This is a genomic window from Marinomonas lutimaris (assembly GCF_019426345.1).
GTDB lineage: Bacteria > Pseudomonadota > Gammaproteobacteria > Pseudomonadales > Marinomonadaceae > Marinomonas > Marinomonas lutimaris.
Map to the genome: position 1 here is coordinate 113358 of NZ_JAHLLW010000008.1, position 82656 is coordinate 196013.

Below are 82656 nucleotides of genomic sequence, written 5' to 3' on the forward strand. Positions count from 1 at the left end.
GTTCTTTATGCCAGCGGATTATCGGGTGGAGCGTAGTGTTGTTATTAACGCTCCTCGCGATGTGGTTTATCAAGATATCCTTCAAGGAGATCGTTTACCAGATTGGATGTTTGTGCAAGATGGTAAAGTTGCTTCATTTGGTGGTGTTTTGGGGAAGGGTGATTCCGTAGCTTTGGTTTATGATAAAACAGCCGACCAAGGGCTTTTGTCTGTGATTGAGTCATCAGAATCTGTTATTCGGTTTGATGTTCGTCCTAAGCCAAAGGTAAATCTAGTTCATAATGAAATTGTATTGCAAGAAAATGAAGGTAGTACAGTGGTTAAATGGACTATTGAAGGGAATCTTAGTGCTGGTTTGTTGAGCCCTTACCTTGCTATGTTTGCAAACAATATTGCGGGTAGTAATTTTGAGCGCAGTTTGCAGAAGCTAAAAGAGCAAGTTGAGCTTCTGCACTAGCAATTATAAATGATGTGTTAATAGTTGATGCGCTGCATAGTGGGTTGTTTTTCTAGCATGATATTGGTCTGATAGGATTGCTGCCCACGAATACCGACTAGAGAGATATTTGTTCCAGGTTTTAGAGATGCGATTAAGTGTCTTATCTGAAATGGATCTTCACTTGGCGTATTGTTAATTTCAAGAATAATATCTCCCACTTCTATGCCAGCTTTCTCTGCTGGGCTTTCTTTTGTTATATCGCTTACTAGTAGTCCATGTTCTGATGGTAGTAGTAAGTTTTCTGCTAGTGTCTTAGTGATTTTTTGAGCATCCATTCCTAAATATCCTCTTACTACTTCGCCGTGTTTTATAATGTCAGTCATCACATCAAGAGCGTCGTCAATCGGTGTTGCAAAGCCTATTCCCTGAGAGCCTCCAGTGCTTGAGTAAATTGCAGAGCTGATGCCAATGAGTTCGCCTCTCAGGTTAACTAAAGCGCCACCTGAATTTCCAGGGTTTATTGCTGCGTCAGTTTGTAGGAAGTTCTCATAAGTGTTAAGACCTATGCTGTTTCGGCCTTTTGCGCTAATGATGCCAGCGGTGACTGTTTGGCCGATCCCGAATGGATTTCCTATGGCGAGGATTTGATCTCCAATAGATATCTCGTCACTGTTACCCATTTTTATGTTGGGCAGGTTGGGCAGATCTATTTTTAAAACGGCTAAGTCGGTTGATGGGTCTGAGCCAATTAGCTTTGCTTCAACGCGTCTGTCATCGTTAAGAGCGATAACAATGCTTTGTGCATTTTGAATGACATGGTGATTGGTCAGGATGAAGCCATCTTTTGTGGCAATTACGCCGGAGCCTAAGTTGATGCTGTGTTTTGCGGTATTTAAGTCGTTTAGGCCTTTTTGTTGTAGGACTTGGGTATAGATATTAACAACAGAAGGGGTGGCGATTTTGACTGGTGTTGAGTAGCTTGAAAGTGAGGTTTTTTGTTTCTCCTGTATAAGTAATACGGCTAGGCCTATACAAGTGCCAGCGAGAATAGCGATAATGATTGGTATCCAGTAATTTTTTTGATTCATAAGGTATAAGGAGTTGTTTTGCTACGCAGTGAATTTGAGTTATTGCTTAATAAGACATTAAGTCCAAGTCGTTTCAAGGATTATGCGCCCAATGGTTTGCAGGTGGAAGGAAAAAAAGAGATTAACCGCGTGGTGACTGGGGTAACTGCTAGTCAGGCGTTAATTGATGCTGCCATCGAGTATAAAGCGGACGCTATCTTTGTGCATCATGGCTATTTCTGGAAGAATGAGGATCCACGGATTGTTGGTATGAAATATCGACGCATTTCTTCTTTGATTAAAAATGACATCAATTTATATGGCTACCATTTGCCTTTGGATGCCCATCCTGTGTTGGGCAACAATGCTGGATTGGCTGATGCAATAGGGCTTTTAAATCGTTCCAGTTTACAATTTGGTGTGCCTATAGAAGAGTCTATTGGTGTTGTTGGGGAATTGAGTGAGCCGGTTTCGGCGGTTGTATTTCAAAAGATGGTCGAAGCTGCGGTAGAGCGAGATATACTTTTTGAACGCGTGAATGATCAACCTATTTGTCGTGTTGCATTGTGTACGGGTGGCGCGCAGAGTTATATAGAGCAAGCGGTAGCCGTTGGTGCAGATGTGTTTATCACTGGTGAAGTTTCTGAGCAGACAATTCACATTGCGCGTGAGATGGATATTCATTTCATTGCCGCGGGGCATCATGCAACTGAGCGCTTTGGTGCTAGATCTATGGCTGCGTATTTATCAGATGAGTGTGGTCTTGATGCGGTTTTTATTGATGTGGACAATCCAGCTTAGTGGTGGCGCTGACTAGATATAAAAACGGGCTTTTAAAAAGCCCGTTTTTATTAATTTGTTTTCTTGTTAGATGGTTCGTTTAGGCTCGATATCGATATTTCTTTCATCAAAACCAAATGTTTCACTTAGCATGCCTGGCTCTTTATCTTTTTTTAGAGCGTAATCTCGCGGTGGTTCTGTGAAAGTGTGTTCTTCAGTTGTGTCTGCGTTGTTTGTTGTGCTTTTTTCGACTTTTATGTTGCTTAATTGACTTGCGTTATCGGCAAGAGAGTTTCTTAAGTCGGCCAAGCGTTTTTCGACGGACATTAGTTGTTCATTACTGTCTGTGAAGAAGTTGTCGATAATGACTTGTTTGCTGTCTAATTCCTGCTGTAGCGATTTCATAGTGATGATGTTTGAGCTTGAATCAGCTTTCTTGCTGTTATTTTTTGCACTGTAGCTTTTAAGAGCAAGTGTAGCGACACAGCCAATAATAATGCCGGTAATAAAGATAATAATATTGAATTCTTCTAAGTTCATGACTTTCTCCAAAAAACAGATAATCCATTATAGCGAAACCACCCCTACGATAACAGCTTGATAGGTGTTGTTTAAGATGCAATTTGCTAGAATACTCATAATTTACTAATCGAACGAAAGAGCGGCGATGACACCCATTACACGTTACAAGCAAGATTTAACAAGAGCAGACTTTAATTATGATCCCGCTCAGGAAGAAGCAGTGGAAGCGCTGCAGGATTTATTTGACCGCTTAATTGCAAATCAGACTGATAAATCTTCCAGTGGTTTTTTGGGGCGCTTTCTGAAAAAGAAAGCTCCTTCTGTTGAGCAGGGCTTGTATTTCTGGGGTGGTGTAGGGCGAGGAAAGACCTATCTGATGGATACCTTTTTCGACTGTTTGCCAACGGAAAGAAAAATGCGCCTGCATTTTCATCGTTTTATGCAGATGGTGCATCAAGAGCTTCGTAAGCTTCATGATGTGAAAAATCCGCTGGAGATAGTCGGGAAAGAAATTGCATCTAAAGCGCAGGTGTTATGTTTCGATGAATTTTTTGTAACGGACATAACGGATGCGATGATTTTGGCGGGGCTGCTTGAGGTGTTGTTTGAGAACGGTACGACTCTGGTGGCAACCTCTAACATAGAGCCTGATGGTTTATATAAAAATGGTTTGCAGCGTGCGCGTTTCTTGCCGGCAATCGATCTTGTGAAGAAGCACACTAAGGTGATGAATGTTGATGGTGGTGTAGATTATCGATTGCGTACTTTGAAGCAGGCTAAGCTTTATCACTTCCCATTGAGTGAGGAGGCAGATGAGGCGTTGAATGAGCGTTTCATGAGTCTAATCTCTGATGCTTCTCATATCGTTGAAGGTGGAGCTGCAGAAATTGAAGGTCGTAATATTCCTCTGCTACGAAGCTGTGAAGGACTTGCTTGGTTTGATATTAAGGCGTTATGTGATGGGCCGAGAAGTCAGGTTGATTACATTGAGTTGGCGCGTTTATACAGCACAGTTATTATCTCGAATCTACCTCAAATGGATGCCTCGCGAGATGATCTAGCGAGGCGTTTTATTAACTTGGTTGATGAGTTTTATGATCGTCATGTTAAGGTGATTTTTTCTGCTGAGGTCGCTATTCCAGATATTTACACTGGTACGCGCTTGGCCTTTGAATATGATCGTACGGTGAGTCGATTATTAGAGATGCAATCGGAAGAGTATTTGTCTTTAGAGCACCGTCCTTAGGTGTATTTCGACTTTCATATTTAATTCTGTTGGTATATACTTCGCTCGCCTTTTTAAAGGTAAGTGTACGTTGATCGAATATTTATATTTGGCCAACCAATAATAATAGGTATAGCGTGTCATTGAGCACGCGTATTGAAAGGGTTTTTTGATGAAAACTTTTACAGCTAAACCTGCTGAAGTTCGCCGCGACTGGTTCGTGGTTGATGCTGAAGGCAAAACTCTAGGCCGCTTGGCTACCGAAATTGCTCGTCGTCTACGTGGCAAGCATAAAGCTGAATTCACTCCGCACGTTGATACTGGCGATTATATCGTTGTTGTTAATGCTGAGAAAATTCACGTTACTGGTAACAAAGCAGCAGCTAAACAATACTACCGCCATACTGGTTATCCAGGCGGCTTGCGTTCTATGAATTTCGAGAAGTTGATTGATCACGCTCCTGAGCGCGTTCTTGAAATCGCCGTAAAAGGTATGTTGCCAAAAGGTCCATTGGGCCGTGCAATGCACAAGAAAATGAAAGTGTACGCTGGTACTGAGCATCCACATGCTGCTCAACAGCCTCAAGCCCTTAACATTTAATACGGAAGATCATTATGTCAGCTACTCAATACTACGGTACAGGTCGTCGTAAAACGTCTACCGCTCGTGTGTTCCTTAAAGCGGGTTCTGGTAACCTAGTTATCAATAACCGTACTCTTTCTCAGTACTTCGGTCGTGAAACAGCTCAGATGGTTGTTCGTCAACCTCTTGAACTTGTTGGCGCTACTGAAAAATTTGACGTTTACATCACTGTTAAAGGTGGTGGTATCTCTGGTCAAGCTGGTGCGATCCGTCACGGTATCACACGCGCTTTGATGCAATACGATGAGACTCTACGTCGTACTCTACGTTCTGCAGGATTCGTTACACGCGACTCTCGTGAAGTTGAACGTAAGAAAGTTGGTCTACGCAAAGCACGTCGTCGTCCTCAGTTCTCTAAGCGTTAATTTTCGCTTTGGAATTATTATTAAAACGCTTGGTGTTTTCGCCAAGCGTTTTTTTTGCTTGAAATAAAGTTGGTTACAGAATTCTTGCAACAAAATGTTTTTTCTAAGAAAAATTGTTTGAAAATAATGCTAGAATAGCCGAGCTTTAAAGTTCATGGTTTCGCAAGTGTGTTTTTTTGTTTGCTGCGTATTGCCTGCCATCTAGGTTTGAGATATCTCTCTGCTTAGAGTCGAGTGCTAAGTTAAAGCCTTGTTTTATAAAAGGTATGCAAGCGAGCATTCCATGAAAGATTTTCTGTGTTGACGATATCGTGTAATATTTTTGTTACTTCGTCACCATATTATAGTTTGTCCCCTCCTTTGAAGGGGATGTAGATGTTTTCAATATAGGGGTTAGACATGGGTGTTATTGCAAAGCGCTCCTCAATGACGTTCTTCTCTGATGGAGAAGATCATTACAGCCATCGAGTTCGTATTGTATTGGCTGAGAAAGCCGTCACAGTGGACATCATAGATGTAGACCCGTTTAACAAGCCAGACGAGTTGGCGGATGTTAATCCATACAATGAGCTACCAGCTTTAGTTGATCGCGACTTGGTTCTTTATGAGCCAAATGTGATGATGGAATACTTGGATGAGCGTTTTCCACATCCACCGTTGCTGCCTGTATATCCTGTTGCTCGTGCTGAAAGTCGTTTGTTTATGTACCGTATTCAGCGTGACTGGGCCAAGTTGGTTGATTTGATTCTTACTAGTAAAGACAAAGAAGCTGTCGCTAAAGCTCAGAAAGAGTTACGTGAAGGTTTATTAAACGTTACTCCGATCTTTGAAGAAAAACCTTACTTCATGAGTGATGAGTTTACTATTGTAGATTGCTGCTTAGCTCCAATCTTGTGGCGTTTGCCTATACTTGGTGTAGAGATTCCAAAAGATCAAGCAAGAGCGTTATACAAATATATGGATCTTGTCTTTGCTCGTGAGTCTTTCCAAGAAAGTCTTTCTGAGGCTGAACAAGAGATGCGTTTAGACTAACTGAGGCTTTGTCTCGGTTTTGTTAAGTAGCAAAAGAGGAGCTTATGGCTCCTTTTTTTTACGAAATATTTATTAGGTAGGGGATAAAATGTTACCGAAAAGATCTTATTTATTAAATGCCGCTTATTCTTGGGTTGCTGATAACGATATGACGCCTTATTTGCTGGTAGACGCTCAGCAAAAAGATGTCGTGGTGCCTACCGAGTTTGTTAAAGATGGTCAAATAGTTTTAAACATTGGTATGTCTGCTGTTCGCCATTTGATTATGGATAAAGAGGCGGTTTCGTTTGAGGCGCGTTTTAGTGGAAAACCTATGCAGGTTTATGTGCCAATGCGAGCGGCGCTGGCTTTGTACGCGAAAGAAAATGGTGATGGATTTGTTTTTCCAGATGAAGAGTTCTTTGATGAGCCAACTCCAACACCGCCAGAACCTAAAAAAGGTTTTCAGCTGAAAGTTGTGAAATAAAGAATATCGTTATATTTTTCTAAAAAAAGAGCCACTTCAAAATGGCTCTTTTTTTGTCTCAAATATTTTTAATTTAATCTGCTTAGTCTTCGTAGCCAAATAGTTGGCGCTCAAGTAGGTCAACTAGAATGTGAATGACGCTAAGTTGGCACTCATGAACTCTTGCTGTTCCAAGAAGGTTGATCTTTATCTCTGTATCATCCTGAGAGGTGAGTGACGAGACGTTTTTAGCTTCTGGGCTAGTGAGCGCAACTATACTCATTTTGCGTTCATGGGCGGCTTGAATGGCTTGTATTATTGGCGAGGTGTTGCCTCGGTTGGCAATGACAAACAAAATGTCGCCTTGGTTACCTAACGCGGTAATTTGCTTCGAAAAAACATCGTGGTAGCTATCGTTGTGAGTGATGGCTAAAAGAGCTGAGCCTTCACCGCTCAGGTTTATTGCGGGTAAGCCTGGGCGTTCTCTATCCATTCTGTCCAACAGGAGTGTGCTGAAATACTGTGATAGGTGAGAGCCGGTACTGTTGCCGATGCAGATAACTTTCCCACCAGAAGCAATGCTTGAAAAAATCACTTTTGCAGCATGTTCAATATAAGGCGGTAAACTTTCCAGAGCTTGTTGTTGTGCTTCAAAACTCTGGGCAAATTGTGTGTAGATTGCTTCTTGAAAATCCATAGTGATTAAAATACTGCTTTAAGCCAAGTTAAATGTTGTGTGTCTATTTTTTCGTCAAATAGTATCGCATCGAAGCGACTTGCATTGTTTACTTTATTATTCTTTTGTAGCCATAAAGCCGCGCTGTTGCGTACTTTCTTAAGCTTAGATTGCCCAAGGCTTTCAGCGGCACTTCCATGGGCGCTGTTTGCTCGGAAGCGAACCTCTACAAAAACATAGGTGTTTTGATCTAAAAAAATTAAATCAATTTCCCCGATACGGCAGAAAAAGTTTCTTTCTACAAACCGAAGCCCTTGCTTTAGAAGAAAGGCTTCGGCTGCTTGTTCTGCTTTCTCTCCGTTATTTTTCGGTACTTTCCTTTTGTTCAAAAAACTGATGGCTGGTCGCATATACCAAATTTCCTTTTCGGTAAGTCATGATCTCTGGTCTTTTATGAAATATGCCATTTTCATCCATGGTGATAATGCCAGTATTTGCAGAAATTTTGGTGCTAGGAAGTAGGGTGAATAGTTGGTATTTGTTTGCTAGTAAATACGAATCAGCGCCTAGGGCTTGTAGTCTGCGCAAAATATTTGAGCTTTGATTTTTAGGTAAAGCATCTAGCGACGTGTTGTTTGGTGTAAGGGCAGGGACTTCAGTGAACAGTATGCGCTCAATGTCTTCAGGCTTGGTTGATCTTTCTGGTGCGCTATCGTTCAGCGTGCTGCTGGCCAGCATAGGTATCTTGTCGGCAAAATAGAAATCTAGCAGAGGTCTGATTTGTTTAGCATCATTAAGTTTGCCAATGTAATAGACATAATCTAGGTCTTCGCGAGATCTTGCAATGCTATCTACACTTGTACCTATCCATTTTTCAACGGATCTTTTACGGGCATAACTTTCATTAATCAGTAGCAATTTCTGAATCGCATCCTGTCTGCCTTTTGGAGTGTTGGCATAAGACTGATTGGAAGTGATTGTGACATTTTCTTTCGCAGCTGCAGCGCGGAATTCATCGCTCTGTTTTAGTGCCCACGTGTCTTGCGTACTTAGGATTGCGGCTTTTGTTGCGCCTTCTTGTTTCGCGAAGGTGATTAGCTCATGTATCTCGTCTTCAGCACTTAAAGAGAAGTGGTAAAGATTTTTTGGATGTTGATTAACATCAAGCTGATTTAGCGCGATTACAGGGTAAGGAAGATCTAAGTGGCTAACTTGAGCAACATTGTTTTTTTGCAATGGCCCAATAATAACATCCGGTTGCTGTTCATTGGCGGCGGCAATTGCTTCATTAATGCTTGGGTAATCGTCTATGTTGACGATACTAACTTGTGGTCTTGCTTCTTTCTGGTTGTAAAAAGAAGCAAAAAATCCATCTACAATAGCTTGAGATGCACGTTCTAATCTGCCGCTCATTGGTAGCATCAAGACAATTTTTTTCGGTGCCATCTGTTCAACGGATGACATGACTTTGAAGTCTTGTGGCGGTGAAATTGCAGCTGGGTGACTTGGGTTTTCAGCTTGCCAGTTTTTGAACATAGTTAATTGTTGTTCGATAGAAAGAGATTGGTCTCTTAATATATTACTGATAGTTAACCAGCCATTAAGTAAAGGCTTCTGCTGCTGATATAATTCATCAATTTCATTCTGTGTTAAATTCTGGATAGCCATCCATAGTTTTGCTTGATTACCTTCGCCTTCGTTAAGTGGAAGGTTATAAGTCAAATCCATTCGCAGATTCACGACTTCTAGCCAATTGCCGAAATACTCAAGAATAGACGCTTTTGTTTCTTTCCATCTATTCTGGTTGTCTGGATGGTTTGCTGCTGGCAACTTGTTGGCTTGCTCCAAGTAGCTCAAAGCATCGGTAGAATTATCTAAGTTTGATGCTGCTAAAGCGGCGAGTAAGTAAGCTTCAAATTGAATAGAAGAAGAGGTAATCAGTACCTTGTTCTCTAGTACGTCAATAGTTTGTTGGAACTCGCTTTGCTCATAGAAGTTTTTTGCTGCGTTATAAGCATCGGCTAGCTCCTTTGAAACATCAGACGCTTTCTTTGGATGATAAATGCTAGGTGGCAGAGTTCTTTCCAATGCACCGTTATTGTTGGCGTTCTGAAGTCTGTTTTGAGACTGATCCATATTTAAATTCATGGAATTACAGGCGCTTAGCAGAAAAGTGCAAAGAGTTAATGATATGATGCGGTAATTAATTAGGCTCATAAGCTTATAAAATGACAAATAAAAGAGGCAACATGGTACCACATAGTTCTGATGATGCGAGAGGGTCGCTGTACATAGTTGCTACTCCAATTGGCAATCTAGACGATTTTAGTAAGAGAGCGGAGCAAACTTTACGTGATGTAGATTATATCGCTGCTGAAGACACTCGACACACTCGACGGTTACTCAATCATTTTGCGATTGAAGCGAAGCTATTTTCCATTCATGACCACAATGAGAAAGACAAAGCTGACTATGTAGCTAGCTTATTGGACGAAGGCAAAAATGTCGCCTTGGTATCTGATGCAGGAACCCCACTTATTTCCGATCCTGGTTATCATGTTGTCCATGCATTACGCGAAAAAGGTCATAAGGTTGTACCAATTCCAGGTGCTTGTGCTTTGGTTGCAGCTTTGTGTGCTTCCGGCTTGCCAACGGATCAGTTCTTTTTTGCGGGTTTTGTGCCAGCCAAATCCAAAGGGCGTTGTGACTTATTTGAATCTTGGAAGAAGCAAGCTGGTACTGTGATTTTTTACGAATCCACTCACCGTGTTTATGACTCCATTGCTGATGTGCAAAAAGTCTACGGTGACGATGCTCAGCTTGTATTAGCTCGCGAAGTAACGAAAACCTTTGAAACTTTTTTATCTGGTACAGCAACTGAAATTCTTGCCAAGTTCGATGCAGATGCTAACCAAATGCGCGGTGAGTTTGTTGTTATGCTGAGTTTTACGCAAGAAAGCGGTAACGAAGCTGAATTAGAAGCGAAGCGTATACTTACGATTTTGTTGGAAGATTTACCGGTTAAACAAGCAGCCGCTATGGCAGCAAAATTAACAGGTGAGAAGAAAAACTACCTCTATAAAATGGCATTGGAAATGCAGGGCGAATAGATTTTCGCCTCTTGCCTTTGGTAAACATCCATAGAAAAGGTGGGTGTTTACATTCCGATAAGACTGAGTATACTCAGCTCTACTTGTCGGAGTGCCATTTGGCTGAGATCGCATAATTAAGTGCGGGATCCGCAGAACCTGATCGGGCTAATACCCGCGTAGGAAACAAGAAAGTCTCCATTTTTCTTTTCTGCATCGAATGAACTCCTGATTTTTATGGAATCGATGCAGTCATATCATCTAAAGCATCCTTTCTAATAAAATTCAGGGTTCACGTTTTGCAATTAACGCCAGTAGTGCGTTTGCCTGTGAAACAGCACCCCAGACAAGCAATTCTCCATTTTTATAATAAGGGAAGTGCTCATGTCGACTATCAATAAATCCAATCAACAAGCAAAAAAACCTAACAAACAATCTCGTGAAGAATCACGTCAAGCGGCAAAGTCTTTTATTGAGTCATTGCAAGCCAAACCTTTCCCAGCGTCTGAACGCATATATTTAACGGGTTCAGATGATACGATTCGCGTACCAATGCGTAAAATCAATTTGACTGATACACCGATTGGTTCTGATCCGGACAACCTGACTTTTGAACCCAATGAAGCGATTTATATTTACGATTGTTCCGGTCCTTATGCCGATCCGCACGAAAACATTGATGTGTATCGCGGCTTGGCACCAATGCGTGCGCCCTGGATTGAAAAGCGTGATGATACAGAAATATTGCCAGGTGTGTCGTCAGAATTTGCTCAGTCACGTCTAGAAAACTCTGCACTAGATGACCTGCGCTTTAAAGAGCTACCTAAAGTGCGCAAAGCTCGTCAAGGCAAATGCGTGACGCAAATGCATTACGCTCGTCAAGGCATCGTCACGCCAGAAATGGAATACATCGCACTGCGTGAAAATCAAAATATCGACGCCATCAAGAGTGAGTTGTTATTAAAACAACATCCTGGGCAAAGTTTTGGGGCTAATCTGCAGACTCGTATTACGCCAGAGTTTGTTCGTGACGAAGTGGCAAGAGGACGCGCCATCATTCCAAACAACATCAATCATCCAGAATCTGAGCCAATGATTATTGGCCGTAACTTCTTGGTGAAAGTAAACGCCAATATCGGTAATTCAGCGGTGACGTCTTCTATTGAAGAAGAAGTGGAGAAATTGGTTTGGTCGACGCGCTGGGGCGCAGATACGGTAATGGATTTGTCGACGGGTAAAAACATTCATGAAACTCGTGAATGGATTTTACGAAACTCGCCAGTGCCAATTGGCACAGTGCCGATTTATCAGGCCTTAGAAAAGGTCGATGGTGTGGCGGAAGATCTTAACTGGGAAGTTTTCCGCGATACCTTGATCGAGCAAGCGGAACAGGGCGTAGATTACTTCACCATTCATGCTGGTGTTTTGCTGCGCTATGTACCAATGACGGCGAAACGTCTTACTGGCATCGTGTCACGCGGTGGTTCCATCATGGCAAAATGGTGTTTGGCGCACCACGAAGAAAGCTTTCTATATGAGCGTTTCCGTGAAATTTGTGAATTGTGTGCGCAATACGATGTGGCTTTGTCGCTTGGTGATGGATTGCGTCCTGGTTCTATCATGGATGCCAATGATGAAGCGCAAATGTCGGAGCTTCGCACCTTAGGTGAGTTGACGAAAATTGCTTGGGAATACGATGTGCAAGTGATGATCGAAGGTCCTGGTCATGTGCCAATGCAGCTGATCGAAGAGAATATGACCGAGCAGTTGAAGCATTGTCATGAGGCACCGTTTTACACCTTAGGGCCATTAACACAAGACATCGCACCTGGTTACGATCACATTACGTCTGGCATTGGTGCGGCACAAATTGGTTGGTACGGCTGTGCCATGTTGTGTTACGTGACACCAAAAGAACACCTTGGTTTGCCTAACAAGGAAGACGTTAAGCAGGGATTAATCACTTATAAAATTGCGGCCCATGCGGCGGATTTGGCAAAAGGCCATCCGGGTGCACAAATTCGTGACAACGCCTTATCGAAAGCGCGTTTTGAGTTTCGCTGGGAAGATCAGTTTAACTTGTCCTTAGACCCTGAAACCGCTCGTTCTTATCATGATGAAACCTTGCCACAAGCTTCCGGCAAAGTGGCGCATTTCTGCTCTATGTGTGGGCCAAAATTCTGCTCGATGAAAATCACCCAAGAAGTGCGTGACTATGCCAAAGGGCTTGAAGAGGCCCAAGCCATTGATGTGAGTGCTTTAGAAGCAAGTGATGCGGAAGCAGGTATGCAGCAAATGTCTGAGCAATTTCGTGAACTAGGCAGTGATGTCTACTTAACCACGGATAAGTTAACCACAGACAAGCACACCTCAGATAAATCAAAAGAAAAATCGCTGTAAGTAAAAGGAGGATTTATGATTATAAAGCCTCCTGTTGTCTGGTGCGTGGGTGGATCGGATTCTTCTGCCCACGCTGGACTTCAAGCGGATTTGCGCACAGGGCAAGATTTAAACTGCCACGTACAAACCATTGTTACTTGCATCACGGCGCAAAACTCGAAAGAAGTACGCTTAGTCGAACCTGTATCTTTGGGCATGTTTAATGAGCAATGGCAAACCTTGCTCGATGACGTGCCGCCAGATGCTATTAAAGTGAGTTTGCTTCCTTCTATCGAGATAGTGAAAGCGTGCTCGATTTGGTTAAAGCGTATCAAAACGAACGCACCCAATGTGATGGTCGTCTTTGACCCTGTTATGGCAGCGAGCAGCGAATCTGGAAATCAATTGCAGCAGACCGATGCGGGTGCGAGTTTGCTGGATTATATCTTGCCGTACGTAGATGTGATTACACCAAATCTAATGGAGTTTGCGTCTTTGACAGGCTTGTCAGCTGAGCTTGCCATTGAGGAATTACGGGCGCAAATGGCGCCGTACTTTGGTGCTTCTGATAGCCGTTGGTTGCTTAAAGGCGGCCATTGCAGTCATTTAGAAGGGGTAACGGACTGGTTGCTAGATAGTGATTCTATCGTTGGTTTCGCATATGAAAGACTTTCTGCCCACAATACGCGTGGCACAGGTTGTACCTTGTCGACGGCGCTCGCCAGCTTTATTGCTCATGGCTACGATCTTTTAGATGCTACAACCATGGCGAAAGCCTACATCACGGGCGCATTAAAAAGCGGTGTGCAAATTGGTGAAGGGGCAGGGCCATTGGGTCGACCTGGCTGGCCGTTACAGATTGAAAACCTGCCGACAATTGTTACGCCGAACGAACTAAAAATACCGATGAACCAGCCTTTCGCCAAGATGAATCTTGATAAAATGGGCTTGTACCCTGTGGTTGATTCGGTTGCTTGGTTAGAATTAGTCCTAAAGCAAGGCGTGAAACTCGCCCAGCTGCGAATCAAAGACCCTGACGATTCAGATCTAGAAAGCAAAATCCAACAGGCGATTGTCTTAGGAAAAGAATACGACGCTCAAGTCTTTATCAATGACTATTGGCAGCAGGCCATCGTTTTTGGTGCTTATGGTGTTCATCTCGGTCAAGAAGATTTAGATGTGGCGGATTTAGCGCAAATCCAAGCGGCTGGCTTGCGACTTGGCATCAGTACCCATGGTTACTATGAAATTGCTCGGGCTCAATCAATTCAACCCAGCTATATCGCTTTGGGTCATATTTTCCCAACACAGACGAAAGACATGCCATCTCAACCGCAAGGTTTAACGCGTCTCGCTCATTATGCCACGCTATTAAAAGGTACCTTTCCCACTGTGGCGATTGGCGGCATCAATGCGGAACGCTTGCCTGCTGTTGCTCAAACGGGGGTTAATAGTGTTGCTTTGGTGACAGCTATTACTAAAGCGGTTGAACCTGAAGAAACAACTCGATCACTTATTCGTTTGCTTAAAGGAAATATAGGGGGCAGGCAATGAAGATTGTGTTGAACGATGCGCCTTATGAATTTGCTGGAGAAACGCTTAAAGACTTGCTGACTCAGTTAGACAAAAGTGAGCAAGGCATCGCTATTGCAATTAATCAGCAAGTGGTGCCAAAGAGCTTGTGGCGTAGTACTGAGTTGAATGAGCTTAGTCAGGTGTTTATTTTTGAATCTATTGCTGGGGGCTAGCATGTCATCTTTATTTATAGCAGGGCACGAATTTCATTCTCGATTGTTTACTGGTACGGGCAAATACGCCAGTGCGGACGCCATGATGGCATCTTTGGCTGCTAGTGGCAGTGAGCTGGTGACCTTGTCCTTGCGCCGTATGGATCTAAAAAATCAAACTGACAATATTCTTCTACCCTTGCAACAGCATGGCATGAAATTATTGCCGAATACCTCTGGTGCTCGTACCGCAAAAGAAGCTGTATTTGCCGCCGAACTTGCTCGTGAAGCATTGGAGACCAGCTGGGTGAAGTTAGAGATTCATCCCGATCCGCGTTACTTGATGCCAGATGGTATGGAAACCTTGTTGGCCGCGGAAGAATTGATCAAAAAAGGCTTTGTGGTGATGCCTTATGTTCATGCCGATCCTGTGCTTTGCAAACGGTTAGAAGAAGTGGGGTGTCAGTGTGTGATGCCGCTTGGTTCGCCCATTGGTTCCAATATGGGCTTGGCGAGTCGTCCATTTTTGGAAATTATCATTGAGCAAAGCACGGTACCTGTGATTATTGATGCAGGCATTGGTGCACCGTCGGATGCAGCACTCGCGATGGAAATCGGTGCTGATGCCGTGTTGGTGAATACCGCCATGGCCGTTGCGAAGCAGCCCGCACAAATGGGTAAAGCCTTTCGGCTCGCGGTGGAGGCAGGGCGAATGGCGTATGAATCTGGTTTGGGGGAGCGACGCGTACAAGCGCAAGCAACGAGCCCGTTGACAGATTTCCTCGGGGCATTGTCATGATGGACGGAGCCAGCCATAACATTCGCCTGTTAGAACAAAGCTCAGCTATAGAAGGTCAGTTTAGCCATTTTGTTGAAAACACAGATTGGCAAGCAGTGACGCAATGCCATCAAGAAAAAACCGAACAAGATGTTTTGCGAGCCTTGAATAAGAGCAAACTCGACGTGGAGGATTTTACGGCCTTGATTTCGCCTGCGGCAGAGCCTTATTTGTTAGAAATGGTAGCGAAAAGCGAACGGCTTACTTTGCAGCGCTTTGGTAATACTTTGAGTTTATTTGCGCCCTTGTACTTATCTAACACTTGTGCGAACGAATGCACTTATTGTGGCTTTTCTATGAGTAATGCTATTAAGCGTCTTACCTTAAATGAAATTCAGGTGGGAAAAGAAGTCGCAGCGATTAAGAGTAAAGGTTTTGATCATATCCTCTTGGTGACTGGGGAAACCAATAAAGTTTCCATGCCGTACTTTGAACGCATGATTCCCTTGGTCAAGCCGCATTTCAGCCAGCTCTCCATGGAGGTTCAGCCATTAGATGCTAGCGAATACAAACAGCTACAGGGTATCGGTCTGGATGGCGTGTTGGTTTATCAAGAAACTTATCGTCGTAAGACCTATCTTGAGCATCATTTAAGGGGCAATAAATCCAACTTTAATTATCGTTTGGATGCTCCAGATAGAATCGGACAGGCTGGCATTCATAAAATTGGTTTAGGCGTGTTACTCGGGCTGGAGGACTGGCGTACGGATTCGGTGATGATGGCGCATCATCTGCGACACTTGCAAAAGCGTTATTGGCGAAGTCGTTTTAGTGTGGCGTTTCCGCGTATTCGTCCTTGTGAAGGTGGTATTGTTCCTAAGTCGGTGATTTCGGATCGGCAGTTAGTACAGCTTATTGCTGCGTGGCGTTTGTTTGATCGAGATTTAGAAATGAGTCTGTCTACTCGTGAATCACCTGAATTCCGTCATCATGCGGTGCGAATGGGTTTTACTACTATGAGTGCGGAATCAAAAACTCAGCCTGGTGGTTATGCGGACGATTCGCAAGAGGCTCTGGAACAATTTGAGATCAGTGACGAGCGACCTGTGGCTGAAATTATGGCGATGATTCGTGAGCAAGGGCGCGAAGTGGTTTGGAAAGATTGGGATCCGGCGCTTTCACATACCTAAAACGTGGATGGAGCGTAAAGCCATTCACCACCATTCCTAAGAATATGTTCATACTTACTCGGTTAACAGGGAAAATTCGTGAATGCGCATTTTCCCTTACGCTCTCATGACAAGTTGTGCATCTCGATTCACTCTCTTTGACACTGTTTGACAAATAAATAGACATAATAGATTTCATCCAAACAGGAAACAGAGCTTAAGGAGCCAACTATGTTTAATCGTAAAAAAGCAGGAATGATGGGCGTTATCGGTTTGAGTGCAGCGATTATAACCGGTGTAGCAGTGAGTGCTTTTGCAGAAACAGGATCACCTAAAGGTGAGGCTGTACAAGGCCAAGCGACTCAAGAAGCTCCAATGAATGCCGTCCCAACGCATGAGCAACTAGCAAGCCGTATAGCTCAACAGCTTGGCTTGGATGAGAAAACACAATCGAAAGTGTCTGATCTTTTTGAAAAAGATGGTAAGGCGATTCGTAAAATTCAAGAGCAGTTACAAACAACTCAAATGGAGCTAAGTAGCTTGTCACCGAGTTCAAAAGATTACATGGACAAAGTTGATGATCTTGCAGAAAAAAGTGGTGAGCTAACCGAAGATCTTACCGTTGCCTATGCAAAAAACCGAGCAGGCTTGTATGCGTTACTAACACCAGAGCAAATTGAAAAGCTAGAAACGCCAGCACAACCGCAGTCTTAATTTTTCAGTAAATCTTTTCCCTTTTTACTGAGATCTATTACTGATAATCCCCTTTATTAGTAATCCTGTACTGAGAGCCTTGCCCCAGCCGTCAAAAAGCTGGGGCTTTTTTTTGTTTGAAAAACAATTTATTAGAAGGCGGTTTAGCTTAAAGGGGTTTGATCCCTTTAAGCTGGTTATATCAGTTAACTCGCTATAGAGTTAAACAGTTCAAAATACGTCGGGAAGGTTTTTGATGTGCAACCTGGATCGTTGATGGTGACTGGTGTGTCTGAGAAGGCAACGAGTGAGAAGCACATTGCGATGCGATGATCGTTATAGGTGTCGATGGCTGCATGTTGCAGATTATCAACGGGTGTGACGGTAATGAAATCTTCGCCTTCAATAACGTCAGCTCCGAGCTTTTTCAATTCAGTTGCCATGGCGTATAAACGGTCGGTTTCTTTTACGCGCCAGTTGTAGATGTTGCGGATTGTGGTTGGGCCTTTTGCAAATAGTGCAGTTGTTGCTATGGTCATGGCAGCATCAGGAATGTGGTTCATGTCCATATCTATGCCGTTAAGCTCGTTACGTTCTGCTTCGATCCAAGTTGGACCGTAGGTAATTTTCGCGCCCATTTTAGCCAGTACATCGGCGAATTTCACGTCACCTTGTACGCTGTCTGTGCCAACGCCGTGGACTTTAATTTTCCCACCCGCAATAGCAGCAGCTGCCAAGAAGTAAGATGCAGAAGAGGCATCGCCTTCTACCATTATTTCACCAGGGCTTTGGTAAGTTTGCTGACCTTTTACAACAAATGCTTGGTAATTCTGGTTTTCCACTTCCACACCAAATTGCTTCATGGCATGTAGTGTGATGTCTATGTAAGGCTTAGAAACCAATTCGCCATCAACTTTGATGATTAAATCATCTTTTGCCAATGGGGCGCTCATCAATATAGCGGTTAGAAATTGGCTTGAGATGTTGCCTTTAATAGACACTTCGCCGCCAGATAAGCCATTTGCTTTAATGCGCAAAGGTGGGTAATTTTTCTCGCCTTCGTAAGCGATGTCGACACCAAGTGCTTGTAAAGCATCTACAAGGTCGCCAATTGGGCGTTCGTGCATGCGGGGCTCACCATGTAGATGAAATTCACCTTTACCAAGACAAAGCGCAGCTGTTAAAGGGCGCATTGCTGTACCAGCGTTGCCAAGGAATAAATCACCGAAATCTGCCTGGATTGGGCCAGCAAGTCCCTCTAGTACACAGGTTGTACCGTTATCTTCTAGAGAATAGTTAACGCCTAATTTTGTTAGGCTTTCTAGCATGCGGCGAATATCGTCGCTGTCTAGTAGATTGGTGATTTTAGTGGTGCCTTTTGCTAGCGTTGCTAACAATAAAATACGGTTTGAAAGGCTTTTGGAGCCCGGGATTTGGATCTCTCCATTGGCTTTGGAAAGAGGGCCTAGCGTAATTGAATTCATTATTAAGTCCATCACAGTGGTGTTTATTGTTTCGACTTTGCGGTTCGTTATGTGTCGCTGCGTGTGAATTATAAGTGTTCGATATTGGCCGTAATTTATTCGTTATAGTGTGTCCATTGTTAAGTGGTCGCGTCGCTCTTTTGTTAGAGGTCGGTCTTGAATGTGCAATAGTATACCTTCGATGATGTTTCCTGTCAGTTATGCCGATTCACTCAGTCTGCTGTTTTTTATAACAAAGTATCTTTAGAATACTGATAAATAAAATAATGAAGTTGAGGAAAATATCCATGAGACACCAATATCATCCCCTTGGTTTTGAAGGGTCACGTATCGCTCAAGGTTTTTGGCGGCTAGAAGAATGGAATATGACTGCTTCAGAAACACTCAGCTTTATTGAAGCATGTTTAGACCTTGGTGTGACGACGTTTGATCATGCGGATATTTATGGTGGTTATCAGTGTGAAGCTTTGTTTGGCGAGGCGTTAAAGCTTAAACCAGCTTTGCGAGATAAGATGGAAATCATCACTAAGTGTGGGATTTTGTTGCCGTCAGAGAATCGCCCAGACATTCAGGTGCATCGTTACGATTATCGCGCTGAGCACATTTTGGCTAGTGTTGACTGTTCTTTGGCGAATATGCAGTGTGAATACATTGATACTTTGTTATTGCATCGTCCAAGTCCTTTGATGGATGCCGATGAAGTTGCACAGGCATTTGATTTGCTGTTTACGCTTGGCAAGGTTAAGCATTTTGGTGTGTCTAATTTTACAACTCGTCAATTTGATTTGTTGCAGTCGCGCCTTGATGCGCCGTTAATTATTAATCAAGTAGAGTTGTCGCCTTTGGCGCTGCAACATTTTGAAGATGGCACATTAGATCATGTGCAGCAACACGCTGTGACGCCTATGGCATGGTCGCCTTTTGCTGGTGGTGAACTCTTCTCAGGGGTAAGCGAGCAAGCAAAGAGCGTTCAAGCTATATTGAGTGATTTGGCGCAGGAAAAAAACTGTGAGATTGATCAGATTGTTGTAGCTTGGTTATTACGTCATCCAGCTGGCATTTGTCCTGTCATGGGGTCTGGGAAAATTGCTCGTTTAGCGGCAGCAGTTGAGGCGATGTCAATTCTGCTTAGTGATGATGATTGGTTTCGTATTTGGGTGGCGTCTCAGGGGCAGCCGGTACCTTAATTACTTACATATTTTGTTGTTCACCTCTTATAAAAGGGCCGCTTCTGCGGCTCTTTTTGTATCTACTGTTTTGCCTTTGTTTTGCTTGGTGTAGAAAGCGTGTCGTTTCGTAAATCAGTAACGAAAACTAGAAATTTATTCACTATACTGCGGCAATATTAATCCGTCTTGAGGTGATTTGAATGAAGCAAAATTTTGTCGCGGGAATAATGTTATTAGGTGTGTTCGCTTTTACTGGTTTGCACGCGCAGACTTTATCTAAGCCAACAGGTCCGGTTATTTTAACGATCACAGGAAACATCGAAAATACCAATACAGACGGAAAAACGGCCGAATTTGACCGCAACATGCTGATGAACCTTGAAGTGGTAAACCAAAAAACCATGACCCCTTGGAGTGAAGGTGTTGATGTTTATCGAGGGCCTTTGTTACGTTCTGTGATGTCCGCAGTGGGTGCTAAAACAGACGAACTATCTGTAACTGCTTTAAATGATTACAGTGCAAAAGTGCCAAAAAAAGATGCTGAAGACTACGATGTGATTCTTGCAATGGATATGAACGGTAAAGCTATGAGCGTAAGGGATAAAGGGCCTCTTTTTCTGCTTTATCCTTTTAGTAGTACCCCAAGTTTGAATAATGAAGTTATACATAATCGCTCTGTTTGGCAAATCAAATCGATAAACGTTGAGTAATATTTAGTATGCAATTTCGCTTCTCTTCAATCGCTAAAATGCTCGGAGCAAAGAGGTCATCGCCTTTCGTTTTGCTGGCTGCAACTGCACTTATATTTATGGGAGCAGCTATGTTAATTTTTACTGAATTGGTTGATCGACAGAAAATAATGTTATCAGCGGTTGAAGAAGATGCATTGTGGGCCGCATATCAACTAGATAGAGAAACTTTGAAGTTAAGGAACTCACTAAAGTTATTGGAAGATGATTTTAGTGAGGAGCGACTAAATGATTCACGTGTTCGATTTGATATTCTTTATAGTCGCGTGAATGTATTAGCCAAAGGGCAATTAAGGATTTTATTTAACCGTTTAGACAATGCCGACGAGCTAATGGCGACCCTTCAGAGCGAAGTATCTGAAATTGATCATCGTCTTTTTGTTGATAAATCACTAATCAATGTTGAGGAGCTTTTAGAAAAAAGCAATTTTCTTCTTAAAGAAACCGAAGGTGTTGTTTTAAGTACATTGGCTTCTAGGTCAAAGAATAAGGTTGAACAGAGGAATGATAGTTTAGGTTTATTTCTTTACTTGGGGTCTTTAATTGCATTGTTAACTATTACTATGGTTTTTATTATAGTAATGCTTTTCAAACAATTAAAAGTCGCAAAGCAGTCTTTTGAAAGGTCTCAGAAATTGGCTAGAGAGCTTGAGGTTTCTGTTCTTTCAGCAGAACAGGCTTTAAAAGTTAAATCTGAATTTTTAGCCACAATGAGTCATGAAATTCGTACGCCGATGAATGCAATTGTTGGCTTTAGTTACCTATTGTTGAATGGGGATCTGGATAAGGAACACCGTGAAAAAGTGGTAAAAATCCAGCAGTCGGCAGACGGATTATTGTCAATTATTAACAGTATTTTAGATTATTCAAAGATAGAATCAGGAAAAATAGATTTAGAAAAATTATCTTTCAGTTTAGACGATGTTTTGAAGTATGTTTATCAGACTAGCGAAGGTCAGGCTAAATCTAAATGTTTGGATTTTACGGTTAGTCGAGATTTCACATTACACGATACTTTGGTTGGAGATAAGACGCGATTACAGCAAATCTTGATTAATGTTGTTGGTAATGCCATTAAGTTTACAGATTCTGGTTCAGTAACTCTCACTGTATACCAATCAGGTTTAGAAGAATTAGCTATTGATATAAAAGACACTGGCGTAGGCATTCCTGATGGTGTTGATGTTTTTGATGTCTTTAAGCAAGCCGATAGCAGTACGACAAGATTGTATGGCGGAACCGGCTTAGGTTTAAGTATAACTCAGAAGTTAGTGATTTTGTTACGTGGCAAAATCTCCTATAAAAGCGAGATTGGGAAAGGTAGTGTGTTTTCTATTAGACTCCCTTATTGCCCTGATTTTAAAGAGCCAGTCCCCGCATTTAAAAAAATAGCTGTATTAAAAGATGATGCGGAAATGATCTCTTTATTTGATGAATTAAAAGTAGATTATTTTTCTCAGTTATCGATGTTAGATTTATTAAAAAGTAATGCTTCAGTTGTCGTAAGTAGCCACTGCTTAGGAGTTAATAGTAGGCTTTCTGATGAGTTAAGGGAATATTTGATAAAAAATGCTCTCTTTTTAAGTGGTTCTTCTCTGGATGAAATTGATTGTTTAGTGTCTGGGCTAGTAACGCCTACAAATATAGATAAGCAATTAGCGGTGATAGAATTAGATAAAAATGGCCTTGAAAGTAATAAGTCTGTTCGCTTTACTCTTGATAATCGAGATTTTTTCAAAGATAAGGTTATATTGTTAGCAGAAGATAATAAAATAAACGCCAATATTGTTAAGGCAATTATAGAAAAAGTGGGTGCGTCTGTTGATTGGGTTGAAAATGGGCAAGAGGCTCTCGATAAGGCAACTTCTCAATCTTATGATCTGATTATTATGGATATTAGAATGCCTATAATGGATGGTTATGAGGCAAGTGAGAAGATATTTAAAGCCTTAAAAAATTATAAGCCCCCGGTTATTGTGTTGACAGCTGATGCATTGAATTTGATGGAAGATAACCTCTCTTTACTTGGTATTGATGACGTTTTATTTAAGCCTTTAGATCCTCATCTTTTAATAGAAAAGCTTGAAGTGTGGATGATTAAATATAATTTAGAAAATAAACAGAAGATTGATGACTCGTCGGATGATAAGGGATTTCAGTATTATTTCTCAAAAATAGAGGAGCTGGATCGTTTGTTAATCGATGGGGACTCGGATTCTGAGGGGTTGCTTGAGCATATTATTGAGAAAAGTGGCAAGTACAAAGGTATTGGATTTCTCAAGTCTGCCTTGGTGGATGTTTCCTCATATGATTATCAAGATGCAATAATTAAGGTTAAGGCTTTTAAGCGTAGCCTAGTTTCGGACGGTTATGAGATGAGGGTTAATAAAATTGATAACTGAAAATAAAGAAAAAAAACAAGCTGTGTCCAAAAGCAAGCGAGTACTTATTGTTGATGATATGCCGAGAAATATTGATCTACTGAAAGATATTTTATCTGAAAGGTATCATGTTCAGGTGGCTAAAAGTGGTAAAATAGCATTGGAAATCATAGGCCGATGTCTTCCAGATATAATATTGCTTGATATTATGATGCCAGACATGAATGGTTTTGAAGTATGTAGTAAGTTGAAGGCTAATCCAAAAACCGCAGATATCCCAGTTATTTTCTTGACCGCCGTAACTGATCCCTTGCATGAGCAGCAAGGTTTTGATGTTGGTTGCGTGGATTTTATTACTAAGCCAATAACGCCTTTAACGACTCTGGCGAGAGTGTCTACTCATTTAAAATTAGCAGAAGAAAATTTGCGTAATAAGCAAACTATCGAGAGTAGAACCAGAGAACTTGATGATGCTCTACAGTCCGCAATTGGTATGCTTGGTGAAGTAGGGCAGCTTAATGATACGGATACTGGCGTTCACATGTGGAGGATGGCTGACTATAGTGCTGCGCTAGCAAAGGCTGTTGGCTGGCAAGACTCTCAGGTTGAGTTGTTAAAATTAGCTGCACCTATGCATGATACAGGTAAGTTAGGCATTCCTCACAGCATCTTAAAATCTCCTAATAAGTTAACAGATGATGAATGGGTCATCATGCGTCAGCACACGGTAATAGGTCATCAAATACTTATTAAAGGTGATGCACCACTTTTCAAATTGGCTGCGGAGGTTGCATTAGGGCATCATGAAAGGTGGGATGGGACAGGATATCCTCAAGGTCTATCTGGTGCTGATATTCCTCAATCTGCTCGTATTGTCGCTTTGGCAGATGTATTTGATGCACTCACTATGAAGCGTTCTTATAAAAAGAGCTGGACCATAGAGGAGTCATTTGAGCATATTCAACAAGCAGCTAATACGCACTTTGATCCAGAACTTGTGCGTATTTTCTTGTCTATTGAAGATGAGGTGAGAGTGATAAAAGAAAAATGGGACGCTGTTGAGTAAACTAGATTTAGATTAAGCCACAGCGCAGCATTTTTTGAATTTTTTCCCTGACCCGCATAAGCATGGATCATTGCGGCCAATTTTCATGGCTTCAGAATTGATTAGAGTGGTGTTTTTTTGAATGTCGTGCTCGCCAGAAATGTAGAACCATTTTCCCTTTTCTTTCTTAAATATAGAGCGCTCGCTTAGTCGACCGATATGTTTGCCTTCTTTGAAATGAGCGGAGAAGGCGACAACCCCTGTCTTGTCTTTTTCTAGCCCATCTTCTGTGGCGTTGATTTCCAGCTTTATCCATTTTGTGTGTTCGTTGCTTTCTTGGATATCTTCGCCATTTTGATTTGGCTCATCTTTTAATTTTTGCGTGGCCGCTATGTAATTAAAATCACCGATAGCAAAAGCTGAATAGCGTGAACGCATCAAGGTTTCTGCAGTAGGGGCTGTGCCTGGATTGTTATGATACATACCACAACACATCTCATAAGGGCTTCCAGTTCCGCACGGACAAATTACTGGGATTGGCATAGATCAACTCCTCTCATCGCCAAATGCACTTTAAGATGCGTATAATACCTTTTTATTCAACGGCTAACAGGAATTATTTGTGACCTCATCGGGCCCAACTTCATTTTTTTGGTTTGATTTTGAAACAACCGGAACGGACCCTGCACGAGATCGTCCTATGCAATTTGCAGGAATTAGAACCGATCTTGATTTTAATCCGATCGGCGAGCCAATTATGTTTTATTGCCGCTTAGCAGAAGATGTTCTACCTCAGCCAGACGCATGTTTGTTGACAGGGATTAGCCCTCAAGATGCGAACCGTGAAGGCTTGTGCGAAGCAGAATTTATGCAGGCTGTAGAGGCTGAACTTTCGCAGCCTGGTACTTGCGCTTTAGGTTATAACACCATTCGCTTTGATGACGAAGTTGTGCGTTATGGTTTTTATCGTAACTTTATTGATCCTTATGCGAGAGAGTGGCAGAGCAACTGTTCTCGCTGGGACATGATCGACTTAGTGCGTATGACGTACGCCATGCGTCCGGAAGGCATTGTTTGGCCAAAAGGCGAAGATGGTCAGGTTTCTATGAAGTTAGAAGCGCTAACGAAAGCCAATGGTATTGCTCATGAGCAAGCCCACGATGCGTTATCTGATGTTTATGGAACCATTGAAATAGCGAAACTAATTCGTAGCAAGCAGCCTAAATTGTTTGCCTACTATTTTAAAATGCGCCAGAAGCACGAACTACAACAATTTATTGATGTGGCGAGGTTAAAGCCTTTTTTACATATCTCAGGTATGTTTGGTCAGGCTAGAAATTATTCCGCTTTTGTTGTCCCAATAGCGCCACATCCAACCAACAAAAACGGTGTGATTGTGTATGATCTCATGGCGGATGCTCAGCCATTGATTGATTTAAGTGTGGAAGAGATTCGCTATCGAGTTTTTACTCGTCAAGAAGAGCTTGGGGATCTAGAGCGGTTGCCTTTAAAAGTGATTCACTACAATAAATCTCCAGCTGTCGCACCGGCAACATTTTTGAAAGATGCTGACGTAGTTAAGCGTCTTGCCTTGGATGGTTCGGTATGTCGTCATAATCTTGCCATCATAAAAGGGCATGCTGGTTTGGCGGCTAAGCTTAGTGATGTATTTGTGCAAGAAGACCGACCAATACACAAAGACCCTGATGTTATGCTGTATTCTGGTGGTTTTTTCTCTCGTGAAGATAAGGTAAGGATGGAAAAAATTCGAACGACGCCCGCTGATAGTTTATCAGAATTGGCTATGTCGTTTGATGATCGTCGTTTGCCAGAAATGTTGATGCGTTATATCGGTCGAAATTACCCTGATCAACTAAATGAATCTCAGCGTGTTGAATGGGAAGAGTATCGTCAGGTGCGCTTGCTTGAAAAAGATGGTGGTGGCTCTATTAATATGGAACAGTATTTTGATCGACTGAACCAAATAGCTCAAACGCCAGATTTACCTGCTGCAAAACAAATTATGCTACAAGATCTGGCTGACTACGCTCAAAGCATTTATCCGCTGGCTATATAAGGAATTTATATGACTGAACAACATAAAGGCATCCATTGGCTGGTAGGTTTTGCTGCCTTCGTTATTATTATTGCAGCTCTTAAGGCGGCCTCCCAAATAGTGGTGCCCTTCATGTTGTCGGTTTTTATCGCCATTATTTGCGCCCCTGCGATGTCTAGTTTGCGACGTCGAAAAGTGCCAACTTGGCTTTCCATTTTATTGGTTGTGTTGGTTATATTAGTTGGAATTAGCTCCATTGCAGTTCTTGTCGGAGCGTCTTTGGATGACTTTTCTAATCAGTTGCCAAATTACAAGAAACGTTTTGCTGAAGAGGCGTCCAGTATCATTCAGGTCCTGAATGGTTTTGGCTTACATGTCTCCTACGATCAAGTGAAAGGTTATATTGATCCTTCTGCTCTGATGCAGATGGTAGCGAATGCATTGAGAGGTCTTGGAAGTGCGCTGACAAATTTCATCTTAGTGGTGATGATTGTTATCTTTATCCTCTTCGAAGCCGTTGAGTTGCCAAAGAAGCTGTCTTTGGCATTTAACGATGCTTCCAAATCAATGGGTAAACTGGAGTCTTTTACTAAATCGGTTAACCGATACTTAGTGATAAAGACCTTAGTTAGTATGCTAACAGGGGTATTAATTACTTTCTTTATGTGGGTGCTTGGTGTTGATTTTCCCATTTTGTGGGGTGTCTGCGCGTTTCTTTTAAATTTTGTGCCAAATATCGGATCTATTATTGCCGCAGTTCCAGCTGTATTGCTTGCTTTTGTTCAATTAGGCAGCTTATCTGCAGGGTTGGTTGCTGGTGTGTTTTTAATGGTGAACCTAATTGTGGGGAATGTGATTGAGCCTCGTTATATGGGCCGTGGGTTAGGGCTTTCTACATTGGTGGTGTTTCTTTCCTTACTATTATGGGGTTGGGTGTTTGGTCCGGTTGGTATGCTGCTTTCGATACCATTAACCATTATTTTGAAGTTGGCCTTTGAGGCAAACCCAAGAATGCATTGGTTGGCGGTACTGATTGACTCGGAAGTGGATGACTCTAAGCGTTAATAAATGCGTTTTATTACGAAGTCGCTAATCTTATTTTTAATGTGGCCTAGCTTATTTCTCATTTATTGTATATACTTCGCCATCAGTTTTTCCTCCGAGAATTTCTAGAGAATTTCATTAAGGCATGTAAATGATTACAGGCCTTATCCTCACCAAAAAAAGGTACTAATTTACATGTCTGACGCTGATACTCAGCCTACATTTGATTCGTTGGGCCTAATCGCCCCTGTTCTTAAAGCGGTTGCTGACCTAGGTTACGAGCAACCATCTGCTATCCAAGCGCAAAGTATTCCATATCTATTAGAAGGTCGAGACCTTTTGGGGCAAGCGCAGACGGGTACTGGTAAGACAGCAGCGTTCGCGCTTCCGTTACTGTCTCGCATTGATGTTACAGATAAAACGACACAATTACTTGTACTGGCTCCAACCCGTGAACTTGCTATTCAGGTTTCTGAAGCATTTCAAAGTTATGCTCGTAATCTTCCAGATTTTCATGTTTTGCCAATTTACGGCGGCATGTCATACGACACACAACTTCGCCAGCTAAAGCGTGGCGTTCAAGTCGTTGTTGGTACACCTGGTCGTGTTATGGATCACATTCGTCGTAAAACATTGAAACTAGATGGCCTTAAAGCCTTAGTTCTTGATGAAGCGGATGAGATGTTACGCATGGGATTCATTGACGATGTCGAATGGATTCTTGAGCAAACACCACCAACTCGCCAAATCGCTTTGTTCTCTGCGACTATGCCTGCTGTGATTCGTCAGGTGGCTAACCGTCATTTGAACAATCCTAAAGAAGTTAAAATCGTTACTAAAACTTCTACGGCGATGACGATTACTCAAAAATACTGGCCAGTAAGCGGTCTGCATAAGCTAGACGCTTTGACTCGTATTCTTGAAATGAACGAACACGATGGCATGATCATCTTTGTTCGTACAAAAGCGGCTACAGTAGAGTTGGCTGAAAAGTTAACGGCTCGTGGTCACGCTTGTGAAGCCTTAAATGGTGACATTAGCCAGAATTTGCGTGAACGTACTGTTGATCGTATTAAGAAAGGTCAAATTGACATTCTTGTTGCGACTGACGTTGTAGCTCGTGGTTTGGATGTAGAGCGCGTAAGTCACGTTGTTAACTACGATATTCCATACGATACAGAATCTTACGTTCACCGTATTGGTCGTACTGGCCGTGCTGGTCGTCTTGGTACAGCAATCTTGTTTGTTGCTCATCGTGAGCGTCGTATGTTGCAAGCGATTGAGCGTGCCACTCGTCAGCCAATCGAAAGTATGACATTGCCTACAGCTTCAGATATTAATGCGCATCGCGTTAATCGCTTCAAGCAAAGCATTTCAGATACGATGGATAATGAAAATCTTGATTTCTTCCTAGAACTTGTTCAAAGCTACCAGAAAGAAAACGAAGTTGATCCATTGAAAATGGCGGCTGCTTTGGCTCATATGGCTCAAGGTAAAACACCATTATTGTTATCTGAAATGGAAGTTCGTCAAGAGCGCAGAGAGCGTCGTGAAGATCGTGACAGCTCTCGTGGTGAGCGCGGAGACCGTGGTGATCGCGGAGACCGTGGTGATCGCGGAGATCGTGCGCCACGTGAACGTAAGGTTCGTCCAGTTACCGCTGAAGCTATGCCATTAAAGGATGATCCTGATACGTCTATGACGCGTTATGTTGTCCAAGTTGGCTACAGTGATGGCGTTAAACCTGGCAACATCGTTGGCGCAATCGCTAACGAAGCTGACATTGAAAGCCGTTATATTGGTCATATCGAAATCTATGAAGATTTTGCGACAGTTGATTTGCCTTCGAACCTAAGTGCTGATGCATTGGGTAAATTGGGTAAAACTCGCATCTGTGGACAGCGTACTGATATTGCTAAGCTAGACAATGCTGATGAGTTGAATAAGCGTGCAGCAGCACCTTCTACTCGTAAGCGTCCGGCTGGTGGCGGTGATCGTCGTCCATCTAATGGTGGTGAGCGTCGTCGTCCAAGCGCTGGCGCTGGTGGCGGTCGTGATCGCGATGCAAATCGCAGCGGCGAACGTCGTCCAAGAGCACCACGTAAAAACGCTTAATATGTTTTATTTGTTGTAGCTTTTAAAAAACCGAGTCTATTTATAGATTCGGTTTTTTTATGTCAGAAAGTTGGGTATTGTCGAATAACCACTTCTGTTAACATTCTTTTGTTGTTATCTCACTATCTAATACGTTATCTAAAAAGGCCGCTAATGAACGAAATTACTATTATCAAGCCAGATGATTGGCACTTACACTTTCGTGATCAAGACATGTTGCATGAAACGGTTCCTGCGACAGCTCGTTGTTTCGAGCGTGCCGTCGTTATGCCAAATTTGGTACCGCCGGTTACGACTGCTGAGCTAGCGTTAAGCTATAAAGAGCGTATTTTAGCGGCTCGTCCTGCAGGTAGTACTTTTATGCCTATCATGACTATTTACCTAACTGACAAAACCAGCGTTCAAGATATTCAAGATGCGAAAAAAGCCGGTGTGTTAGCGGCCAAAATGTATCCTGCTGGTGCGACAACCAACTCTGATTCTGGTGTAAATTCCTTGGAGTCTTTGTATCCAGTATTTGAGGCTTTGGCAGACAACGACATGTTGTTGCTGATTCATGGTGAAGTGACGCAAAAGCACATTGATATTTTTGATCGAGAAAAAGAATTCATTGATCAGCATATGGTAAATATCGTTGATCGAGTGCCAAATCTAAAGGTTGTGTTTGAGCACATCACCACGAAAGATGCCGTTGATTTTGTCTTGGCGGCCCGTGATGGTGTTGCAGCGACAATCACTCCTCAACATTTGTTATTGAATAGAAATGACATGCTAGATGGTGGTGTTCGTCCGCATAATTATTGTTTGCCAGTACTTAAACGCAGTACTCACCAGCAAGCTTTGCGTGAAGTGGTTAAATCTGGATCGCCTAAGTTTTTCTTGGGGACGGATTCGGCGCCACATGCTAAACACCGCAAAGAGTCAGATTGCGGTTGTGCGGGCTGTTATAGTGCTTGGTCTGCGCTTGAGTTGTATACGCAGGTATTTGATGAGCTAGGTGCGCTTGATAAGCTAGAAGGCTTTGCGAGTCTGTATGGTGCGGACTTCTATGGTTTGCCACGTAATACAGAGAAAGTGACCTTGGTTCGCGAATCTTGGGAAGTGCCTAGCAGTATTACTTTGCCAAGCGGTGAGCCAATTGTGCCGTTCTTCGCTGGCAAGCAAGTATCTTGGAAGTTAAAATAAAGTATTTTACTTAGTAGTAAGTAGTTGAAACTCAATAAAGCCGAATTCAGAAATGGGTTTGGCTTTTTGTTGTGCTTTGGTATTTTTTAAATAAATAATTCGAAAGGTAAGGAGGCAGACTTATAATTTGATTTGAGGATTTTATACAAAGAAAAGAAATAAGATGGTGCGGATGGAGAGACTCGAACTCTCACGCCGTGAAGCACTGGAACCTAAATCCAGCGTGTCTACCAATTCCACCACATCCGCATGTCGTGTTGACGGGCGAGATCTTACCGATATTTTCTACGGATGCAAGTGTTTTTCGATGAAGTATTTATATTTATTTTTTTAGANATCCGCATGTCGTGTTGACGGGCGAGATCTTACCGATATTTTCTACGGATGCAAGTGTTTTTCGATGAAGTATTTATATTTATTTTTTTAGAAGGATTTACTGGATTTTCTAAGCGGAAATTGGGACATGTAAAGGGAAAAATGGTCTAATATTGTCACCCTAAAATGTTCCTTCAGCAGAGTTAAAATATGGAAAAGCATTCTGTTTCATTAATGTTAAACCCCCTTGATATAGCGACACTTTTTGTCTTTTTTGCTTGTTGGTGGGGATATGCTTTTTATGCTCAGTATAATTCTAAACGTCGCTCTTGTTTGGTAAGTGTATTACACCAATTTCGATTGGCTTGGATGTCACGGCTACTGAGACGAGATAACCGCATTGCTGATGCATCTGTGATGGCGAATTTAGAAAGAAGCAGTTTGTTTTTTGCTTCGAGTAGCCTGTTGATTATTGCTGGTCTTTTTACGGCGTTTAATTATTCTGAAAAAGCGCTTGGTATTTTATCGGACTTTTATCTTTTATCTCCCATGAGTCAGCAAGAGTGGGAATTGAAAATTATCGTTCTAGTGGCGATTTTTTCATACGCATTTTTCACTTTTACTTGGTCCGTTAGACAATATAACTTTTGTTCTGTGTTGGTTGGCAGTGCGCCACTAGCAACAGAGCGTGGTATCGAAGACAGTGAGCGCGAATTATACGCCATGCATATGGCGCAAATCTGTAGTTTAGCTGCGAACCAATTTAACTACGGATTACGCGCGTTCTACTTTGCGATGGCATTTTGTGGTTGGTTCCTTGGTCCATATTTCTGTATGGCGGCTAGTGTTATGGTGGTGGCGGTACTTTATCGTCGCGAATTCCGTTCTAAAACATTCAAAACATTGAGCCGCGGACTCGTGATGAAATCTCATGCTTCCTAATTTCCCCAAACCTTTGCCTGAAGATGATAAGCCTGTTAATCGAACTGTAAATGTCGATGACAGGCTTTATCAGTATTTAGTTGATGTCTCTGTTCGTGAAGATGATCTCTTGAGAGCTCTGCGTAGAGAGACTGCTCAGTATCATATGGCTCGCATGCAGCTGTCGCCAGAAGTGGGGCAGTTGTTAGCCTTGTTAGTTAAGCTACAAGCACCAAAGAAACTACTAGAAATTGGTGTGTTTACTGGTTACAGCACCTTGTCTATGGCAATGGCAATGCCAAAAGAAGCAAGACTAGTCGCCATAGAGAAAAAGCGGATGTGGTTAGATATCGCGACACGCTATTTAGAGCAAGCTGGCGTGATGGATCGTGTTACAACATATTGCGATAAGGCATTACCAGTAATGGAATCCTTTCTAGAAGCTGAGCGCGGAACGTTCGACTTCATCTTTATCGACGCGGACAAACAAAATCTATTGGCCTATTATCAATTGGCGAAACAATTATTACGTCCGGGTGGTTGTTTGTTAATTGATAATACTCTTTGGTGGGGCAATGTCGCGGATGAGGCGTTTAACGATAAAGACACCAAGATTGTTCGTGAGTTAAACAAAACCATTCATGACGATATGGATGTTGAATTATCATTAATTCCTATTGGTGATGGTCTAACCTTGGTTCGAAAAAATACCTAAAGCCTGATTGTAAAATAATCAGGTATCTTCTTTTCTCCTTTAATAATTCATCTAACTTGTTTATATCCATAAATTCATTGTGACTTTTTGCTTCTTTTAGCGAGTTGGCCTCTTGAAATTGCTCTAAGAGGCTTTATCTATGAGTCACAAGTGAAACGAAATACGCCTTTGGATTTTGTCCGAAGGTTCATTCAAATAGGAGCAAGCTACAACATGGCAACTGATACTCAAAAAGAAACGTTAGGGTTTCAAACAGAAGTTAAACAACTACTGCATTTGATGATCCACTCTTTGTACTCCAACAAAGAGATCTTTCTACGAGAGCTTATTTCTAACGCATCCGATGCAGTAGATAAGCTTCGTTTTGAGTCTGTCGCTAACGCAGACCTTCTCGCAGAAGATCCAAACCTACGTGTCCGTATCGAATTTGATAAAGAGACGAATACGGTTGTTATTGACGATAACGGCGTTGGTATGTCCCGTGAAGAGGCGATTACCAACCTTGGTACGATTGCAAAATCCGGTACTTCTTCTTTTCTAGAGCAATTGAGCGGCGATCAGAAAAAAGACAGCCAGCTAATTGGTCAATTTGGTGTGGGTTTTTATTCCGCTTTCATTGTTGCCGATAAAGTGACTGTTGAAACGCGTCGTGCAGGCGTTGCTGCTGACCAGGCTGTGCGTTGGGTATCTGATGGTTCCGGTGAATTCACTATCGAAAACATCGATAAAGAAACTCGCGGCACGCGTATCACACTTCACCTTAAAGCAGATGAAAAAGATTTTGCTGATAACTTCCGCCTACGTCATTTGGTAACCAAATATTCTGACCATATTTCTATTCCTGTAGAAATGGAAAAGCCTGTTTATCCAGAAATGGACGAAGAGGGCAATCCTAAACCAGTTGATGAAAACAAAGCGCCAGAATATGAAGCAGTTAACTCTGCAAAAGCACTTTGGACTCGTCCACGTAATGAAGTCACGGACGAAGAATACCAAGAGTTCTATAAGCACATTTCTCATGATTACCAAGAGCCTTTGAAGTGGTCACACAATAAAGTTGAAGGTAAGTTGGAATACTCAAGCTTGTTGTATATTCCTTCTAAGGCACCGTACGATCTTTGGAATCGTGATATGCAACGCGGCCTGAAATTATATGTTCAGCGTGTATTTATTATGGATGAAGCAGAAGCTTTCCTACCGCCTTACATGCGTTTCGTAAAAGGTGTCGTGGATTCTAACGACTTGTCTTTGAACGTGTCTCGTGAAATTTTGCAAAACGATAATGCGGTTGACTCTATGCGTTCCGCGTTGACGAAACGTGTGTTGGACATGTTAGCTAAGATGGCGAAAAACGAGCCAGAAGATTACCAAAAATTCTGGGATGAATTCGGTAACGTCATCAAAGAAGGTCCAGCTGATGACATGGGCAATAAAGACAAGATTGCAAGCTTGTTGCGTTTCAGTTCGACTCACACTGATGCAGCAGCGCAAACTGTGTCTTTGGCTGACTACATCGAGCGTATGACTGAAGGCCAAGATAAGATCTACTACATTTATGCCGAGAGCCACAACACAGCGAAAAACAGTCCGCACTTAGAAATCTTGCGTAAAAAAGGCTTTGAAGTCTTGTTGTTGAGTGATCGTATCGACGAATGGATGATGTCTTCTTTACAAGAGTTTGAAGGCAAATCTTTCCAGGACGTTACCAAAGGCAAGTTAGACTTAGCTGATCAAGAGAACGAAGAAGAGAAGAAAGAGAAAGAAGAAAAGGCTGAGCAAATGAAGCCACTTCTTGATCGTATGAAAGCAGTGTTAAATGAAAAAGTTGCTGGTGTGAATTCAACTGACCGTTTGACTAACTCTCCTGCGTGCTTGGTGGTTGGTGAATACGATATGGGTCTGCAGATGCGCCGTTTGCTTGAGCAAGCAGGTCAGAAGCTTCCTGAGTCTAAACCAACATTGGAAGTGAACCCAGATCACCCAATCGTTGCTAAGATGGATTCTGAAACAGATGAAGAGCGCTTTGCAGATATGGCTTGGTTGTTGTTCGAACAAGCTACCTTGTCTGAAGGTGGTCAACTAGAAGATCCGGCAACATTTGTTAGTCGCATGAACAAGTTGATCGTTCAGCTAAGCAAATAATAGCGTTTTATAGTAGTAAGACCTAAGCCCATATTTGGTGACAAATATGGGCTTTTTCGTTTTCTACGGTCGAACTGTGTCGTACGAAGACCGTAGCGCGAAGGGTTTGATTCTTGGTATAAAATCGTTTAGCGTAATCAAGTGCTATGGAATAGCGCTTTTATTATCAAAGGAGTGAATCATGTTTCAGAAAAGATGTTTGGTTTTATGGCTATTCTTGTTTCCCTTAGTTCTTTTTGCGCAACCTGATGTGCAATTGGCGACTGTATTTTCTGAAGATGCTCATGTGGAAGAGTATCTTGTGAGTGAAAAATACGATGGCATCCGCGCTATCTGGACGGGAGAAAAACTCATTACTCGGCAAGGGAATCCAATTTTTGCCCCTAAATGGTTTACCGATAAATTGCCACGTGTTTGGTTGGATGGGGAGCTTTGGTCTAAGCATAATGATTTTGAATTTATTATGTCGACTGTTAGGAAGCAAATTCCAGTAGACAGCGAATGGCGTAAGATTTATTACATGGTGTTTGATGCGCCTGACCGAGAACGAAATATGACGTTTGAGGAAAGATACAAACGTTATTCGCGTCTGCTGACTATTCTAGACCTACCTCATGTTCTCCCTGTTGAACAGTTCTCTGTGAGTAATAACGAAGTGCTTCATAATATGCTGACTGCTTATGTAAACAAAGGCTCAGAAGGTTTGATGTTACATAGGAAATTAGCTCGTTTCGAAACAGGTCGCACGGATAACTTGCTCAAGTTAAAGCCACATATGGAGGCTGATGCTAAGGTTATTGCAATCTTAAATGGCACAGGTAAGTACGATGGCATGATGGGGTCTGTGTTAGTGGAAATGCCATCTGGTGTGCGCTTTAAAATAGGCAGCGGTTTTTCAGATAAAGAACGTAACACTCCTCCCAATATAGGGGATTATATTGTTTATAAATATCATGGTTTTACTGAGCGAGGCATTCCTAGGTTTGCTAGCTTTCAACGATTGCGAGATACAGAATATTAATCTTTAGGTTCAAGGGGATTGGACTTGTTAACGAATATTTACTGCTTGCCCGGTACTATGTGTGATGAGCAGCTTTGGAATTTAACACAAGGTGAGGTTAGGGCATCGTTAACTTTACGGCATGTTCCTATTCCTATGAAAGACACAATCGAAGCCATAATCGATGCTTTGGCTGAGACCTTGCCTGCAGAGCCTATTAATCTGTTGGGCTTTTCTATGGGAGGATATTTAGCTTGTGCCTTTGTACTTAAATATCCCGAACGTGTGAATCGATTGATGGTCTTGTCTAATACGGCAAGTGGCTTGTTAGAGTCAGAACGACAGCAACGTGAAGTCGCGCTTAACTGGGTGACAAGGCAAGGTTATAACGGCATACCAAAGAAAAAGGCCACCGCCATGCTTGGGGCGTCTAACAAAGACAAAAGTGAGCTTTTGGAAATTATTTTTACCATGGATAAGGTGCTTGGTGAGGCTGTTTTTATTCAGCAATTGAAAAGTAGCTTAGTTCGTCCAGATTTATTGTCGGCGCTTGAAAAAGTTAAGTGTCCGTTGTTTTTTGCGGTAGGCAGTGATGATTCGTTATTGTCGAGAGTGGTAATAGACAAGATAAAAGAGTCAAAGAATCTTAATATTCGCACAGTCGATGATTGCGGGCACATGTTGCCTTTAGAGCAGCCTGTCTTACTGGCGGATTTACTGAAAGAGTTTTACTTATAAAATTCTTATCTGTTTTAAAGTGTAGGGCAAAATAGGTTATGCAGTGTTTTGATTAGTTCTTTTACGCGGTGGTCGCCAATGCTGTAAAAAATAGTTTGGGACTCGCGACGAGTGTTAACGAGCCCATCTTTTCGCAACACAGCTAAATGTTGAGATAGGGCAGATTGGCTTAAAGGTAGCTTTTCATTTAAAGCCGTCACAGACAATTCTTGATCCAGTATGTGACATAAAATCATCAGACGGTTTTCGTTGCTCAATGCTTTTAAAAATGTAGCCGCTTGTGATGATTGTTGCAGCATATCTTCCATTGTAAGTGTTTCATTGTTCATGGTTGTTTCTCGTTTCTAATGCGGCAAATGACACGCTGAGCTTTGTGTTAAAAATAAAACCATCCACATTGTCTGTGGATAAGACTGGGACTAGTGGTGTTGAGTAGCAGCTCTTATCAAGTAAGACGGTCATTATATGGTTTTGTATGATATTTGCACAATGACCGCCTTGATGACTTTTATTTGCTCAGATTGAAGCTAGTCCAGATTGGAGCGTGATCGGAAGGCTTTTCTAACGATCGTAAATCATAATCCACATCGGAATCTTCTAAGTAAGGTGTTAGTCCATTTGAGGCCATGATAACGTCAATTCTTAAGCCGCGCTTTGGCGTGTCTTCAAAGCCTTTTGAGCGATAGTCAAACCAGCTAAAGCGATCATTCTTTGTCGGATTAAGTTGGCGATAGGTATCTGTTAATCCCCAGTTTGCCAACGTCGCAAACCACTCTCTTTCTTCTGGTAAGAAGCTACATTTACCTGTTTTTAACCAACGCTTTGCATTTGGCTCGCCAATGCCGATATCTAAATCCGTTGGGGAGATATTAATGTCTCCCATCACAATGATTTTTTCATTAGGGGAGTGTGCTGCAAGGTATTCCATTAAGTCAGCATAAAATTTTCGTTTCGCTGGAAACTTGGTTTCATGGTCACGACTTTCACCTTGGGGAAAATAACCATTCAGTACTTTTACTGGGCCTTGTGGCGTATCAAATGTCGCAATGATCATACGACGCTGAGCATCTTCATCATCACCAGGGAAGCCATACTCAACGCTAGTGGCTTCTTGTTTACTAAAAATAGCAACGCCGTAGTGAGATTTCTGTCCGTAATAGTAAGCGTGATAGCCAATAGACTTAGGAATTTCGTGAGGGAAAGCGTCGTCGTGTACCTTGATTTCTTGCAAGCCAATGACATCTGGCGCGTGTTTTTCTACTAATGCTTCTATTTGATGTGGTCGTGCACGTAGACCATTGATATTAAAAGAGACAAATTTCATCTGAATGATTCCATAGCGAATTTTCTTAATGATACCCAGTTGCGTAGGAGTCATAAAGGGATTTACAGGTCATTGCTATAGATTCTTTTGTCTCTTATAAAGTGGAGCCTATGATCCGTTAATGACAACATCGATAATTTAAAAAAAGGCGACCATGATTCCTTTTAGAAGAAAACTTCCAGGAATGATGCCTAGTGTGGTGTAGGCAAAAAGGAAACGTTGTTCTGGATTTATTTTTCTGATTATGGAGAGTAAAAACAATATAGCAAATAGGCCTAAACTTAATACCATACCATAGAGGAATGACCCGCAAAAATGCGGTAGAGCGGCAAAGGCAAAGGCAGAAATATGGATGTGTGTTAACTCTAAACTTTCCTTATTACTGCGAAAAATAGTTACAAGAGAAAGAGCAACAGCAAGTCCATACAGGGCAATCACATAAGTTGGCCATTCATAACTAAGTGGATTATTTAAATGAAAAGTCGAAAAGCTGAAGTCCGAAAGGAATGTCCATGCTGTCTTGATAATGATGCTTACAACAAAGGCACCAACAGAGAAAAAGAAAAAAGCAACCACAGCACCGCCAGCGGTCGGGCCTGCTTTGTACCCCTCAATAATTAAGAGCATGACACTTAATGCCGCACTTAGTTGTAGCCAAAGCCAATAATCGTCATTAAAGAGCGGAATAAATGGTAACGCCATTATAATAAAGAAGGACTTACCATCGTCTTTTTGGAAAAAGTAAAACGCCATGATGGCGATGTAAACTAGGATAATGAAATCGGGCATGTAACTTCCTTGTAGTATGATCTTTTGGTGAGATTTGTTGGTAAAATTATCGTTTGTTTAATGATACCGTAGTCGCCTTTGACGATACATTTTTTAAGTTCGTTATGTGCATCTAAAGAGAAATGAATATCTACAGCATCGCTATTTCTGGTTCAGCCTTCTTCTAAGGGGTTGGGGCTGTTAAACTGCCCTCATATTACATCATGAATGATTTTGGAGACTAAGAATGTCTTATCAGTACGACTTATTTGTTATTGGCGCCGGTTCAGGTGGCGTTCGTGCTAGCCGTGTTGCGGCATCCAAAGGTTATAAAGTTGCGGTTGCCGAAGGCAGCGCATTAGGTGGAACTTGCGTTAACATTGGTTGTGTGCCTAAAAAGCTATTTGTTTATGGTTCTGAATATGGTCATGGCTTTGAAGAAGCGGCAGGCTTTGGTTGGTCTCATCAAGGTGTAGAATTTAACTGGTCTGTTTTACGTGATAACAAAACCAAAGAAATTCAGCGTCTAAACGGCATTTATGGCAATTTGCTTGGTAATGCTGGTGTTGAACTTATAACGGGTTATGCGAGCTTTGTAGATGAGCACACCGTCATGGTGGATGGAAAAACCTACACAGCGGAACGTATCTTGATCGCCGTTGGTGCTAAGCCTTTTATTCCTGAATTCAAAGGCAGCGATTTAGTTGTTAGCTCTAACGAAATGTTCTTCCTAGAAGAGCTGCCTAAAAAAGCCCTTGTTGTTGGCGGTGGTTATATTGCCGTTGAATTCGCGGGGATTTTGAATGGTCTGGGGGTTGATACTAGCCTTGCTTATCGTGGTGATCAGCTACTTCGTGGCTTTGACCAAGATGTCCGCGATTTTGCCAGTGAAGAATACAAAAAGTCTGGTATTGATGTGCGTTTGAATACGGACGTTGAAAGTATTGAGCTTGCCGATACGACTAATCCAAACGGTGCTCGAACGGTGCATTTTAAAGATGGTCACTCGGAAGAATTTGGTCTCATTCTTTATGCAACCGGTCGCGTACCAAATGTTGCTTCGTTGGAGCTTGAAAAAGCGGGTGTTAAAACCGGCAAAAATGGCGCAGTGATTATTGATAAGAATTTCACCACGTCTGCGAAAAGTGTTTTTGCCCTTGGGGACGTGACCGACAATATTCAGCTAACGCCTGTTGCTATCAAAGAAGCCATGGCGCTTATCGCTTATTGGTTCGATGGCAAAGAAGTGGACTTTGATTACGACAATATTCCAACCGCTGTCTTCAGCCAGCCAGCTATCGGTACTGTCGGATTAACCGAACAAGAAGCTGAAAAACGTGGTCTAGACTTCCGAGTTTATCAAACGGATTTTCGTCCTATGAAGCACACATTAAGCGGCGGCACATCACGTTCTTTGATGAAGCTATTGGTGAACAATGTGGACGACAAAGTCATTGGCGCACACATGGTGGGAGATTACTCTGGTGAGATCATTCAAGGCTTAGGTATTGCGATCAAAGCTGGAGCAACCAAAGCGGACTTCGACGATACCGTGGGTGTTCACCCAACAAGCGCTGAAGAATTTGTTACCTTCTCTGCTGCGTCTTTAAAGAAAAAATAAGACGAAAACACAAGCTCGGCCTTACTGGCTCAACGGCATCGGCTCAGTTAATGACCTTAACAAAGACGCCTCGGTAAATTTTATCGGGGCGTCTTTTTTGTTTTGGTTATCGCGTGTTTTCTTAATATTGCTTATCTTAATTCTGTTTATAGAGTGCAAGAGTAAATCGATTTAACATCCATGGTATTTTTGATGCTGCCATCGGGCATCATCATGTCTCCATGAATGTATCCACCTCGGCTGCGATAAATCGGCACCAATTCACGTTGACCTTGTTTTGCCGCAATGAGGCTGAGTAGGGCGAGCGGTTCGATATCGTCGAATCGGCAGTTAATGTGATCATGACTAGTGGTAAAAAAATCTCGATTGGCACTACGTTGAAAGATATTTCCCCCCAGCTTTTCAGCAAGCGCTAAATAACTCGCCTTTTTGGTCGCTTGATGCATTTCTAAGGCTGCGAACAAGAAAAGCGGTTCGTCTGCCTGGGTTTCCAGATTGACGTTTGGTTCATCGCTTACCCAGTTGCCAAGATCAAAATGTTTTGCCATAGCACAGACGGTAGCCCAAATGATATTGCTCTGGTTCCCAACCGAACAGTTTTCTATCCAGTTAGTGACGTAAGCAAGAAAAACATGAGAAGGAACAGGGCGACGAATAATTTCTACGCCCTTTTTACCATAATAACCGTAACGAGGAATTTGTTGTCCTGTTAGGTCTTTGCCATCGGCGAACATGGGCTTGATTTCATTTGTATTGGCATCGTAGGCGTAATACGCCCAGGCCTCCAAGCCTTCCGTCGTCCAATCTAATAGCTGTTTGCCATCCTTACCAAGCTCTCTTGCGAGCAGGGTTTGCGCTAGACCGCAGTCCCCATAAATTCCTTCTGGCCCATTAAGAGCCTCTTCATCCATCTTGAACAATACCCAAGCTTCTTTCGCCACATCGCCGTATTCTGGACCAAATTGACGTTGGGCTCTGTCGCCCCAAAATGAGAAGGTGTATTGTGGGTCTTTTTCGTCTTCTGGCGCGTCGCCTGTTTTTAATGGGCGATTGTATTGGTAGCAACCAAGCTTGGTGTCTGGGTGACGGCTGTTGACGTATTGACTCATTAAAAACTCTGCCCAAGAAAGGGCTTTTTCATCGCGATCTAGCTTAGAGAGCATTCCTGCGCTGAACACGAGATCGTTACCGATATTCACAAAAGACAAACCTTTCATTTCGCGGAGTGGCTCTAGGTGTTTATTTTGTGGTCTATCCCAAAAAATTGCTTCATCGAATTCTAATCCGTAGCTGCCGTGGCGAGACATTTCCATGTTATCCCAGTTTGTCACATGACAGTTCCAAATCGCCTTGATCATTCGGCTGGTGGCGGTTGGATTGGTTTCATACATGAGTTCATAAAACGGGCAATGATGTTTAAGTTCGTGCACCATATTTTTGTTTTCTGGCCCTACGGTATTGAGCGTTTTCAAATCCAGAAAAGAGTGACCGCCCCAACGAATAAGGCCACTTGAATCGGCATTGTCAAAGTGCCACTGAATAGCATCTTGTGCAGCTTGTTTGTATTTTTGCTGATTAGTTAACGCACTCAATCCACAAAAAAAGCGGAACAAATTTTGTTGGCTGGCAATGTTGGAGGGTTCCCACTCGGCGCCGTCCGTATTTTTCCACGTCACCGGTTTGCCATTAAATGTGTTGCAGCCATCAAAGAAAAGCGGTGTTCCGTGGTACGGGTCACGATAGTTTTGAAGAATGGTGTCAGCGTAGTGGGTTAAATAGTCCAGCATTTTTTGCATTGTGTTTATCCGTTTTTTATTCTTTCTATCATACTAAAGGAGATTATTGTTAGTCTCCATAAAAAATTAAAACATTGTTTTATTTTTGTTTTGAAAGGTCGATATAGCGGCACATACGTTTTCTCTATCGGCGTAGTCTTAATTTCGATTGCCTCTACTCATGCTCTTCTTTAATGTTCCTAACACAATTAGGTACTAATGAAAAAATACTAAGAGAGCAGTATGAACGACGTTTTAGCCACACTAGAGCCAAAAGCCATTTGGCGTCATTTCCAAACATTATGTAATACACCGCGTCCGTCATATCACGAAGCAGCATTAAGAGAGCATCTAATTCAATGGGCGACGGATTTAGGCCATGAAACCTATGTTGACCCAGTGGGAAACCTGCTAATTCGCAAAGCCGCGAGCAAAGGCATGGAAGACAGAGAAACCGTCGTCTTACAAGGCCACTTGGACATGGTGGCGCAAAAGAACGCTGATATTGACCACGACTTCACCAAAGACTCGATTATCACTCAAGTGATCGATGGCTGGGTTCAAGCCACCGGAACAACGCTTGGTGCTGATAATGGCATTGGTGTGGCTGCTGCGATGGCTGTATTGGAATCGACTGATTTAGCTCACGGGCCAATTGAAGCCTTATTTACCATCGAAGAAGAAACCAGCTTACGTGGTGCATTGCAGCTTGAAGAGGGCATTCTGAAAGGCAAAATCTTATTGAACTTGGATTCAGAGGATCGCGGTGATGTGTACATCGGCTGTGCTGGTGGCATGGACATCAATGTGGCAAAACAATATCCCATTGTGGCGACTGGCAGTGATAAGAAAGCGTTCAAAATAACTGTGTCGGGCTTACGTGGCGGACATTCAGGTTTGGATATTCATAAAGGCCGCGCCAGTGCGAACGTGCTTATTGTGCGCTTGTTAAACCTTCTCAAAGAGCGCTGTGACTTTGGTTTAAGCTCGTTTACTGGTGGAACACTGCGCAACGCTATTTCTCGAGACGCCGTAGCGACGATTAATATAAGTGACAAAGACCAAGCCAAGTTATTTGCTTTTATCGAAGAGTTCGAAAAAGCCACTAAGGCAGAATTTATTACCACGGAAGCGAATTTGATGGTGACGTTAGAAACCGCTGAATTGGATACTGAACTGGAAGCAAACGATAAAGACGCCTTGTTAAATGCCATGTACTGCGCGCCTCACGGTGTTCATCGCATGAGCGCTGACTTGGAAGGCGTAACAGAAACCTCCTGCAACTTTGGCGTGATCAACCTGCGTAACACGGCAGATGGCAAAAAAGTCTTTGATGCCTGTTTGTTAGTGCGCTCCCTTGTGGATTCAGCCGTAGAGCACCTTGCTTACGTGGCAAAATCTGCCTTCTCCTTGATCCAAGCAGACGTGAAGCTAGAAAACGGTTACCCAGGCTGGCGTCCAGATACAAAAGCAGGCTTGCTCAAGCATTTCTTAACAGTGCACACTGAGGTTATGGGTCATGAAGCCAATGTGAAAGTGATTCACGCTGGTCTTGAATGCGGTATCATCGGCGCAAAATACCCAGGCATGGAAATGGTCTCCTTTGGCCCGAATATCCGTGGTGCCCATTCACCAACTGAGCGCATGGAGATAGACTCCGTTGGGGATTTTTGGCGACTACTTGTGGCTCTTTTAGAATCTGTGCCACAGCACTAGTTCTTTGGGCTTACGCACATGGTAGCCAGCAGAGTTAATCGCAGGTTATTCAAATTAAGGCTAGATGTCTTTGCATAATTTTGCCACAATACTTTTCATTTAGGCCAATACCTCATTTTCGAACAGAGGCTCAACACGTATCATGTCAAGCATTGCCATCACTGATCTGACAGTGGTCAGGGACGTTGATAACGTCCCTCGGCCTGTTGTCGCCCTGAGTGCCACGTCGGTAACAAAGGGCTGGGAACATGCGAGGCATCAGCACCATAAGGCGCAGCTGCTTTACTCCGTTCGCGGCATCCTCAACTGCGAAGTCGATGACGGCATCTGGATAGTGCCGCCGCAGTGCGCTGTATGGATACCGGGAAACTTGTCCCACTCGGCCAGAGGATCGGGTGAAACGGAGTGTTATTGCCTGTTTGTTGAGCCCGATGCCACACTGGAGCTTCCAAAAAACTGTTGCACGATTTCGGTATCGCCGCTGCTACATGAGTTGCTCCTGAAGGTGGTGGGTTTTCCTGAGCTGTATGCGCTGGGGGGACGGGAAGACCGACTGATCGCCACATTACTGGATGAATTGGCGGCGGCTCCAGTAGAAGATCTCCATCTGCCGATGCCACGCGATCCTCGATTGCGTCGGCTCGCGGAAATGCTGCTGTCCGACCCCACAGACAAAACATTGAAGGGCGATTTGGCTACCCGCATAGGCATGAGCGAACGTAACATGAGTCGTCTTCTGATGCACGAAATCGGCATGAGTTTCGGTCGCTGGCGTCGGCAACTGCATGTGATCCTTTCACTTCAACGCCTGACCAAAGGCGAAAGCGTGCAGACGGTGGCGTTGGAATTGGGTTATGAGAATGCTAGCGGCTTCGTCACCATGTTCCGCAAGGCGGTTGGTAAGCCTCCGGCTCGATACCTCTCTGATCGAACAATTGGCACAGAGCCTGTTTCCGTGCCCGGTATCATACTCACCGAGCAAATTTCCTCCTGATTGGATCGACGGCGATCCAATCCACAAGATTGTCTGAATTGAGCAATGCTTTGACACGGCATCGCTGTCAGCATTTCTGATGAAGCCGATAGATTGAAAAATTCGGGCAGCTACCCGCGAAAACACACTTCCATATTACGAAATTAAGACAATTTATTTTTCAATACAGCTAAAAGCATTGGAGCAAGTACATTTGGCCGTATTGAACAATAATCTGTCCGGATTTCGCAATGACTCCCCTTTGTCTTCATTGTTAAATAAGGTATCTAAATGCAAATGAGTATTGTTTATGAAAAAACTCACAACTACTTGGAAGTCACGTTGGTCAATTAACAGGTGCGCAGACCGAGCCGTCTATCCCCAATTTGATGAAGCGAACAAAGGTACTGCAAAGAGTACACCTCGCCTTGTGTTAGGCTCGGCACTTTCGGCAGCTGTTCTCATTAACACGCAGAGCGCATTCGCTGCTGAATCAGAGCAGAATCAAACCAAATCGGGAAAAAATTCTCAAGAGGAAGCAGCTTTACCAACCACCAACGTAACGGAGCGCATGGAGGTCATCAGCGTAACGGGGCGCATGGAGACGCCGACCACCGAAGGTACAGGATCTTATACCACGGACGAAACGGCGGCTGCGACCCGCCTGCCTCTATCATTGCGCGAGACGCCGCAATCAGTGGTGATTATCACCCGCCAGCGCATGGAGGACCAGAAACTGAACTCAGTCAAAGATGTGCTGGAAAACAGTACTGGAATATCCTCAAGCACAAACGACACCGAAAGGGTGAGTTTCTATTCGCGGGGCTTCCAGATCGACAGCTTCCAGTTTGACGGCATCCCGACGGCCTATTTTGAGGGAACCAGCTTCTTGGATACTGAATTTTACGATCGCATCGAGATCGTACGCGGCGCTACTGGTTTACTGACTGGCGCAGGCAATCCATCGGCTTCAGTGAACTTGGTGCGTAAACGCCCAACGCGCGAGTTATCAACTTCTGCATCGGTCAGCGCCGGCTCTTGGGACAACTATCGCGGTATGGTCGATGTATCGACACCGCTGACCGAGGACGGTCGCATCCGAGCACGACTAGTGGGAGTTTATCAGGATCGAGACTCTTTCATCGACCGTTATCAGCAAAATAAAGATGCGTTTTATGGTGTTATCGAGGCGGATCTTACACCTAATACGATCTTTAGTTTGGGCTACGACAATCAGGACATCCGAGCCGACGGCACGACATGGGGAGGCATGCCAATCTGGTTCAGCGACGGTACAAAAGCCAACTGGCCGCGTTCTAAGTCCTTGGCTGCTGACTGGAGCGGCTGGGACAACTCACTGCAGACAATTTTTTCGAGTATCGAGCACCATTTTGACAATGACTGGACAGCGCGTGCTGTGTTTACACATCAGGAGACCGACTCCAATGCAAAGCTGTTCAGCGGCTCTGGATATCCAGATCGCGTAACTGGCCAGGGCTTATTTCCGGTTGGTCTGGCGAGTAAGACCTCTACACGTCAGAACAGTTTTGATGCAATGGCATCTGGCCCCTTCCAGCTTTTCAGTCGCCAACACGAACTGGTGGTGGGTGTCATGGGATCGAAGCGAACATCTAATCAGGATAGCACTGATTTTGTTTTTGGGAGTACTTCAATGGGTAGTATCTACGACTGGAATGGCAACTACCCTGAGCTAGATTTCGCCGCAGCCGGCTACACGCCCACCGACATCACCACCAAACAAAGTGGTATCTATAGTGCAGCGCGTTTCTCGCTGGCCGAACCATTGAAGCTCATAATCGGAGGACGGTTTAGCAACTACGAGGTTGATCAGGACACCAACGGCGCCCGATTCCACTACAAAAAAACAGGCGAGTTTACGCCCTATACAGGGCTGATTTACGACATCAATGACACCTACTCGGCTTATGTCAGCTATACGGAGACTTTTAATCCACAGACCTACCGCGATAGCGATGGCAACGTGCTCAAACCCACGACGGGCAAGAACAAGGAGATTGGCCTGAAGGGCGAATATCTTGACGGGCGCCTGAACGCGTCGGTTTCCCTGTTTGAAGTACGATTGGATAACCTAGGTCAAATCGATGCGGGACAGATCCTCTCCGATGGCACCCAGGCTTATTACGGTGCTAGCGGCACCAAGTCTCGCGGGATCGACGTTGACGTGCAGGGTGAGTTAATGCAGGACTGGAATCTCTACGCTGGGGTGTCGCACTTCACCGGATCCGATTCATCAGATGTGAGATTAAGTAGCCAATTGCCGCGTACCACAGCGCGGCTGTTCACTACCTACCGGCTTCCGGCGGCATGGAACAAACTGACAGTGGGTGGTGGGATTTCTTGGCAAAGCCGCTTTTACCAGTCGGCCACCAGCCCAAGCGGAGCGGTCACTGCAGAGCAGAAGCCCTATGCGTTGACGTCACTGATGGCGCGCTATGCTGCCACAGATAAAGTTGAGTTGACCTTTAACGTTAACAACCTATTCGACAAAAAATACACCGTTATGAATGGTTTTTTTAACCAGATGCTTTATGGAGAGTCACGTAATGTAATGGCAACGGTCAGTGTAAAGTACTAGCGCAGCCATCGTATTCGCTCTCCACATATTAGCAATATATAAGGATCTTATATGAACTATACCCCACCAAACCTGAAATATTCTGCACAAGACTCGGTTATGAGCCACCAGCAGAACAAGCTCGCATTATTTTGGTTGACGACTGCCGTTGGTGCTGTGCTGTTTGTGACGCTCCAGTCTTTCTCCTACGTGAACGACTATGTGAAGGCGAACGGCACGACGCCCGCGATCACCTTCGACGCCGGCGCACTGTGGATGTTTTCTATCTTCTACGGTGCCTGGATCGTCACGGTCTTGCTTGCGTTGATCGGAACCGTCCGCTCCCTGTGGACTGTACTGATCCTTGGTGGCCTTCTGGTCTTCGTGAACAGTTTTACTGGCGTGTTCGACGGGTTGCGCGATGGCGGGCACATCGCTTTCTCGGCACTTTTCTTCATTACCCTTCCCGGTATGTGCGCCATCGTGGTCACTTGGCGCCAACTCAAGCTAAAAGGAACACCTCATGTCGATGAATAGTTCACAATTTCCTTTCGTCTGGATAAGTATTGGGCAAGCCCACGGGCAGGATTCGCAGAAGGACTTCGATGAATTTGAGGCCAATCTGAAGCGCGGGGAGCCGTTCGTGCTCTTGAGCGAGACCGCACCGATGGAAGGCTATGAGCACTCGCCAGAAGAGAAGAGGCGCACTGCGCTCTGGATGAAAAGGCACAAAGCCGAACTTCGCAAGCTGGTTCAGGCGATGATTATGGTGGAACCCAACATCGCAAAACGTCTGGGGTTCAAGGCGTTTGCCCTCGTGTTCTCCAAGTTCTGGGGCTACCCCTTGCTACTGGCCGCTTCACGTGAAGAGGCCATGGACATCGCAAGAGAACTGCTAGCTGGACAAACCGCCTCAGCCAATGCCCGCAACACTTTTGATCATTGAGCAGGCGCGTATCAAATTTTTTCGATCCCGCTTGTGCTCACGCTTCTGTCAGGCCCCTCATTCTTCCTGACATGTTTGTGATCCAAGTGGGATTTTGGCTGTAATGAATAATAATATGTCCGAATTTCACAATGATTTTTATATGCTTTCATTGTTATAAGAGGTGCCTAAATATAAATAAAAGAGAGGAGTCAATCCATGAAAGCAATGGTCTATTACGGTGCCGAAGACATTCGCGTCGAAGAACGCACTAAGCCGAGCATTATCGATGCTACTGATGCTGTCATCCGCATGACAAGGACGACGATCTGTGGCACCGACCTCGGCATCTGGAAAGGCAAAAACCCCGAGATCGAGCAGACGGCCAAGGACCGCGACGGTGCGTTCAACGGCCGTATTCTCGGCCACGAGGGAATTGGCATCATTGAGTCTGTCGGTGATTCGGTCAAGAACTTCAAGCCGGGCGACAAGGTTATTATTTCCTGCGTCAGCCGATGCGGGACCTGTGAGAACTGCCAGAAGCAGCTCTATTCCCATTGCCGCAATGACGGTGGCTGGATCATGGGTTATATGATTGACGGCACTCAGGCCGAGTACGTGCGCACGCCTTTTGCCGACAACTCGCTATACCTGCTGCCCGAAGGGCTCAACGAAGACGCGGCGGTGCTACTGTCCGATGCACTGCCGACCGCCCACGAGATCGGTGTGCAGAACGGCGGTGTCAAGCCGGGCGACACCGTGGCGATCGTAGGTGCTGGGCCAGTCGGCATGGGCTGCCTATTGACGGCACAGCTTTACTCGCCCAGCCAGATAATCATGATTGATATGGACGAAAACCGCTTGGCACTGGCCAGGGAGTTGGGGGCCACCCACATCATCAATTCCGCCAAGGAAGATGCTATCGAGAAAATCTTGGCGCTGACCGATGGCCGTGGTGTAGACTGCGCGATCGAAGCGGTGGGTATCGAGCCGACCTGGAATATCTGCCAGCACGTGGTCAAGGAAGGTGGCCATCTGGCCAACGTCGGTGTGCATGGTAAGCCGGTGAGCTTCGCCATCGAAAAACTCTGGATTCGCAACCTGACTATCACGACCGGGCTGGTGAACGCCAACACCACCAGCATGCTACTGAAGTCGTGTTGCTCCGGCAAGCTAGCTGTCGAGAAGATGGCGACACATCGCTTCAACTTCGACGAGATCGAGAAAGCCTACGACGTCTTCAAACATGCGGCCGACGAAAAGGCACTGAAGATCATCATCGACTATTGAGCCCAGCAAGTGCGCACCGTGCCCAGCACGGTGTCGTTACCCGAGGATGAAAACCTCTGGAAATTGGTATCTACACCTTTGCCGACGCCAGCGTCGTGCAAAATCTCGGAGGGTTTGAACACCATCGTGCTTCCAGAGGTATCTCGGCGGTGATCAGCATCAACGGCCAGTTCCACTGTGTGATCTGGACGGGGCAAGGTCGGCGTCATACATCATTGCGATCGTCCGCAGCCTGGGGAAAGCGCGGGAACTGGGTGTAACCGCTTGGGCCGCTGACTATTCTGACCCCTCGCCGTTTCGGTCGCCGACGCGTTTCAACAGACCTGCGCCTTCTCAAGGCTACCCGCAGTATCCTTTGGCCTACTAGCGCGACTTAAGGTGCCTAATTGACACTAGGTTTACAATATATACTATAGATTCGACATCAATAATGGAGCTTTTCTGATGCATAATAATCTTCAGTTTTATATCGACGGATCTTGGGTAGAGCCGTCAAGCGATGCGGTGCTCGAAGTCATCAACCCTGCCGACGGATCCGTCGCTGGCCAAGTCGCCCTTGGCAACGCGGATGACGTGGACAACGCCGTCTCCGCGGCGCGCAAGGCGTTCGAGAGCTACTCACAGACGTCGGTAGCAGAACGTATAGCGCTCTTTGATCGCATCATCGCCGCGTATGAAAGGAGAATGGGCGACTTAGCTGTCGCAATCACCGAAGAAATGGGCGCGCCACAATGGCTTGCAGAACAGCTGCAGGCGACGGTCGGCGTGGCTCATTTCCAGATCGCACGGGCTGCTTTGGCGGATTATCGTTTCGATGAACCGCTGGGTGCCACTGCAATTGTGCGGGAGGCTGTCGGTGTGTGCGCCCTGATCACGCCGTGGAACTGGCCGATGATGCTGATCGCCTCGAAAGTTGCCCCTGCGCTGGCCGCCGGATGCACCATGGTGTTAAAGCCATCTGAAATCGCGCCGTTCTCCGCTACGGTCTTTGCCGAGATTCTCGACGAGGCCGGTGTTCCCAAGGGGGTGTTCAACCTCATTCATGGCAATGGCCCAGGCGTCGGCAATGCTTTGACAAGCCACCCGGAGGTCGACCTTGTGTCCTTCACCGGCTCGACGGCGGCGGGTGTTCAGGTCGCACGCAGCGCCGCCGGAACTATCAAGCGGGTGCATCAGGAACTGGGGGGCAAATCGCCGAATATCATCCTGCCCAGCGCTGATCTGGCATCGGCTGTCGAGGGTGGAGTGGCGCAGATCATGCTGAATTGCGGCCAATCCTGCAATGCCCCATCGCGTATGCTTGTCCATGTCGATCAGATCGAAGAAGCGATCAGATACGCCCGAACGGCCGCGGAGACCTGGTCGGTCGGCCATCCTTCATCCAATGCAAAGATGGGGCCGGTGGCTTCCGAAGCGCAGTGGAACAAGATTCAGGGACTGATCCAGACTGGCATCGATGAAGGGGCTAGGCTCGTGACCGGTGGGCTCGGTCGCCCGGACGGACTTGAGACCGGCTTCTACGTCAAACCGACGGTCTTTGCCGATGTGCGCAACGACATGACCATTGCTCGGGAAGAGATTTTCGGCCCAGTCCTGGTCATCATTGCCTATTCCGACGAAGAGGAAGCCGTGCGGATTGCCAATGACACGGTCTATGGGCTTTCGGCCTATGTTCAGGGCGAACGCGACGCGGCCAACGCCACGGCACGCCGCCTGCGAGCCGGTCAGGTTCTCTTGAACAATGCCAATCTCGATCTTGCCGCGCCCTTCGGCGGGTACAAGCAGTCCGGCAACGGCCGCGAATGGGGCCCGATGGCTATCGCTGATTTCCTTGAAATCAAAGCCATCGTGGGCCTCAACGAGGCGGACTGATACCTGAAACTAGCGTAACGTGATTGCCCCTGGACCGGTTACGCGGGTTCCGGGGGCAACCGGTGCGACGAATGTCAGCCGCTTAATGATGGTGCCGCTGCTTCGCATGCGGCCGTTTCGAAACAAATCAAAGAAAAGGATGTAATTACCATGTCACTCAGAAAGACCGCCGTCATCTTTGGCGTGGGCCCCGGTATCGGCATAGCTGCCGCCCGTGAGTTCGCAGCACTGGGCTACCGGCTCGCCCTCGTCGCCCGCACCAGCTCGAAGCTTGAGCGGCTTGTCGCGCAGTTCGAGGCAGCCGGAACGACCGCGAAAGGATTTGTGGCCGATGGCGGAGACGGCGCGTCGATCGACGCCGTCGTACCCGAGATCCGCAAGTGGGCAGAGGGCGACCCGAGTGTCGTGCTGTTCAACGCATTCACGTCTCAGCCGGCGGGGCCGACACACAGGGTTTCCCCAGCGGGATTCGCGCGAAGCCTGCTGGTGAACGCTGCTGCGGCGCAGCATCTGGCCTATCACTTCGCACCCGCGTTGGTGGCGGCAGGCGAAGGCTCGTTGCTATTTACCGGAAATTCGATGCCGCTCCATCCGATGGGCAACGGCTTCGGCACGTTAAGCGCTGGCAAGTCTGCAATGCGGTCGGTGGCCCTGACTTTGGCCGAGGATCTTGCCGGGAGTGGTGTGCGGGTTGGCCTCCTCACTGTAGACGGCCCAACGGCCCGGGGTAGCGCCCTTGATCCCGACGTGATCGCGGCCGAGTTCGTGAAGATGCACGAAGGCTCCGTCACCGACACGGAGATCATCTACAGTGGGCCATATGCTACGGCCTGAATGTTGGCTCCATGCGCGCCGTCATCGGAATTGAATTTAGGGGCAGATGAAAAATAGTATTTTTTAACATTTGCCCCTAAGTTGCTTTCAACGGAGAAGAAATGAACCCCAAGGACGTTGTTCTATCATTCTGGAATGTTATGTAAACAAATGACTTTGCCAAAGCAAGCAAGTGGCTTAGTGCTGATTTTGAAGGTTTCTGGCCTCAGTCTGGTGAACTCATTGTTGGCAGGGATGGGTTTACAGCCATTAATTGCTATTATCCTACTAACGGTATTTGGCAGTTTACACTTCATTCGATTGTCTGTGATGGTGCAACGGTTGTAACCGATGTTTCGATTACCGATGGTATTCAAAAAGCCCGTGCTATAACTTTTCACACAGTGGAAGATGATTTAATTATCAAGCAAAAAGGGTTTTGGCCTGAGCCTATGGAGCGCAAGCGTGGCGATCAAAATGGGTAAAGGTTGTACAAGAGTAATTAATACACTTAGGAAGAAATTAAGTTCACATTTCTATCGCTTGGCGTTGCGATCAATCTGCAGAATTCTTGATTGAGGTATAGGAAAATTGTTATTTCACGACGTTTTAACACAATGAGCCAAGCTTAGGGTAAACCACCTTCCAACTTAATCCTCATAGAATTTGCTAATTATATAAAATTTTATATAATTGGGATGTTATCAAATATTGGAGATGCATCATGACGCTTAAGTTTTACGATAGTCCATTTCATGTCACTCATGACAATGACGTTGCTAGCAAAATGGCAATGAAAATGGATTTATCAATAATGCTATCAAACCTAATTAAAGAACAGGGTTGGACTCAGGTTGAAGCTGCGGAAAAGCTCAACATTAAGCAATCCAGAGTATCCGATCTGAAAAATGCAAAAATCGAAAAGTTTACCATTGATGCCATGTTCGACATGCTCGATGCCTTAGGTTTTAAAACCCAGATGTCAATGCCATCATTACATGAGGCTTCAATAGCGATATCGAAAGCACAGGTGGCTTAAGTAAGTTGGGTTTTTAAGTCTTTTAGGCGTTGCTCGGCGATTTTCATTGCTTTCCGGTCAACACCATTTGTCGTTTTGGTGAAAGAGTGCAGAACAATTATAGTATCCAAATACTTAGCCACGTATACGCATCGAAACGCAGGGCTGCCGTTGATTTTGAGCTCCACAACACCTGCTCCAATATTATTTAAATGCTCAATTGTCAGTTCTGGGTTCTGTCCAAATTGGAGTCTTCTTAGATCTTTCCCAAATTCATCTTGAATAGTAACTGGCAAGTCTTTGTATTCGCGTTAAGCTGCATCGCTGACGAAGGCAAATCTTTTCATCATGAGTCCCTTGCATAAATGAAAAGAGCAATTGTACATTGAAAGATTGCATATTTTAATAAGCGGTATTTTGTTGTGTTTGTAGGGTGGTATGACGTGATGAGCAATCGTAATTTATTTGCAGAATTAATATTAGCCCTTGATGAAGTCAAACAGCATTCTGAAGACAAATTGCCACTCAAACAAAGAGAAATGATATTCCGACGAGGTAGGCGATAGTTTCGAGTGAGGAATGTCATTTCACTTTGTTGTTACTAAAAATTCCTAATTTTACCTTGATAGCCAAGGCAATGCTTTTTCCCAAGTATTGCCTTTTCTTTTTTTAAGTGGGGGCAAGGTCTGTGGGTGAGAATATGCCATAATAGCCCAATCGAAGATGAGGTTAGATGATGGATTCACAGGTGCTGACGATAGAATTGGATGATGAGCAGTTTGAGGCGGTTTTGGGTGACAATTTGTTGTCGTCGTTGCTTTCTCAGGGTGCGGATGTTCGTTACGGTTGTCGCGCTGGGGCTTGTGGTGCGTGTCGTCTTTATGATGCGAGCAATTGCGAGTCTATCCTTTCTTGTCAAACCTCAGTTGCTTCGGCTATGTCTTTAACTCGACAAACGCCAGCCGTGTCTTCTTCTTTTTCTGTTTTAAATCCTATTTGTTTGAATGAATCAGCTATCGAGTTAACGCTTTTGGGGCCAAGTGATGATTCTTTCGGAGATCGTGTTTCGGTTGGCTTTCCTGCTAGCAAATCATCGTCTGTTTTTATTGATGAGCATGCTCATTTTCATGAATGTATGGCGTTAAATCCTGCTGGAGCGCCTTTAAAAGTAGTGTTGCATAAAGCGCAGTTATGCGACAAGGACTGGCTGCGTGCCTTAGCGCTTTCGTCTGATGATAAGGTGGATATTAAGTTATCTACTGGAATGCGCAAAGGTCGTTTGTTGTTTGAGATGGATATTGCTGATGCGCCTGTTGTAGTCATTTCTTCTCCTGATAATGCTATTTATGCATCTTATTGGCGTGAGACTTTGTTGGATTACACGCCGATGTTTCTCGGACATTTTGCTTTGTATGCGAATAATGATCTGACGCTTAGTTTGGCGGATGATGCATTGATTACTTTTCTTCAAGAGGCGCTGGCGAGTTCTGGCGGTGCTTCCTTACAACTTATTTATCATGGCCAAAACGTGTCGGCGAAGGATTGGAGTTTATTGCTGCGTCCTTTGCGGATTCATCCGAATCAGTTGCATTTTGTTCGGTAACTTGGCTTTTTATTTTTACGTATATTTTGATATTCAACGGATTCTATAAATGAAAATTCTACACACCTCTGATTGGCATCTTGGTCAGCATTTTATGGGGAAATCCCGACGCAATGAGCACAAAGCTTTTATAGATTGGCTGTTGGCGCTGGTGGACAAAGAGTCTATCGATGCGGTGATCATTGCTGGGGATGTGTTCGATACTGGTTCGCCACCAAGCTACGCGCGCGAAATGTATCACCAATTAGTTTTGGACATGAAGGCGCGTAAATGTCAGCTGCTGATTGTTGCAGGCAATCACGATTCGGTCAGTATGTTAAACGAATCTAAGAGTTTGCTGACGTATCTTGATACGCAAGTGTCTAGTCAGGCGAATCTTGAAGACATTGACTCTCATGTTATTCCTCTTAAAGACAAAAAAGGCGAGGTGGCCGCATGGGTTTGTGCTGTGCCGTATTTGCGTCCAAAAGATGTGATGCAAAGCGTTGCTGGGCAATCTGAGCAAGATAAGAAGCTCAGTTTGTTGCAGATGATCGGCGATTTTTATCAGCGAGTTTATGAAGCTGCTTGTGAGAAAAACAAAGCGTTGAAAACGCCAGTGCCTATTATTGGCACTGGGCATTTGACGGCAGTGGGCGGGCAAGTGAGTGAGTCCGTTCGTGATCTTTATGTGGGAACATTAGAAGCCTTGCCGACGTCGGTGTTTCCAGCGTTTGATTACCTTGCCCTTGGGCATATTCATCGAGCTCAGCCGATTAGTAAAAGTGGTCGGTTCCGTTACAGTGGTTCGCCGATTCCACTGAGCTTTGATGAGCTGGGTCGTGATAAGACTTTGGTTATGTTCGATACCGATTTATTAGGTGAAGACACTTTTGTTGAAGACTTGTTTGCTGAGCCGACCGATCCTGTTCAATTAGTGACGATTCCTAATTTTCAGCCAATGGCGAGTTTGAAGGGCAACTTGAAAGAGGTGATTAAACAGATTTCGGCGTTGGAATTGGCGGAAGACCAAATCCTTTGGTTAGAAGTGACCGTGGTTGCCGACGAGTATCTGAGCGATGTGCATAAGCGTTTGTTAGAAGTCATTGACGGTAAGCCAATTGAGTTACTTAGGGTTATGCGTCGCAGCGCGGTAGAAAAAAAGAATGAAGGCTTTGAAGCGCGTAAAACCTTGTCGGAATTAACTGTTGGTGATGTATTCCAGCAGAGTCTTAAATCAAATTTAGAACTGGATGAAGACGAGTCTAATATTCTGACAGAGCTTTTTAATACTTGTTTGGTAGAGCTGGAAGCGCATCAACAAGAAGGCGAGGAGAAGCAATCATGAAAATTTGCAAACTGCGCCTGAAGAATTTGAATTCCCTGAAAGGCGAATGGGAAATTGATTTTACCGAAGCGCCTTTTGATGATGCTGGTGTGTTTGCCATTGTCGGGCCAACGGGCGCGGGTAAATCCACCTTGTTGGATGCGATTTGTTTGGCTTTGTACCATGAAACGCCACGTCTAAAGGTTTCACCTAGCCAGAACGATGTGATGACGCGCCACACGTCTGAATGTTTGGCGGAAGTGGAATTTGAAATAAAAGGCAAAGGCTATCGCGCTTTCTGGGGCCAACGTCGTGCCCGCGGCCAAAGTGATGGTAAGTTGCAACCCATGACCTGTGAGCTGTGCGAACGCGACGGCACTATTATCACTACTAAGATTAACGAAAAAATAGACAAAATTGCTGAAATTACTGGTTTGGATTTTTCCCGTTTTACCAAGTCTATGTTGCTTGCTCAAGGTGGCTTTTCAGCGTTTCTCAATGCGACGGCCAATGATAGGGCGGAACTGTTAGAAGAGCTGACCGGGACAGAAATCTATGGTGACGTGTCTAAGTGGGTGTTTGATAAACACAAGCTAGAGAAGCAATCTATTGCAGCGCTTGAAAGCTTCAATGAGCAGACTCAATTATTAACGGACGAGGCTTTTGCAGAACTAAAGCAAACTGAATCGAGTTTTGAAGCCAACGAAAAAGCCAATGAGCAGGCGTTAAAGGCGCAGCAAACTGTACTTGAATGGCGACGCACTGAGCAGAAGTTGCAAGAGCAAGTGGCTCAGTATCAGCAACAGGTAGAAAAAGCGAATAAGGCGTTGGCTGATTTTGTGCCTCAACAGCAGCAGCTTGAGCAGGCGCTGACCGCGCAAGTTCTTCAGGCTGATTATGAAAAGCAGCAAGGTTTGAAGTCTCGCTTGGATCAGAATCAAGCAGATATTGCTCAATACACTGAAACGCAGCAAGCACAGCTTATACAAAGTCAGGCTCTTACTGAATCGGTTGAGCAGGCGAAAGCGAAATTAGCGAATGCTCGCACTGAGTTGGACGCTTTGAATAACAAGATTAATGATGAAATTCAGCCTATCTTGTCCCGCCAAGAAAGTGTGAAGGCGCAATATCAAGATGCTTCTGCTCGGTTAAAACAGGCTGCGGAGAAGGTCGAAAATCAGCAATCGCAATTAAAAGCCACAACAGAGAAACAAGCCGACATTGATAAAGCGAGTGAAGACAGTAGAGCCATTTTGAGCCGCTGGACATCGCCAGAAAAAATCGAAAATCAGTTGGCGAGTTGGCTGCATCAAACGCAAAGTATGGCGGCAAATGCTCAAGCTATTACTGAACTTGAGAACAATGTAGCCTCTACTACAAGATCCTATAATGCAGCTCGATCTTCACATGAGGCGAATCAAGCCAAGTTAGAACAAGGTCAAGCGGTCATGCTTGAGCGTCAACAAACCTTGCAGAACACCCTTGATACTTTTATGCAGTTATCGTCGCAACGTGATTATGCTGATTGGCAGAAAGCTTATCATCAGACTGAACGTGCTCAGTATAATGCGCAATCCCTCTGGAAGCAGTTCCATCAGTATCAAGAACAACAAACTCAGCTTGCTAATATAGACGTTAACCTGAATGCGATGACAAACAGCATCCAACAACAGCTGAGCCAATTGGAGCAACAAAGACAAACTTATAAAGATAAGCTTCGTCATCAAAAATCGGTTGAAAAGCTCGCCGAGGCAGAACGACATATTGTCGCGCTCACGCAGTTGCGTGATGAACTTGGCGAACATGATGCTTGTCCGCTGTGTGGTTCGGCGGAACATGATCTTGCTAATGCTTTGTACCAAGCTGATTCTGGCAGCCAGGAAGAATTTACTCGTTTAGGCAAAGAATTGGATAGCCTTAAGGGGCAAGGCATGCAATTGGCTGCGGATTTAGAATCCCTGCAGCGAGAGTTAACCTCTGGTCAAACTAGACGTCAGCAATTAATTGAAGGTTTGCTCACCACAGAAAATGAGTTGAAAGAATGGATAACACCACTAACTCACTATGTGAATAGCCAAGATGCCAGCTTTAATTTGTTTGATAAAGAACAAGTGTCGGTTCTGGTTCAGCGCGTCGATCAAGACTGGCGTGCCTTGCAAGAAATAGCGCCTAAGCTAGAAGAACTTCAACAATCTCGTTTGGCATTAGAAGCAGAATTGCAGAACTTGAATGTTCAGCATCAAACGACGCAACAGCAAGTGGTGAAAGATGAGTCGCAATGTCAGTTATTATGGCAAACGTTAGAAGCGCATCAGCAAAATTTAGCAAGTAAGCAAGGCGAGCAAGAGCAGACAATTAGGCACTTGCAAAAAGAAATGCTGCAATCAGGTGTTCCTGAAAGTTACCTTGATTTGTCTTTGACAGAGGCTTTGGAGCAGTTACAGGGGGCGATGACGCAATGGCGTGACAGCAAGGCGGGGTATGATGCTTTATTGCAGCAAGGCGAACAGCTTGCATATGAACACCAAAGGCTGCAAGGGGCGTTACAAGAAAGCCAGCAGCTGCATGATCAAGCCCGCGAGACAGTTGCTGAATTTAATGAGAGCTTAAAAGCCATGGCAGAACAGTTACATGAGCTGTTAGGTGGCAAGAGTATTAGTGAGCTTCGTCAAGAGATGCAAACCCTTAATGATCATGCTCATCAAATGCTAGAAAAGGTAGAATCTGAGCGACAGCAAATCGCTCAGGCGTTGGCGTCTAGCAGTGCGACATTAGAAACGCTTAATAAATCTCATCTATCGTTAAGTAAAGAATATAAGCTTGTCTTGTCCGATTGGCAAAAACGTCTAGCTGAGAAAGGTTTTGAAAACGAGGCTGCGTGGCTGCAAGCGAACTTATCCACAGAAGAAATAAGCCAACGCCAAGAAGTGCTGAAGAAGTTACAAGAAGCCGGTTCTCGATTACAAACATTACTTAATCAATCTGAAGAATCCTTGCTGAAACATATTGAAAGCAAGTCCGAGCTTGCTGCTTTTGACGGTTCAGTCTTTGAAAAGTCTTCTCTTGAAGAGCTGGAAAAAAAACACGCCGAGCTTGATTCGGAACGCCAAGCTCTGCATCGTCAATGGGGTGTAGTGGCTCAGCAGATTCAAGAAGAGGTTCAACGCAGAGAGCAGATAGCGAAATCCAAAGAAGCGTTGGAAGCTCGTCGAGAGGCATTTATTCATCTTGAGCGTTTGAATCATTTGATTGGTTCTGCTGACGGCGCGAAATTCCGCCGCTTTGCGCAAAGTTTGACGCTGGATCATTTAGTATACTTGGCTAATCAGCATTTGGATATTTTGCATCGTCGCTATCAATTAATGCGTAACGAAGATGCTTTGTCTTTGCTTGTGGTTGATACTTGGCAAGCGAATGCGTCGCGCGATACGAAAACTCTCTCAGGTGGCGAATCTTTCCTAGTGAGTTTGGCGCTGGCTTTGGCTTTATCTGATTTGGTGTCTCATAAGACCAGTATTGATTCCTTGTTCTTGGACGAAGGTTTTGGCACCTTGGATAGTGAGACATTGGAGTCTGCATTAGATGCCTTGGATAACTTGCATTCATCTGGCAAAACCATCGGTATTATTAGCCATATTAGTGCTCTGAAAGAACGTATTCCTGTGCAAATTAAGCTGACTAAACAGAGTGGTTTGGGGGTAAGTCGCCTTTCGGCTGAATTTGCTGTGCATTCGACTGAGGAGTGATGTATTTATTTGCTTATTTGTTGGCTGTTCATGGTGCATAAAATGGTGCAAAAGTTTTCCCCAGATTTATGGGAACAAGTATGTAAGTAAGTTGTAAAATATTAATTAAATCAAATGCTTAATCTAGCGTTCATTATTGCTCATTTTGCGTTATTCTTAGCACTACAAGAGAGCAACATGAGTTTTTTTGTGAATGTAAAGACATTGTAGTGGTGGCTTTCTTTAATCATTCAGCTTGATAGAATAGATTTTTAACGCTGATAGTGAAAGTTCAGTGCGGCTTTTCAACATTTAAGGCCATTTAAGTTATTAAAAAAGGACAGTTTGCATGACAGACTCAGGCTTCCGACTTAAAGGAAGTGTCGTTACGACGGTTTTATTAGAAATTCAAACCTTTTCATTAGATGACATTGTGTTTCATTTAAAAGAGAAGATTGATCAGGTTCCGCATTTCTTTAATCAAGCCCCGATCATTATTGATATTTCGAAAATGAAACGTGGTATTAGGTTAGAAGAATTTGAAGTGTTGATTCAATCGGTGAGCGCTCTTGGTCTTGGTGTGATTGGCTGGCGTTGTGATCCTGATGCGTTGCCTGTGTGGAATGCTTCAGTGACTATTCCTCTTTTGCCGGCAAGTAAAGCAAGACCTATTAATATGTCTCCTGCAGTAAAAGAAGAGGCGAGCCCTGATGTCGTTGTGAAAACTGTGGTTGAGGAGCGATTGGTGCCTCAGGCTACGAAAGTTATTACTAAACCGATTCGTTCTGGGCAGCAAGTTTATGCAGAAGGGGATTTAATTATTCTTAATCAGGTCAGTGCTGGTGCGGAAGTGCTAGCGGATGGCAATATCCACGTTTATGGAGCTTTACGAGGTCGCGCTTTAGCGGGTGTTAAAGGTGATGTGGAGGCGCGAATTTTTTGTAAAAGCATGGAGGCCGAACTGGTTTCTATTGCTGGTAATTTTATGTTGAGTGATGCGCTGCGAAATATCGTTTGGAAAGACAGCGCGCAAGTGTTATTAGTTGACGATAGCTTAGAAATCGTACCGCTTTAAGATTTATTATTCATTTTTACTGTATAGATAAACTCATTTGAGGTTATCGGGGGATAAAGCATTGGCAAAAATTATAGTAGTCACCTCAGGCAAGGGTGGCGTCGGAAAGACAACATCCAGTGCTGCTATTGGGACTGGTATTGCGTTAAAGGGACATAAGACGGTTATTATCGATTTCGATGTGGGCTTACGTAATCTAGACTTGATTATGGGTTGTGAGCGTCGAGTGGTTTATGACTTTGTAAATGTCATAAACAAAGAGGCAACGCTATCTCAGGCGTTGATTAAAGATAAGCGCACGAAAGATTTGTTTATTTTGCCGGCTTCTCAGACGCGCGACAAAGATGCGTTGACTATAGAAGGTGTTCAGGAAGTTCTTGAAGAGCTTGCTAAGGAATTTGAATACATTATATGTGATTCGCCTGCAGGTATTGAAAAGGGCGCTCAGATGGCGCTGTACTTTGCTGATGCTGCAATTGTTGTGACTAACCCAGAAGTTTCTTCTGTACGCGATTCAGATCGTATTTTGGGGATCCTGCAAAGTAAGTCTAAACGAGCTGAGGATGGTAAAGCGCCGATTGAGGAGCACCTTCTTTTAACTCGTTATCATCCTGGGCGTGTTGCATTGGGTGAAATGTTAAGTGTGTCCGATGTTGAGGATATCTTGGCAATTCCATTGCTTGGTGTTATTCCTGAGTCTGAGGCGGTATTGAAAGCTTCGAACCAAGGTACGCCAGTTATTTTGGATACAGCTTCAGAAGCTGGTTTAGCCTATATGGATGCCGTTGATCGTTTGATGGGTGAAGAGCGTCCTTTACGCTTTTTAGAAGTTCAGAAGAAAGGCTTTATCAAGCGTTTATTAGGGGGTTAGAGTGGGAATTTTTGACTATTTTAAAAGCAAAAGCGCGCCTAGCTCCGCTTCTGTTGCCAAGGATCGATTGCAAATTATCGTTGCTCATGAGCGCAGTAAGCGCCATCAGCCAGATTATTTGCCACAGATGCAGCAAGAAATCATCGATGTTATTCGTAAGTATGTGAATATCGGCAGTGAAGATGTGCAGATCCAGCTGGATAATACTGATGATTGCTCAATATTAGAGTTGAATGTGACCTTGCCAGAGCAAAACTAGCTTCGAAGTAAGTGATCGTATCGATAGGAAAGCACTAAATGAGACAATTGATATGTGTCTTGTTTGGTGTTTTTTTATGTCTAATTGACGGAGTTTGGGTGTCATTGTTTTACTCACGTTTTCATGGGTGTATGATTCGTGCCATTCATTTTTGATTGTTAGAGTAAGATAACATGCTGCGTTTTTCTCTAGGTGTGATGGCTGTTTCTGTGCTTCTTTCTGCTTGTAGTGAGCCTAAGCAAGCCGTTTCACAAATAAAGTCTACAAACTCATCTCATGAGCTCCCTATTGCAATGAAAGATCCTAAGGCGATGCTGGGTGCGCAGTTGTTTTTTGATACCAATTTATCTAAAGAGCGCAATCAGTCTTGTGGAACTTGCCACGATATAGCCAATGGCTTTGTTGATAAAAGGTCAGATGCATTATTTGGTGCTGTTTCATTGGGAAGTGATCGAGTGTCCATGGGTAGTCGTAATACACCAACAGCTGCTTACGCCGCCTTCGCGCCGGCTTTTCATCGTATGGCTAATGGCGAGTATCGTGGTGGCCAGTTTTTAGATGGTCGCGCTTCTGGTTTGGCTCAACAGGCCGAAGGGCCTTTTGTTAATCCTTTAGAAATGGCTATGCCTGACGGTGCAGCGGTTGTTAGTCGAGTAAAAGAAAATGCGCGCTATGAAGGCTTGTTTAACTCAATTTATGGGCAAGATATTTTAAATGACCCTATAAAGGGGTATGCGGCGATTACTGATTCAATTGCGACGTTTGAAAAAACGGCTATGTTTATGCCTTTCGACTCTAGATACGATCGTGCTTTGCGTGGCGAAATAAAACTAACTCAGCAAGAGGAGTTGGGTAAGACCTTATTTTTCTCTCAGCAATTTACTAACTGTAATGCATGTCATCAACTAAATACGTCACCGCTTAATGCTCAAGAAACATTTACTAATTACGAATATCGTAATATTGGTGTTCCAGCTAATGCTGATTTGATGGCCTATAATGGCAATAAAAAAGATCTTGGATTGTTGGATAATCCGTCTATAGATGATCTTAAGCAAGCAGGTAAATTTAAAGTGCCGTCTTTGCGTAATGTTGCAGTGACTGGGCCATATATGCATAACGGTGTTTTTAAAGATCTTCGAACTGTTGTGCTTTTTTATGATAAGTACAACAACCCTCAGCGTACGATAAACCCTGAAACAGGCAAGCCTTGGGCTGAGCCAGAAGTAGCGGAAAATATAGACTTGGTGAATTTACAAAAAGGCCCTGCATTGCCAGATCAAAGGGTGGACGCCATTGTTGCTTTTTTGAAGACATTAACGGACCAGCGATATGAGTCATTGCTTGATAAATAGAAATCTTTGTTGCTGAGGTCTTCGTTAGTAGCTTAAATTAACTCCTTATTGTTTTCATTGATAAAACTGGCTAGTGGAGGAAAAATTTATTACATTGATTGTTTGGTTATTTTCTTTCGCATCTTGTATGTGTCGCTTGAATTTAAAAGGTTAATACAATGAAATATGTTCCACTTGGCCGAACTGGCTTAGAAGTTTCTCGAGTGTGTTTGGGTACTATGACTTGGGGGACTCAAAACAACCAAGCTGATGCTGATGTTCAAATTGAATACGCCTTAGCAAATGGTGTGAATTTTATTGATACGGCTGAAATGTATTCTATCCCGCCAACTGCTGAGTCTTATGGCAAAACAGAAACTATTATTGGTGATTGGCTTTCTCGTAACCCATCTCGTCGTAAAGAGTTTATTCTTGCTACTAAAATTGCTGGTCCTGGTATGAAATACGTTCGCGACGGCAGTAATATTTCTGGCAAAACAGTGATTGAAGCGGTGGATGCTTCTTTAAAGCGTTTGCAGACAGACTATATTGATCTTTATCAGCTTCATTGGCCAAATCGTTCTACGCCGCATTTTGCAAAACATTTTCCAGGTGTGATTAGTTTTACGGATGTTGACCGTGATGAGCAGTCTGCTCAAATTCTAGATATTCTTCAAGGTTTGGATGCGTGTATTAAGGCCGGTAAGATTCGTCATTTTGGTTTGTCTGACGATACGACTTGGGGGATTAATGAATTTATTCGTCTCAGTGAAAAGCATGGCTTGCCGCGTGTTGCTTCTATTCAAAACGAATTTAGTTTGTTGCATACAAAAGATTGGCCTTATCTAGTCGAAAACTGTGTTCATGAAGATGTGGCGTATTTGCCATGGTCGCCTTTGGCTGCTGGTGCTTTAACGGGAAAATATCTTGGTGGTGCTCGCCCTGAAGGCAGTCGTTGGACTTATTCTCAGCGTAACGGTATTTTCCGCGATACACCTTTGGTTGAGAAGGCGGTTGCCGCTTATATGAAGGTCGCTAAAAAGCATGGTTTCACTGCAGCTCAACTTGCCTTGGCATGGTGTGATCAAGTTGACGGTGTAAGTTCGACTATCATTGGAGCGACGTCTTTGGAGCAGCTAAAAGAAGATATGGCGGCGTTTGATATGACCCTGTCTGAAGAGGCTTTAAAGGATATCATGGCCGTCTTTAAAGAGTATCCTGTTCCGTTTTAATAGGCAGCTGATTAGCTCTGATATGAATTTAAAAAGCGCTTCGGCGCTTTTTTTGTGTCTGTAAAATTAGAGTTATGAAAGATGAGTGTTTAGTTTGCTTTGTTTTGTTCAATAAAAAACCCGATACACATTGTGTATCGGGTTTTTTCAGAGATTAGAAAAAACTATGAATTAGTTCTTTTCTCTTTCTTTTTTGTCTTTAACAGCAGCGATAACAGTTTCAGCTACGTTAGAAGGACATGGTAGGTAGTGAGAGAACTCCATAGAGAACTGACCACGACCAGAAGTCATTGTACGAAGAGTACTGATGTAACCAAACATTTCAGATAGAGGAACGTCTGCTTTGATGCGAACACCAGTCAAACCTTTCTCTTGGTCTTTGATCATGCCACGACGACGGTTCAAGTCACCGATAACATCACCAACGTGGTCATCTGGAGTGAACACGTCAACTTTCATGATTGGTTCGATTAGCTGTGGACCAGCTTTTGGAATTGACTGACGGAAAGCGCCTTTAGCTGCGATTTCGAAGGCAATTGCAGAAGAGTCAACTGCGTGGAATCCACCGTCGAACAATTCAACTTCAATGTCTAGTACAGGGAAGCCTGCTAGAACACCTTGGTTCATCATGGACTTGAAGCCTTTTTCTACAGCTGGGAAGAACTCTTTTGGTACGTTACCACCAACAACTGAAGAAGAGAACTTGAAGCCAGAGCCCACTTCGCCTGGTTTGATGCGGTAGTCGATTTTACCGAACTGACCAGAACCACCAGACTGTTTCTTGTGAGTATAAGTATCTTCTACAGACTTAGTGATAGTCTCACGGTAAGCTACCTGTGGCTGACCAACAATTAGATCAACGCCGTAAGTACGTTTCAAGATATCTACTTTGATGTCTAGGTGAAGTTCACCCATGCCTTTAAGGATGGTTTCGCCAGAGTCAATATCAGTTTCAACGCGGAACGTTGGATCTTCTGCAACCATTTTACCAATTGCAATACCCATCTTCTCGTTACCACCTTTATCTTTAGGCGTAACAGAGATAGAGATAACTGGCTCAGGGAAAACCATTGCTTCAAGAGTACAAGGGTGCTTAGGATCACAAAGCGTGTGGCCTGTTTGTACGTTTTTCATACCAACGATTGCTAGGATATCACCAGCTTGTGCTGTGCTGATTTCTTTACGATCGTTTGCTTGCATTTCTACCATGCGGCCTACACGTTCAGTTTTGCCCGTGAAGCTGTTAAGGATAGTATCACCTTTGTTTAGTACGCCTGAGTAGATACGTACGAAAGTAAGGGCGCCGAAACGGTCATCCATGATTTTAAATGCAAGTGCTTTCAATGGCTCTTTAGCATCAACGATTGCTTTTTCGCCATTTGGATTACCTTCTTCATCCGTAAGATCCTGAGGAATTACGTCAGTTGGGCTTGGTAGGTAATCAACAACAGCATCAAGAAGAAGCTGCATGCCTTTGTTTTTGAAGGCAGAACCACAGTAAGTTGGGAAGAACGCAAGGTCACGAGTACCTTTACGGATACAACGTTTTAGGTCATCCATAGAAGGCTCTTCGCCGTCCATGTAGGCCATCATAACGTCGTCGTCTTGCTCAACTGCTGTTTCTAGAAGCTTTTCACGGTACTCTTCAACAATCTCTTCCATGTCAGCAGGAACGTCTTCGATGCTGTAGTTTTCTGGCTGGCCAGAATCATCCCAGATGTAAGCTTTGCGAGACAGTAGGTCAACAACACCAGAGAACTCGTCTTCAGTACCAATTGGTAGAACCATGATAAGAGGAGTTGCGCCTAGTACTTTTTTAACTTGTTCAGTTACACGGTAAAAGCTTGCACCTAGACGGTCTAGCTTGTTTACGAAGATCAAACGTGCAACTTCAGAATCGTTGGCATAACGCCAGTTAGTTTCTGATTGTGGTTCAACACCACCAGAACCACAGAATACACCGATACCGCCGTCAAGAACTTTTAGTGAACGGTATACTTCTACTGTGAAGTCAACGTGTCCAGGTGTGTCGATAACGTTAAAACGGTGATCTTTCCAGAAACAAGTTACAGCCGCAGACTGGATGGTAATACCACGCTCAGCTTCCTGTTCCATGAAGTCAGTTGTAGATTCACCTTCATGCACTTCACCAAGCTTGTGGATCATACCGGTAAGTTTAAGAATACGTTCTGTAGTAGTCGTTTTGCCCGCGTCAACGTGAGCAAAAATACCGATGTTTCTGTATTTTGATAAGTCAGCCATTACATTACTCTAAATAAGTGAGGACGAAATTTGCGCGTTAGTATACAAGACTTTTTGCATTTGTAGTCAGGTATTTCGCGCTATTCTATTATATTTTATGTGCCTAAAGAAAGAGGCAATAGGAAAGCATTTTATAAATGTAGTCTAAGGTCTCTCTGTAGCTTTTGAATTTGCCCCTAAATCGCTAATCTCGACGTAATTTATCTGAAATTGCAATTGGGTTGGGGAAGTTCAAAATGACGATATAGGTTGATAAAGCAAAGCTAAGAATAGCAGTGGCTTGTATGACATGAGAGGCTTCTGTGCCTATTAGACCTATATTGGCTGCCAAATAGGCTATTAGTAGTGAAAATTCACTTACTTGACCAAGACGAAAGCCGACTTCCCAAGATGTACTGGCATCTTCTTTTATGCCTTTCAATAGATGGCGAAAAACCACGGGCTTAATAAGCATTGAGCTAATTGCCAGAATTAAGGCAGGGACAATGACTAGACTAAGTAGATCAAGATTAAAGCTTGCACCTATGGTAAAGAAAAACAGAATTAAGAAAAAATCTCGCAATGGCTTGAGGTGAGTGGCTATGTATTGGGATATCGGGCTGGTTGCTAGTGCCACGCCTGCTATGAAAGCGCCCATTTCCGCTGACAAGCCTGCTGTCTCTGCAAGTACTGCCATGGATAAGCACCATCCTATAGAGACTAAGAAAATATATTCATGAAAACGATCAAATCGAGTGATTAGTTTTAGCAGAATGTATTTTACGAATATAAAGGCGCCAGCCACCAATAGTGGCAAACCTATCAGAGGTTTAAGGTATTGCATTGCGCCGTTGTCTTCTGTGCCGGAAATACTATACAAAACCAGCAATACACCGATTGCAATCATGTCTTGTAATAACAATAAGCCAACCACTAGCTCGCCTGTGTGTTTGTGGTGTAACACAGTAGTCGGAAGTAATTTAATGCAGACAATTGTGCTGGAAAACATCATGGCAATACCGATTATTAGGCTTTCGACGCTGCTATAACCGCAAAGTATTGCAACTCCATATCCTAGAGCTGCAAAAATGGCTGAGCTGAGGAGGGCGATCCATGAGGCTTTTTTAAGCATGTTTATTAGGTGGCTTGGCTGCATGTCTAGGCCAAGTAAGAAAAGCAAAAAGATGATGCCGATGTGGCTCATCTCATCCATGAGTCTGGGTTCGTTAATAAGAGATAATGCAGAAGGGCCAAATAATACGCCAAGGACAATGTAGGCGATTATCATAGGTTGCCTTGTGTATAAGGCGATGGAAGCAACGACGGCCGCTCCTGCAAATATTAAAAAGAAGGAGTGTACTATCGATGCTTCCATTGATTATCCTTTATAGAGCTAAGAGCTTCTATGAAGCGAAAGGCTTCTACTTAAGACCAGGAACCTGTGCTGCTTTTCTTGCGTCGTAGCATAGGTAATAGTATGCCAAGTAGTAAGCCACCTAAAAGAGTTGCTCCACCAATCATAAACCATTTTTGCTCGGTCGTGTCTTGTAGTTTTTCAGCTTGCGCTATCGCTGTGCTTGCTTGCTGCTTGAGTGTTTCTATCTGATAGCTCACATCTTCATTTTGGGTAACAATCGCCTGCGCTTTTTGAGTTAGTTCGGCGGTATCTTGTAGTTGCTGTTTTAGTGAGTCATTTTCGTCTTTAAGGCTGGCGTTGGTGTTATTTAGCTCTTGAATCTTTTGTTGGCTAGCTTTAAGTGTTTCAGTAACTTCTGTTTTGCTATTTGTGCTTCTCTCAAGTCTGGTCTGTAAGGTATCTAGTTGATCCCTTGTTACCATATCTTCGCTAAGGAAATAATCGGCAACCCAGCCTTCGTTCCCGCTCGGAGTTCGAACTTTGGTGTAGCCATCATTTTGTTCCAGAACGGTTAATGGCGTCCCGCTTTTTAAGCCTCTTTCTACTGCTCTTGTGTTGTTGTCTAGTCCTTCTCGGATAGCAACAAATTGGATGTCGGAAATGTATACTGTCGCAGAGTGCGCAGTGGCAGAGAGTAGTGCGCCAACAATTAGGCTGGTAATACGTATTTTAGACACGTCAAGTTCCTTTAACAATCAATCACTTTATCTGTTTAGTACGATAATGATGAGGCGCCCAATACGCAATAGAAAAGGCCATCGTAATGGCCTTTTCTTGTTAGTTTATTGAAAATGTTTTGTTTAGCGACGCAGGAATAGCGGTCTAGGGTCTGATACGTCACCTTGATAGGCGATTGAAAAGGGCTTATGCAACGCAAGTGCCTTTTCTAAATCTACTTCTTCGTTGAACTGGAAACTGTTAAATCCAACTCGTAAAAGGTAGCCTAATTGATCCGGAATGAAGTTGCCAAGCGCTCTGATTTCGCCTTGGTAGTTCAGTCTTTCTCTTAGTAGGCGAGCGTAACTAAATCCGCGGCCATCAGTAAAGGCTGGGAAGTTTACGCCAATCACTTCAAACTGACTTAAGTCGATATCGTTTAGAAATTCAACTCCGTCGCCTGCTTCTAACCAGATTCCAGCCACTTTGCCAATGCTATCTTTTTCAGAAAGCCATTTCTGTGCTGCTACAATGCTGTCTGGTGTTACTGCTTGCTCAGCATCTTGTAACCAGTTGTAAGTGTTGTCGATAATCTCGCCGTTTTTAATTAGCTTTGGCATAAGCAGCCTCTTTAAATGGTGTGATGCCAACGCGGCGATAAGTGTCGATAAAACGTTCTTCTTCAGAACGATTTGCAACGTATACATTCATTAGTTTTTGAATAACGCCGCTGATTTCTTCTTGAGCGAATGATGGGCCAAGGATTTTACCAATGCTTGCATCGTGACCTGAAGCGCCACCGATAGAGATTTGGTAAAACTCTTCACCTTTCTTGTCTACACCTAGAATGCCAATATTACCAACGTGATGGTGACCACATGCATTCATACAGCCTGAAATATTCAAATCGATATTCCCAAGGTCATAGAGGTAGTCAAGATCATTAAAGGTTTCTTGGATTTGCGCAGCAATCGGAATGGATTTTGCGTTAGCTAACGCACAGAAATCACCGCCAGGGCAGCAAATCATGTCGGTTAATAGGCCTAGAGTTGGTGTGGCAAAGCCCGCTTCTTTTGCTGCCTCCCAAAGGTCGACTAGCTGTTCTTGACGAACATCGGCAAGCACTAAGTTTTGCTCGTGGCTGACGCGTAATTCACCGAAACTGAACTTGTCGGCAAGGTCCGCGGCTTTATGCATTTGCTCAGCTGTGGCGTCACCAGGTGCTTGTCCTGCTTTTTTAAGTGTTAGCGTTACTATACGGTAACCTGATTTTTTGTGTTCAAATGTATTGCGTTCAAACCAGCGTGCAAAGCCAGCACTGTCTGCTAGTTTGCTTGTTAGGCTAGCTGGCTGGTTTTCTAGCGTGTCATAGTTTGGTTCGCTAAAGAAACCTTGTAGGCGCTCGAACTCGCTCATTGGAACTGTGCTTTCTTTGCCCTTTAGGTGCTGCCATTCGGCTTCAACGCGACTGCGGAATTCTTCGATACCCAGTGCTTTGACTAGTATTTTAATACGAGCCTTATACTTGTTATCGCGACGGCCTTGTTGGTTATAAACGCGAATAATAGCATCTAGGTAGGTTAGTAGATCCACGCGAGGAATAAACTCACTGATGGTAACGCCAACCATTGGAGTTCGACCTAGGCCACCGCCAACAATAACTTTAAAGCCGATTTCGCCAGCTTCGTTTTTCTTAATGTGTAAGCCAATATCGTGCACTTGAGTTGCTGCGCGGTCAGCAGACTCGGTAGCGTTTACGGCAATCTTGAATTTACGCGGAAGGAAGGCAAATTCAGGATGGAAGGTAGACCACTGACGAATCAATTCACAGTAAGGACGGGGATCAACGATTTCATCTGAGATGACGCCAGCGTATTGGTCTGTCGTTGTATTGCGAATACAGTTGCCACTTGTTTGTACGGCATGCATTTGCACTTCAGCAAGCTCAGCCAAGATGTCTGGAACATCTTCTATTTTTGGCCAATTCAGCTGTAAATTCTGGCGAGTACTAAAGTGCCCGTATGATCTGTCATAGCGGCAGCTTATGTCGGCCAATTTGCGTAATTGCGCGCTAGAAAGCATTCCATACGGAATCGCAATACGCAGCATTGGTGCGTAACGTTGTACGTAAAGGCCGTTTTGAAGGCGCAATGGTAGGAATTCTTGCTCGCTCAATTCTTGGTTTAAATAGCGGCGTGTCTGGTCGCGAAATTGTGCTACACGCTCTTCAACAAGCTGTTGGTCAATGGCGTCGTATTGATACATAGTGAAATGAACCGTGGTTAATAAATGTTAGTTAAGCCATGTTAGCAAATATCCTTTATTCTAAAAATGAATATTTATCTATATCTTTAGGGGTTTTGCTAATAAGGCTTATTTGGAATCTGTTTATCGAAAAAGGGTATAAACAGAAAGAGGAAAAATACCCTACTTTTTTACTTGGTCTTTGGCTTTGTTCTTCATCTCCTGTAATATAACTCTTATTGATCGTTATATAGATTTTGAAAGGGTTATTATGAATATTACAATTACCGATGGTGCCCAAGAATATCTTTCTTCTTTGCTAGAAAAACAAGGAGTTGAAGGTATTGCTGTACGAATTTTTATCCAGCAACCGGGCACGCCTTATGCTGAAACCTGCTTGGCTTATTGTCGTCCAGACGAAGTAAATGAGACGGATGAAATTTTAAATCTGCCAAAGCTCAAAGTGTACATTGAAAAGAATTCTGTTAACTTTTTGGATGAAGCTTTTGTTGATTACGCTACCGAGAAAATGGGTGGCCAGTTAACAATTAAGGCGCCAAATGCCAAAATGCCGAAAGTAACGGCCGACAGCCCAATTGAAGATCAGATTAATTATGTGCTTTATTCTGATATCAATCCAGGTTTGGCAGCTCATGGTGGTGAAGTAAGTTTGCTTGAAGTGATCGATGGTCAAGTTGCTGTGTTGAAATTCGGTGGCGGTTGTCAGGGTTGCAGTGCGGTTGATCTGACTCTTAAAGAAGGTGTTGAAAAAACTTTGATGGAGAAAGTGCCAGGTCTTACTGCTGTTAAAGACTCTACAGATCATACTGTTACAGATAATGCTTTCATGTAAGTGTATCTTACAAAAAACATTTAATAAAAAAGGGGAGTCGCTTAATTGCGATTCCCCTTTTTTTGCTGAACGGCTTTCTGGTTAGTAAAGCTTATCCACGTTTACGTTTTGGCAGTACGTCACGTAGTGCGTCAGCCATTTCTGTAAGCGCTTTTTCTGTTGTTTCCCAGTCAATGCAGGCATCGGTAATGGATACGCCGTATTCTAGGTCGCTTAAATTAGCAGGCACTTTCTGGTTGCCCCAGCCAATGTTGCTTTCGATCATAAGTCCCATGATAGATTGGTTGCCATCAAGGATCTGTTGGGTGGAGTCTTCTGCAACTGTTATTTGGCGTTCAGGTTTTTTGCTGGAGTTCTCATGGGAAGTATCTACCATGATGTTCACTTTTAGATTAGCTTTTGCTAATTCTTGTTCTGCTTCAGCAACAAATTTTGTTTCGTAGTTAGGCTTGCCGCCACCGCCGCGAAGAACGATGTGGCCGTAATCATTGCCTTTTGTGTTCACAACGGTAACTTGACCTTCTTCATTGATGCCTAAGAAGGAGTGTGGGTGTGAAACGGATTGCATTGCATTGATTGCAACAGTCAAGCCGCCATCTGTACCGTTTTTGAATCCTACAGGGCCAGATAGACCTGATGCCATTTCTCGGTGAGTTTGTGACTCAGTGGTTCTTGCTCCGATAGCAGACCAGCTAATAAGATCCTGAATATACTGCGGTGAAATAGGATCTAGCGCTTCAGTAGCAAGAGGAAGGCCAAGTTCTGCTAAGTCAATAAGTAGCTTGCGACCAATGCGAATGCCTTTGTTTATATCAAATGTACCATCTAGATTAGGGTCATTGATCAAGCCTTTCCAACCAACGGTTGTGCGTGGCTTTTCAAAATAAGCACGCATGATGATATACAAAGTATCATCTAATTTTTCGGCAAGTGCTTTTAAGCGGTTTGCATAATCTAATGCTGCTTTTGGGTCATGAATAGAGCATGGCCCAATTACGATAGCTAGGCGGTGGTCTTTACCGTCCATAATATTTTTGATTATGTCGCGGGATTCCGCTACGTGGCTGCTAACGCTTTCGCTTACTGGCAGCTCTTTCTTTAATTGACTCGGTGTTACCAGGGGGGTAAATGAGGCAATATTTAAGTCTTCAAGACGTTTGTTACTCATTGCGGGGTTTCCTGCTTTTTTGCTTTTAATTATAGCCGCTAACAATATCGTGTTTTTCTCTTTGAATGAACCGCTAGGGCATCTATTTTTTATTTTTTAGAAGAAAAGATACTTCACGCCAAAAGAGAGTAGGGCTGTTGCTAGTACAGGTTGCAAAACATGGTTAGGTACATGGCTTGCTATGCGTGTGCCAATATATATTGTCGGGATAGAGCCTATTAAAAGCGCGGCTAATAACGTGTAGTCGACATTGCCTAAGAAAATATGCCCCGTGCCTGCAACTAGTGTGAGTGGGACAGCATGAGCGAGATCGGTACCAACAATATTTTTAGCTCTCATGATGGGGAATAATATCATCATGATAGCGGTTCCTAAGGCGCCAGCACCTACGGAAGTAAGGGTGACGAGCACGCCTAGGATAAACCCACAGATAAAAACGATTTTAGTGCTTTGGTCTTCTGATATGTTGAAACTTAACGCTCTGGTCAACTTGGCTCTAAATAGTATTACCACAGCGGTGATGACAAGCATCATGCCCAATGTACTAGTTAAAATTTCTTGGTAGTGGTCGGGTTTTTCAAACTGTGATAGAGCCCATACGGTTATAAGTGATGCAGGAATACTACCGGCTGCCATGGCGAAAACTATCTTCCAGTTAACGTTGCCGCGTTTAGCATGCATAACAACGCCAGTGCTTTTTGCAATGCCAGCGTACATAAGATCTGTGCCAATAGCGATGTGAGGAGGAAAGCCAAACATTAATAAGAGAGGTGTCATAAGTGAGCCGCCACCAACACCTGTGATGCCAACAGCCAAACCAACCGCCGCACCCGCGGAAATGTACCAAAGAAAATCCATTAGAAAGCCATATTGAAGTTATTTAAGCTGGCAACACTAGAGGTTTTTTACTATTCTATAAAGTAATATTTTATTATGTTTTTAACTCTTTTTCGAATAAGGCAGACGATGAAGTTACAACAGCTTAGGTATATATGGGAAGTGGCTCGTCATGATTTAAATGTCTCGGCCACGGCGCAAAGTTTATACACGTCACAGCCTGGCGTTAGTAAGCAGATTCGTCTTTTGGAAGATGAGCTTGGTGTGGAGGTGTTTGCGCGAAGTGGAAAGCATTTGACGCATGTAACACCTGCTGGTGAGAAAATTATTGCTTTAGCTGGTGAGGTTCTTAGTCAGACGCAAAATATTAAACGTGTAGCGAAAGAGTTTAGTGATGAGCGTAAAGGGTCGCTTGATATCGCAACGACTCATACGCAGGCTCGATATGCTTTGCCTAAAGTGATTAATCAATTCATTGAGGGTTATCCTGACGTTAGTTTGCATATGCATCAAGGTACGCCGATGCAAATTGCAGAAATGGCAAACGACGGGCTTGTTGATTTTGCGATTGCAACAGAAGCGCTGGAGTTGTTTGGTAATTTAGTCATGCTGCCTTGCTATACTTGGAACCGTTCTGTGGTTGTGCCAAAAGATCATCCGTTGGCAAAAGTGAATAAACTGACTTTGCAAGCGTTGGCTGAGTATCCTATTGTCACGTATGTGTTTGGTTTTACGGGTCGATCTCAATTGGATCAGGCTTTTCAAGAGGCTGAATTACAACCAAATGTTGTATTTACTGCTGCGGACTCTGATGTGATTAAAACTTATGTGCGCTTAGGGCTTGGTGTTGGGATTGTAGCTTCAATGGCCCATGATGAAATGCAAGATGCGGATTTGGTTGCTTTAGATGCTTCGCATCTTTTTGCAGACAGTTGCACAAAAATAGGCATTCGTAGTAATACATTCATTCGTGGCTATATGTATAAATTTATTGAATCTTTTGCGCCTCATCTGACAAAAGATGTCGTAATGGCTGCGATGGAGGCTGGGAATCGGCAAGATGTTGAGTTGTTGTTTAAAGATGTAGAGCTCCCAAGGCACTGACTGTAACTGTTAGGTTATAAATAAAGCCGCAGTGTATTTCATGCTGCGGCTTTTTTATTGGGATTGATTAAAAACAGTAAGTAGCTTACTTTTTTAGCTTGATTGCCATCTCTGCAATTCGCTTGCCTTGTGCTTCGCAGAGTGTTTTTTCATCATTTGTCAAAGCGGTTTCATGTGTGCTGTTTGCTAGGTGGCTTGCACCATAAGGTGTTCCGCCTGCCTGTGTGCTAATTAGCTCTTTGTTTTTATAAGGCAACCCAAGCCAAACCATGCCGTGATGGATTAATGGTGTCATCATGCTATGAATGCATTGTTCTTGGCCGCCGTGCATGGTGCTTGCGCTGGTGAAACCGCAAGCTGGTTTGTCTATCAATTGCCCTGTTAGCCAAAGTGTCGATGTTTGATCGATGAAGTGCTTCAATGGTGCAGCCATGCTGCCAAAATAGGAAGGTGAGCCAATAGCAAGTCCTGAGCAGTCAGCTAGTTCTTCCAGCGTGCAGTAAGGTGCTCCATCATCAGGTAAAGCTGGTGAGGCGACGTTTGTTATGTCTGACACTTCTGGGACTTGGCGTATCTTTGCTTCTATCCCATTGGTTTTGTTGATGCCTCGGGCAATGTGTTTTGCCATTTCTGAGACTGAGCCGTGGCGGCTGTAAAACAAAACCAATACGTAAGGTGACTGTGTCATTCGGTAGCTCCTATTTGGTTATTCTCATTCATTCAAATAAAGCTAAGACATCTTCCGGAGGGCGACCAATCTTTGCTTTATTATTATGTATGACGATAGGGCGTTCAATTAGGCTTGGATTTGCTTGCATGGCTTGTAGACGCTCTTCGTCGGTAGAATCTTTGCCTAAGCCAAGTTCTTTATAGATGGCTTCTTTGGTGCGCATGAGTTCTAGCGGCGTTATATTTAGTTGAGTAAGCAGTGTTTGGATTTCCTCGATGCTTGGGGTGTCTTGCAAATACAGGCGAATCTCAGGTTGGATATTATTTTCTTCTAAAAGTTGTAAGGTTTGGCGAGATTTTGAGCAGCGAGGGTTGTGGTAAATAGTTGTCATGTCTACTTTCCTAGTCGTTGTTCGCATGAAAAAGCCTAACGGAAGTAGTAGCTTCCGTTAGGCTTGACGGTGTTATTTTTTGCTTAGAATAAACTCGACTGCATCAGCGATAGCGATGTCTTCGTTTTCACCTGCTTTGCGATATTTATATTCTAGTGTGCCTTTTTCTAGGCCTTTATCGCCTACAACCAAGCGATGCGGAATACCTAGCAACTCGCAATCAGCGAATTTAACGCCTGGGCGTTCTTTGCGATCATCTAACAAAACGTCTAAACCTTTGGCTTTGAGTTCGTCGTATAGGCGATCACATTCGGTACGAACCGCTTCTGACTTATCATAGTTCATGGCAACAATAGCAATGTCGAATGGTGCGATACTTTCTGGCCACAAAATGCCTTTTTCATCGAAGTTTTGTTCGATAGCGGCTGCAACAATTCGAGAAACGCCAATGCCGTAACAGCCCATGTGCATGACTTGTGCCTTACCGTTTTCATCTAAAACGGTGGCTTTAAGAGCTTCCGCATATTGTTGGCCCAGTTGGAATATATGACCCACTTCGATGCCGCGCTTGATAATGATAGTGCCTTTTCCATCTGGAGAAGGATCGCCTTCTACGACGTTACGGATATCGGCAATTTCAAATGCTGCGCAATCACGCTCCCAGTTTAGGCCAGTGAAGTGATAGTCGTCTTTGTTTGCACCGGCACAGAAGTCAGACATAACGGCTGCTGAGCGATCTGCGATAACGCGGATGCCTTTTTCTGCTAAGCCTTTTGGTCCAATAGAGCCTGGTGCGCAGCCAGTTTTCGCAATGATGTCAGCTTCTTCAGCGAACTCAAATGGAGACACAATACCAGATAGTTTTTCCACTTTGATTTCGTTGATGTTGTGATCACCGCGTAGAACAAGTGCAACGATAGTTGGTTGCTCATCCTTATCAACTGCTTTTACTAGCATAGTCTTTACTGTGCTGGTGACATCTAATTTTAAAAATTCAGCAACTTTCGCAATGGTTTTGCAGTCGGGAGTGAATACCTCTGCTATATCTTGCGTTGGTGCGTCGGCTTGCTCTTTTAGGCAAATGGCTTCTGCAAGCTCGATGTTTGCAGCAAAGTCGGATGAATCACTAAATGCAATATCATCTTCACCAGAATCGGCTAGGACATGGAATTCGTGTGAGTATGCGCCGCCGATGCTGCCTGTATCTGCGCGAACTGGGCGGTAATCTAGGCCGATGCGATCAAATACATTGCAGTAAGCTTTATGCATGACATCATAGGTTTCTTGTAGTGATTCAGCGCCAACGTGAAATGAGTAGGCGTCTTTCATGCAGAACTCGCGTGAACGCATTACACCAAAGCGAGGGCGAACTTCGTCACGGAATTTGGTTTGAATTTGAAAGAAATTCATTGGTAGTTGTTTGTAGCTAGTCAATTCGTTACGCGCAAGTTCTGTGATGACTTCTTCATGGGTTGGGCCAAGGCAATACTCGCGACCGTGACGGTCTTGTAGGCGAAGCAGTTCAGGGCCGTATTTCTGCCAACGTCCTGTTTCTTGCCATAATTCTGCAGGTTGAACGCCTGGCATCATGACTTCAAGGGAGCCTGCTTTTTCCATTTCGTCACGGACAATGCTTTCGACTTTGCGGAAAACTTTAAGGCCTGTTGGTAGCCAAGTGTATAAGCCTTTTGAGATTTGGCGAATCATACCGGCACGAACCATTAGCTGATGGCTGGTGACGACGGCGTCAGTTGGTGCATCACGTAGGGTAGAGAATAAATAGTTGCTTGCGCGCATAATAATATCAGTACTTTAAAGTTGAGTGATTAAAGTTAAATAGCAAAAAAATCAAATTGTAAGCTAAGGCTTCAGCCTGCGAAGCGCGGCTCAATCTGGCCTTTTACATTTGTTTCAATAGCAAAGATTCCACCTGCTTGGGGAAACTGTTTCAATTCTTCTTCTGTTTGTGCGCCACGACATGTGCTCACAAACAGGGTTCTCATTTCTGGTCCGCCAAAGGCAACCATGGTTGGGTAGGTTGCAGGAACTGGATACTCTTCTAAAATTTCACCCTGGGGGTTAATTTTTACAACGCGCTGTCCTTGATAAAGAGCAGACCAGTAATTTCCCTCACTATCAACTGCAGCACCATCTGGCCGGCCATTGCCATGTGGAAATTGAATAAAAACGCGTTTATTGGTTGCAGCACCGCTTTCTAAGTCATAATCGAATTGATAAACCACATGATTTGGTGTGTCAGAATAATACATAATGGTGTTGTCAGGAGAAAATGCTAAACCATTGGATGTCCAGGCGGCTTGGTCAATAAGGCTTTCTTGGCCGCCGCTGAATTGATGTAATGCACCATTAAAGGCATCTTTTGGTGAGTACATAGTGCCGGCTAGAAAGCGACCTTTAGCATCACAACGACCATCATTGAAGCGAGTTGTTTTTTGATCGTAAGTGGCAAGCCAATAAGGCTTTAAGTCAGCATCAATGTGCTCGAATGTATAGACACCAGAGCGAAATGCTGCGATGAAACCGCCATTTTCAGCTAATGAGAAGCAGCCAATTTCTTCATCGAATTCGCGACTTGATAGTTTTTTTGATTTTGTGTCGTAAGCGTATAGTATGAAAGAATCTATATCGACAAAATAGAGCGTTTGAGTACGTTCGTCCCAACGAGGACATTCGGCTAATTTTGCTTGTGCATCCACGGCACATTGCATATCAGTCATGCTGGCTCCAAGTCTCTGAGAGTTTTTAAAAATAGGGTGCTATAGTGCTTATGAAAGCCTTTTTTGTAAATAGGAAGATGTAAAGATGTTTGAGTTAAATCCAGTGTTAGGTCGTGATTCTATTCTTGTTGGGCACTTTTCATTATGTCAATTGCGTCTTATAAATGATGCTCAGTTTCCATGGTTTATACTTGTGCCACAGCGAAATGACATCACTGAAATATATCAGCTTGTAGAAGAAGATCGTCAGCAATTGATGGCAGAAAGTTGCCTGTTGGCGGAAACGCTCCATGATGCCTTTTCCGCAACTAAGCTGAACGTTGCCGCTATTGGTAATCTAGTGCCTCAATTGCACATGCATCATATCGTTCGATATACAACTGATCCATGCTGGCCTGGCCCAGTTTGGGGGAAATTGGATGCTATTGCTTATTCAAAAGAAGAATTGGCTGAAATTTTGCAGAAGGTTCATTCGTTACTGAGTGATGATTTGACATTACCTAGTGATGGGGCTGAACTTTACTATTGAGAAAAAGCCCTAAATTTGTATTCTATACTGAGTGAAATTTAGCCAACTTGGAAAGCGTGTTTTATGAGCATAAGCAAAAGGAAGAAGGCCATACAGAAAGTTGTTAAATTATTGAATTTAGCAACCTCTACTAATTCTAGTGAGTCTGTAATGGCTTTGCGTCATGCGGAGTCGCTAATTAGGCAGTATCAGGTTGCTCAACGAGAGCTACCTATTTTGCAGTTGTGTGATCGCGCTATGCTTTACCGTGTTAGTTGGGGTGGGGCCTCTCCTCGATATCAAAAAGATACTGTCGCAAAATCATCCCCTGAAGGATCTGTCTACCAGCGTCGTTTCAGTGAAAAGGGTAACGACCCAAGTCGAGCTTATGAATCTGCTCGTACTATTCTTGATGATTTGGAGCTTTCCGATTCTCACGGTGTTGGTGCGACTCTAGATGATCAGGTCTTGTCAGATGATAAAAATGCAGATTATGAAGGAGGATCTGTGGGCTATAAGGGTCGAGTTACTGGTGATATTGGTGCTCAAGCTGAAGATGCTGAGTCAAATTTTGAATTAGATGGCGATAGTGTTGGTGAAGGTAGCATGACAGCGGAAAGTGTTTTTGAAGATGCGGATGAGGGTGTGGTGGTAGGGTCTGCTGTTAATGAAAGTGGGCAGGATGGTTCTGCGAATTATACCTCCAGCGATAATGTAATTAATGCCGCCAAAGCTTTTCGCCCAGATAATCATGGGTTTACTGAAACATTAAAGACTCAGTATGCTACCAGTGATCCGAATGTGCCATTTGTAGAAGACGGATACTGGTCAAAAATATACGACAAACTTGCGGATTTTGATGAGGCTAAAATTCAAACTGAAATAGAAGCTCTAGATAAGCAGCTTTTATTGGCGCAAGAAAACCTGCAGCTCAAAAAGCAGAAGCGCCATGCGCATGAGCAAGGTGAAGTGCAGGAGCGGGCTGAGCGGGCTCGAATCGAGCAAAGTTTTGAGGAAGCTATTGAGCGAGCATTTCAGGCTAGGGCAAAATCCTACGAGGCATGGGAAGATAGTTGTACCAAGATTCGTATGGCTCGTCTAAGGGATGAGCAAGAGGCTGTTCAGGGGTATGATTCTATTAGTCATGCCTTAGCGAAAAATAAAGAGTCTCTTAAGCAGCACTTGCAACGCAAAGAAGATTACAGGGCTGCTAAAATAATGCACGAGTTGCGTAGGCATCTTGTACTTGCGGTATCTGTTGGTAAAGATGCAATCGCATCTTATGAAAAAGTGATCGATATCATGTCTGAGAACGGGCTTTCCCTTAAGGATTTAGAATTTTCAGATATCAAAAATAAAAGTTTGTTTATTCGTTTGTTGGAGCGTGAATCTGCTCTTATTTCAGATGTGCACGCAAGAGAAGCGCACACTGAAGAAATGCTAGACAAATTTTTAACCTCTAGTTTGGTGAAAAAAGAATCACGTACATCTGAAAATCCTATTCAACATATTCAGCGTTTGCTTATAGCGGCAAGTGAGGGTGGTCAGTTCGAAACTCAGAAGAATTTAGAGCAAGTTATTTATCTGATGGAGGTTAATGGTATTGGTGTTAGAGATATCGGGTACGGCTTTATTAAAAAATATTCTGTTTTTATTCGTTTGATCAACTGGGAGGCTGAGCGTATCCCTTCACTACCAGACCGAGAAAAATTTACGGCTCAAATTCTAGAGGAATATATTCAGCACTCTGTTCAAAAGCCAAAGACTGATAGAGAGCAAAAAGCTAACCGTTAAGCTTCTTCTAAAAGGTACCAACTTATTTCTACTTATACCCCTCATTCATTTGATTGATGAGGGGTATATTTCTTTAAAACCCACCTTAATGCTTTCTTTGCAAGGCTGCATCTTTTACCATTTCGTTTTCGAATTAATCGTAATACTCGGCAGGAGAGAAGCATGAGCATTATTAAAGAAGATGACCTGATTGATAGCGTAGCAGACGCATTGCAGTTTATCTCTTATTACCACCCTCTGGATTTCGTAAAAGCGGTGCATGAAGCATACGAACGAGAAGAAAGTAAGGCCGCGAAAGATTCGATGGCGCAAATTCTTATTAACTCTCGTATGTGTGCTGAAGGTAAGCGTCCAATTTGTCAGGACACGGGGATTGTTACCGTTTTTGTTAAAATCGGTATGAATGTTCAATGGGAAAGTGCTAGAAGTGTTGCTGATATGATTAATGAAGGTGTGCGTCGTGCCTACCTTCATCCAGATAACGTATTGCGTGCTTCTATACTTGCAGATCCTGCTGGAGCTCGTAAAAACACCAAAGACAATACGCCTGCTGTGATTCACATGGAGGTTGTGCCTGGTGATACTGTCGAGGTTCACGTCGCTGCTAAAGGTGGCGGTTCTGAAAATAAATCTAAATTAGCGATGCTTAACCCTTCCGACGATATTGTTGAATGGGTTAAGAAAACAGTTCCTACAATGGGGGCGGGTTGGTGTCCTCCTGGAATGCTTGGCATAGGTATTGGCGGTACTGCTGAGAAAGCTATGGTTATGGCGAAAGAGTCTTTGATGGAGCCTATTGATATTCATGAGTTGAAAGCTCGAGGTCCCCAGACTCGCATTGAAGAGCTTCGTTTGGCTATTTTTGAGGCTGTCAATAATCTAGGTATCGGTGCGCAAGGTCTTGGTGGATTAACAACTGTTCTTGATGTGAAGATTATGGATTATCCAACTCATGCCGCTTCATTGCCTGTTGCCATGATTCCTAATTGTGCGGCAACTCGTCATGCACACTTTGTGCTTGATGGTTCTGGTCCAGCAGATTTGGTTCCTCCATCATTAGATGATTGGCCGGAAATTACTTGGGAGGTGGGTGAAAGTGTTCGTCGAGTTGATTTAAATACTATTACGCCTGAGCAAGTAAAAGAATGGCAGCCTGGTGAGACTGTTTTGCTGAATGGTAAAATGTTAACTGGTCGTGATGCGGCTCATAAGAAAATGGTTGAGATGATCGCTAACGGCGAAGAGCTTCCTGTCGATCTAAAAGGTCGTTTTATTTATTACGTTGGGCCTGTTGACCCAGTAAGAGATGAAGCGGTAGGTCCTGCAGGTCCTACTACGGCGACTCGAATGGATAAATTCACTCGTACGATTCTGGATAAAACGGGGCTGCTTGGGATGATTGGTAAGTCTGAGCGCGGTCCTGTTGCAATTGAAGCGATCAAAGAATTTGGTGCGGTTTACCTGATGGCAGTAGGTGGTGCGGCTTATTTGGTTTCTAAAGCAATCAAAAAAGCAGACGTCGTTGCCTTTCCTGAGTTAGGTATGGAGGCTATCTATGAATTTGATGTTGTTGATATGCCTGTGACAGTTGCCGTTGATACATTGGGTACATCTGTTCATATCACAGGACCTGCTGAGTGGAAGAGTAGAATCGAAGCGCAAGCACTAGAAATTAAGTAGTTGATCTTGGTTTATTAACAAAAAATCACTGTATTTAGCAATGCAGTGATTTTTTTGTTTAAAAACGGTTGCATGGATCAAAATAGTCTGTATTATACACGACCTCAGCCGCACAGCATGTGTGGCGAAGCTCTTTAAAATAGATAATCAGATAATTTGTGTGGGCGCTC

74 protein-coding genes, 1 tRNA gene and 1 riboswitch (1 of these 76 cut by a window edge) are annotated in these 82656 nt (G+C 43.8%); of the genes, 51 read left to right on the forward strand and 24 right to left on the reverse strand.

All coding sequences use genetic code 11. The features are described from left to right. A protein-coding gene (locus KPL72_RS11390; RefSeq protein WP_219702806.1) for an SRPBCC family protein crosses the window boundary here: on the forward strand, nt 1-457 show its 3' portion. The gene continues 95 nt to the left of window position 1, outside the view; only the last 457 of its 552 coding nucleotides appear in the window; its start codon lies beyond the left edge, outside the window; it ends in the stop codon at nt 455-457. Nucleotides 458-474: 17 nt separating this feature from the next. Here the strand turns inward: KPL72_RS11390 and KPL72_RS11395 are convergent, their stop codons facing one another. Next, a complete protein-coding gene (locus KPL72_RS11395; RefSeq protein WP_219702807.1) occupies nt 475-1527 on the reverse strand; it encodes a S1C family serine protease in 1053 nt (350 codons plus the stop codon). 18 nt (nt 1528-1545) lie between these two features. On the opposite strand from KPL72_RS11395, the gene KPL72_RS11400 reads away from it, so the two are divergent. Further along, entirely contained in the window at nt 1546-2307 is a 762-nt protein-coding gene (locus tag KPL72_RS11400; RefSeq protein WP_219702808.1) for a Nif3-like dinuclear metal center hexameric protein, read from the forward strand. 66 nt (nt 2308-2373) lie between these two features. Here the strand turns inward: KPL72_RS11400 and KPL72_RS11405 are convergent, their stop codons facing one another. Further along, on the reverse strand, nt 2374-2826 hold the full coding sequence (locus KPL72_RS11405; protein ID WP_219702809.1) for a ZapG family protein: 453 nt from the start codon (nt 2824-2826) through the stop codon (nt 2374-2376). Between the two features lie 127 nt (nt 2827-2953). Here KPL72_RS11405 and zapE point away from each other — a divergent pair, with 127 nt between their 5' ends. From zapE to KPL72_RS11430, 5 genes are all read left to right on the forward strand, one after another. Then, on the forward strand, nt 2954-4054 hold the full coding sequence (gene zapE, locus KPL72_RS11410; protein WP_219702810.1) for a cell division protein ZapE: 1101 nt from the start codon (nt 2954-2956) through the stop codon (nt 4052-4054). A 151-nt stretch (nt 4055-4205) separates the two neighbouring features. Then, nucleotides 4206-4634 (forward strand): 50S ribosomal protein L13, encoded by a 429-nt coding sequence (gene rplM, locus KPL72_RS11415; RefSeq protein ID WP_212915384.1) that lies wholly within the window; start codon nt 4206-4208, stop codon nt 4632-4634. Between the two features lie 14 nt (nt 4635-4648). Next, nucleotides 4649-5041 carry a 30S ribosomal protein S9 gene (gene rpsI, locus KPL72_RS11420; RefSeq protein ID WP_072839866.1) on the forward strand — a complete coding sequence of 131 codons (393 nt, stop codon included), beginning with the start codon at nt 4649-4651 and terminating at the stop codon, nt 5039-5041. Between the two features lie 399 nt (nt 5042-5440). Continuing rightward, nucleotides 5441-6073, forward strand: a complete 633-nt coding sequence (locus KPL72_RS11425) for a glutathione S-transferase N-terminal domain-containing protein (protein ID WP_072839867.1) — start codon at nt 5441-5443, stop codon at nt 6071-6073. A gap of 88 nt (nt 6074-6161) precedes the next feature. Then, nucleotides 6162-6539 (forward strand): ClpXP protease specificity-enhancing factor, encoded by a 378-nt coding sequence (locus tag KPL72_RS11430; protein ID WP_212915383.1) that lies wholly within the window; start codon nt 6162-6164, stop codon nt 6537-6539. Between the two features lie 82 nt (nt 6540-6621). Here KPL72_RS11430 and KPL72_RS11435 read toward each other — a convergent pair whose 3' ends face one another. The 3 genes from KPL72_RS11435 to KPL72_RS11445 are packed head-to-tail and all read right to left on the reverse strand — an operon-like array spanning nt 6622 to nt 9330. After that, nucleotides 6622-7215: an SIS domain-containing protein gene (locus tag KPL72_RS11435; protein WP_212915382.1), complete on the reverse strand. Its 594-nt coding sequence runs from the start codon at nt 7213-7215 to the stop codon at nt 6622-6624. Between the two features lie 5 nt (nt 7216-7220). Next, a complete protein-coding gene (locus KPL72_RS11440) occupies nt 7221-7604 on the reverse strand; it encodes a YraN family protein (RefSeq protein ID WP_212915381.1) in 384 nt (127 codons plus the stop codon). Beyond that, nucleotides 7555-9330 (reverse strand): penicillin-binding protein activator, encoded by a 1776-nt coding sequence (locus KPL72_RS11445; protein WP_249422215.1) that lies wholly within the window; start codon nt 9328-9330, stop codon nt 7555-7557. Before KPL72_RS11445 ends, KPL72_RS11440 begins: the two co-directional genes overlap by 50 nt. A 113-nt stretch (nt 9331-9443) precedes the next feature. Here KPL72_RS11445 and rsmI point away from each other — a divergent pair, with 113 nt between their 5' ends. The 7 genes from rsmI to KPL72_RS11480 all read left to right on the forward strand — a co-directional run bounded on the left by rsmI (nt 9444) and on the right by KPL72_RS11480 (nt 17050). Beyond that, nucleotides 9444-10304, forward strand: a complete 861-nt coding sequence (gene rsmI, locus KPL72_RS11450; protein WP_249411559.1) for a 16S rRNA (cytidine(1402)-2'-O)-methyltransferase — start codon at nt 9444-9446, stop codon at nt 10302-10304. 77 nt (nt 10305-10381) lie between these two features. Beyond that, nucleotides 10382-10486: riboswitch (TPP riboswitch) on the forward strand. Nucleotides 10487-10667: 181 nt separating this feature from the next. Then, on the forward strand, nt 10668-12683 hold the full coding sequence (thiC, locus tag KPL72_RS11455; RefSeq protein ID WP_219702812.1) for a phosphomethylpyrimidine synthase ThiC: 2016 nt from the start codon (nt 10668-10670) through the stop codon (nt 12681-12683). Between the two features lie 15 nt (nt 12684-12698). After that, complete coding sequence (gene thiE / locus KPL72_RS11460; RefSeq protein WP_219702813.1) at nt 12699-14216, forward strand: thiamine phosphate synthase; 1518 nt, start codon at nt 12699-12701, stop codon at nt 14214-14216. Beyond that, the gene (thiS, locus tag KPL72_RS11465; protein WP_219702814.1) at nt 14213-14410 is read left to right on the forward strand and encodes a sulfur carrier protein ThiS; all 198 of its coding nucleotides are present in this window, start codon (nt 14213-14215) and stop codon (nt 14408-14410) included. The genes thiE and thiS overlap by 4 nt, the downstream gene beginning before the upstream one ends. A 1-nt stretch (nt 14411) precedes the next feature. Further along, nucleotides 14412-15188 carry a thiazole synthase gene (locus tag KPL72_RS11470; RefSeq protein ID WP_219702815.1) on the forward strand — a complete coding sequence of 259 codons (777 nt, stop codon included), beginning with the start codon at nt 14412-14414 and terminating at the stop codon, nt 15186-15188. Further along, a complete protein-coding gene (gene thiH / locus KPL72_RS11475) occupies nt 15185-16357 on the forward strand; it encodes a 2-iminoacetate synthase ThiH (RefSeq protein ID WP_219702816.1) in 1173 nt (390 codons plus the stop codon). The genes KPL72_RS11470 and thiH overlap by 4 nt, the downstream gene beginning before the upstream one ends. Nucleotides 16358-16567: 210 nt before the next feature. Next, complete coding sequence (locus KPL72_RS11480; RefSeq protein ID WP_219702817.1) at nt 16568-17050, forward strand: Spy/CpxP family protein refolding chaperone; 483 nt, start codon at nt 16568-16570, stop codon at nt 17048-17050. Nucleotides 17051-17235: 185 nt separating this feature from the next. Here KPL72_RS11480 and aroA read toward each other — a convergent pair whose 3' ends face one another. After that, nucleotides 17236-18513 carry a 3-phosphoshikimate 1-carboxyvinyltransferase gene (gene aroA / locus KPL72_RS11485; protein WP_219702818.1) on the reverse strand — a complete coding sequence of 426 codons (1278 nt, stop codon included), beginning with the start codon at nt 18511-18513 and terminating at the stop codon, nt 17236-17238. Between the two features lie 287 nt (nt 18514-18800). Between aroA and KPL72_RS11490 the strand changes: the two genes are divergently transcribed. From KPL72_RS11490 to KPL72_RS11505, 4 genes are all read left to right on the forward strand, one after another. Next, on the forward strand, nt 18801-19700 hold the full coding sequence (locus tag KPL72_RS11490) for an aldo/keto reductase (protein ID WP_219702819.1): 900 nt from the start codon (nt 18801-18803) through the stop codon (nt 19698-19700). A 182-nt stretch (nt 19701-19882) separates the two neighbouring features. After that, complete coding sequence (locus tag KPL72_RS11495) at nt 19883-20392, forward strand: putative pterin-binding protein (protein ID WP_100637150.1); 510 nt, start codon at nt 19883-19885, stop codon at nt 20390-20392. Between the two features lie 8 nt (nt 20393-20400). Beyond that, entirely contained in the window at nt 20401-22833 is a 2433-nt protein-coding gene (locus KPL72_RS11500; protein ID WP_219702820.1) for an ATP-binding protein, read from the forward strand. Further along, nucleotides 22823-23878, forward strand: a complete 1056-nt coding sequence (locus tag KPL72_RS11505) for an HD-GYP domain-containing protein (RefSeq protein WP_249422216.1) — start codon at nt 22823-22825, stop codon at nt 23876-23878. The genes KPL72_RS11500 and KPL72_RS11505 overlap by 11 nt, the downstream gene beginning before the upstream one ends. Nucleotides 23879-23890: 12 nt before the next feature. On the opposite strand, the gene KPL72_RS11510 is transcribed toward KPL72_RS11505, so the two are convergent. Beyond that, a complete protein-coding gene (locus tag KPL72_RS11510) occupies nt 23891-24400 on the reverse strand; it encodes a YchJ family protein (protein WP_212915368.1) in 510 nt (169 codons plus the stop codon). 79 nt (nt 24401-24479) lie between these two features. On the opposite strand from KPL72_RS11510, the gene sbcB reads away from it, so the two are divergent. From sbcB to pyrC, 4 genes are all read left to right on the forward strand, one after another. Next, nucleotides 24480-25934, forward strand: a complete 1455-nt coding sequence (gene sbcB, locus KPL72_RS11515) for an exodeoxyribonuclease I (protein ID WP_219702821.1) — start codon at nt 24480-24482, stop codon at nt 25932-25934. Between the two features lie 9 nt (nt 25935-25943). After that, nucleotides 25944-26978: an AI-2E family transporter gene (locus tag KPL72_RS11520; protein ID WP_212915366.1), complete on the forward strand. Its 1035-nt coding sequence runs from the start codon at nt 25944-25946 to the stop codon at nt 26976-26978. Between the two features lie 174 nt (nt 26979-27152). Next, entirely contained in the window at nt 27153-29072 is a 1920-nt protein-coding gene (locus tag KPL72_RS11525) for a DEAD/DEAH box helicase (protein ID WP_219702822.1), read from the forward strand. A gap of 153 nt (nt 29073-29225) precedes the next feature. Continuing rightward, nucleotides 29226-30257: a dihydroorotase gene (pyrC, locus tag KPL72_RS11530; protein WP_219702823.1), complete on the forward strand. Its 1032-nt coding sequence runs from the start codon at nt 29226-29228 to the stop codon at nt 30255-30257. Between the two features lie 164 nt (nt 30258-30421). Here the strand turns inward: pyrC and KPL72_RS11535 are convergent. Next, nucleotides 30422-30506 (reverse strand) — tRNA-Leu (locus tag KPL72_RS11535). A gap of 276 nt (nt 30507-30782) precedes the next feature. Between KPL72_RS11535 and KPL72_RS11540 the strand changes: the two genes are divergently transcribed. The 5 genes from KPL72_RS11540 (at nt 30783) to KPL72_RS11560 (ending at nt 36088) form a co-directional block, all read left to right on the forward strand. Next, nucleotides 30783-31514, forward strand: coding sequence for a DUF599 domain-containing protein (locus tag KPL72_RS11540; RefSeq protein ID WP_212915363.1), 732 nt, complete (start codon nt 30783-30785; stop codon nt 31512-31514). Beyond that, entirely contained in the window at nt 31504-32208 is a 705-nt protein-coding gene (locus KPL72_RS11545; RefSeq protein WP_219702824.1) for an O-methyltransferase, read from the forward strand. Before KPL72_RS11540 ends, KPL72_RS11545 begins: the two co-directional genes overlap by 11 nt. 213 nt (nt 32209-32421) lie before the next feature. Next, a complete protein-coding gene (gene htpG, locus KPL72_RS11550) occupies nt 32422-34350 on the forward strand; it encodes a molecular chaperone HtpG (protein ID WP_219702825.1) in 1929 nt (642 codons plus the stop codon). A gap of 181 nt (nt 34351-34531) precedes the next feature. Then, nucleotides 34532-35371: a DNA ligase gene (locus KPL72_RS11555; RefSeq protein ID WP_219702826.1), complete on the forward strand. Its 840-nt coding sequence runs from the start codon at nt 34532-34534 to the stop codon at nt 35369-35371. A 24-nt stretch (nt 35372-35395) separates the two neighbouring features. Continuing rightward, nucleotides 35396-36088: an alpha/beta fold hydrolase gene (locus KPL72_RS11560; protein WP_249422217.1), complete on the forward strand. Its 693-nt coding sequence runs from the start codon at nt 35396-35398 to the stop codon at nt 36086-36088. A gap of 14 nt (nt 36089-36102) precedes the next feature. On the opposite strand, the gene KPL72_RS11565 is transcribed toward KPL72_RS11560, so the two are convergent. From KPL72_RS11565 to KPL72_RS11575, 3 genes are all read right to left on the reverse strand, one after another. Continuing rightward, nucleotides 36103-36417: an ArsR/SmtB family transcription factor gene (locus tag KPL72_RS11565; protein WP_219702827.1), complete on the reverse strand. Its 315-nt coding sequence runs from the start codon at nt 36415-36417 to the stop codon at nt 36103-36105. Nucleotides 36418-36596: 179 nt separating this feature from the next. After that, nucleotides 36597-37412, reverse strand: coding sequence for an exodeoxyribonuclease III (gene xthA / locus KPL72_RS11570; protein WP_219702828.1), 816 nt, complete (start codon nt 37410-37412; stop codon nt 36597-36599). Nucleotides 37413-37550: 138 nt separating this feature from the next. Then, complete coding sequence (locus tag KPL72_RS11575; protein WP_219702829.1) at nt 37551-38201, reverse strand: hypothetical protein; 651 nt, start codon at nt 38199-38201, stop codon at nt 37551-37553. 226 nt (nt 38202-38427) lie between these two features. Between KPL72_RS11575 and gorA the strand changes: the two genes are divergently transcribed. Continuing rightward, entirely contained in the window at nt 38428-39801 is a 1374-nt protein-coding gene (gene gorA / locus KPL72_RS11580; RefSeq protein ID WP_219702830.1) for a glutathione-disulfide reductase, read from the forward strand. Between the two features lie 146 nt (nt 39802-39947). On the opposite strand, the gene KPL72_RS11585 is transcribed toward gorA, so the two are convergent. Then, entirely contained in the window at nt 39948-41597 is a 1650-nt protein-coding gene (locus KPL72_RS11585) for a pectate lyase (protein WP_219702831.1), read from the reverse strand. A gap of 222 nt (nt 41598-41819) precedes the next feature. Between KPL72_RS11585 and KPL72_RS11590 the strand changes: the two genes are divergently transcribed. The 10 genes from KPL72_RS11590 to KPL72_RS11635 all read left to right on the forward strand — a co-directional run bounded on the left by KPL72_RS11590 (nt 41820) and on the right by KPL72_RS11635 (nt 52800). After that, entirely contained in the window at nt 41820-43292 is a 1473-nt protein-coding gene (locus KPL72_RS11590; RefSeq protein WP_219702832.1) for an aminoacyl-histidine dipeptidase, read from the forward strand. A gap of 142 nt (nt 43293-43434) precedes the next feature. Next, entirely contained in the window at nt 43435-44286 is an 852-nt protein-coding gene (locus tag KPL72_RS11595) for an AraC family transcriptional regulator (protein WP_219702833.1), read from the forward strand. Nucleotides 44287-44575: 289 nt separating this feature from the next. Beyond that, on the forward strand, nt 44576-46882 hold the full coding sequence (locus tag KPL72_RS11600) for a TonB-dependent siderophore receptor (RefSeq protein ID WP_219702834.1): 2307 nt from the start codon (nt 44576-44578) through the stop codon (nt 46880-46882). A gap of 51 nt (nt 46883-46933) precedes the next feature. After that, nucleotides 46934-47398, forward strand: coding sequence for a hypothetical protein (locus KPL72_RS11605; RefSeq protein WP_249422218.1), 465 nt, complete (start codon nt 46934-46936; stop codon nt 47396-47398). After that, complete coding sequence (locus KPL72_RS11610) at nt 47385-47807, forward strand: hypothetical protein (RefSeq protein WP_219702835.1); 423 nt, start codon at nt 47385-47387, stop codon at nt 47805-47807. Before KPL72_RS11605 ends, KPL72_RS11610 begins: the two co-directional genes overlap by 14 nt. A gap of 198 nt (nt 47808-48005) precedes the next feature. Continuing rightward, nucleotides 48006-49076 (forward strand): zinc-dependent alcohol dehydrogenase family protein, encoded by a 1071-nt coding sequence (locus KPL72_RS11615; RefSeq protein WP_219702836.1) that lies wholly within the window; start codon nt 48006-48008, stop codon nt 49074-49076. A 444-nt stretch (nt 49077-49520) separates the two neighbouring features. Further along, nucleotides 49521-50948, forward strand: a complete 1428-nt coding sequence (locus tag KPL72_RS11620; protein WP_219702837.1) for an aldehyde dehydrogenase family protein — start codon at nt 49521-49523, stop codon at nt 50946-50948. A 150-nt stretch (nt 50949-51098) separates the two neighbouring features. Then, nucleotides 51099-51782 (forward strand): SDR family NAD(P)-dependent oxidoreductase, encoded by a 684-nt coding sequence (locus tag KPL72_RS11625; protein WP_219702838.1) that lies wholly within the window; start codon nt 51099-51101, stop codon nt 51780-51782. Nucleotides 51783-51932: 150 nt separating this feature from the next. Next, nucleotides 51933-52109: a hypothetical protein gene (locus KPL72_RS21485; RefSeq protein ID WP_219702839.1), complete on the forward strand. Its 177-nt coding sequence runs from the start codon at nt 51933-51935 to the stop codon at nt 52107-52109. 376 nt (nt 52110-52485) lie between these two features. Then, nucleotides 52486-52800 (forward strand): helix-turn-helix domain-containing protein, encoded by a 315-nt coding sequence (locus KPL72_RS11635; RefSeq protein WP_219702840.1) that lies wholly within the window; start codon nt 52486-52488, stop codon nt 52798-52800. Here the strand turns inward: KPL72_RS11635 and KPL72_RS11640 are convergent. Next, nucleotides 52797-53075, reverse strand: a complete 279-nt coding sequence (locus tag KPL72_RS11640) for a type II toxin-antitoxin system RelE/ParE family toxin (RefSeq protein WP_219702841.1) — start codon at nt 53073-53075, stop codon at nt 52797-52799. The two genes, KPL72_RS11635 and KPL72_RS11640, sit on opposite strands and share 4 nt — an antisense overlap. 437 nt (nt 53076-53512) lie before the next feature. Here KPL72_RS11640 and KPL72_RS11645 point away from each other — a divergent pair, with 437 nt between their 5' ends. From KPL72_RS11645 to KPL72_RS11680, 8 genes are all read left to right on the forward strand, one after another. Then, entirely contained in the window at nt 53513-54382 is an 870-nt protein-coding gene (locus KPL72_RS11645; RefSeq protein WP_219702842.1) for a 2Fe-2S iron-sulfur cluster-binding protein, read from the forward strand. A 49-nt stretch (nt 54383-54431) separates the two neighbouring features. Beyond that, on the forward strand, nt 54432-55709 hold the full coding sequence (gene sbcD / locus KPL72_RS11650; protein WP_219702843.1) for an exonuclease subunit SbcD: 1278 nt from the start codon (nt 54432-54434) through the stop codon (nt 55707-55709). Continuing rightward, nucleotides 55706-59434 carry an SbcC/MukB-like Walker B domain-containing protein gene (locus KPL72_RS11655; protein WP_219702844.1) on the forward strand — a complete coding sequence of 1243 codons (3729 nt, stop codon included), beginning with the start codon at nt 55706-55708 and terminating at the stop codon, nt 59432-59434. The genes sbcD and KPL72_RS11655 overlap by 4 nt, the downstream gene beginning before the upstream one ends. A gap of 328 nt (nt 59435-59762) precedes the next feature. Beyond that, nucleotides 59763-60488, forward strand: coding sequence for a septum site-determining protein MinC (minC, locus tag KPL72_RS11660; RefSeq protein ID WP_219702845.1), 726 nt, complete (start codon nt 59763-59765; stop codon nt 60486-60488). 61 nt (nt 60489-60549) lie between these two features. After that, nucleotides 60550-61359 (forward strand): septum site-determining protein MinD, encoded by an 810-nt coding sequence (gene minD / locus KPL72_RS11665; RefSeq protein ID WP_212915347.1) that lies wholly within the window; start codon nt 60550-60552, stop codon nt 61357-61359. A gap of 1 nt (nt 61360) precedes the next feature. Continuing rightward, the gene (gene minE, locus KPL72_RS11670; protein WP_212915346.1) at nt 61361-61618 is read left to right on the forward strand and encodes a cell division topological specificity factor MinE; all 258 of its coding nucleotides are present in this window, start codon (nt 61361-61363) and stop codon (nt 61616-61618) included. Between the two features lie 173 nt (nt 61619-61791). Next, on the forward strand, nt 61792-62973 hold the full coding sequence (locus KPL72_RS11675; RefSeq protein WP_219702846.1) for a cytochrome-c peroxidase: 1182 nt from the start codon (nt 61792-61794) through the stop codon (nt 62971-62973). A gap of 158 nt (nt 62974-63131) precedes the next feature. Continuing rightward, entirely contained in the window at nt 63132-64184 is a 1053-nt protein-coding gene (locus KPL72_RS11680) for an aldo/keto reductase (protein ID WP_219702847.1), read from the forward strand. A gap of 171 nt (nt 64185-64355) precedes the next feature. On the opposite strand, the gene fusA is transcribed toward KPL72_RS11680, so the two are convergent. The 5 genes from fusA to KPL72_RS11705 all read right to left on the reverse strand — a co-directional run bounded on the left by fusA (nt 64356) and on the right by KPL72_RS11705 (nt 70764). Further along, the gene (fusA, locus tag KPL72_RS11685; RefSeq protein ID WP_219702848.1) at nt 64356-66446 is read right to left on the reverse strand and encodes an elongation factor G; all 2091 of its coding nucleotides are present in this window, start codon (nt 66444-66446) and stop codon (nt 64356-64358) included. Nucleotides 66447-66630: 184 nt separating this feature from the next. Further along, nucleotides 66631-67800 (reverse strand): cation:proton antiporter domain-containing protein, encoded by a 1170-nt coding sequence (locus KPL72_RS11690; RefSeq protein ID WP_219702849.1) that lies wholly within the window; start codon nt 67798-67800, stop codon nt 66631-66633. Between the two features lie 50 nt (nt 67801-67850). Continuing rightward, nucleotides 67851-68519: a TIGR04211 family SH3 domain-containing protein gene (locus tag KPL72_RS11695; protein WP_212915341.1), complete on the reverse strand. Its 669-nt coding sequence runs from the start codon at nt 68517-68519 to the stop codon at nt 67851-67853. A gap of 123 nt (nt 68520-68642) precedes the next feature. After that, complete coding sequence (locus tag KPL72_RS11700) at nt 68643-69119, reverse strand: DUF934 domain-containing protein (RefSeq protein ID WP_219702850.1); 477 nt, start codon at nt 69117-69119, stop codon at nt 68643-68645. Next, on the reverse strand, nt 69103-70764 hold the full coding sequence (locus tag KPL72_RS11705) for a nitrite/sulfite reductase (protein WP_212915339.1): 1662 nt from the start codon (nt 70762-70764) through the stop codon (nt 69103-69105). Before KPL72_RS11705 ends, KPL72_RS11700 begins: the two co-directional genes overlap by 17 nt. 250 nt (nt 70765-71014) lie before the next feature. Here KPL72_RS11705 and nfuA point away from each other — a divergent pair, with 250 nt between their 5' ends. Continuing rightward, nucleotides 71015-71596: a Fe-S biogenesis protein NfuA gene (nfuA, locus tag KPL72_RS11710; RefSeq protein ID WP_072841949.1), complete on the forward strand. Its 582-nt coding sequence runs from the start codon at nt 71015-71017 to the stop codon at nt 71594-71596. Between the two features lie 91 nt (nt 71597-71687). On the opposite strand, the gene KPL72_RS11715 is transcribed toward nfuA, so the two are convergent. After that, entirely contained in the window at nt 71688-72764 is a 1077-nt protein-coding gene (locus KPL72_RS11715) for a 3-deoxy-7-phosphoheptulonate synthase (protein WP_219702851.1), read from the reverse strand. 96 nt (nt 72765-72860) lie between these two features. Further along, complete coding sequence (locus KPL72_RS11720; protein ID WP_219702852.1) at nt 72861-73622, reverse strand: sulfite exporter TauE/SafE family protein; 762 nt, start codon at nt 73620-73622, stop codon at nt 72861-72863. Nucleotides 73623-73730: 108 nt separating this feature from the next. Between KPL72_RS11720 and cysB the strand changes: the two genes are divergently transcribed. Beyond that, entirely contained in the window at nt 73731-74705 is a 975-nt protein-coding gene (gene cysB / locus KPL72_RS11725; protein ID WP_048814008.1) for an HTH-type transcriptional regulator CysB, read from the forward strand. 85 nt (nt 74706-74790) lie between these two features. Here cysB and wrbA read toward each other — a convergent pair whose 3' ends face one another. The 4 genes from wrbA to KPL72_RS11745 form a co-directional block, all read right to left on the reverse strand. Then, the gene (gene wrbA, locus KPL72_RS11730; protein ID WP_212915336.1) at nt 74791-75393 is read right to left on the reverse strand and encodes an NAD(P)H:quinone oxidoreductase; all 603 of its coding nucleotides are present in this window, start codon (nt 75391-75393) and stop codon (nt 74791-74793) included. A gap of 28 nt (nt 75394-75421) precedes the next feature. After that, entirely contained in the window at nt 75422-75766 is a 345-nt protein-coding gene (gene arsC / locus KPL72_RS11735; protein WP_219702853.1) for an arsenate reductase (glutaredoxin), read from the reverse strand. A 72-nt stretch (nt 75767-75838) separates the two neighbouring features. Beyond that, nucleotides 75839-77563 (reverse strand): proline--tRNA ligase, encoded by a 1725-nt coding sequence (locus tag KPL72_RS11740; RefSeq protein WP_219702854.1) that lies wholly within the window; start codon nt 77561-77563, stop codon nt 75839-75841. Between the two features lie 71 nt (nt 77564-77634). Beyond that, nucleotides 77635-78504 carry an SMP-30/gluconolactonase/LRE family protein gene (locus KPL72_RS11745; RefSeq protein WP_212915333.1) on the reverse strand — a complete coding sequence of 290 codons (870 nt, stop codon included), beginning with the start codon at nt 78502-78504 and terminating at the stop codon, nt 77635-77637. A gap of 85 nt (nt 78505-78589) precedes the next feature. Between KPL72_RS11745 and KPL72_RS11750 the strand changes: the two genes are divergently transcribed. From KPL72_RS11750 to KPL72_RS11760, 3 genes are all read left to right on the forward strand, one after another. After that, complete coding sequence (locus tag KPL72_RS11750; RefSeq protein WP_219702855.1) at nt 78590-79033, forward strand: HIT domain-containing protein; 444 nt, start codon at nt 78590-78592, stop codon at nt 79031-79033. A gap of 63 nt (nt 79034-79096) precedes the next feature. Continuing rightward, nucleotides 79097-80806, forward strand: a complete 1710-nt coding sequence (locus KPL72_RS11755; RefSeq protein WP_219702856.1) for a DUF2786 domain-containing protein — start codon at nt 79097-79099, stop codon at nt 80804-80806. A gap of 162 nt (nt 80807-80968) precedes the next feature. After that, a complete protein-coding gene (locus KPL72_RS11760) occupies nt 80969-82486 on the forward strand; it encodes a fumarate hydratase (protein ID WP_219702857.1) in 1518 nt (505 codons plus the stop codon). The last annotated feature ends 170 nt before the right edge of the window (nt 82487-82656 follow it).

Coding starts and splice junctions, on each gene's coding strand:
- KPL72_RS11675 (WP_219702846.1), top strand. CDS start 61,792: ATGCTGCGTTTTTCTCTAGGTGTGATGGCTGTTTCTGTGCTTCTTTCT.
- thiC (WP_219702812.1), top strand. CDS start 10,668: ATGTCGACTATCAATAAATCCAATCAACAAGCAAAAAAACCTAACAAA.
- KPL72_RS11715 (WP_219702851.1), bottom strand. CDS start 72,764: ATGAGTAACAAACGTCTTGAAGACTTAAATATTGCCTCATTTACCCCC.
- KPL72_RS11615 (WP_219702836.1), top strand. CDS start 48,006: ATGAAAGCAATGGTCTATTACGGTGCCGAAGACATTCGCGTCGAAGAA.
- htpG (WP_219702825.1), top strand. CDS start 32,422: ATGGCAACTGATACTCAAAAAGAAACGTTAGGGTTTCAAACAGAAGTT.
- KPL72_RS11740 (WP_219702854.1), bottom strand. CDS start 77,563: ATGCGCGCAAGCAACTATTTATTCTCTACCCTACGTGATGCACCAACT.
- KPL72_RS11745 (WP_212915333.1), bottom strand. CDS start 78,504: ATGACTGATATGCAATGTGCCGTGGATGCACAAGCAAAATTAGCCGAA.
- KPL72_RS11610 (WP_219702835.1), top strand. CDS start 47,385: ATGTCGATGAATAGTTCACAATTTCCTTTCGTCTGGATAAGTATTGGG.
- KPL72_RS11565 (WP_219702827.1), bottom strand. CDS start 36,417: ATGAACAATGAAACACTTACAATGGAAGATATGCTGCAACAATCATCA.
- rpsI (WP_072839866.1), top strand. CDS start 4,649: ATGTCAGCTACTCAATACTACGGTACAGGTCGTCGTAAAACGTCTACC.
- KPL72_RS11545 (WP_219702824.1), top strand. CDS start 31,504: ATGCTTCCTAATTTCCCCAAACCTTTGCCTGAAGATGATAAGCCTGTT.
- KPL72_RS11495 (WP_100637150.1), top strand. CDS start 19,883: ATGAAGCAAAATTTTGTCGCGGGAATAATGTTATTAGGTGTGTTCGCT.
- KPL72_RS11700 (WP_219702850.1), bottom strand. CDS start 69,119: ATGCCAAAGCTAATTAAAAACGGCGAGATTATCGACAACACTTACAAC.
- rplM (WP_212915384.1), top strand. CDS start 4,206: ATGAAAACTTTTACAGCTAAACCTGCTGAAGTTCGCCGCGACTGGTTC.
- fusA (WP_219702848.1), bottom strand. CDS start 66,446: ATGGCTGACTTATCAAAATACAGAAACATCGGTATTTTTGCTCACGTT.
- KPL72_RS11590 (WP_219702832.1), top strand. CDS start 41,820: ATGAACGACGTTTTAGCCACACTAGAGCCAAAAGCCATTTGGCGTCAT.
- KPL72_RS11645 (WP_219702842.1), top strand. CDS start 53,513: ATGATGGATTCACAGGTGCTGACGATAGAATTGGATGATGAGCAGTTT.
- KPL72_RS11690 (WP_219702849.1), bottom strand. CDS start 67,800: ATGGAAGCATCGATAGTACACTCCTTCTTTTTAATATTTGCAGGAGCG.
- zapE (WP_219702810.1), top strand. CDS start 2,954: ATGACACCCATTACACGTTACAAGCAAGATTTAACAAGAGCAGACTTT.
- KPL72_RS11395 (WP_219702807.1), bottom strand. CDS start 1,527: ATGAATCAAAAAAATTACTGGATACCAATCATTATCGCTATTCTCGCT.
- KPL72_RS11555 (WP_219702826.1), top strand. CDS start 34,532: ATGTTTCAGAAAAGATGTTTGGTTTTATGGCTATTCTTGTTTCCCTTA.
- KPL72_RS11600 (WP_219702834.1), top strand. CDS start 44,576: ATGAAAAAACTCACAACTACTTGGAAGTCACGTTGGTCAATTAACAGG.
- KPL72_RS11605 (WP_249422218.1), top strand. CDS start 46,934: ATGAACTATACCCCACCAAACCTGAAATATTCTGCACAAGACTCGGTT.
- KPL72_RS11760 (WP_219702857.1), top strand. CDS start 80,969: ATGAGCATTATTAAAGAAGATGACCTGATTGATAGCGTAGCAGACGCA.
- KPL72_RS11705 (WP_212915339.1), bottom strand. CDS start 70,764: ATGTATCAATACGACGCCATTGACCAACAGCTTGTTGAAGAGCGTGTA.
- KPL72_RS11520 (WP_212915366.1), top strand. CDS start 25,944: ATGACTGAACAACATAAAGGCATCCATTGGCTGGTAGGTTTTGCTGCC.
- arsC (WP_219702853.1), bottom strand. CDS start 75,766: ATGACAACTATTTACCACAACCCTCGCTGCTCAAAATCTCGCCAAACC.
- aroA (WP_219702818.1), bottom strand. CDS start 18,513: ATGAATTCAATTACGCTAGGCCCTCTTTCCAAAGCCAATGGAGAGATC.
- cysB (WP_048814008.1), top strand. CDS start 73,731: ATGAAGTTACAACAGCTTAGGTATATATGGGAAGTGGCTCGTCATGAT.
- thiE (WP_219702813.1), top strand. CDS start 12,699: ATGATTATAAAGCCTCCTGTTGTCTGGTGCGTGGGTGGATCGGATTCT.
- KPL72_RS11540 (WP_212915363.1), top strand. CDS start 30,783: ATGGAAAAGCATTCTGTTTCATTAATGTTAAACCCCCTTGATATAGCG.
- gorA (WP_219702830.1), top strand. CDS start 38,428: ATGTCTTATCAGTACGACTTATTTGTTATTGGCGCCGGTTCAGGTGGC.
- nfuA (WP_072841949.1), top strand. CDS start 71,015: ATGAATATTACAATTACCGATGGTGCCCAAGAATATCTTTCTTCTTTG.
- KPL72_RS11625 (WP_219702838.1), top strand. CDS start 51,099: ATGTCACTCAGAAAGACCGCCGTCATCTTTGGCGTGGGCCCCGGTATC.
- KPL72_RS11755 (WP_219702856.1), top strand. CDS start 79,097: ATGAGCATAAGCAAAAGGAAGAAGGCCATACAGAAAGTTGTTAAATTA.
- pyrC (WP_219702823.1), top strand. CDS start 29,226: ATGAACGAAATTACTATTATCAAGCCAGATGATTGGCACTTACACTTT.
- KPL72_RS11655 (WP_219702844.1), top strand. CDS start 55,706: ATGAAAATTTGCAAACTGCGCCTGAAGAATTTGAATTCCCTGAAAGGC.
- rsmI (WP_249411559.1), top strand. CDS start 9,444: ATGGTACCACATAGTTCTGATGATGCGAGAGGGTCGCTGTACATAGTT.
- KPL72_RS11620 (WP_219702837.1), top strand. CDS start 49,521: ATGCATAATAATCTTCAGTTTTATATCGACGGATCTTGGGTAGAGCCG.
- KPL72_RS11585 (WP_219702831.1), bottom strand. CDS start 41,597: ATGCAAAAAATGCTGGACTATTTAACCCACTACGCTGACACCATTCTT.
- wrbA (WP_212915336.1), bottom strand. CDS start 75,393: ATGACACAGTCACCTTACGTATTGGTTTTGTTTTACAGCCGCCACGGC.
- KPL72_RS11635 (WP_219702840.1), top strand. CDS start 52,486: ATGACGCTTAAGTTTTACGATAGTCCATTTCATGTCACTCATGACAAT.
- KPL72_RS11575 (WP_219702829.1), bottom strand. CDS start 38,201: ATGCCCGATTTCATTATCCTAGTTTACATCGCCATCATGGCGTTTTAC.
- KPL72_RS11445 (WP_249422215.1), bottom strand. CDS start 9,330: ATGGATCAGTCTCAAAACAGACTTCAGAACGCCAACAATAACGGTGCA.
- KPL72_RS21485 (WP_219702839.1), top strand. CDS start 51,933: ATGACTTTGCCAAAGCAAGCAAGTGGCTTAGTGCTGATTTTGAAGGTT.
- KPL72_RS11510 (WP_212915368.1), bottom strand. CDS start 24,400: ATGCCAATCCCAGTAATTTGTCCGTGCGGAACTGGAAGCCCTTATGAG.
- KPL72_RS11470 (WP_219702815.1), top strand. CDS start 14,412: ATGTCATCTTTATTTATAGCAGGGCACGAATTTCATTCTCGATTGTTT.
- sbcD (WP_219702843.1), top strand. CDS start 54,432: ATGAAAATTCTACACACCTCTGATTGGCATCTTGGTCAGCATTTTATG.
- KPL72_RS11680 (WP_219702847.1), top strand. CDS start 63,132: ATGAAATATGTTCCACTTGGCCGAACTGGCTTAGAAGTTTCTCGAGTG.
- xthA (WP_219702828.1), bottom strand. CDS start 37,412: ATGAAATTTGTCTCTTTTAATATCAATGGTCTACGTGCACGACCACAT.
- KPL72_RS11720 (WP_219702852.1), bottom strand. CDS start 73,622: ATGGATTTTCTTTGGTACATTTCCGCGGGTGCGGCGGTTGGTTTGGCT.
- KPL72_RS11500 (WP_219702820.1), top strand. CDS start 20,401: ATGCAATTTCGCTTCTCTTCAATCGCTAAAATGCTCGGAGCAAAGAGG.
- KPL72_RS11440 (WP_212915381.1), bottom strand. CDS start 7,604: ATGCGACCAGCCATCAGTTTTTTGAACAAAAGGAAAGTACCGAAAAAT.
- KPL72_RS11435 (WP_212915382.1), bottom strand. CDS start 7,215: ATGGATTTTCAAGAAGCAATCTACACACAATTTGCCCAGAGTTTTGAA.
- KPL72_RS11430 (WP_212915383.1), top strand. CDS start 6,162: ATGTTACCGAAAAGATCTTATTTATTAAATGCCGCTTATTCTTGGGTT.
- thiS (WP_219702814.1), top strand. CDS start 14,213: ATGAAGATTGTGTTGAACGATGCGCCTTATGAATTTGCTGGAGAAACG.
- KPL72_RS11425 (WP_072839867.1), top strand. CDS start 5,441: ATGGGTGTTATTGCAAAGCGCTCCTCAATGACGTTCTTCTCTGATGGA.
- thiH (WP_219702816.1), top strand. CDS start 15,185: ATGATGGACGGAGCCAGCCATAACATTCGCCTGTTAGAACAAAGCTCA.
- KPL72_RS11490 (WP_219702819.1), top strand. CDS start 18,801: ATGAGACACCAATATCATCCCCTTGGTTTTGAAGGGTCACGTATCGCT.
- minC (WP_219702845.1), top strand. CDS start 59,763: ATGACAGACTCAGGCTTCCGACTTAAAGGAAGTGTCGTTACGACGGTT.
- KPL72_RS11405 (WP_219702809.1), bottom strand. CDS start 2,826: ATGAACTTAGAAGAATTCAATATTATTATCTTTATTACCGGCATTATT.
- KPL72_RS11595 (WP_219702833.1), top strand. CDS start 43,435: ATGTCAAGCATTGCCATCACTGATCTGACAGTGGTCAGGGACGTTGAT.
- KPL72_RS11480 (WP_219702817.1), top strand. CDS start 16,568: ATGTTTAATCGTAAAAAAGCAGGAATGATGGGCGTTATCGGTTTGAGT.
- KPL72_RS11525 (WP_219702822.1), top strand. CDS start 27,153: ATGTCTGACGCTGATACTCAGCCTACATTTGATTCGTTGGGCCTAATC.
- KPL72_RS11750 (WP_219702855.1), top strand. CDS start 78,590: ATGTTTGAGTTAAATCCAGTGTTAGGTCGTGATTCTATTCTTGTTGGG.